The 110,133-nt window shown below is 71.8% G+C and carries 119 protein-coding genes and 1 tRNA gene (2 of these 120 cut by a window edge); 42 read left to right on the forward strand and 78 right to left on the reverse strand.

Annotated features, from left to right (window positions below; all coding sequences use genetic code 11):
* Positions 1–661, forward strand: partial view of a slipin family protein gene (locus tag FBY23_RS15520; RefSeq protein ID WP_141798965.1) — the 3' portion only. It extends 248 nt beyond the left edge of the window; the window shows 661 of its 909 coding nt (coding positions 249–909); its start codon lies off the left edge, out of view; the stop codon is at positions 659–661.
* A gap of 67 nt (positions 662–728) precedes the next feature.
* Here FBY23_RS15520 and FBY23_RS15525 read toward each other — a convergent pair.
* Positions 729–802, reverse strand: a tRNA-Pro gene (locus tag FBY23_RS15525).
* A gap of 73 nt (positions 803–875) precedes the next feature.
* Positions 876–4,181, reverse strand: a complete 3,306-nt coding sequence (locus tag FBY23_RS15530; RefSeq protein WP_141798966.1) for an error-prone DNA polymerase — start codon at positions 4,179–4,181, stop codon at positions 876–878.
* A gap of 123 nt (positions 4,182–4,304) precedes the next feature.
* Here FBY23_RS15530 and FBY23_RS15535 point away from each other — a divergent pair, with 123 nt between their 5' ends.
* The 3 genes from FBY23_RS15535 (at position 4,305) to FBY23_RS15545 (ending at position 5,668) form a co-directional block, all read left to right on the forward strand.
* Positions 4,305–4,643: a PRC-barrel domain-containing protein gene (locus FBY23_RS15535; protein ID WP_141798967.1), complete on the forward strand. Its 339-nt coding sequence runs from the start codon at positions 4,305–4,307 to the stop codon at positions 4,641–4,643.
* A 71-nt stretch (positions 4,644–4,714) separates the two neighbouring features.
* Complete coding sequence (locus FBY23_RS15540; RefSeq protein ID WP_141798968.1) at positions 4,715–5,107, forward strand: VOC family protein; 393 nt, start codon at positions 4,715–4,717, stop codon at positions 5,105–5,107.
* A gap of 87 nt (positions 5,108–5,194) precedes the next feature.
* Entirely contained in the window at positions 5,195–5,668 is a 474-nt protein-coding gene (locus tag FBY23_RS15545; protein WP_141798969.1) for a VOC family protein, read from the forward strand.
* A gap of 28 nt (positions 5,669–5,696) precedes the next feature.
* On the opposite strand, the gene arr is transcribed toward FBY23_RS15545, so the two are convergent.
* Positions 5,697–6,107: an NAD(+)--rifampin ADP-ribosyltransferase gene (arr, locus tag FBY23_RS15550; RefSeq protein WP_141798970.1), complete on the reverse strand. Its 411-nt coding sequence runs from the start codon at positions 6,105–6,107 to the stop codon at positions 5,697–5,699.
* A gap of 30 nt (positions 6,108–6,137) precedes the next feature.
* Between arr and FBY23_RS15555 the strand changes: the two genes are divergently transcribed.
* Positions 6,138–6,578, forward strand: a complete 441-nt coding sequence (locus tag FBY23_RS15555) for a VOC family protein (protein ID WP_141798971.1) — start codon at positions 6,138–6,140, stop codon at positions 6,576–6,578.
* Here the strand turns inward: FBY23_RS15555 and FBY23_RS15560 are convergent, their stop codons facing one another.
* Positions 6,579–6,908: a TraR/DksA C4-type zinc finger protein gene (locus tag FBY23_RS15560; protein ID WP_141798972.1), complete on the reverse strand. Its 330-nt coding sequence runs from the start codon at positions 6,906–6,908 to the stop codon at positions 6,579–6,581.
* Between the two features lie 67 nt (positions 6,909–6,975).
* Between FBY23_RS15560 and FBY23_RS15565 the strand changes: the two genes are divergently transcribed.
* Both FBY23_RS15565 and FBY23_RS15570 read left to right on the forward strand, forming a co-directional pair.
* On the forward strand, positions 6,976–7,458 hold the full coding sequence (locus tag FBY23_RS15565; RefSeq protein ID WP_141798973.1) for a nuclear transport factor 2 family protein: 483 nt from the start codon (positions 6,976–6,978) through the stop codon (positions 7,456–7,458).
* A gap of 62 nt (positions 7,459–7,520) precedes the next feature.
* Positions 7,521–7,733, forward strand: coding sequence for a hypothetical protein (locus FBY23_RS15570; protein WP_141798974.1), 213 nt, complete (start codon positions 7,521–7,523; stop codon positions 7,731–7,733).
* Between the two features lie 6 nt (positions 7,734–7,739).
* Here FBY23_RS15570 and FBY23_RS15575 read toward each other — a convergent pair whose 3' ends face one another.
* Positions 7,740–9,116 (reverse strand): phosphatidylserine/phosphatidylglycerophosphate/cardiolipin synthase family protein, encoded by a 1,377-nt coding sequence (locus FBY23_RS15575; protein ID WP_141798975.1) that lies wholly within the window; start codon positions 9,114–9,116, stop codon positions 7,740–7,742.
* Positions 9,117–9,234: 118 nt separating this feature from the next.
* Positions 9,235–9,762, reverse strand: coding sequence for a hypothetical protein (locus FBY23_RS15580; protein WP_141798976.1), 528 nt, complete (start codon positions 9,760–9,762; stop codon positions 9,235–9,237).
* A 142-nt stretch (positions 9,763–9,904) separates the two neighbouring features.
* On the opposite strand from FBY23_RS15580, the gene FBY23_RS15585 reads away from it, so the two are divergent.
* Entirely contained in the window at positions 9,905–11,200 is a 1,296-nt protein-coding gene (locus FBY23_RS15585) for an ATP-binding protein (protein WP_141798977.1), read from the forward strand.
* Positions 11,201–11,216: 16 nt separating this feature from the next.
* On the opposite strand, the gene FBY23_RS15590 is transcribed toward FBY23_RS15585, so the two are convergent.
* On the reverse strand, positions 11,217–12,833 hold the full coding sequence (locus tag FBY23_RS15590) for a DNA polymerase Y family protein (protein WP_260805996.1): 1,617 nt from the start codon (positions 12,831–12,833) through the stop codon (positions 11,217–11,219).
* Positions 12,834–12,841: 8 nt separating this feature from the next.
* The gene (locus FBY23_RS15595) at positions 12,842–13,447 is read right to left on the reverse strand and encodes a hypothetical protein (RefSeq protein ID WP_141798979.1); all 606 of its coding nucleotides are present in this window, start codon (positions 13,445–13,447) and stop codon (positions 12,842–12,844) included.
* 241 nt (positions 13,448–13,688) lie between these two features.
* Between FBY23_RS15595 and FBY23_RS15600 the strand changes: the two genes are divergently transcribed.
* Positions 13,689–14,627, forward strand: coding sequence for a type IV toxin-antitoxin system AbiEi family antitoxin domain-containing protein (locus tag FBY23_RS15600; RefSeq protein ID WP_141798980.1), 939 nt, complete (start codon positions 13,689–13,691; stop codon positions 14,625–14,627).
* A gap of 110 nt (positions 14,628–14,737) precedes the next feature.
* Here the strand turns inward: FBY23_RS15600 and FBY23_RS15605 are convergent, their stop codons facing one another.
* Positions 14,738–15,622 (reverse strand): SDR family oxidoreductase, encoded by an 885-nt coding sequence (locus FBY23_RS15605; RefSeq protein ID WP_141798981.1) that lies wholly within the window; start codon positions 15,620–15,622, stop codon positions 14,738–14,740.
* A 97-nt stretch (positions 15,623–15,719) separates the two neighbouring features.
* On the opposite strand from FBY23_RS15605, the gene FBY23_RS15610 reads away from it, so the two are divergent.
* The 4 genes from FBY23_RS15610 to FBY23_RS15625 are packed head-to-tail and all read left to right on the forward strand — an operon-like array spanning position 15,720 to position 19,232.
* Positions 15,720–16,490 (forward strand): enoyl-CoA hydratase family protein, encoded by a 771-nt coding sequence (locus FBY23_RS15610; protein WP_141798982.1) that lies wholly within the window; start codon positions 15,720–15,722, stop codon positions 16,488–16,490.
* On the forward strand, positions 16,490–17,389 hold the full coding sequence (locus FBY23_RS15615; RefSeq protein WP_141798983.1) for a CoA transferase subunit A: 900 nt from the start codon (positions 16,490–16,492) through the stop codon (positions 17,387–17,389). Before FBY23_RS15610 ends, FBY23_RS15615 begins: the two co-directional genes overlap by 1 nt.
* Positions 17,386–18,168: a CoA-transferase subunit beta gene (locus tag FBY23_RS15620; RefSeq protein WP_260805998.1), complete on the forward strand. Its 783-nt coding sequence runs from the start codon at positions 17,386–17,388 to the stop codon at positions 18,166–18,168. Before FBY23_RS15615 ends, FBY23_RS15620 begins: the two co-directional genes overlap by 4 nt.
* Positions 18,165–19,232 (forward strand): nitronate monooxygenase family protein, encoded by a 1,068-nt coding sequence (locus tag FBY23_RS15625; RefSeq protein WP_141798984.1) that lies wholly within the window; start codon positions 18,165–18,167, stop codon positions 19,230–19,232. The genes FBY23_RS15620 and FBY23_RS15625 overlap by 4 nt, the downstream gene beginning before the upstream one ends.
* Before the next feature lie 59 nt (positions 19,233–19,291).
* On the opposite strand, the gene FBY23_RS15630 is transcribed toward FBY23_RS15625, so the two are convergent.
* Positions 19,292–19,618, reverse strand: a complete 327-nt coding sequence (locus tag FBY23_RS15630) for a hypothetical protein (protein ID WP_141798985.1) — start codon at positions 19,616–19,618, stop codon at positions 19,292–19,294.
* A 256-nt stretch (positions 19,619–19,874) separates the two neighbouring features.
* On the opposite strand from FBY23_RS15630, the gene FBY23_RS15635 reads away from it, so the two are divergent.
* Positions 19,875–20,159, forward strand: a complete 285-nt coding sequence (locus FBY23_RS15635) for a hypothetical protein (protein WP_141798986.1) — start codon at positions 19,875–19,877, stop codon at positions 20,157–20,159.
* Positions 20,160–20,163: 4 nt separating this feature from the next.
* Here FBY23_RS15635 and FBY23_RS15640 read toward each other — a convergent pair whose 3' ends face one another.
* Positions 20,164–21,150 carry a GNAT family N-acetyltransferase gene (locus FBY23_RS15640; protein WP_141798987.1) on the reverse strand — a complete coding sequence of 329 codons (987 nt, stop codon included), beginning with the start codon at positions 21,148–21,150 and terminating at the stop codon, positions 20,164–20,166.
* A gap of 52 nt (positions 21,151–21,202) precedes the next feature.
* Here FBY23_RS15640 and FBY23_RS15645 point away from each other — a divergent pair, with 52 nt between their 5' ends.
* Positions 21,203–21,577 (forward strand): hypothetical protein, encoded by a 375-nt coding sequence (locus FBY23_RS15645; RefSeq protein ID WP_260806001.1) that lies wholly within the window; start codon positions 21,203–21,205, stop codon positions 21,575–21,577.
* A gap of 19 nt (positions 21,578–21,596) precedes the next feature.
* On the opposite strand, the gene FBY23_RS15650 is transcribed toward FBY23_RS15645, so the two are convergent.
* Positions 21,597–21,977 carry a VOC family protein gene (locus tag FBY23_RS15650; protein WP_141798988.1) on the reverse strand — a complete coding sequence of 127 codons (381 nt, stop codon included), beginning with the start codon at positions 21,975–21,977 and terminating at the stop codon, positions 21,597–21,599.
* A 69-nt stretch (positions 21,978–22,046) separates the two neighbouring features.
* Here FBY23_RS15650 and FBY23_RS15655 point away from each other — a divergent pair, with 69 nt between their 5' ends.
* Positions 22,047–22,748, forward strand: coding sequence for a PilZ domain-containing protein (locus FBY23_RS15655; protein ID WP_141798989.1), 702 nt, complete (start codon positions 22,047–22,049; stop codon positions 22,746–22,748).
* Between the two features lie 162 nt (positions 22,749–22,910).
* On the opposite strand, the gene FBY23_RS15660 is transcribed toward FBY23_RS15655, so the two are convergent.
* Genes FBY23_RS15660 through FBY23_RS15670 form a run of 3 tightly spaced genes read right to left on the reverse strand, consistent with a single transcriptional unit; the run spans position 22,911 to position 26,116 of the window.
* Positions 22,911–24,074 carry an acetyl-CoA C-acetyltransferase gene (locus FBY23_RS15660; protein WP_141798990.1) on the reverse strand — a complete coding sequence of 388 codons (1,164 nt, stop codon included), beginning with the start codon at positions 24,072–24,074 and terminating at the stop codon, positions 22,911–22,913.
* Between the two features lie 33 nt (positions 24,075–24,107).
* Complete coding sequence (locus tag FBY23_RS15665) at positions 24,108–24,911, reverse strand: SDR family oxidoreductase (protein WP_141798991.1); 804 nt, start codon at positions 24,909–24,911, stop codon at positions 24,108–24,110.
* Positions 24,911–26,116: an acyl-CoA dehydrogenase family protein gene (locus tag FBY23_RS15670; RefSeq protein ID WP_141798992.1), complete on the reverse strand. Its 1,206-nt coding sequence runs from the start codon at positions 26,114–26,116 to the stop codon at positions 24,911–24,913. The genes FBY23_RS15665 and FBY23_RS15670 overlap by 1 nt, the downstream gene beginning before the upstream one ends.
* Before the next feature lie 97 nt (positions 26,117–26,213).
* Here FBY23_RS15670 and FBY23_RS15675 point away from each other — a divergent pair, with 97 nt between their 5' ends.
* The 3 genes from FBY23_RS15675 (at position 26,214) to FBY23_RS15685 (ending at position 29,327) form a co-directional block, all read left to right on the forward strand.
* Positions 26,214–27,377, forward strand: a complete 1,164-nt coding sequence (locus tag FBY23_RS15675; protein WP_141798993.1) for an acyl-CoA dehydrogenase family protein — start codon at positions 26,214–26,216, stop codon at positions 27,375–27,377.
* Between the two features lie 70 nt (positions 27,378–27,447).
* Positions 27,448–28,335, forward strand: coding sequence for an acyl-CoA dehydrogenase family protein (locus tag FBY23_RS15680; RefSeq protein WP_141798994.1), 888 nt, complete (start codon positions 27,448–27,450; stop codon positions 28,333–28,335).
* Entirely contained in the window at positions 28,335–29,327 is a 993-nt protein-coding gene (locus tag FBY23_RS15685) for an acyl-CoA dehydrogenase family protein (protein WP_141798995.1), read from the forward strand. The genes FBY23_RS15680 and FBY23_RS15685 overlap by 1 nt, the downstream gene beginning before the upstream one ends.
* Here FBY23_RS15685 and FBY23_RS15690 read toward each other — a convergent pair.
* The 8 genes from FBY23_RS15690 to FBY23_RS15725 form a co-directional block, all read right to left on the reverse strand.
* Complete coding sequence (locus FBY23_RS15690; protein ID WP_160158265.1) at positions 29,257–29,712, reverse strand: hypothetical protein; 456 nt, start codon at positions 29,710–29,712, stop codon at positions 29,257–29,259. The two genes, FBY23_RS15685 and FBY23_RS15690, sit on opposite strands and share 71 nt — an antisense overlap.
* The gene (locus tag FBY23_RS15695; protein WP_141798997.1) at positions 29,672–31,048 is read right to left on the reverse strand and encodes a serine protease; all 1,377 of its coding nucleotides are present in this window, start codon (positions 31,046–31,048) and stop codon (positions 29,672–29,674) included. Before FBY23_RS15695 ends, FBY23_RS15690 begins: the two co-directional genes overlap by 41 nt.
* Before the next feature lie 61 nt (positions 31,049–31,109).
* Positions 31,110–31,745, reverse strand: coding sequence for a flavin reductase family protein (locus FBY23_RS15700; RefSeq protein WP_260806003.1), 636 nt, complete (start codon positions 31,743–31,745; stop codon positions 31,110–31,112).
* 21 nt (positions 31,746–31,766) lie between these two features.
* Positions 31,767–32,663, reverse strand: a complete 897-nt coding sequence (hsaC, locus tag FBY23_RS15705; protein ID WP_141798998.1) for an iron-dependent extradiol dioxygenase HsaC — start codon at positions 32,661–32,663, stop codon at positions 31,767–31,769.
* On the reverse strand, positions 32,660–33,541 hold the full coding sequence (gene hsaD, locus FBY23_RS15710; RefSeq protein WP_141798999.1) for a 4,5:9,10-diseco-3-hydroxy-5,9,17-trioxoandrosta-1(10),2-diene-4-oate hydrolase: 882 nt from the start codon (positions 33,539–33,541) through the stop codon (positions 32,660–32,662). The genes hsaC and hsaD overlap by 4 nt, the downstream gene beginning before the upstream one ends.
* Positions 33,541–34,728 carry a 3-hydroxy-9,10-secoandrosta-1,3,5(10)-triene-9,17-dione monooxygenase oxygenase subunit gene (gene hsaA / locus FBY23_RS15715; protein WP_141799000.1) on the reverse strand — a complete coding sequence of 396 codons (1,188 nt, stop codon included), beginning with the start codon at positions 34,726–34,728 and terminating at the stop codon, positions 33,541–33,543. Before hsaA ends, hsaD begins: the two co-directional genes overlap by 1 nt.
* 138 nt (positions 34,729–34,866) lie before the next feature.
* Positions 34,867–35,955: a calcium-binding protein gene (locus FBY23_RS15720; RefSeq protein ID WP_141799001.1), complete on the reverse strand. Its 1,089-nt coding sequence runs from the start codon at positions 35,953–35,955 to the stop codon at positions 34,867–34,869.
* A gap of 182 nt (positions 35,956–36,137) precedes the next feature.
* Positions 36,138–37,289 carry a calcium-binding protein gene (locus FBY23_RS15725; RefSeq protein WP_141799002.1) on the reverse strand — a complete coding sequence of 384 codons (1,152 nt, stop codon included), beginning with the start codon at positions 37,287–37,289 and terminating at the stop codon, positions 36,138–36,140.
* A gap of 98 nt (positions 37,290–37,387) precedes the next feature.
* Here FBY23_RS15725 and kstD point away from each other — a divergent pair, with 98 nt between their 5' ends.
* The 3 genes from kstD to FBY23_RS15740 all read left to right on the forward strand — a co-directional run bounded on the left by kstD (position 37,388) and on the right by FBY23_RS15740 (position 40,454).
* On the forward strand, positions 37,388–39,046 hold the full coding sequence (gene kstD / locus FBY23_RS15730) for a 3-oxosteroid 1-dehydrogenase (RefSeq protein WP_141799003.1): 1,659 nt from the start codon (positions 37,388–37,390) through the stop codon (positions 39,044–39,046).
* A complete protein-coding gene (locus FBY23_RS15735; protein ID WP_141799004.1) occupies positions 39,036–39,914 on the forward strand; it encodes a MaoC/PaaZ C-terminal domain-containing protein in 879 nt (292 codons plus the stop codon). Before kstD ends, FBY23_RS15735 begins: the two co-directional genes overlap by 11 nt.
* Positions 39,915–40,013: 99 nt before the next feature.
* A complete protein-coding gene (locus FBY23_RS15740; RefSeq protein ID WP_141799005.1) occupies positions 40,014–40,454 on the forward strand; it encodes an OsmC family peroxiredoxin in 441 nt (146 codons plus the stop codon).
* Here FBY23_RS15740 and FBY23_RS15745 read toward each other — a convergent pair.
* Positions 40,426–40,893: an MOSC domain-containing protein gene (locus tag FBY23_RS15745; RefSeq protein WP_141799006.1), complete on the reverse strand. Its 468-nt coding sequence runs from the start codon at positions 40,891–40,893 to the stop codon at positions 40,426–40,428. The two genes, FBY23_RS15740 and FBY23_RS15745, sit on opposite strands and share 29 nt — an antisense overlap.
* A gap of 34 nt (positions 40,894–40,927) precedes the next feature.
* On the opposite strand from FBY23_RS15745, the gene FBY23_RS15750 reads away from it, so the two are divergent.
* Positions 40,928–41,518 carry a hypothetical protein gene (locus FBY23_RS15750; protein ID WP_141799007.1) on the forward strand — a complete coding sequence of 197 codons (591 nt, stop codon included), beginning with the start codon at positions 40,928–40,930 and terminating at the stop codon, positions 41,516–41,518.
* Position 41,519: 1 nt separating this feature from the next.
* On the opposite strand, the gene rpe is transcribed toward FBY23_RS15750, so the two are convergent.
* Positions 41,520–42,188, reverse strand: a complete 669-nt coding sequence (gene rpe, locus FBY23_RS15755) for a ribulose-phosphate 3-epimerase (protein WP_141799008.1) — start codon at positions 42,186–42,188, stop codon at positions 41,520–41,522.
* A gap of 47 nt (positions 42,189–42,235) precedes the next feature.
* Here rpe and FBY23_RS15760 point away from each other — a divergent pair, with 47 nt between their 5' ends.
* Together FBY23_RS15760 and FBY23_RS15765 are read left to right on the forward strand one after the other, a co-directional pair.
* Positions 42,236–42,649: a nuclear transport factor 2 family protein gene (locus tag FBY23_RS15760; protein WP_260806005.1), complete on the forward strand. Its 414-nt coding sequence runs from the start codon at positions 42,236–42,238 to the stop codon at positions 42,647–42,649.
* An 87-nt stretch (positions 42,650–42,736) separates the two neighbouring features.
* Complete coding sequence (locus tag FBY23_RS15765; protein WP_141799010.1) at positions 42,737–42,952, forward strand: hypothetical protein; 216 nt, start codon at positions 42,737–42,739, stop codon at positions 42,950–42,952.
* On the opposite strand, the gene FBY23_RS26710 is transcribed toward FBY23_RS15765, so the two are convergent.
* Positions 42,934–43,203, reverse strand: coding sequence for a hypothetical protein (locus FBY23_RS26710; protein ID WP_260806007.1), 270 nt, complete (start codon positions 43,201–43,203; stop codon positions 42,934–42,936). The two genes, FBY23_RS15765 and FBY23_RS26710, sit on opposite strands and share 19 nt — an antisense overlap.
* Positions 43,194–44,138, reverse strand: a complete 945-nt coding sequence (locus tag FBY23_RS15770; protein ID WP_260806008.1) for a kynureninase — start codon at positions 44,136–44,138, stop codon at positions 43,194–43,196. Before FBY23_RS15770 ends, FBY23_RS26710 begins: the two co-directional genes overlap by 10 nt.
* A 163-nt stretch (positions 44,139–44,301) precedes the next feature.
* On the opposite strand from FBY23_RS15770, the gene FBY23_RS15775 reads away from it, so the two are divergent.
* The 3 genes from FBY23_RS15775 to FBY23_RS15785 are packed head-to-tail and all read left to right on the forward strand — an operon-like array spanning position 44,302 to position 47,802.
* Positions 44,302–44,754, forward strand: a complete 453-nt coding sequence (locus FBY23_RS15775; protein WP_141799011.1) for a hypothetical protein — start codon at positions 44,302–44,304, stop codon at positions 44,752–44,754.
* Positions 44,755–44,804: 50 nt separating this feature from the next.
* A complete protein-coding gene (locus tag FBY23_RS15780) occupies positions 44,805–45,878 on the forward strand; it encodes a hypothetical protein (RefSeq protein WP_141799012.1) in 1,074 nt (357 codons plus the stop codon).
* Between the two features lie 4 nt (positions 45,879–45,882).
* Complete coding sequence (locus FBY23_RS15785; protein WP_141799013.1) at positions 45,883–47,802, forward strand: hypothetical protein; 1,920 nt, start codon at positions 45,883–45,885, stop codon at positions 47,800–47,802.
* Here FBY23_RS15785 and ligD read toward each other — a convergent pair.
* Together ligD and FBY23_RS15795 are read right to left on the reverse strand one after the other, a co-directional pair.
* On the reverse strand, positions 47,792–48,769 hold the full coding sequence (gene ligD / locus FBY23_RS15790) for a non-homologous end-joining DNA ligase (RefSeq protein ID WP_141799014.1): 978 nt from the start codon (positions 48,767–48,769) through the stop codon (positions 47,792–47,794). The genes FBY23_RS15785 and ligD overlap by 11 nt on opposite strands.
* A gap of 18 nt (positions 48,770–48,787) precedes the next feature.
* Positions 48,788–49,333: an NUDIX domain-containing protein gene (locus tag FBY23_RS15795; RefSeq protein ID WP_141799015.1), complete on the reverse strand. Its 546-nt coding sequence runs from the start codon at positions 49,331–49,333 to the stop codon at positions 48,788–48,790.
* A gap of 38 nt (positions 49,334–49,371) precedes the next feature.
* Here FBY23_RS15795 and FBY23_RS15800 point away from each other — a divergent pair, with 38 nt between their 5' ends.
* Genes FBY23_RS15800 through FBY23_RS15810 form a run of 3 tightly spaced genes read left to right on the forward strand, consistent with a single transcriptional unit; the run spans position 49,372 to position 51,475 of the window.
* On the forward strand, positions 49,372–50,100 hold the full coding sequence (locus tag FBY23_RS15800; RefSeq protein ID WP_260806011.1) for an AAA family ATPase: 729 nt from the start codon (positions 49,372–49,374) through the stop codon (positions 50,098–50,100).
* Between the two features lie 32 nt (positions 50,101–50,132).
* Positions 50,133–50,651 carry a SigE family RNA polymerase sigma factor gene (locus tag FBY23_RS15805; RefSeq protein WP_260806012.1) on the forward strand — a complete coding sequence of 173 codons (519 nt, stop codon included), beginning with the start codon at positions 50,133–50,135 and terminating at the stop codon, positions 50,649–50,651.
* A complete protein-coding gene (locus tag FBY23_RS15810) occupies positions 50,648–51,475 on the forward strand; it encodes a hypothetical protein (RefSeq protein WP_141799016.1) in 828 nt (275 codons plus the stop codon). Before FBY23_RS15805 ends, FBY23_RS15810 begins: the two co-directional genes overlap by 4 nt.
* A gap of 3 nt (positions 51,476–51,478) precedes the next feature.
* On the opposite strand, the gene FBY23_RS15815 is transcribed toward FBY23_RS15810, so the two are convergent.
* Positions 51,479–52,618: an MFS transporter gene (locus FBY23_RS15815; RefSeq protein ID WP_141799017.1), complete on the reverse strand. Its 1,140-nt coding sequence runs from the start codon at positions 52,616–52,618 to the stop codon at positions 51,479–51,481.
* Between the two features lie 70 nt (positions 52,619–52,688).
* On the opposite strand from FBY23_RS15815, the gene FBY23_RS15820 reads away from it, so the two are divergent.
* Positions 52,689–53,066 (forward strand): MerR family transcriptional regulator, encoded by a 378-nt coding sequence (locus tag FBY23_RS15820; RefSeq protein ID WP_141799018.1) that lies wholly within the window; start codon positions 52,689–52,691, stop codon positions 53,064–53,066.
* On the opposite strand, the gene FBY23_RS15825 is transcribed toward FBY23_RS15820, so the two are convergent.
* From FBY23_RS15825 to FBY23_RS15930, 22 genes are all read right to left on the reverse strand, one after another.
* Entirely contained in the window at positions 53,032–54,048 is a 1,017-nt protein-coding gene (locus FBY23_RS15825; protein ID WP_141799019.1) for an LLM class flavin-dependent oxidoreductase, read from the reverse strand. The two genes, FBY23_RS15820 and FBY23_RS15825, sit on opposite strands and share 35 nt — an antisense overlap.
* Before the next feature lie 40 nt (positions 54,049–54,088).
* Positions 54,089–55,423, reverse strand: a complete 1,335-nt coding sequence (locus FBY23_RS15830; RefSeq protein ID WP_141799020.1) for an RsmB/NOP family class I SAM-dependent RNA methyltransferase — start codon at positions 55,421–55,423, stop codon at positions 54,089–54,091.
* Positions 55,416–56,342 (reverse strand): methionyl-tRNA formyltransferase, encoded by a 927-nt coding sequence (fmt, locus tag FBY23_RS15835; protein ID WP_141799021.1) that lies wholly within the window; start codon positions 56,340–56,342, stop codon positions 55,416–55,418. Before fmt ends, FBY23_RS15830 begins: the two co-directional genes overlap by 8 nt.
* Positions 56,339–56,884 (reverse strand): peptide deformylase, encoded by a 546-nt coding sequence (def, locus tag FBY23_RS15840; protein WP_141799022.1) that lies wholly within the window; start codon positions 56,882–56,884, stop codon positions 56,339–56,341. Before def ends, fmt begins: the two co-directional genes overlap by 4 nt.
* 31 nt (positions 56,885–56,915) lie before the next feature.
* On the reverse strand, positions 56,916–58,961 hold the full coding sequence (locus FBY23_RS15845) for a primosomal protein N' (RefSeq protein ID WP_141799023.1): 2,046 nt from the start codon (positions 58,959–58,961) through the stop codon (positions 56,916–56,918).
* Positions 58,962–59,144: 183 nt separating this feature from the next.
* On the reverse strand, positions 59,145–60,344 hold the full coding sequence (metK, locus tag FBY23_RS15850) for a methionine adenosyltransferase (RefSeq protein WP_141799024.1): 1,200 nt from the start codon (positions 60,342–60,344) through the stop codon (positions 59,145–59,147).
* 79 nt (positions 60,345–60,423) lie between these two features.
* Entirely contained in the window at positions 60,424–61,659 is a 1,236-nt protein-coding gene (coaBC, locus tag FBY23_RS15855) for a bifunctional phosphopantothenoylcysteine decarboxylase/phosphopantothenate--cysteine ligase CoaBC (RefSeq protein ID WP_141799025.1), read from the reverse strand.
* 13 nt (positions 61,660–61,672) lie between these two features.
* On the reverse strand, positions 61,673–62,002 hold the full coding sequence (gene rpoZ / locus FBY23_RS15860; RefSeq protein ID WP_141799026.1) for a DNA-directed RNA polymerase subunit omega: 330 nt from the start codon (positions 62,000–62,002) through the stop codon (positions 61,673–61,675).
* A 53-nt stretch (positions 62,003–62,055) separates the two neighbouring features.
* Complete coding sequence (gmk, locus tag FBY23_RS15865; RefSeq protein WP_141799027.1) at positions 62,056–62,613, reverse strand: guanylate kinase; 558 nt, start codon at positions 62,611–62,613, stop codon at positions 62,056–62,058.
* 7 nt (positions 62,614–62,620) lie between these two features.
* Entirely contained in the window at positions 62,621–62,941 is a 321-nt protein-coding gene (mihF, locus tag FBY23_RS15870; protein ID WP_141799028.1) for an integration host factor, actinobacterial type, read from the reverse strand.
* Between the two features lie 102 nt (positions 62,942–63,043).
* Positions 63,044–63,505, reverse strand: coding sequence for a hypothetical protein (locus FBY23_RS15875; RefSeq protein ID WP_141799029.1), 462 nt, complete (start codon positions 63,503–63,505; stop codon positions 63,044–63,046).
* A gap of 2 nt (positions 63,506–63,507) precedes the next feature.
* The gene (gene pyrF / locus FBY23_RS15880; RefSeq protein ID WP_141799030.1) at positions 63,508–64,332 is read right to left on the reverse strand and encodes an orotidine-5'-phosphate decarboxylase; all 825 of its coding nucleotides are present in this window, start codon (positions 64,330–64,332) and stop codon (positions 63,508–63,510) included.
* Positions 64,329–65,486 carry an alpha-hydroxy-acid oxidizing protein gene (locus FBY23_RS15885; protein WP_141799031.1) on the reverse strand — a complete coding sequence of 386 codons (1,158 nt, stop codon included), beginning with the start codon at positions 65,484–65,486 and terminating at the stop codon, positions 64,329–64,331. Before FBY23_RS15885 ends, pyrF begins: the two co-directional genes overlap by 4 nt.
* A gap of 13 nt (positions 65,487–65,499) precedes the next feature.
* Positions 65,500–66,546 (reverse strand): quinone-dependent dihydroorotate dehydrogenase, encoded by a 1,047-nt coding sequence (locus FBY23_RS15890; protein ID WP_260806013.1) that lies wholly within the window; start codon positions 66,544–66,546, stop codon positions 65,500–65,502.
* Position 66,547: 1 nt separating this feature from the next.
* Positions 66,548–69,859, reverse strand: coding sequence for a carbamoyl-phosphate synthase large subunit (gene carB, locus FBY23_RS15895; RefSeq protein ID WP_141799033.1), 3,312 nt, complete (start codon positions 69,857–69,859; stop codon positions 66,548–66,550).
* Positions 69,859–70,980, reverse strand: coding sequence for a glutamine-hydrolyzing carbamoyl-phosphate synthase small subunit (gene carA / locus FBY23_RS15900; protein ID WP_141799034.1), 1,122 nt, complete (start codon positions 70,978–70,980; stop codon positions 69,859–69,861). The genes carB and carA overlap by 1 nt, the downstream gene beginning before the upstream one ends.
* The gene (locus FBY23_RS15905) at positions 70,977–72,263 is read right to left on the reverse strand and encodes a dihydroorotase (RefSeq protein WP_141799035.1); all 1,287 of its coding nucleotides are present in this window, start codon (positions 72,261–72,263) and stop codon (positions 70,977–70,979) included. The genes carA and FBY23_RS15905 overlap by 4 nt, the downstream gene beginning before the upstream one ends.
* Positions 72,260–73,195 carry an aspartate carbamoyltransferase catalytic subunit gene (locus tag FBY23_RS15910; protein ID WP_141799036.1) on the reverse strand — a complete coding sequence of 312 codons (936 nt, stop codon included), beginning with the start codon at positions 73,193–73,195 and terminating at the stop codon, positions 72,260–72,262. Before FBY23_RS15910 ends, FBY23_RS15905 begins: the two co-directional genes overlap by 4 nt.
* Positions 73,192–73,758, reverse strand: a complete 567-nt coding sequence (pyrR, locus tag FBY23_RS15915; RefSeq protein WP_141799037.1) for a bifunctional pyr operon transcriptional regulator/uracil phosphoribosyltransferase PyrR — start codon at positions 73,756–73,758, stop codon at positions 73,192–73,194. Before pyrR ends, FBY23_RS15910 begins: the two co-directional genes overlap by 4 nt.
* Before the next feature lie 250 nt (positions 73,759–74,008).
* Positions 74,009–74,179 (reverse strand): CsbD family protein, encoded by a 171-nt coding sequence (locus tag FBY23_RS15920; RefSeq protein ID WP_141799038.1) that lies wholly within the window; start codon positions 74,177–74,179, stop codon positions 74,009–74,011.
* 68 nt (positions 74,180–74,247) lie between these two features.
* Complete coding sequence (locus tag FBY23_RS15925) at positions 74,248–75,417, reverse strand: hypothetical protein (protein WP_260806016.1); 1,170 nt, start codon at positions 75,415–75,417, stop codon at positions 74,248–74,250.
* A gap of 54 nt (positions 75,418–75,471) precedes the next feature.
* Positions 75,472–76,863, reverse strand: coding sequence for an NAD(P)/FAD-dependent oxidoreductase (locus FBY23_RS15930; RefSeq protein ID WP_141799039.1), 1,392 nt, complete (start codon positions 76,861–76,863; stop codon positions 75,472–75,474).
* Positions 76,864–77,006: 143 nt separating this feature from the next.
* Here FBY23_RS15930 and FBY23_RS15935 point away from each other — a divergent pair, with 143 nt between their 5' ends.
* Together FBY23_RS15935 and FBY23_RS15940 are read left to right on the forward strand one after the other, a co-directional pair.
* Positions 77,007–78,335, forward strand: a complete 1,329-nt coding sequence (locus FBY23_RS15935; protein ID WP_141799040.1) for an MFS transporter — start codon at positions 77,007–77,009, stop codon at positions 78,333–78,335.
* Positions 78,332–78,910: a nuclear transport factor 2 family protein gene (locus FBY23_RS15940; RefSeq protein ID WP_141799041.1), complete on the forward strand. Its 579-nt coding sequence runs from the start codon at positions 78,332–78,334 to the stop codon at positions 78,908–78,910. The genes FBY23_RS15935 and FBY23_RS15940 overlap by 4 nt, the downstream gene beginning before the upstream one ends.
* Here the strand turns inward: FBY23_RS15940 and FBY23_RS15945 are convergent.
* From FBY23_RS15945 to FBY23_RS15970, 6 genes are all read right to left on the reverse strand, one after another.
* Positions 78,904–79,401 carry a hypothetical protein gene (locus tag FBY23_RS15945; RefSeq protein WP_141799042.1) on the reverse strand — a complete coding sequence of 166 codons (498 nt, stop codon included), beginning with the start codon at positions 79,399–79,401 and terminating at the stop codon, positions 78,904–78,906. The genes FBY23_RS15940 and FBY23_RS15945 overlap by 7 nt on opposite strands.
* Positions 79,402–79,414: 13 nt before the next feature.
* Positions 79,415–80,023 (reverse strand): response regulator transcription factor, encoded by a 609-nt coding sequence (locus tag FBY23_RS15950; protein WP_222117843.1) that lies wholly within the window; start codon positions 80,021–80,023, stop codon positions 79,415–79,417.
* A gap of 53 nt (positions 80,024–80,076) precedes the next feature.
* Complete coding sequence (locus tag FBY23_RS15955) at positions 80,077–81,339, reverse strand: amidase (protein WP_141799044.1); 1,263 nt, start codon at positions 81,337–81,339, stop codon at positions 80,077–80,079.
* A complete protein-coding gene (locus tag FBY23_RS15960; protein ID WP_141799045.1) occupies positions 81,336–81,599 on the reverse strand; it encodes a hypothetical protein in 264 nt (87 codons plus the stop codon). Before FBY23_RS15960 ends, FBY23_RS15955 begins: the two co-directional genes overlap by 4 nt.
* A gap of 14 nt (positions 81,600–81,613) precedes the next feature.
* On the reverse strand, positions 81,614–82,138 hold the full coding sequence (locus FBY23_RS15965) for a flavin reductase (protein WP_141799046.1): 525 nt from the start codon (positions 82,136–82,138) through the stop codon (positions 81,614–81,616).
* 71 nt (positions 82,139–82,209) lie between these two features.
* Positions 82,210–83,727, reverse strand: coding sequence for a PAS domain-containing sensor histidine kinase (locus tag FBY23_RS15970; RefSeq protein ID WP_141799047.1), 1,518 nt, complete (start codon positions 83,725–83,727; stop codon positions 82,210–82,212).
* 185 nt (positions 83,728–83,912) lie between these two features.
* Between FBY23_RS15970 and FBY23_RS15975 the strand changes: the two genes are divergently transcribed.
* The 8 genes from FBY23_RS15975 to FBY23_RS16010 all read left to right on the forward strand — a co-directional run bounded on the left by FBY23_RS15975 (position 83,913) and on the right by FBY23_RS16010 (position 92,148).
* Positions 83,913–85,058, forward strand: coding sequence for an acyl-CoA dehydrogenase family protein (locus FBY23_RS15975; RefSeq protein ID WP_141799048.1), 1,146 nt, complete (start codon positions 83,913–83,915; stop codon positions 85,056–85,058).
* 43 nt (positions 85,059–85,101) lie between these two features.
* Positions 85,102–85,473 (forward strand): hypothetical protein, encoded by a 372-nt coding sequence (locus FBY23_RS15980; RefSeq protein WP_141799049.1) that lies wholly within the window; start codon positions 85,102–85,104, stop codon positions 85,471–85,473.
* 5 nt (positions 85,474–85,478) lie between these two features.
* The gene (locus FBY23_RS15985) at positions 85,479–86,777 is read left to right on the forward strand and encodes a Rieske 2Fe-2S domain-containing protein (RefSeq protein ID WP_141799050.1); all 1,299 of its coding nucleotides are present in this window, start codon (positions 85,479–85,481) and stop codon (positions 86,775–86,777) included.
* Positions 86,770–87,288 (forward strand): aromatic-ring-hydroxylating dioxygenase subunit beta, encoded by a 519-nt coding sequence (locus tag FBY23_RS15990; protein ID WP_141799051.1) that lies wholly within the window; start codon positions 86,770–86,772, stop codon positions 87,286–87,288. Before FBY23_RS15985 ends, FBY23_RS15990 begins: the two co-directional genes overlap by 8 nt.
* Positions 87,285–88,037: an SDR family NAD(P)-dependent oxidoreductase gene (locus FBY23_RS15995; protein WP_222117844.1), complete on the forward strand. Its 753-nt coding sequence runs from the start codon at positions 87,285–87,287 to the stop codon at positions 88,035–88,037. Before FBY23_RS15990 ends, FBY23_RS15995 begins: the two co-directional genes overlap by 4 nt.
* A 19-nt stretch (positions 88,038–88,056) precedes the next feature.
* Entirely contained in the window at positions 88,057–89,007 is a 951-nt protein-coding gene (locus tag FBY23_RS16000) for a PDR/VanB family oxidoreductase (RefSeq protein ID WP_141799052.1), read from the forward strand.
* Positions 89,008–89,147: 140 nt separating this feature from the next.
* Positions 89,148–90,647 carry a GMC family oxidoreductase gene (locus FBY23_RS16005; RefSeq protein WP_141799053.1) on the forward strand — a complete coding sequence of 500 codons (1,500 nt, stop codon included), beginning with the start codon at positions 89,148–89,150 and terminating at the stop codon, positions 90,645–90,647.
* Between the two features lie 37 nt (positions 90,648–90,684).
* Positions 90,685–92,148, forward strand: a complete 1,464-nt coding sequence (locus tag FBY23_RS16010) for an aldehyde dehydrogenase family protein (RefSeq protein ID WP_141799054.1) — start codon at positions 90,685–90,687, stop codon at positions 92,146–92,148.
* A 74-nt stretch (positions 92,149–92,222) separates the two neighbouring features.
* Here FBY23_RS16010 and nusB read toward each other — a convergent pair whose 3' ends face one another.
* The 20 genes from nusB to FBY23_RS16110 all read right to left on the reverse strand — a co-directional run.
* Positions 92,223–92,630, reverse strand: a complete 408-nt coding sequence (gene nusB, locus FBY23_RS16015) for a transcription antitermination factor NusB (protein ID WP_141799055.1) — start codon at positions 92,628–92,630, stop codon at positions 92,223–92,225.
* Positions 92,631–92,638: 8 nt separating this feature from the next.
* Complete coding sequence (efp, locus tag FBY23_RS16020) at positions 92,639–93,205, reverse strand: elongation factor P (protein ID WP_141799056.1); 567 nt, start codon at positions 93,203–93,205, stop codon at positions 92,639–92,641.
* A 71-nt stretch (positions 93,206–93,276) separates the two neighbouring features.
* The gene (locus tag FBY23_RS16025; protein ID WP_141799057.1) at positions 93,277–93,726 is read right to left on the reverse strand and encodes a type II 3-dehydroquinate dehydratase; all 450 of its coding nucleotides are present in this window, start codon (positions 93,724–93,726) and stop codon (positions 93,277–93,279) included.
* Positions 93,723–94,829 (reverse strand): 3-dehydroquinate synthase, encoded by a 1,107-nt coding sequence (aroB, locus tag FBY23_RS16030; RefSeq protein ID WP_141799058.1) that lies wholly within the window; start codon positions 94,827–94,829, stop codon positions 93,723–93,725. The genes FBY23_RS16025 and aroB overlap by 4 nt, the downstream gene beginning before the upstream one ends.
* The gene (locus FBY23_RS16035) at positions 94,826–95,344 is read right to left on the reverse strand and encodes a shikimate kinase (protein ID WP_313901097.1); all 519 of its coding nucleotides are present in this window, start codon (positions 95,342–95,344) and stop codon (positions 94,826–94,828) included. The genes aroB and FBY23_RS16035 overlap by 4 nt, the downstream gene beginning before the upstream one ends.
* Positions 95,341–96,519, reverse strand: a complete 1,179-nt coding sequence (gene aroC / locus FBY23_RS16040; RefSeq protein WP_222117845.1) for a chorismate synthase — start codon at positions 96,517–96,519, stop codon at positions 95,341–95,343. The genes FBY23_RS16035 and aroC overlap by 4 nt, the downstream gene beginning before the upstream one ends.
* A 24-nt stretch (positions 96,520–96,543) precedes the next feature.
* Positions 96,544–96,840: a type II toxin-antitoxin system RelE/ParE family toxin gene (locus FBY23_RS16045; RefSeq protein ID WP_160158266.1), complete on the reverse strand. Its 297-nt coding sequence runs from the start codon at positions 96,838–96,840 to the stop codon at positions 96,544–96,546.
* Positions 96,837–97,091, reverse strand: a complete 255-nt coding sequence (locus FBY23_RS16050; protein WP_141799061.1) for a ribbon-helix-helix protein, CopG family — start codon at positions 97,089–97,091, stop codon at positions 96,837–96,839. The genes FBY23_RS16045 and FBY23_RS16050 overlap by 4 nt, the downstream gene beginning before the upstream one ends.
* Before the next feature lie 47 nt (positions 97,092–97,138).
* Complete coding sequence (locus FBY23_RS16055; RefSeq protein WP_141799062.1) at positions 97,139–97,837, reverse strand: prepilin peptidase; 699 nt, start codon at positions 97,835–97,837, stop codon at positions 97,139–97,141.
* A 10-nt stretch (positions 97,838–97,847) separates the two neighbouring features.
* A complete protein-coding gene (locus FBY23_RS16060; RefSeq protein ID WP_141799063.1) occupies positions 97,848–98,654 on the reverse strand; it encodes a shikimate dehydrogenase in 807 nt (268 codons plus the stop codon).
* Positions 98,655–98,664: 10 nt separating this feature from the next.
* The gene (gene mltG / locus FBY23_RS16065; protein WP_141799064.1) at positions 98,665–99,816 is read right to left on the reverse strand and encodes an endolytic transglycosylase MltG; all 1,152 of its coding nucleotides are present in this window, start codon (positions 99,814–99,816) and stop codon (positions 98,665–98,667) included.
* Positions 99,809–100,279 (reverse strand): Holliday junction resolvase RuvX, encoded by a 471-nt coding sequence (gene ruvX, locus FBY23_RS16070; RefSeq protein ID WP_141799065.1) that lies wholly within the window; start codon positions 100,277–100,279, stop codon positions 99,809–99,811. Before ruvX ends, mltG begins: the two co-directional genes overlap by 8 nt.
* Positions 100,279–102,960, reverse strand: a complete 2,682-nt coding sequence (gene alaS, locus FBY23_RS16075) for an alanine--tRNA ligase (RefSeq protein ID WP_141801094.1) — start codon at positions 102,958–102,960, stop codon at positions 100,279–100,281. Before alaS ends, ruvX begins: the two co-directional genes overlap by 1 nt.
* 11 nt (positions 102,961–102,971) lie before the next feature.
* On the reverse strand, positions 102,972–103,235 hold the full coding sequence (locus tag FBY23_RS16080) for a DUF6167 family protein (protein ID WP_141799066.1): 264 nt from the start codon (positions 103,233–103,235) through the stop codon (positions 102,972–102,974).
* Positions 103,232–103,786 carry a hypothetical protein gene (locus FBY23_RS16085; protein ID WP_141799067.1) on the reverse strand — a complete coding sequence of 185 codons (555 nt, stop codon included), beginning with the start codon at positions 103,784–103,786 and terminating at the stop codon, positions 103,232–103,234. Before FBY23_RS16085 ends, FBY23_RS16080 begins: the two co-directional genes overlap by 4 nt.
* Positions 103,787–103,986: 200 nt before the next feature.
* Positions 103,987–105,348, reverse strand: a complete 1,362-nt coding sequence (locus FBY23_RS16090) for a replication-associated recombination protein A (RefSeq protein WP_260806021.1) — start codon at positions 105,346–105,348, stop codon at positions 103,987–103,989.
* Between the two features lie 240 nt (positions 105,349–105,588).
* On the reverse strand, positions 105,589–106,695 hold the full coding sequence (locus tag FBY23_RS16095; RefSeq protein ID WP_396954520.1) for an ABC transporter ATP-binding protein: 1,107 nt from the start codon (positions 106,693–106,695) through the stop codon (positions 105,589–105,591).
* 131 nt (positions 106,696–106,826) lie between these two features.
* Entirely contained in the window at positions 106,827–107,918 is a 1,092-nt protein-coding gene (locus tag FBY23_RS16100; RefSeq protein WP_141799069.1) for an ABC transporter ATP-binding protein, read from the reverse strand.
* A 14-nt stretch (positions 107,919–107,932) separates the two neighbouring features.
* On the reverse strand, positions 107,933–108,949 hold the full coding sequence (locus FBY23_RS16105) for an ABC transporter permease (RefSeq protein WP_141799070.1): 1,017 nt from the start codon (positions 108,947–108,949) through the stop codon (positions 107,933–107,935).
* Between the two features lie 100 nt (positions 108,950–109,049).
* Positions 109,050–110,133: the 3' portion of an ABC transporter substrate-binding protein gene (locus FBY23_RS16110; RefSeq protein ID WP_141799071.1), read on the reverse strand. Its footprint extends 656 nt past the window's final position; only the last 1,084 of its 1,740 coding nucleotides appear in the window; the start codon falls outside the window, past its right edge — the gene reads right to left on this strand; the stop codon is at positions 109,050–109,052.

Consider the following 110,133-nt stretch of genomic DNA (forward strand, 5'->3'; position numbering starts at 1 on the left):
CGACGTGGCTGGAGTCGCCTACTTCCGCGTCGTCGACGCCGTGAAGTCGGTGGTGGCGATCGAGAACGTCGCGGCCGCGATCAACCAGATCGCCCAGACCACCCTGCGCAACGTGGTCGGCCAGCACACCTTGGACCAGGCATTGTCGGAGACGGACGCGATCAACGCGAGCATCCGCGAGATCCTGGACCGCACCACCAACGAGTGGGGCGTCCTGGTCACCCTCGTCGAGCTCAAGGACATCCAGCTGCCGGACAGCATGAAGCGTGCGATGGCCCGGCAGGCCGAGGCCGAGCGCGAGAAGCGGGCGAAGATCATCGCGGCCGAGGGAGAGGCTGCCGCCGCGGCCGCTCTGGGCGACGCGTCCGACACGATGATGGACCACCCCCTGGCGCTGCAGCTGCGCAACCTTCAGAGCCTGGTCGAGATCGGTGTCGACAAGAACACCACGGTCGTGTTCCCCGCGCCCCTGATGAGCACCGTCGCGGACCTCGGCGAGTTCCTGCGTCGCGAGACCCAGGCCGCGTCCACCATGACAGACACTCAGGTCGTGCCGGTCCTGCCGGTCCGGACCGGGCATTCGACCGACGGACTCGTGGTGCCCGGACACGCACCCGAGCCGCACCCGGCGCCCGCGAGCATCAGGCCGACTGCGAGCTGATCCGTGCATGGAGATGCGAAACCGGCTCCGACCCACGGCGATGCAGGTCGGAGCCGGTTTTTCTCGGTCGGGCTGACAGGATTTGAACCTGCGACCCCCTGACCCCCAGTCAGGTGCGCTACCAAGCTGCGCTACAGCCCGAAGCCCCGTTCGGGATCACCGTCCGAAGCGAACGGAACACTACCGCAGGCCCTCGGCCTGTCCCGAATCGGCCTCACCGGAAGTCCCGTGAGGACTGCCGCGCCTGCAGCGCGTCGCCCGCACCGGGCAGGACGGCGTCGAGCGGCTCGACCCGGTCGGCGACGAGGTTGGTGACGCCGTCCTGGCGCTCGACCATCCCGCGGATCACGACGGCGACCCGGTTGCGGGCGGCCTGCCGGTGGGCGCGCATCACGCCCTGTGAGCAGACCACGTTGAGCATCCCGGTCTCGTCCTCGAGGTTGAGGAAGGTGATCCCGCCGGCGGTGCCCGGCCGCTGGCGGTGGGTGACCAGGCCGGCGACGTGCACGCGGCGTCCCGCCTCGGTGGTCGGCAGCTCGCCGACCGCCTTGATGCCGGCGGCGGCCAGGGTCTCGCGGAAGTGCTGGATCGGATGGACGTCGGTCGAGATCCGGGTCGCCCACAGGTCGGCGAGGGTCACCTCCAGCGGCGTCATGTCCGGCAGCGTCGGTGGTGCGGGGGCGGGGGTGCTGCCGGGCAGCTGGCCGCTGTCCTCGGCGTACCCGGCCATCCACAGCGCCTGGCGTCGGTCGAGCCCGAACCCGTCGAGCGCGCCGGCGGTGGCGAGCGCCTCGAGCTGGGCCTGGGTCAGCCCGGCGCGGCGGGAGAGGTCGCGGATGTCGGCGTACGGCGCCTCCGCGCGGGCCGTCACGATCCGGGTCGCGACCTCACTGCCGATCCCCTTGACCGCGTCGAGCCCCAGACGCACGGCCAGCGTGCCGTCGTAGCGCAGCGGGTCGTCGCACTCGCCGCCACTGGGCTCGAGCCCGGCCTGGACCTCGGATGTGGCCAGGTCGGGCGGGAGTACGACGACACCGTGGCGGCGCGCGTCGGCGACCAGGGACTGCGGGGAGTAGAAGCCCATCGGCTGGTTGCGCAGCAGCCCGGCCAGGAAGGCCGCCGGGTAGTGCAGCTTGAACCAGGACGAGGCGTAGACGAGCAGCGCGAAGCTGAGCGCGTGGGACTCGGCGAACCCGAAGCCCGCGAAGGACAGCACCTGGACGTAGATCGCGTCGGCGGCATCGCCGGTGATGCCCTTGCGTGCCATGCCGGAGTACAGCTTGTCCTTGACCTTCTCGATCCGCTCGATGCCCCGCTTGGAGCCCATCGCCCGGCGCAGCAGATCGGCGTCGTCGGGGCTGCAGTCGCCCAGCGCGACCGCCATCTGCATGAGCTGCTCCTGGAACAGGGGGACGCCGAGCGTGCGGTCCAGGATCGGCTCGAGCAGCGGGTGCGGGTAGGTCACCTTCTCCCGCCCGGTCTTGCGGCGGATGTAGGGGTGGACCGCACCGCCCTGGATCGGGCCGGGGCGGATCAGCGCGATCTCGATGGCGAGCTCGTAGAACCTCTCCGGCTTGAGCCGTGGCAGGGTGCCGATCTGGGCGCGGGACTCGACCTGGAAGACGCCGATCGAGTCGGCGCGGCCGAGCATCTCGTAGACCTCGGGCTCCTCCTTGGGCAGCGTCGCGAGCGTCCACTCCTGGCCGAGGTGCTCGGCGACGAGGCGGATCATGTGGTCGAGCGCGCCGAGCATGCCGAGGCCGAGCAGGTCGAACTTCACCAGCCCCATCGACTCGCAGCCGTCCTTGTCCCACTGCAGCACGGTCCGCTTGTCCATCCGCGCCTTCTCGATCGGGCAGACCTCCCCGATCGGGCGCTCGGTGAGGACCATGCCGCCGGAGTGGATGCCGAGGTGGCGGGGGGCGCCGATCAGCTCCTCGGCCAGGGCGACGACGGGGTCGGGGATGCCGAGGTCCTTCTCGATGTCGCTCCCCCAGCTGTCGACCTGCTTGGACCAGGCGTCCTGCTGCCCCGTCGAGTGGCCGAGCGCCTTCGCGGCGTCGCGCACCGCCATCCGCGGGCGATAGCTGATCACGTTGCACACCTGCGCGGCGTTGCGGCGGCCGTAGGTGTCGTAGACCCACTGGATCACCTCCTCGCGCCGGTCGGAGTCGAAGTCGACGTCGATGTCGGGCTCCTCCTCGCGGTGCTGGGAGATGAACCGCTCGAACGGCAGGTTGTAGAAGACCGAGTCGATGGCGGTGATCCCGAGCGCGTAGCAGACCGCGCTGCTCGCCGCCGATCCCCTGCCCTGGCACAGGATCCTCTGCTCGCGGGCGAACGCGACGATGTCGTGCACGATGATGAAGTAGCCGGCGAAGTCCTTCTCCAAGATCACCTTCATCTCGGCCTCGACCCGCTGCCTGGCCGCCTCGGCGTGCGGCTCGTGCGCGTACCGCTCCGCGAAGCCCCGCTCCAACAGGTCGCGCAGGTGCTCGCCCGGCGTACGCCCCTCGGGGATGCCCTGCTTCGGCAGCCGGGGCGAGGCCTTGCGCAGGTCGAAGGCGAGCTCGCCGGCGAGGGCGACCGATCGACGTACGGCGTCGGGGCGGTGCGCGAACCGGCGCAGCATCTCCTCCCCGCTGCGCAGGTGCGCCCCACCGGACAGGTCGAGCCAGCCGTCGAGCTCGGCGATGCTGCGCCGGGCACGCACCGCCGCCATCGCCGCCGCCAGCCGCCGCTTCTCCGGTACCGCGAAGTGGACGTTGCCCGTCGCCAGCACCGGCAGGCCGCGGTCACCGGCGATCCGGGCCAGCAGGTCGTTGTCCTCCTCCCCGCCGGGGTGGTCGCTGGCGGTCACCTCGACCACGACGTGCTCGCGACCGAACCGGTCGACGAGGTGGTCGAGGGCTCCTGCGGCCGCGGCCGGTCCCCCGGCCGCCAGCGCCTGGCGGACCGTGCCCTTGCGGCACCCGGTCAGCACCACCCAGTGCCCGCGGCCCCGCTCGGCGAGCTCGTCGAGGTCGTGGGCCGGACTGCCCTTCTCCGGCGCGCGCAGTCCGGCCTCGGTGATCGCCCCCGACAACCGGTGGTAGCCCTCCACCCCGCGCGCGAGCACCAGCAGGTGGCTGCCCTCGGGGTCGGGGATGCCGTTCTGGGAGCGGTGCACGCCGAGGGTCAGCTCGGCGCCGTAGACCGTCCGCAGCTCGTAGTCCGCCCCCGCCTCCGCGAACAGTGGTGCCCCCGCGAACCCGTCGTGGTCGGTCAACGCGAGCGCGTCGAGCCCGAGCCGGACGGCCTCCTTGACCAGGTCGCCGGGAGAGCTGGCGCCGTCGAGGAAGCTGAAGTGGCTGTGGCAGTGGAGCTCGGCGTACGGCGTCGACGCGGTCGGCCGGACCACCTCGTCCGGCTCGACGCGCGGCCGCTTGCGGCGCGAGACCGGCGCTTCGAGCGCGGGTGCCCGCCCGGACAGCCGCCGCTCGAGCTCGCTCCACGGGACCGGGGGGTTGTTCCAGCCCATGGACTCAGGCTAATCGAACACATGTTCGATATCAAGATCTCCCTTCCGTCTCCCCGCCCTCCGGTTTCCGGCGGGCGCGTCCGGGTACCGCGCAGGACTCGACTACAAGGGGGGAGAGTTCAGATGAGCAATGTGTGGAACTACCGGGAGACCTCGTGGCTGGAGGGTGGCGACCTGGTCGGCTACAGCGTCGAGGCGACCGACGGATCGATCGGCAAGATCGACGACGCGACCAACGAGGTCGACGCCGCGCACGTCGTCGTCGACACCGGACCGTGGATCTTCGGCAAGAAGCGGTTGATCCCGGCCGGCGCCATCACCGGCGTCAACCACGACGACGAGTCGGTCATGGTCAACATGACCAAGGACCAGATCAAGGCGGCGCCGGACCACGACGCCGACCGCTGGGGCGACGAGTCGCGCGACCAGCACGCCGACTACTACGGCCCGTTCTCCTGGTGACCGATGCAGCACGTGGCCCCGGCGCACGCCGTCGAGGCCACGTGCCTGGGCCGCCTGCCTAGGCTGCCCGCATGACCTCGGTGCGTCAGGTACAGGTGACCTTCGACTGCGCGAGCCCGCGGGCCGTCGCCGACTTCTGGAAGGCCACGCTCGGGTACGTCGACCCGCCCCACCCGCCCGACCCCGAGGACGCCTGGGCCGCCTGCCAGGACCCCACCGGCGCCGGCCCGCGGCTGTACTTCCAGCGGGTCCCCGAGGACAAGGTCGTCAAGAACCGGGTCCACCTCGACGTCCGCGTCGGGACCGGCCTGACCGGCGCCGAGCGCTTGGCTGCCCTCGAAGCCGAGGCGACCCGCTTGGAGGCCCTCGGTGCCCGCCGGGGCACGCTCCTCCTCGCCGACGACGAGAACGAGTCGTGCCAGAACATGCTCGACATCGAGGGCAACGAGTTCTGTCTCGACTGAGGCCACCGCGATGAGTCCTGCGCCGAGCCCGGGTCGTTCCTGACAGCGGCCCTCGACCGAGGGGCCCACGGACTCGAGGAGATCCCCATGGTTTCGGTACGCACCCACCTGTGGTTCGGCAACGACAAGGCGGTCGAGGCCGCGAAGTTCTACGCCGAGCACATCCCGGGCTCGTCGGTCGGCGATGTCGTCACGGCATGGACCGAGCCCGGCACCTCCGTCGCCGAGGTCGTCGAGTTCACCGTCGCCGGCCACGACGTGATCGGCCTCAACGCCGGCCCGGAGTTCCACCTCAACGAGGCGTTCTCGTTCTACCTGCGCGTCCAGGGCCAGGAGGAGGTCGACCACTACTGGGACCTGCTCACCGCCGACGGCGGCGAGGCCGGCCCGTGCGGCTGGTGCAAGGACAAGTTCGGCGTCTCCTGGCAGGTGGTCCCCGTCGAGCTCGAGGAGCTCAGCGGTGACTACACGAGCGAGGCGAACCAGCGGGTGTGCCGGGCGATGCTGACGATGAGCAAGATCGACGTCGCCCAGCTTCAGACGGCGTACGACGGGGAGTGAGTCCGCGGCGGCTCCACGGGTCGCCCACTCAGTTGATGATCTCGCCCCGCTCACTGTCCCGCAGCTCCGCCAACCGCTCGCGCCAGGTGGCGAGCGCCTCGGGCGTCAGCCGCGTCCAGTCGTGGACCTCGCCGACGACGCGCAGCGGCTCCCGGCTGCGGTAGGACCGGGTGGGGTTGCCGGGGAACTTCTTGTCGGTGACGTTCGGGTCGTTCTCGAAGTCGCCGGTCGGTTCGACGGCGTAGACGCGCGGCTCGGCAGGGCCGGGTGCGAGCTCGGCGGCCAGGCCGGCCCCGTCGGGCAGGGCGGTGAAGTACACGTGGTTCATCACGACCTCGGGCCGGTAGTTGGACCGGAAGCCCGCGGTGAGCAGGTCGCCGACCTGCAGGTCGGCCTTCGTGCCGTGGAAGAACGGTCCGTCGTCAAGCGTGTCACTCACCGGGCCAGAGTAGGCGGCAGGATGTAGCCCATGACGCACGTACGACGCTTCGACCACGTCGGCATCACCGTCGCCGACCTCGACGCAGCCACCGCGTTCTTCGTCCGCCTCGGGCTCGAGGTCGAGGGCACCGGGGAGGTGGCGGGTGAGTTCGTGGAGACCGTGTGCGCCCTCCCGGGCGCACACTGCCGGATCGCGATGCTCCGCGTGCCCGGCGGCGGGCCGCGTCTGGAGCTGTCGAGCTTCGTGACGCCCGATCACCTGCCCGGCTCGCCCGACGCGCTGGCCAACGAGGTCGGCCTGCGCAACGTGTCCTTCGAGGTCGAGGACCTCGAGGCCGCCGTCGACGCGGTCGCCGCCGACGGGTACAGCCTGGTCGGCGGGATCGGGGACTACCAGGGCAGCGTGCGGATGGCCTACGTGCGCGGGCCGGAGGGGATCGTCGTGTCCCTGTTCGAGCTGACCGGCTGATCAGCAGCCGACGCAGGTGCGGGCGGTGGGGCGCACCTCGAGCCGGCCCGCGGCGATCGGCCGGCCGCACGTCTCGCACGCGCCGTACGTGCCGGCTTCCAGCCGCACCAGGGCGGCGTCCACCTCGGCGAGGTGCCGTCGTACCTGCGCCACCAGGGTCGCCAGCTGCGAGCGCTCGAAGGCGATCGTGGCGCCCTCGGGGTCGTGCTCGTCGTCGGCGTTGGTGTCACGGGACGCGGCGACGACCTCGTCGAAGCTGCCGGTCAGGTCGGCCAGGCGCCGCCGGGCCTCGTCCCGCTCGGCCACCAGCAGCTCCCGCACATCGTCCACCCCGCCGATGTTGCCATCGCCCTCCGACACCCTCGACCATTTCTAGAACACGTTCTACAGTGCGGGCATGGACCTTGCCGCGATCGAGGAGATCAAGCGCCTCAAGCACCGCTACTTCCGCACCCTCGACCTGAAGAAGTGGGACGAGTACGCCGACTGCCTGGCCGAGGACGTGGATGCGAGGTACGGCACCCAGGCGATGGGCGAGCCGTTGCACTTCGACAGCCGCGACGCGGTCGTGGACTACATGGCCAAGAACCTCGGCCCGGGGATCATCACCATCCACATCGCCAACCACCCCGAGATCGACGTCGACGGCGACACCGCCACCGCCTCGTGGGCGTTCGAGGACACCGTGATCGTGCCCGACTTCAAGGTCCAGATCCGCGGTGGCGGGTACTACGTCGACTCCTACCGCCGCGACGACGACGGCACCTGGCGGATCGCGTCGACGCAGTACGAGCGCATCTACGAGGCGATGACCTCGCTCGACGACACCCCCAGCTTCAAGCTGATCGCCAACCGCTGGGACGCCTCGCTCGAGCACTGAGCAGCCTCTCGGCGGCACCGAGGTGGGCGTGTGCGTCCAGGAGTACCGGGTACGTCGCCACCATGGGTGGCACAGCCGATGACCAGCACGACCAGCACGACCAGCACCGGGACGACGAGCGCGTGAGCGAGCGCGCCGAGCTCCTGCCCGAGGAGCAGGAGGCCGGATCCGATGATCCCGTCGACCAGGCCGCGGCGATCCTCGAGGAGTCCGAGGAGCGCACCGACGACCCCGACGGCACCCGCCGCAACAGCAGCCAGACGCCGGGCGGGTGAGGCTCGTCAGTGGAGCTCCAGCTCCTCGAACGGGTAGTCCTTCGGACCGAGGAACTCGGTGCCGGGCACGACCCGGCCGTTCGGGTCGGCGGAGGGGACGTAGTTGTTGAGGCTGCGCGGCGCCTGGCGGTAGATCAGGTCCACCCAGCCGGCGTACTTCTCCGCCATCGCGGCGTCGTCCCAGAAGATCACGTTCTGCTCGTCGGAGTGCCAGCCGAGCTTGGTCCAGTTCTCGCTGCTGGACAGCACCGCGTTGCCGTCGGTGCGCCCGGCGACGTTGCCCTGCACCGACAGGCCCTTCAGGTGGACGTAGCGGTCCTTGAACTTGTTGGCCGTCGCGCCGGTGATGTAGACCATCTGCTTCGCCGGCAGGCCGCGCAGGATGTTGCGGATCTTCAGCGGCATCATCATGAACACGATGCGTACGTCGCAGCCCTCGTTGGCCAGCGCGCGCACCTTGCGGGCGACCTTGACGCCACGCTGGTCACCCCACACGGCGTTCGCGATCCGCACCTTGGTCCGTCCGCCCGGGACGTTCGTCGCACCCGCGCACTGGACCTGGTTGAGGACCTTGAGCGCCGGGTCGACCTTCTTCTTGTGGGGCGCGAACATCGAGGTGATGGTCGAGCCCGGGGTGGTGGTGCTCGGCACGGTGAACCGCAGCACCTTCGCCGGCTTGTCCTTCTTGGCCTGCTTCCACATCGTCATCCAGCCGTCGTAGAGCGGCTGGTTCTCGGTGATCGTGGTCCAGTCGTTGAACTGCTGCACCGCGGCGGCGCCCGTGAAGTTGCCCGAGCCCTGCATCGCGATCCAGCTCGTCGCGCCGGACCGGCTCACCAGCATCAGCTTGTCGTGCATCGCGCCGCCCTTGCCGCGACAGGTCGAGGAGCAGGTCCGGATCCAGCTGCGCAGCTCCTTGGGCCGGTCCGGGCTGCCCTTGGCCAGCGCCTTGCGCAGGGTCGGGTACGACCGCCCCGGCCCCTGCCCCTTCGCCAGGCCGCGGGACATGATGATCTGCACCGAGACGCCGCGCTTGTGGGCGTTGATGAAGACCTTCGCCAGCCTCGGCGAGTCGAAGTTCCACGTCATCAGCCGGATCGACTCCCCCGCGGGGACGTTCTTGACGGTCTTGATGATCTTGCGCTGGATCTTCGTCTTCTTCTTGGTGCCGCGGAACGGGTGGTTGAACACGATCCCCGGCGCCACGACGTACGCCGGGTCCGGCGCCCGCTTCGCCGCGGTCCTGCCGACGGTGTCGGCGCCCGCCGCGTCCACCCGGCCCGGCGCGGCCACCAACAGCGCCGCCCCGAGCAGCACCGCCACCGCCATCGCCACCAGTCCCCGCGTCGTACCGACCGTCGACCTGTCCCACACGAACCGCACGATTCCCACTCTCTCCGGTGTCCCGAGCTCTTCCTCCCTCACAGCGGCGGGCGGCCCGGATTCGTTACAGGCAGGCCGCTTTCGCGCGGGACACGGGTCGATCCGTCGAGCTGGTCGGTCAGTCCTTCAGCAACCGGTCGATCTCGACGAGGACACCCTTGCGGTTCTTGCCGGCGACCTCCCGCTCGCGCAGCCGCCGCAGGTCGTCGGGGCCGATGCCGCCGAGGCGGGTCTTCACCTGCGCGACGGTGAGGGCCTGGAGGTCGGGGAGGACGAGGGACTCGACGTTGTCCGGCACCTCCGGCTCGCCCGCGGCCGAGGAAGCGGGATCGGACCTGCGGCGCCCCGCGATCAGCTGGGTCGGCACCAGCTGGGTCGGCAGCGGCAGCTTGGGTGTCGGCAGCTTCGGGACCTGGCGCACGGTGTCGAGCACCTGCAGCAGCGCCTGGGAGTAGGCCTTGCCGGTGCTGACCAGCTGGCCGAGCAGGTTGTCGGCCTCGGCTCGGGTCAGCGATCCGCGGGCGACGAGGTCGTCCATCAGGCCCTGCAACCGGGTCATCTGGATCGTGACGCTGTGCTCGAGCGCACCGTGCAGCGCCCGCAGGTTGCGTCCGACGAGGTCGGCCGGCTTCCCGGTGCGTCCCATGCTTGCCTCCAGTGTGAACGCCTCCCTCGCTCAGGGTAGGCGGGCGCCCACCTCGATATCCAGTGGCGTCGCAGGTGTACGCCGCCGCACACTGGCCGACTGTGCCCCGTACCCGTCCCCGACCGAACCGAAGGTGGTGACCATGACCGACATCGACGCCCTCGACCTCCTCGCCGAGGCGCCCGCCCCTGCCCTGCGACTGCTCGCCACCGCGATCGACCGCGAGTTCGAGCGCCGCGAGGAGAGCGTGCCCTCGCCCTACGACCACGCCGCCGGACAGCTCGGCATCCACGTCACCGACCTGGTCGTGCTCACCGAGGTGCTCGAGGCGCCGGTCGCGCACTCCGTCGGCCACTGGCTCTTCGAGGCGCAGCTGCGCTGGAGCACCGAGCACGTCGGCGCGTACCCCTCTCTCCCCGCGACGACGGAGACCGTCCCCGGCGCACGCGGTGACGTCCGCGCGTTCAACGCGGTCACGATGACGCTGCCCGCCGGCACGCTGTCCGGCGCGCCCCTGGTCGTCCGGCTCGTCCCGGACCGGTTCGGTCGCGAGTTCGAGCTGATCGGGCGCGCGCAGGACGCCGACGCGCTCCCCGACGTGCTCGACGGCTTCCTGCGCCGCTGCCGCACCTCGGACTCGCCGTACCGCCAGGGCACCTACCGGCTCACCACCGGCAACCGGGGCCTCGTGCTCAAGCGGTGGACTCCGCCGGACGCGTCGCGCGACCTGCTCAAGCTCGACGCGTCGGTGTGGCACACCGTCGACCGCGGTGTGCACCGCGTGCTCGACCTCGCTCCCGACCTGGCGGCGCGCGGTCTCGGCACCAGCACCGGGCTGCTGCTCGTCGGCCCACCGGGCACCGGCAAGACCCAGCTCGGCACGGTCGTGGCCCGCGAGCTGCACGGTACGACGACCGTCCTGGTCCCCGGCACCTACGTCACCGAGCACTACCTGAGCGAGCTCTTCGACCTGGCCGCGGACCTCTCGCCGTGCCTGATCCTGATGGACGACCTCGACCTGATCGCGGGCGAGCGCGGGCAGACCAACCCGCACCGGCTGCGCGAGTTCCTCAACGTGATGGACGGTGGGCTCGCCGACCGCAGCGGCGTCGTGGTCATCGCGTCCACGAACGACCATCGCAAGATCGACAAGGCCGCCCGCCGCTCGTCTCGGTTCGACACGGTCATCCGGATGGAGGCGCCGGGCGTCGAGGGCCGGCTCGCGATCCTCGGGCGCTACCTCGCCTGGTGCACCACGCCGCTCGACCTGCCGGCGGTGGCGCGGGCCACCGAAGGCGCGACCGGCGCGGACCTCAAGGAGCTGGTCCGGTCCACGGTGCTCGAGACGCAGGACGCCGTGACCACACAGGCGCTGCTCGCACAGGCGGCCGAGGGTGGGTGGCGGCCGACGGCCCCGGCGGCCGGGGACTACCTGTGAGCCGTCCGGTCGTCAGTCAGTCATAGGCGGCCTCCACCTCCCAGCTGCCGGGCGCACGCCAGCACAGCAACCAGGCCCGCCCGTCCACGCCGACCACCTGGAACCGGGCCGCCCGCCCCGATCCCGCCGCACCCGAGAGCCACCACCCCTCGTCGACCGGCCACGGCCCGGCCCAGGAGGCGACGGGGCACCAGTGCCGACCGAGCCGGATCCGCCACGGCGCGCCGGTCACCTGCCCGCGCGCGGTGACCGCGACAGGGACCGAGGCCTCGTCGACGACCTCGGCCTCGAGTGGTGTGGCGAAGACCCGGCTCGGCGCGGGGCCGGGGATCCGCCCGGGCCAAGGTCGTTCGACCGGGCGCAGCCCGACCGGCCGCTCTCCCCACGGCACCAGGGCCTGGCGGTCGGCGGCGCCGCGTCCGCCCTGGAGCACGGGGACCCGGACCGCGTCGTACCCGACCATCGCCTGCACCCGGGCGACGCCGCGGACCACCTGCTCCTCGGCTCCCCCGCCCCACAGCCCGTCGGCGTGGTCGCCGGCGGGCTCGACGACGTCGGGCAGGAAGCGGACGAGGGCGACCGCGGAGGTGATGGTCTCGCCGGTGGACTTGCGGCTGCGCAGCCCGGAGGACGCCATGCCCGCCTGGAGCTGCCAGTGCACCCGGTCGACGAGGTCGCGGGAGGTGAAGCAGCGCGGGTGCACCCAGGTCCGGGCGGAGACGCCCTCCTCGAACTCGGCCTCGATCCGGACCGAGGTCGCCACCAGCTGCCGGTCGGCCAGTCCGGCGACGAACCGCTCGGCGGTGGTGCGGACGCTGAAGGTGACCGCCTCCGCGGAGTCGAGCGGCGGCTCGAAGGCGACCTCGCAGGTCAGCTCGGGCGGTGGGGTGCGCGAGGCGAGCCGGGTCACCTCGCGGCCCTGCACCCGCCGCCACACGTCGGTGCCGTAGCCGCCGAACCGGTTGGCGACCTCCCCCGCGCCCAGCCGGGCGAAGTCGGCGAGGAGCACCAGCCCGAGCCGGCGCAGCAGGTCGGCGAGCTCGGCGCCCTCCGGGCCGTCGTCGGCGAGGACGGTGACGGGCAGGCCGCGCAGGAACTCCGCCGAGGAGCCCGAGGGGATCGAGAGACAGGCCTGCGGGGGCGCCTCCCGGGCGGCGCGCTCGGCGGTGTAGAGGTCGTCGGCCGCACCGAACCGGCTGTCCCACACCCCCGCCTGGACGAGGTGCTCGGCGAGGACGGCCGCTGCGGCCTCCTCGCCGTCGATCTGCCCGCGGGCGCCACCGCGGGCGAAGTACCGCCCCGGAGCGGGGACGGCGAGCAGCCCGGGCCGCAGCGGCGCCACCCCGGGGCGTACCGCCTCGACCGCCGCCAGCACCGGCTCGAACCACCGGGCGTCGCGGTCGGGGTTGGCGTCGAGCAGCACCACCTCGGGGCAGCGCGCCTGGGCGTCGCGGCGCCGGTGGCCGCGGCGTACGCCCTCGGCGCGGGCGGCGGCGTTGCACACCGCCACCACGTTGTTGGCCAGGACGACGGCCGGTGCCACGACCTCGGGGCGTGGGGCGTCATCAGGCAGTGTGTCGACGCGCTCGAGCAGCGCCGCGGTCACCGACCAGTCCGGGCACCAGAGCACCATGGTCCGCATCAGAGCACCACGTCCGCCCGCACCGGCATCCGCCCGCCACCGCGAGCGACGAGCGTGGCCCGGCGCTCGCGGAGCCGGCCGCGGCCGTGGCCGATGCCGTCCCAGGCCACCTGCTCCGCGTTGATCCTGGCCTCGCAGCGCGGCCACTCGCCCTGCACGACGAGCACCGCCGACCTGGCCCGCAGCCGGGCCTCGATGAGCGAGGCGGACTTCGGGTCGACGCCGCCGGGTGGTCGCAGCACCACCACCTTGAGCACGTCGACCAGGGCCGCGGTCACCTCGAGCCAGTGCTCCCCCGGCGCGGGGACGAGGACGGTGCGCCCGAGCACGATCCCCTGCTGCTGGGCGGCCTCGGCGCCGAAGTCGTCCCAGCCCGCGAACCCGACCCACTCCCCGGCCTGCGAGGCGCCGGCCGCCAGGGCCATGCCGAGGGTCGCCGAGTCGACGCCGTAGACCCCGCCGGTGCGCAGCTGGACCAGGCCGTCGAGCACGGGAAGCACCGGGACCAGCAGCCGGGTCGGGCCGCCCTCGAGCGCAGCGATCCGCCCGCGCAGCTGGTCGACCACTGCACGCGGGTCGTCGATCTCGAGGGGGCGAACACTCACCCGTCCATGTTCGAACAGATGTTCGAACAAAGCAAGTGGGCTCTCTGCCCGCGAGCAGGCCGGGAGTTTCACCGGCCGACCGGTGAAACTGGTGCCGGGACGAGGAAGCATTCTCGTCCATGCGCCAGTTTCGTCGTCCAAGCCGACAAGTCACTCACAGGTCCACAGCGGCGTACCTCGCTATCCACAGCCCGAGGACCGACCCCAGCACCGTGCCCGGAAAAGGGGCAGGCTCCTCGACATGCTCGAGCACCTCGTCGACGCTCACGGGATCCTGCTACGTCGCGACGCCATCGCCGCCGGCTCAACGGACAATGCACTGAAGCGTGCTGTGCGCGCTGGTTTCCTGGTGCGAATCCGCCAAGGGGTCTACGTGCTCCGCGGCATCTGGGAGAACTCAGACCCCGTAGCTCGGCACCGACTCCTCCTCGAGGGAACTCGCCAGTTGTACGACGACAACGTGGCCGCTTCCCACGTCAGCGCCTGCATCGAGCAGGGCGGGCCGAACTGGCGACTCGACCTCACGTCAGTCCACTTCACGAGCCTGTACGGCAAGGGCGAGCGGTCTGCGGCTCGCGTCATCCATCACCGCGGGGAGCTGCTCGTCAACGACCTCACGCGCGACGAGCGCGGCTGGCTGACAGCCCCGGCTCGCACGGCCCTGGACACCGCCACGCTGGCCGATCTCGAGCCAGCGGTTGCCGTTCTCGACTGGTACGTCCAAGCCGGCCTCACCACGTTGACCGCACTGTTCGATCTCTACGACCAGCGGATGCGAGTCTGGCCGGACTCACTCCGACTCCGTCACATCCTCGGACTGACGGACGGAAGAGCCGAGTCTTTCGGCGAGACGCGGACTCGGCTCGTGCTCCGCGTCGCCCGCGTGCCCGCACCGATCGCCCAGTACGAGATCAAGCATCCGAGTGGACTCCTGGCAGGACGGGTCGACTTCGCCTGGCCCGAGTTCAAGGTGATGCTGGAGTTCGACGGCCTGATCAAGTACCACCGATTCCGCCGCCCCAGCGAGACCGTCGAGGAGATGGTGATCCGGGAGAAGCAGCGCGAGGACATGCTCCGCGAGCTCACCGGCTGGGTCATGATCAGGATCACCTGGGCCGACCTCGACCGCCCTGAGGCCACCGCCGCACGCATTCTCCGCGCAATGCGGCTGGCCGCCTGAGTGCCCCTCCAGTCCCGTCCGCCCCACTTGGACGAGAAAACTCGCGCCTGGACGAGGAAGTTTCCTCGTCCAGGCGCGAGTTTCACCGGTCGACCGGTGAAACTGGCACCTCAGGCGGTGCCGTACACCGGCTCCGGCGTGGGCGCCTCACCGAGCAGGTCCCGCAGAGCGGGACCGACCTTCTCGGCCTCCCAGCGAGCGCCGGCGTCGCGCGAGGGACCGTGGGTCCAGCCGTTCTCGACGGTGATGACGGAGCCGTCGATCTCGATGACGCGACCGGTCACGTCGCCGGCCTCCTCGGAGGCCAGCCACGCCACGACGGGCGAGTTGTCCTCGGGCAGCGCCATCGCGGAGGTGTCGAAGGCACCCTCGGTCATCCGGGTCTTGGCGACCGGGGCGATCGCGTTGACGGTGACGCCGTACCGGCCCATCTCGACTGCGGCGACCAGGGTCATGCCGGCGATGCCGGCCTTCGCGGCGGAGTACGTCGTCTGGCCGAGCGAGCCCTGGAGGCCGGCGCCGGACGAGGTGTTGATCACCCGGGCCGCGCGCTGACGGCCCTCCTTCGCCTCGGCCCGCCAGTAGGCGCCCGCGTGGCGCAGCGGGGCGAAGTGGCCCTTGAGGTGCACGCGAACGACGGCGTCCCACTCCTCCTCGCTGGTGTTGACCAGCATCCGGTCGCGCAGGAAGCCCGCGTTGTTGACCAGGATGTCGAGGCCACCGAAGGTGTCGATCGCCTGCCGGACCATGGCCTCGGCAGCGGCGAAGTCGGCGACGTCGGCGCCGTTGACCACAGCCTCGCCACCCATCGCCTCGATCTCGGCGACGACCTGGTGGGCGGGCGACTCGTCGGTGCCCTCACCCGCGGCCGACACGCCGAAGTCGTTGACGACCACCTTGGCGCCGTGGCGCGCCAGCTCCAGCGCGTGGGCGCGTCCGATGCCTCGTCCCGCACCGGTCACGATCGCGACCCGGCCCTCCAGCAACCTGCTCACTTCGGTCTCCTCTACGACGTCGGTTCGTCCACTCCTCGTCCAATCGGACTCGGGACAGGACGCACAATACCAAGCAAATGCTTGGTAGCATGACGGCATGACAGTCACCAGCGAGTTGCGGCCCGACGGGATCCGCGTCGTCACGATGAACGCTCCCCCGGTCAACGCCCTCACCGTCCAGGGCTGGTTCGACGTGGCAGCAGCCCTCGACGAGGCCAGCGCCGACATGGCGACCAAGGTCGTCGTGCTCCGCGCGGAGGGCAAGGGCTTCAACGCGGGCGTCGACATCAAGGAGATGCAGAACACCACCGGGTTCGACGCCCTGCTCGGCGCCAACAAGGGCTGCTTCGCCGCCTTCAAGGCTGTCTACGAGTGCTCGGTCCCCGTCGTCGCGGCCGTCAACGGCTTCTGCGTCGGCGGCGGTGTCGGCCTGGTCGGCAACGCCGACATCGTGGTCGCGAGCGACGACGCCTTCTTCGGCGTGCCCGAGGTCAACCAGGGCGCCCTCGGCGCCGCGACCCACATGGCGCGCCTGGTCCCCCAGCACATGATGCGCACCCTCTACTTCACCGCGCGCACGATCCCGGCCAAGGACCTGGTCCAGTTCGGCTCCGTGCTCGAGGTCGTCGCACGCGAGGACCTCCTCGACGCCGCCCTCGCGGTCGCGGGCGAGATCGCCGCCAAGAACACCAAGGTCATCCGGGCCGCCAAGGAGGCGCTCAACGGGATCGACCCGATCGACGTCAATAAGTCGTACCGCTGGGAGCAGGGCTTCACCTTCGAGCTCAACCTGATGGGCGTCAGCGACGAGCTGCGCGACGACTTCGCCGGCACCGACAAGGCCGACAGCAAGGCGAAGGGGGCCTGATGAGCAGCAACCGCAAGCCGCGCGACAAGCGGATGTCGATCGACGACGTCGTCGGCAGCCTCGAGAGCGGCATGACCATCGGCATCGGCGGCTGGGGCCCGCGGCGCAAGCCGATGGCGCTGGTCCGCGCGATCTACAAATCCGACCTCACCGACCTGACCATCGTCAGCTGGGGCGGCGCCGACGTGGGCCTGCTGGCTCGCGCGGGCAAGATCCGCAAGCTGGTCTACGCGTTCGTCTCCCTCGACTCGGTCCCGCTCGAGCCGAACTTCCAGCGCGCCCGCCAGGCCGCGTCCATCCCGGAGGTCGTCGAGCTCGACGAGGGCATGTTCCAGACCGGCCTCAAGGCCGCGGCGGAGCGCCTGCCGTTCCTCCCGATGCGCGCCGGCCTCGGCTCCGACGTCCTGGTCAACAACCCGTGGATCAAGACCGTCACCAGCCCGTACGACGAGGGCCACGGTCACGAGGAGCTCGTCGCCGTCCCCGCGCTCAGGTTGGACGCCGCGCTCGTGCACCTCAACCGCGCCGACCAGCACGGCAACGCGTCGTACCTCGGGCCGGACCCGTACTTCGACGACCTGTTCGCCATGGCCGCCGGCAAGACGTACCTGAGCGTCGAGGAGGTCGTCGACACCGCCGGTCTCACCGTCGACACACCCGTCCAGCGACTGCTGCTGAGCCGGATGATGGTCAGCGGCGTCGTCGAGACCCCCAACGGCGCGCACTTCACCACCTGCACGCCCGACTACGAGCGCGACGAGAGGTTCCAACGCGCGTACGCCGCTGCCGCGTCGGGCTCCGACGAGGACTGGCAGGCGTTCCACGACCGCTTCCTTGCCGGCGACGAGGCGTCCTACCAGGCGGCCGTCCAGGCCTTCACCGAGGAGAACGCCAAGTGAGTGCCCCCACCCATGAGCAGAGCACCCGTGCCGACGTGTGCGCCGCGGCGATCGCGGACGCCTTCAGCGAGGACGGCGAGATCTTCGCCAGCCCGATGGGTCTGCTGCCGACGCTCGGCGTCCGACTGGCCCGCCTGACCTCCAACCCCGACCTCGTGATCAGCGACGGCGAGTCGGTGTTCCTGGGCGGCACCCCGCCGCTGGGTGGCAAGGACGTCGTCGAGGGCTGGATCCCGTTCCGCCGCGTGTTCGACGTCGTCGCCTACGGCAGGCGCCACGTGATGATGGGCGCCACCCAGGTCGACCGCCAGGGCAACCAGAACATCTCCGCGATCGGCCCGTTCGCCCAGCCCAAGCGCCAGCTGCTCGGTTCGCGCGGCGCCCCCGGCAACACGGTGAACAACCGGACGTCGTACTGGGTCCCGAAGCACTCCACCCGCGTCTTCGTCGAGAACGTCGACATCGTCTCCGGCGTCGGACCGGCTCGCGCCGAGGCCGCCGGCACCGGTGCCTCGCGGTTCAACGACATCCACCGGATCGTCAGCAACCTCGGCGTCTTCGACATGGGCGGCGCCGACCACACGATGCGGCTCGTCTCGGTCCACCCGGGCGTGAGCGTCGACGAGGTCGTCGCCGCCACCGGGTTCGACCTCGAGGTGCCGGCCGAGGTGCCGGTGACCCGCGAGCCGTCGTACGAGGAGCTGCTCCTCATCCGCGAGATGCTGGACCCGAAGGGTCTTCGCTTCAAGGAGGTTCCCCAGGAAGAGGCAGCACAGTGATCGATCAGCAGATCCGCACCCCGTTCACCGACCTGGTCGGAGTTCCCCATCCGGTCGTGCAGACCGGGATGGGCTGGGTCTCCGGCCCGCGCCTGGTGTCCGGCACCGCCAACGCCGGCGGCCTGGGCATCCTCGCCTCGGCGACGATGACCTTCGCCGAGCTCGAGGCCGCGATCATCGAGGTCAAGGGGCGCACCGACAAGCCGTTCGGCGTCAACCTGCGCGCCGACGCCGGTGACGCGGCCGACCGCTGCCAGCTGCTCATCGACCACGGCGTGAAGGTCGCGTCCTTCGCGCTGGCCCCGAAGCCGGAGCTGATCGCGAAGCTCAAGGAGCACGGCATCGTCGTGATGCCCTCGATCGGCGCGGCCAAGCACGCGGTCAAGGTCGCCTCCTGGGGCGCCGACGCCGTCATGGTCCAGGGCGGCGAGGGCGGCGGCCACACGGGCGCCGTACCCACCACGCTGCTGCTGCCGACCGTGCTCGACGCCGTCGACATCCCGGTCATCGCCGCCGGTGGCTTCTTCGACGGCCGTGGCCTTGCCGCCGCGCTGTCGTACGGCGCGGCGGGTGTCGGCATGGGCACCCGCTTCCTGCTGACCCGCGACTCAGCGGTCCCGCAGGCGGTCAAGGAGCTGTACCTGGGCAAGGGACTCGCCGACACGGTCGTCACCACCAAGGTCGACGGCATGCCGCACCGGATCCTGCGCACCGACTTCGTCGAGTCGCTGGAGGAGACGTCCGCCGTACGTCGCCTCGGCCCCACGGCCCGGCGCACGCTGGAGTTCAAGAAGTCCTCCGGGATGTCGTGGTCCCAGCTGCTCAAGGACGGTCGCTCGATGAAGAAGGCGCAGGGCCGCACCCTGGGCCAGATGGCGCTGGCCGCCAACACCCCGACCATGCTCCGCGCGGGCCTGGTCGAGGGCGACACCTCCGCCGGCGTACTTGCCAGCGGCCAGGTCGTCGGTGTGATCGACGACCTGCCGTCGTGCGAGGAGCTCATCGAGCGGATCGTCGTCGAGGCCGCCGCGGAGCTGAAGCGGGCGTCGTCGTACGTCGTGTGACGTCGTGCTGACGTCGTGCTGACGTAGTGCAGATGTCGTGATGCCGAGGACGCGGCCGGTCAGTCCGGTCGCGTCCTCGCTGCTTCCCGCTCCATCCGTCGCTCGTGGAGGCGCTGCTCGGCCTCGGGCAGGAACGCGAGGCAGGGTGCGTCGCTGGTCGGGTGCTGCTCCTTGAGGTGGAAGACCCAGCGGTCCATCGCCGCCATGAACCCGTTGTCGGCACCCGGACGGTACGTCGACCAGGGTCGGTGCCCCTTGGCCGTGCACTCCGAGCAGCTGATCTTGTAGACGAACTGCTCGTCGGCCCCGATCTCGATCCGTACCCGCGCCAGCGGGCCGGCCTGCGTCGCGGCCTTGCGCTCCCGCGCCGATCGACTCGCGACCATCTCACCACCTCGCCTCGTCCGATCACCGAGCCTAGTGGTGTGGCGGGGAGGTGGCTTGCCACTTCGCGTGCTCAGGGTGCGTGCATCGCAAGGCGGCGTCGCGACGGCATACCGGGCGTATTCCGAGCGATCGCCAACGTAGCGAGGTGCGTGCACTGAGCGCGCGAAGTGGTGAGCCACGTCCGCGACGCACCACTTGCGACCCGCTCGGTGAAGTGTCGGACCACTCCCCTAGGGTCGATCAGGTGAGTCGCCGATGAGCAAGATGGACGCAGTACGAGCGATGCGCGAGGCGCGCTACGCGGAAGCCCAGGCCCGCGCGGGCCGCCCCGCCCCGACCCCGCGGGCCGCGAAGCCTGCCCCGGCAGCGCCGGCCAAGGCGGCACCCGTGAAGGCTGCGAAGGCTGCGAAGGACATGAAGGCCGCGGCCGCGCCGGCAGCGGAGACGGACGACAGCGCGCTGTGCGGTCACCGCAACATCAGCGGACGCACCTGCACGCGCGAGCGCGGGCACGCGGCGAAGTCGCACCGCTACTCCTGACCACTCACAGCGAGCGCTGGTAGGCCCACTCCCGCCCCATCACGCGGTAGCCGAGCACCTCGTTCACGCCGATCATGTGGGCGTTCGACTCGGCGTTCCAGGTGTCGATCCGCACCAGGTCGGGCTCGGCCTCGGCGAGCCAGCGCAGCATGCCGATCTTGAGCAGCAGGCCCAGGCGGTGACCGCGGTGCGGCCGGGTGACGGTGGTGTCGTCCTGCTCGCCCCAGGTCGGGTCGGCGGCGAGGACGCCGACGCAGGTCTGGCCGGCGAGCTCGCCGGTCGGCAGGTGACGGGCGACGAGGCGGTACTGGCGGAAGCCGAGGGCCGCCCAGCCCACCTCGTAGGCACGCATCCGCTCGGGCGTGAACACCTCGTCCTCGTAGTCGAGGTCGTCGGTCGGGGCGTCGTTGATCGAGCTGGCCATCGCGACGAGGTCGTCGAGCCGGTCCTCGGGCGTCGGCGTCGGCCAGCGCTCGAGGGCGTAGTCAGCGGCGTGCGGCAGCGCGTCGTCGTACCTCTTGTCGAGGTCGGACGGGTCGAGCTCGGCGAGCAGCTGGCGGCGGTTGATGCCGGCCAAGCGGCGCTCGAACCCGTGCCGTACGGCGAACGCGTCGCCGGCCACGCTCTCCCACGCCTCGGTCATCAACAGGGTGCGTCCCCGCCGTCGCGCCTCCGCGCGGAGCCGGTCGAGCAGGGCGGTGCCGTAGCCGCGCCGCCGGTGCCCGGGGTGGACGCCGAGGGTGAGGAACGCGAGATCGAGGTTGTCGTACTCACTGGTCGCGATCGAGCCCCACGCCACGACCGCGCCGCCCACCCGCAGCAGGTACGGCGACTCGGGCTCGCCGTCCCACCCGTGCCGGAACCGGGCGTCGGCCCGCGCCACCGTGTCCCGCATCGTCCACGGAGCATCGGAAGCACTGATCGCGTTGGCGAGGCCGGTCCAGGCGACGAGATCGTCGTGGTCGTCGGGACCGAACGGGTGGATGTCCATGACCCCAGCCTCCGATGCGGCTCCCGGCGACGCCACTGGATATCCTGAGGGGGTGAACCAGACGTCGCCGCAGGGGTCGAGCCCGAGCGCAGCCGCCCCCCGCCGCCGTCACCTGATGGACCCGAACGCGCCCCGCAAGGTGCCGGACCCGAAGGACATCGAGCGGCTCCAGCGGGTGCAGCGCCGGGTGGTCTCGGTGCTCGTCATCACCACGATCCTCCACCTCTCGGCGGGCTTCGTGATCGCGGCCGACCACGTCGCCGCCGACCGGACCGACGCCCGGATCGGCCTCAACATCATCGCCGCCGCCTTCATGGTCGGCGGTATCGCGGCCACGCTCGTCATCAACGGGCGCTCGTGGCGCTCGCCGTGGCTGGCGCTCGGGCTGGTCCCGGCGATCGTCGGCATCTGGTGGACGGTGCTCTGAGCACTGCCCACCCCCGGGCTCACCCCTCGGCGACGTAGCCGTGGAAGACGGCCTCGACGTTGTTGCCGTCGAGGTCGCGCACGAAGACGCCGTAGTAGCCCGGGTGGTACTCCGGCCACGGCCGCGGCTCGTGGAGCACCTCGACGCCCGCGGCCACCGCGGCCTCGTGGAAGGCGTGGACGGCTGCGACGTCGGCGGCCTTGAACGCGACGTGGACCTCGCGCTGGGGCGGCATGTCGGCGTAGCTGCTCAGCCAGAAGGCGGGATCGCCCTCGGGGCCGTAGCCGACGGCCACGTCGTAGTCGAGGACCCGGCCGTAGCCCAGCGGAGCGAGCACCTGGTCGTAGAAGGTCTTGGACGCAGCGAGATCGGCGCAGTTGATGCCGAGGTGATCGATCATGCGCCCATCGAACCAGCCTGCGCCGACACTCGTCCTCAGGTACGGCGATCCGCGGCCGATCAGGTCGGCATGCAGCACAGGGACGTCCCGCCCGACGTACATCCGGGCGTGCTGCAGACCGTGGCGCTCACACTGCGCCCGACGGCCGGCGAGCCGGTGGCACTCGAGACGAGGGTGCTCGACCTCGAGCCCCAGTCCGACGGCTCGACCACGCTGGTCGTCGCGTGCCCGAACGGGATGGACCCGCACGAGCACCACTTCGACGTCACCCTCTCCTGGACCTACCCGCTCGGCCGGATGGAGTGCCCGGTGAGCACCCGCCCCGGTCGGCGGGCGTACGGCGAGGTGTGGCTGCTCCGCCCGAGCTCACCCGCCGCGCGCCTGCAGCAGCGGGCCTACTTCCGGGCCCGGATCTCGATGCCGGTGCTGCTGCGCTGGACGCCCGCGGCCGAGGACGCCGACGACACCGTCGACGAGCAGCCCGAGCAGCCCGAACACGTCGAGATCCTCGGCGTGGTCGTCGACGTGAGCGAGGGCGGCCTGATGGCGAGCGTGCGCACCGAGCCCCCGCCGGTCGGCACCAGCGTCGAGGCGACCACCCGGGTCGACGGCGACAACCTGGTCCAGGCAGCCCGGATCGTGCGCCACGTGCGGTTCGCCAACGGCGGGATCGGGGTCGCGATCGCCTTCGTGGACCCGAGTCTCCACGGCGACCGGCTCCGGCGGCTGGTGTTCGAGACCGAGCGCCGCCGGCGCCGGGTGAGGCGTTGAGTTGCCGCCTTCTCATCGTTGAGTTGCCACTTTCTACCCATTGAGCTTCCAGCGCCGGGTCGACCGCCCTTGCAGTACCGGCAACTCAACTGTGAGGAAGGGGCAACTCAACGGTGAGGAAGGGGCAACTCAACCGTTATGGGTCCGGGCCACCCGTGAGGGTCAGAGACGCTCGATGATGGTGACGTTGGCCTGGCCGCCGCCCTCGCACATGGTCTGCAGGCCGTAGCGGCCACCGGTGCGCTCGAGCTCGTTGAGCAGGGTGGTCATCAGCCGGGCGCCGGTGGCGCCGATGGGGTGGCCCAACGCGATGCCGCCGCCGTTGACGTTGACCTTCTCGTGCGGCGCCCCGGTCTCCTTCATCCAGGCCAGCACGACGGACGCGAAGGCCTCGTTGCACTCGAACAGGTCGATGTCGTCGATCGTCATGCCGGCCTTGGCAAGCGCGTGCTTGGTCGCGGGGATCGGCCCGGTGAGCATCCAGACCGGGTCGTCGCCGCGCACCGAGAGGTGCACGATCCGCGCCCGCGGGGTCAGCCCGTGGTCCTTGACCGCCTGCTCGGAGGCGACGAGCACCGCGGCGGAGCCGTCGCAGATCTGTGAGGCGACACCGGCGGTGATCCGGCCGCCGGGGGCGAGCGGCTCGAGGCCGGCCATCTTCTCCAAGGAGGTGTCACGCGGGCACTGGTCGGTGGCGAAGACGCTGCCATCCTCGAGTACGTACGGCGCGATCTCGCTCGCGAAGCGGCCCTCGGCGATGGCGGCCTTGGCCCGTTCGTGGGAGGCCAGCGCGAACCTCTCCATGTCCTCGCGGGACACGTCCCACTTCTCCGCGATCACCTCGGCCGACCGGAACTGGCTGACCTCCTGGTCGCCGTACCGCTTGATCCAGCCGGGCGACTCGGCGAACGGCGTGGTGAAGCCATACTGCTGGCCGACCATCATCGCGGCGGAGATCGGGATGGCGCTCATGTTCTGCACGCCGCCAGCAACGACGAGGTCCTGGGTGCCGGACATGACGCCCTGGGCCGCGAAGTGCACGGCCTGCTGGGACGAGCCGCACTGGCGGTCGATGGTGACGCCGGGAACGTGGTCGGGCAGCCCCGCGACCAGCCACGCGGTGCGGGCGATGTCGCCGGCCTGCGAGCCGATGGTGTCGCAGCAGCCCAGGATCACGTCGTCGACGGCACCCGCGTCGATGCCGGTGCGCTCGACGAGCGCGGCGAGTGAGTGGGCGCCGAGGTCGGCGGAGTGGACGCCGGCGAGTGCGCCGCCGCGCTTGCCCACGGCGGTGCGGACCGCGTCGACGATATAGGCCTCAGCCATGACAGGACTCCTTGCGTAGAGGGGTGGAAGAGCTCAGGCGTGCTGGCTGCTGACGGAGATGACCTCGCCCGTGAGGTACGACGAGTAGTCGCTCGCGAGGAAGACCATCACGTTGGCGACCTCCCACGGGGCGGCGGCGCGGCCGAAGGCCTCACGCTGCTTGAGCTCGACGAGCAGCTCGGGCGAGGTCACCTTCTCCAGGAAGGGGTGCATGGCCAGCGACGGCGACACCGCGTTGACCCGGATGCCGTGGGGCGCGAGGTCGAGCGCCGAGCAGCGGGTCAGCGCCATCACGCCGGCCTTGGCGGCGGCGTAGTGGGCCTGGCCCTCCTGCGCGCGCCAGCCGATGACCGAGGCGTTGTTGACGATGACGCCCTTCTTGCCGGCGGCCACGAAGCGCTGGCCGACCGCGCGGGTGGCGCGCATGGTGCCGGTGAGGGTGATGTCGATGACCCGGTTCCAGGTCTCGTCGGTGACCTCGAGGATCGAGTCGGTGCCGCCGAGGCCGGCGTTGTTGATCATGACGTCGACGCCGCCGAACTCATCGGCCGCGTCGAGGAGGGCGGTGATGTCCTCCTCCTTGGTCACATTGCAGACCAGCTGGCGGACCCGGTCGGCGCCGAACTCGGCGGCCAGGGCCTCCTCGGCCTCGGCGAGGCGACGCTCGTGGGTGTCGCTGAAGACGACCGCCTTGGCGCCCTCCTCCAGCGCCCGGCGTACGACGGCCGCACCGATCCCGGCACCTGCGGCGGCGGTCACGACGACCACCTTGCCGGCGAGCAGGTCGTGCCCGGGGACGTACTCGGGGGTGGGCTGCTCGGGACGGAGCTCAGACATCAGGATCCCTTCGGTTCACGAGGAAGGCCGAGCACGCGCTCGGCGAGGATGTTTCGCTGGATCTCGTCGCTGCCGCCGTAGATCGTGTCGGCACGCGAGAAGAGGAAGAGGCGCTGGTGGTCGTCGAGGTCGTACGACGACCCGCCGCGCGTCACCAGGCCGCCGCGCCCGGCGACGTCCATGGCGACCTCACCGAGGGTGCGGTGCCAGGTCGCCCAGGCCAGCTTGAAGATCGACCCCGCGCCACCACCGGCGGCCGAGTCCTGGCCGCCCTCGACGAGGGCGAGCGCGCGCAGCGCGAAGCTGCGGATCACGGCCAGCTCGGCCTTGAGGGCAGCAAGCCGGTCGCGGACGACCGGGTCGTCGATCGAGCCGTTCTCCTTGGCCCGGGCCACGACGGTCTCGAGCTCGCGGGCGAAGCCGACGGTCTGGCCGAGCGTGGAGACGCCACGCTCGAAGCCGAGCAGGCCCATCGCCACGCCCCAGCCCGAGCCGCGCTCGCCGACGACGAGGTCGGCGGAGGTGCGGGCGCCGGTGAAGAAGACCTCGTTGAACTCCGAGCCGCTGGTGAGCTGCTCGATCGGGCGCACCTCGACGCCGTCCTGGCGCAGCGGCACGAGCAGGAAGGACAGCCCCTGGTGCCGCGACGAGCCCGCTTCGGTGCGGGCGACGACGAAGCACCAGTCGGAGAGGTGGGCCAGCGACGTCCACACCTTCTGGCCGTCGATCACCCACTCGCCGGTGGACTCGTCGAGGCGGGCCCGCGTCTGCACGTTGGCGAGGTCGGAGCCGGCGCCGGGCTCGGAGTAGCCCTGCGCCCACAGCTCGCGCACGGCGATGATCTCCGGCAGGAAGCGCTGCTGCTGCTCGGGGGTGCCGAACGCGATCAGCGTCGGACCGAGCAGCTGCTCGCCGAGGTGGTTGACGCCGGCCGGCGCCTCGGCCCGCGCGTACTCCTCGTGGAAGATCACCTGCTGCCACAGCGACAGGCCGCGCCCACCGTGCTCGGTCGGCCAGCCGACCGCGGTCCAGCCGTGCTCGGCGAGATGGCGGTTCCAGGCCAGCCGCTCGTCGTGGGCCTCGTGCTCGCGACCGGGTCCGCCGAGACCGCGCAGCGCGGCCCACTCGCCGGTCAGGTGGTCGCCGAGCCATTCCCGGACCTCTGCGCGGAATGCGCGGTCCTCAGGCCCCTCGGTCAGGTTCATGGCTGCTACTCTACCAAGCAAATGCTTGGTTCGGGCAGCGCCGGGGCCTACATTTCGACTGTGACGACCTCCACGCCGATGAGGAACACCTACTGACATGGATCTCGAACTGAGCGAGTCCGAGCTGGCCTTCCAGACCGAGGCCCGCGCCTGGCTGGCGGCCAACGTGCCGGCCGAGCCGCTGCCGTCCCTCGACACCGCCGAGGGCTTCGTCCTGCACCAGGCCTGGGAGGCGAAGCTCGCCGCCGAGCGCTGGTCGGTCGTGTCCTGGCCGAAGGAGTACCACGGTCGCGAGGCGTCCCTCGTGGAGTGGATCATCTTCGAGGAGGAGTACTACCGCGCCGGCGCTCCCCTGCGTGTCTCGCAGAACGGGATCTTCCTGCTGGCCCCGATCATCTTCGAGCACGGCACCCCCGAGCAGCAGGACCGCTTCCTGCCCTCGATGGCGACCGGCGAGCGGGTCTGGGCGCAGTGCTGGAGCGAGCCCGAGGCCGGCTCCGACCTCGCCTCCCTCAAGTCGAGCGCCCGCCGGGTTTCGACAAGCTCAACCACCGGGGAGAGCGGCTGGGTGCTCAACGGCCAGAAGATCTGGTGCTCGCGCGCGGCCCTGGCCCAATGGGGCTTCGGCCTGTTCCGCAGCGACCCGGAGGCGCAGAAGCACGCCGGGCTCACCTACTTCCTCTTCCCGCTCGACGCCGAGGGCGTGACCGTGCGCCCGATCGCGCAGCTCGACGGCGAGGAGGGCTTCGCGGAGGTCTTCTTCGACGACGTCTTCGTGCCCGACACCGATGTGCTCGGCGCGCCGGGTGACGGCTGGCGGGTCGCGATGAGCACCGCCGGGAACGAGCGCGGCCTCTCACTGCGCTCCCCCGGCCGGTTCACCGCCGCCGCCGACCGCCTCCTCGCGCTGTACGACGAGAGGCCGGACCCGCGCGTCGCGGACCGCGTCGTCGACGCGTGGCTCAAGGCCGAGGCCTACCGCCTCTACACCTGGGGCACCGTGACGAAGCTCAAGGACGGCGGCGACATCGGAGCCGCGGGCTCGGTCAACAAGGTGTGGTGGAGCGAGCTCGACGTCGCCCTCCACGAGACCGCCCTCGACCTGCTCGGCCCCGACGCCGAGCTCGAGTCCCGCTGGCTCGACGGCTACACCTTCTCGCTGTCCGGCCCGATCTACGCCGGCACCAACGAGATTCAACGAAATATTGTCGCGGAGCGAATTCTCGGTCTGCCGCGTGAGCCCAAGGGAGTGCAGAAGTGAAGACACCCCACGAAGTTCTTCGCCTCCCCCGCTTCGCTCCTCCGTCGAACAACTCCGTAGGGACCCCGTCATGAAGTTCGAGCTCACCACCGACCAGCAGGACTTCGCCGCCTCCCTCGACTCCCTGCTGGCCGCAGCCGACACTGTCGCCGCGGCCCGCGGCTGGGCGGCAGGCGACCATGCCGCCGGCCTCAGGCTGTGGGAGCGGCTGGCCGAGCAGGGCCTGACCATGCTCGCCACCGAGGCCTCCCCCGTCGAGGTCTGCGTCGCGTTCGAGGCGCTCGGCCGCCACGCCGTCCCCGGCCCGTGGGTCGAGGCTGCCGCCTACCTGCCCGTGGCGCTCGGCGCCGAGGTGGAGGGCGTCGCCACCGTCGCGATGCCGCGGGCACTGGACGCGGACGTCGCCGACGCGGTGTACGCCGTCGTCGGCGACACCCTGCACACCGCCACCGCCGGGAAGGCCCACACCTCGGTCGACCGCAGCCGCCACCTGTTCGACGTCACGCCCGGCGACGCCGTCGAGCACGGCGACCTCGCGGCGGCGTACGACCTGGCCGTGCTCGCGACCGCCGCCCAGCTGCTGGGTGCCGGCGAGAGGGTGCTCGCCGACGCGGTGACCTACGTCAAGCAGCGCAAGCAGTTCGGCCGCGAGATCGGCTCCTACCAGGCGATCAAGCACAAGCTCGCCGACGTGCGCATCGCGCTCGACTTCGCCCGGCCGCTGGTCCTCGGCGCTGCTCTCGACCCGACGCCCCGCGCGGTCTCGGCCGCCAAGGTCGCCTGCGCGGACGCGGCGTACCTCGCCTCCCGCACCGGCCTGCAGGTGCACGGGGCGATCGGCTACACCCAGGAGTTCGACCTCAGCGTGTGGATCACCAAGATCCGCGCGCTGGTCACCGCCTGGGGCACGCCGGCCGCGCACCGCGCCCGCATCCTCGAGACCCTCCGGAGCGCGTGATGCAGTTCGAGCTCAGCGAGGAGCAGGCCGAGCTGGCGGCGACCGTCCGCGGCCTGCTGGAGAAGCGTGCCGACTCGGCCGCCGTCCGCGCGGCGTCGACCTCGGAGACGGGGTACGACGAGGCGCTCTGGGCGACCCTGTGCGAGCAGATCGGCGTGGCGGCGCTCGGCGTTCCCGAGGAGTACGACGGCGTCGGGGTGTCCTTCTTCGAGACCGCCGTGGTGCTCGAGGAGCTCGGCCGCACCATCGCGCCGAGCCCGCTGCTGGCCACCACGGTCGCCACCGAGGCGCTGCTGGCGGGCGCGACCGACGACGCGAGGAAGAGGCTGCTCCCCCGCATCGCCGCGGGCGAGATCGCCACGATCGCCCTCGACGACGGCCCGGTCCTCGACGGCGACCGCGCCGAGATCCTCCTCGCGGTCCGCGGCGACGACCTGGTCGAGGTGAGCGGCGCGACCGCGACCTGGGCCGAGTCGATGGACCAGAGCGTCCGGCTCGCCCGGCTCGACCTGTCCGCTGCGGAGCTGACCGTGATCGGCGACGGCAACGCCGCCCGCGCGCGGGCCGAGCTCGTCGGTGCGGCGGCCGCGGCCGCCCTCGCGGTCGGCCTGTCGGACCGGGCGCTGCAGATGACGGTCGGCTACCTCAAGGAGCGGGTGCAGTTCGGCCGCCCGATCGGGTCCTTCCAGGCGCTCAAGCACCGAATGGCCGACCTGCTGGCGCGGGTCGAGATGTCCCGCTCGGCGAGCTGGGCGGCCTCCTACGCCCTCGCCGACACGGACACCGACGCCGCGGAGGCGGCCTTCCTGACCCACGCCGCGGCGTCGTACGCCCTCGAGACGGCGGCCCTGGCCGCCAGCGAGTGCGTCCAGCTGCACGGCGGCATCGCGATCACCTGGGAGCACGACGCCCACCTGGTGTTCAAGCGCGCCCACGCACTCGGGCAGCTGTACGGCGCACCGCACCGGCACCGGGCAGCCGTGGACCTCTGAGCCGCGCGGGGCCACCGGACCCCAGGTAGGTGTCCGGCCCCTGCAGGGCCGCGGCGACCGCCGGCGCGACCATCGCGACCACGTCGTCGACCGGCGCGGAGGCGAGCGGCTCGATCTTCAGCACGTAGCGGGTCATCGCCAGCCCGATCAGCTGCGAGGGGACCAGCTCGGCCTTCATCGCCGGCATCGCCCGCCGCTCGACGACCGGCTGGAACCGCGGGTGCAGCACGCCGCCGCGTGCGCGGCCGGACTTGTAACTACGTGTTACAGCACAGTTATCCACCACATGGGCCACTTCGGCCCCAAATTGGTGACGTAACACGTAGTTACAAGGGGCAGTGAGGTCAGCCGACGGGGCTGGTGCAGCGCGTGTTGCCCACCACACTGGGGGTGCGGTCGAGCGGCATCGGGCAGGGGCTGACGCTCACCGCCACCGGCGCGCTGTGCTTCCTCGCCTTGCGGACCTTCACCCGGTACCACCAGGTCCCCGGTGCTGCCGTCTGGGTGAAGACCGTGACGCCCTGGTGCACCCGCGCCTTCGCGACCCGGGCCCACGGGGCGCCGGGCGCGGTGCGGACCTGGAGCACCATCCGGCGCACGCGGCGGGTCTCGGCGACCAGCTGGTAGGCCTCACCGAAGCCGACCGAGGGGCTGGTCGCGACCAGGCGCAGCCGCTGCCGCTTCGGCCGTCCCACCCCGGGGCCCGACTCCGGGCCCACGACGGGGCGCGCGGCCGGGCGGCCCGCGACCCGTGCCGCGGCCAGCAGGCCCTCGATGGTGGCGTCGAACGGGGTCGCGAGCAGCAGCGGTGGCCCGGACGTCGTCCGGCGGGAGGTGACCGCGAAGATGAAGCCGGTGTCGGCGCTGGCCATCCGCAGGAACCACGGCCCGCCACTGGCCCCGCCCGTCAGCGGGCACGAGATCTGCGCGTCGCCGGTCTGGTCGAGCACCGTGGTCGATCCGGTGCACTCCTGGCGGCTCTGGCCGTCATACGGCGCCTCGGCCGGCCAGCCGACGACGCGGACGCCGTCCTCCCGCACCGGGTAGTTCCAGGCCAGTCCGTTGCCGCCGACGACGTCGACCAGGTCGAGGCCGCCCTGGGGTGCGACCCGGATCATCGCCTGGTCGTGCGCGACCTCGTCGCACCGCGAGACCCAGTCGCCCTGCGCGATCGCGGCGGTGCCGACCCAGGTGCCGTAGGGCCGGGCGTTGTGGTCGTAGCCGGGGACGAACATGAAGTTGCTGTAGTAGGTGCCGGCGCGGCAGCCGCCGAGCAGCACCCGGGTGCCGCCGGAGTTCACGCAGTGCCCGGCGGTGACCACGAGGTCCTTCTCCGGCGTGTTGACCGACGACGCCGAGCACACGTAGTTGGTGCCGCCGTCGGAGAAGAACAGCTTGCCCGTGCTGCGCAGGCCCTCGCCCACCCGGCCCGAGGTCCGGCCCTGGACGCCGGATGTCGACGCCGGGGCGGTCGTGGCATTGCCCGCCGGGTCGAGGTCGAGAGGGACCGCGGTGCGCATCCGCTTCGCGGTCCAGTAGTCCCGCACCCCGGCGTGGGGCAGCAGTCGTACGTCGGGTCGGGTGGTCGCCGGGCCGGGATCAGACGGCACGGACGGATCGGCCGCGGCGCCGGCGCCGAGCCCGGACAGTCCTGACATCCCCGGCAGCCCGGCCAACAGGACGGCGACGGCCACCGCCCCGAGCGCCCTGCGCATCCTCATCGATCCCCCCGACCGGTTCGTCGTACTCGATCAGGGGCTCAACGCCCGGACGGGGCCCGGGTCACGAGTCGGTGGTGCGGTAGCGGCCCTTGAAGTAGAGGAGTGGCTCGGCGACTGCGGCGTCCTCGGAGTGCGCCTCGAGGTGCTCGACCTTGCCGACGACGATGAAGTGGTCGCCACCCTCGTAGACCGCGTGGATGGTGCAGTCGAGGTGCGCGAGCGTGCCCTCGATGACGGGCGACCCGGTCGCCGCCGCGGGCTGCCAGGAGATCCCGGCGAACTTGTCGATCCCCTTGGTCGCCATCTGCCCGGAGACGTGCTCCTGGTCGGCGGCCAGGACGTTGACGCAGAACCGGCCCGAGCGCTGGATCGCCGGCCAGGCGCGCGAGCTGCGCGCCGGGACGAAGGTGATGAGCGGCGGGTCGAGCGAAACGCTGGCGAAGGACTGGCAGGTCATGCCGACCGGCTCGTCGCCGCTCATCGTGGTGATCACGGTGATCCCGGAAGCGAAGCAGCCCAGGGTGTCGCGGAACCGGCGCGCGGCGGCCTGGGCCGCCGGGTCGTCGTGGACCGCGACCTCCTCACCGGGACGCAGCTCGAAGTCGACCTCGGCGTCCCCGAGCCACGACTGGATCAGCTCGGGGTGCGGCCAGGTCTCCCGCGCGTCGGGGCTGATGCCCTCCGGGATCTCGCTCACGTCACTCACGTTAGTGGCCACTCACTGGCCGCCGAACACGTGGCCCCAGTACGAGACGGCGGTCGACTCGCGCGCCACCCAACGGGCGTCGTCGACGGTCATGCCCTCGGTGCCGAACTCGACGTCGAAGCCGCCGGGCGACTTGACGTAGAACGAGATCATCTCGTCGTTCATGTGCCGGCCCAGGGTGGCCGACAGCGGCGCACCGTGCTTGCGGACCCGCTCGAGCGCTCGACCGACGTGGTCGAGCTTGTCGACCTCGAGCATCACGTGGACGCACTTGCTCGGGTTGGGCATCGGCAGGAAGGCCAGCGAGTGGTGGCGCGGGTTGACGCCGAGGAAGCGCAGCCAGACCTTGCTGCCCGGCTCCTTGCCGACGAACTCGCCGGGCATGCTCATCGAGTCGCGCAGCCGGAAGCCGAGGACCTCGGTGTAGAACCGCAGCGCCTCGACGTCGTCGAGCACCGGGACGACGATGTGACCCATGCCCTGGTCGCCGGTGACGAAGGTGGCGGCGTACGGCGTCACGACGGGTCGCGCCTCGTAGGTGATGCCGTGGAACAGCTCGAACACGTTGTCCCACGGGTCGCGGAACCGGATCAGCTCCTGGACCCGGCGCTCGTCGAGCTCGTCCTTGGTGCCCTCCTCGAACTCCACGCCGGCCTTCTGCAGGTGCTCACGGGCGGCCTGCAGGGCCTGGTGGTCGGCGAGCTCCCAGCCGGTGCAGTCGAGCTGGTCGACGTCGGAGGGGAACACCACGACCCGCGCGGAGACCTCGTCGATGCGCCAGTACTGGTGGTCCGGGTCGGGGCCGCGGCCCTCGGCGAGGCCGAGCACCTTGCCGGCGAAGGTCTTCCAGGCCCCCAGGTCGGTGCTCGCGACCCGGATGTAGCCCATGGACTTGATGTCGATCGTCACGAACGCTCCTTGTGGCGGGCCAGGAAGGCGGTGCAGATCTCGGCGAACTCCTCGGCCGCCTCGATCTGTGCCCAGTGGCCGCAGTTGGGGAAGACGTGGAGCTGGGCCTTGGGGATCTGCTTGAGCGCGACCAGCGCGCCGTCGAGCGGGTTCACCCGGTCCTCACGGCCCCACGTCAGCAGGGTGTGCTTGCGCAGCCGGTGCGCCTCGCGCCAGAGCATGCCGTCCTCGGCCCACTCCGGGTTCCAGAACGACGCGCCCATCGAGCGCATGGCCTCGAGCGAGCCCGGCGCGGTGGCGTCGGCGAAGCGCTCCTCGACGAGCTCGTCGGTGACCAGGGCCTGGTTGACGACCATCGTGGAGATGAACGCCCGCAGTGCCTCGCGGCTGGGGTTCATGCTGAAGTCCATCAGCCGCTGGACGCCCTCGGTCGGGTCGGCGTGGAACAGGTTGGTCGACAGTCCGCCGGGGCCCATCAGCACCAGCCGGCCGACGCGGTCGGGGTACTCCAGCGCGAACCGGGTCGCCGTACCTCCGCCGAGGGAGTTGCCGAGCAGGTGGACCCGCTCGATCTGCAGCTCGTCGAGCAGCTTGACGAGGTACGACGCGGAGTGGCGGAAGTAGTTGGCCTGCACCTCGGGCTTGTCGGAGGCACCGAAGCCGGGCTGGTCGACCAGCAGGGTGCGGAAGCTCTCCGCGAAGCGCGGCAGTGCCGGGCCGAAGTTGCTCCACGCCGAGGCGCCGGGCCCGCCGCCGTGCAGGAGCACGAACGGCAGCCCGCCCCCGACGTCGGACGACTCGCCGGCCTCGTAGTAGTTCAGGGTGATGTCGCCGGCCTTCGCCGAACGACGGGTCCCCTCCTTGGAGAAGTCGGGCATCAGTACATCCCCGGGTCGACCTTGTGGCCGAACTGCTGGGCGCCGTACATCTGCAGCGCGCGCTCGGGGTCGTTGGCGGCGTGCACGCGACCGGCGTGCGAGTCGCGCCAGGCGCGCTGGAGGTAGGTGCCCTCGGCGAGCGCACGACCGCCCGACGCCTCGAACAGCGCATCGATCGCCTCGATCGAGCGGGCGGTGCCGAGCACCTGGTCACGGCGCACCCGCAGCCGCAGCTCGAGCGGGATCTGCTCACCCTTCGCGACGTGGGCCTGCTCCTCGCGGATGTTGTTGATCAGCAGTGCCCAGGCGGCGTCGATCTCCGAGGAGGCACGGGCGATGCGGACCGCGGCGAACGGGTCGAGCGAGGCCTTCTCGCCGAGGTACGCCGCACGCACGCGCTTCTGCTGCATCTCGACGTGCTCGGCGTACGCACCCTTCGCCATGCCGATGATCGGGGTGGCGATGGTGCTGGTGAAGATCGAGTGGAAGGGCAGCTTGTAGAGGTCGCTGGTGTTGACCTCCTGGCCCGGACCGCGGCAGGCGCCGGTCTCCCCCATCGACAGCGTGAACGCCTCGGGGATGAAGGTCTCCTCCACGACGATGTCGTTGGAGCCTGTGCCACGCAGGCCGACGACGTTCCAGACGTCGACGATCTGGTACTTCTCGCGGGGCACCATGAAGGTGCGGAAGTCGACGACCTGACCCTCCTCGTTGAACACGAGGCCGCCGAGCAGCACCCAGCTGCAGTGGTCGGAGCCGGAGGAGAAGCTCCACTTGCCGGAGAGCTTGAACCCGCCCTCGGTGATGACGGCCTTGCCGGTGGGGGCGTACGACGACGACAGCCGCACCGTCTGGTCGTCCCCCCACACAGCCTGCTGCGCCTCGTCGGCGAACAGCGCGACCTGCCAGGGGTGGACACCGACCACGCTGGAGACCCAGCCGGTGGCGCCGTCGGCGGTGGCGATGTCGCGCACGGCGGTGTAGAAGGCAACCGGGTCGGCCTCGATGCCGCCGTACCGCTTCGGCTGGAGCAGCCGGAAGAAGCCGGTCTCCTCGAGCTCCTTGATCGAGGCGTCCGGGATGACGCGCAGACGCTCGCCCTCCTCGGCCCGCTCGCGGATGGTCGGGAGGAGGTCACGCACGCCGTCGAGGACGGCGGTCACCTCGGGGGCGAAGTCCTGGTTCATGGGAGCTCCTGTGTCTGCGACAGTGTGTGCTGCACCAGATTAGAACAGGTTCTACTTTTGGCACAAGCGGGGTGCCCCAACACGACACGGGGCGCCGGACCCGAAGGCCCGACGCCCCGTGGACGCAGTCGGTCGGAGTCAGCCGACCAGCGAGCGCCACCACACCGGCTGGGCGCCCTCGGCGTCCCAGTGGTAGGGGTCCTTGCCGTAGACGACGGTCTCGCAGCCCTTGGCCTTGACCTTGTTCACCTTGATGTTGAAGTAGATCGTGTCGAGGCCCGCACCGCACTTGATCTTCATGCCCTTGTAGGGGTTCTTGACGTAGACCTTGTCGTTGCCCGCACCCGGCTTGATCACCGTGTCCTCGTCGACGTCGCCGACCATGATGATGTCGTCACCCGCGCCACCGATGGCCTTGAAGGTGCCCGACAGCAGGCCGTACAGGCCGCCGAAGGTGTCGTTGCCGGCACCGCCCTTGAGCACGTCGCCCTCGCCGGCCGGCTCCCAGAACTGGTCGTCGCCCGGGCCACCGATCACCTTGTCGCGACCGGCCTCGCCCGTCACGTAGTCGTTGCCGGGACCGCCCTTGACGTTGTCGTCTCCGGCGCCGCCGGCCGCGGAGTCGTCGCCGTCGCCGCCCTTGACCTTGTCGTCGCCGTCGTCGCCGTAGGTCACGTCGGCGCCCGCCCCGCCGTTGAGCTTGTCGTTGTCCGCGCCGCCGTAGAGGTAGTCGTTGCCGGACCCGCCCCACAGCTTGTCCTTGCCCACCCCGCCCTCGAGGCTGGTGCCGTCGTAGCCGCCCTTGTTGGGATCGGGCTGCGTCGGGTCGCCGTTGCCGGCCCGCATCTTGTCGTTGCCCTGGTCGCCGGTGGCGTAGTCGGCGCCGTCACCGGTGTTGATCTTGTCGTTGCCGAGACCGCCCTCGATGCCGTCGTTGCCGGCCTCGCCGAAGATCTTGTCGTTGCCCTCGCCGCCGAGGAGCGGGTAGTCGTTGCCATTGCCGCCGAAGACCTTGTCATTGCCCGCGCCGCCCTCGACACGGTCGTTGCCGTCGCCGCCCCAGAGCTTGTCCTTGCCGGCCAGGCCCATGATCTGGTCGTCGCCGGGGGTCCCGGTGATCTTGTCCTTCTTCGGCGTGCCCAGGTAGTCCTGGGCCAGGGCCGGAGCGGCCGTGCCGAGTGCCAGGGCAGCGGCGAGCGCGCAGCTGGCCGCCTTCATCTTCTTCATCTGTACTCCCAAGACGTAGCCGGTGTTGGATCGGGCCGGTACGACGAGGCGCGCCGGCGTCCCGTCAACCTACCCAGCCGGGCGCCGAGGATCCGGGCCGGCCCAGCAGGCAGACGGGGCGCCGGGCCCGACGGCCCGACGCCCCGTTGCACCGACTCATCGCCTCCGTGCGGGAGCGATGCTCACTCGAACAGCGAGCGCCAGTTCACGACCTGCGTGCCGTCCGGGTCCCAGTGGAAGGCGTCCTTGCCGTAGAGCACGGTCTCGCAGCCCTTGGTCTTGACCTTCTTGACCGCGATGTTGAAGTAGACCGTGTCGGCGCCAGCGCCGCACTTGATCTTCATGCCCTTCACGGGGTTCTTGATGTAGAGCTTGTCGTTGCCGGCGCCCGGCTTGAGCACCGAGTCCTGGTCGATGTCGCCGATGTAGTAGGTGTCGTCACCGGCGCCGCCGATGGCCTTGACCAGGCCGGTGAGCAGGCTCCACTTGGTGCCGAAGGAGTCGTTGCCGGCGCCACCCTTGTAGAGGTCGCCCTCGCCCGGGAGGTGGTCCTCGGCGTTGGTGTAGCTGTAGTAGTCGTACTCCTGGAAGGTGTCGTTCCCGGCGCCACCCTTCAGCTTGTCCTTGCCCGCGCCGCCGGACAGGTAGTCGTCGCCCGGGCCACCGACGAGCTTGTCCTCACCGGGACCGCCGTCGAGGGAGTCGTGACCGTTGCCGGCCTTGAGCTGGTCGTTGTCGGCACCGCCGAGGAGGCCGTCCGACCCGTCGCCACCCTTGAGCTTGTCCCGGTCGTCACCGCCGTCGAGCCTGTCGTTGCCCGCACCGCCCCACAGCTTGTCCCTGCCCTCGTCGCCGCTGAGATTGGAGCCGGCATAGCCGTCGGGAACGGACGTCTGGGTCGCCTCGTCCCACCGCGTCTCGGCGTGGGTGGGGTCGCCGTTGCCCGACCTCATCTTGTCGTTGCCCGCACCGCCGGAGGCGCTGTCCTCACCGTCGCCGGTGTTGATCTTGTCGTTGCCGTTGCCACCGCTGATGCCGTCGTCGCCGGCCTCACCGAAGATCTTGTCCTTGCCCTCGCCGCCGATCAACGGGTAGTCGTTGCCGTTGCCGCCGTAGATCTTGTCGTTGCCGTCGGCACCCTCGATCCGGTCGTTGCCGTCGCCGCCCCAGAGCTTGTCCTTGCCGGCCAGGCCCATGATCCGGTCGTCGCCGGGCGTGCCGATGATCTTGTCCTTCTTCGGCGTGCCCACATAGTCCTGCGCGAGCGCCGGAGCGGCCGTACCCAGCGCGAGAGCGGCCGCGAGCGCGCAGCCGACTGCATTGGTCTTCTTCATATGATCCCCCAATGACGGAGTGTGACGGATGTTGCACTCGGGAACTGCCCGCCAACGGCGCGGGCAAACTCGAACTAGAACCTGTTACAGTTTTCGCCATGAACGACTCCTACGACGTCGTCGTGGTCGGCGCCGGCGGTGCTGGCATGTCGGCCGCGCTCGCCGCGGCCCACCAGGGCCTCGACACCGTCCTGGTCGAGAAGAGCGGCCACTTCGGCGGCTCCACCGCGCGCTCGGGCGGCGGGGTGTGGATCCCCGGCAACTACGCGCTGCGGGCGGCCGGACAGGTCGACGAGGGCGACCTCGACGCCGCGAAGACCTATCTCGACTCGATCGTCGGCGACGTCGTGCCGAAGGTGCGCCGCGACACCTACCTCGACCGCGGCCCGGAGGTGCTCGACTTCCTGCGCGAGAGGACGCCGCTGCGGTTCACGTGGGTGCCCGAGTACGCCGACTACCTGCCCGAGCAGCCCGGCGGCCGTCCGCGCGGGCGCAGCGTCGAGCCGGTCCCGATGGACGCGCGCTTCCTCGGCGACGAGCTCGACCGGCTGCACCCGCCGTACACCAAGGCGCCGGCCAACCTGATCGTCACCCAGGCCGACTTCCGCAAGCTGAGCCTGGGCCTGCGCACGATCCGTGGTCCGCTCACCATGGTCAAGGTGATGGTCAAGCGGCTGCTCGCGGTCCTCACCGGCAAGCGGATGTTCGCGATGGGCAACGCGATCGCGATCGGCCTGCGCAAGGGCCTGGTCGACGCGGGCGTGCCCGTCGAGTACGACACCGCTCTGCTCGACCTGCTCGTCGAGGACTGCCGTGTGGTGGGCGTGGTGGTCGAGAAGGATGGCCAGCGCCGCGAGATCCGCGCCCGGCGCGGCGTGATCCTCGGCTCGGGCGGCTTCGAGCACAGCCAGGAGCTGCGCGAGAAGTTCCTGCCCCAGCCGACCTCGTCGGCCTGGTCGACGGGTGCCGCGTCCAACACCGGCGCCGGACTGCTCGCCGGTACGGCGGCCGGTGCCGCCACCGACCTGCTCGACGACGCCTGGTGGGGTCCGACCATCCCGCTCCCGGGCCGGGCCTGGTTCTGCCTCGCCGAGCGCAACCTGCCCGGCTCGATCATCGTTAACTCGGCCGGCGAGCGGTACATGAACGAGGCGCTCCCCTACGTCGAGGCCACCCACGAGATCTACAAGGGCCAGGCCACCGGCGTGGACCACGTTCCGTCGTACATGATCTTCGACCAGACCTACCGCAACCGCTACCTGTTCGCCGGCGTCGCCGGCCGGCAGCCGTTCCCGGGGCGCTGGTACAAGGAGGGCGTCGTCGTGCGGGCCGACACGCTCGAGGAGCTGGCCACGAAGGTCGGCCTGCCGTCGGGCTCGCTCGACGCCACCGTCGACCGTTTCAACGGGTTCGCACGATCGGGCGTCGACGAGGACTTCCACCGCGGGGAGTCGGCGTACGACAAGTACTACTCCGACCCGACCGTGAAGCCGAACTGCTCGCTCGCGCCGATCGAGAAGGGCCCGTTCTACGCGGTCAAGATCGTGCCCGGTGACCTCGGCACCAAGGGCGGCCTGGTCACCGACGAGCGCGCCCGGGTGCTGCGCGAGGACGGCGCGGTCATCCCCGGCCTGTACGCCGCCGGCAACGTCTCGTCGGCCGTCATGGGCAACACCTACCCAGGCCCGGGTGGCACGATCGGTCCCGCCATCGTGTTCGGATATCTCGCTGCGGAGGACATCGCCCATGCCGATTGACCCATCGATCGCGATCGGGGCCGACCTCGGCTCCCGCACGTTCTCGTGGACCGAGTCCGACGTGCTGCTCTACCACCTCGGCATCGGCGCCGGAGCGCGGGCCGGCGACAACCTGTCCCCTGCCGCGCTGCGCTACACGCTCGACGACGCGGCGCTGCAGGTGCTGCCGTCGTTCGGCGTCGTCGCCCCGACCTTCCACGAGACCGACCCGCCGCCGCTCGACCTGCCCGGCTGCGACATCAACCTCGCCCAGGTGGTCCACGGCTCGCAGGCGATCTCCGTCTCCGGTCCCCTCCCGACCTCCGGTACGGCGACCGTGCGCACCACGCTCACCGACATCTGGGACAAGGGCAAGGCGGCGGTGATCTGGCAGGAGGGCGTGGCGACGTCTCCGGCGGGCGAGGAGCTGTGGCGGGTCCGCTCGTCGATCTTCGTCAAGGGCGAGGGCGGCTGGGGCGGCGACCGCGGATCGGCGGCTCCCGTGGCGGTGCCCGAGCGCGAGGCCGACCATGTCTCGTCGTACACCGTCACCCCGCACCAGGCCCTGCTCTACCGGCTGTGCGGCGACCGCAACCCCCTGCACGCCGACCCCGGCTTCGCCAAGGCCGCGGGCTTCCCGGCGCCGATCCTGCACGGGCTGTGCTCCTACGGCATCGTGCTGCGCGAGCTCACCGACGGCCTGCTCGGCGGCGACGCCACCCGGGTCGGCGGGTTCACCGGCCGGTTCGCCGGCGTCGTGTTCCCCGGCGAGACGATCCGTGTCACCGGCTGGCGCGAGGGCTCCTCGGTCATCGGCTCGGCGAGCATCGAGGGCGGCGAGCGCGACGGCTCCCCCGTCCTCGCGGACTGCGTGCTCATGCTGGCCTGAGGTGGGTGCGGGCGTTGCGATTTGGTCCCAAACCGCAACAATTGGGGCCAGAACCGTGCAGTCTCTGCCCAATCGAAACCTGTTCTACGGAGGATTCGCATGCCCACTCGTACCGGACGCACCGCCTGGAACGGCGGTCTCCAGGACGGCACCGGACAGGTCGAGCTGACCTCCTCGGGCGCCGGCACCTTCGACGTCTCGTTCCCGAAGCGGGCGGCCGACGACGCCGACGGCACCACCAGCCCGGAGGAGCTGATCGGCGCAGCCCACTCCGCCTGCTACGCGATGTCGCTGTCGAACGAGATCGCCAAGGCCGGCGGTACGCCGATCGCCCTCGACGTGTCCGCTGACGTCACCCTCGGCCCGGACCCGGCGGGCGGCTTCCAGATCGCCGGGATCGCGCTGACGGTGCGGGCCGAGGTCGAGGGGCTGGACGCGGCCGGCTTCGATGCCGCCGCGGGTGCGGCCAAGGTCGGCTGCCCGGTGAGCAAGGCGCTGAGCGCCGTACCGATCACGCTGGACGCGGCGCTGGAGGGCTGAGCACCAGGTCGACGGGGTCACCGACCCGGATCCGGCCGCCCTCGAGCACCCGGAACACGGTCCCGGCCCGGCGCCGGAGCGCTTCCTGCGCTCCGGCGCCGATCGTGTCGTCGAGCAGCTTGCAGGGTGCGGCGACCCGGACCACCTCGAGCAGCACCTCGCCGACGCGGATCCGGGTCCCCGGATCGCGCGGTACGACGCCGTGGCTGATCGTCAGGTTGCGGCGGGTCAGCTCGCTGGGCACCGGCCGCCCGTAGACCGCGGCCGCCTCGTCGAGGGTCTCCCGGCTCTGCACGGTGACGTGGCGGTGCCTGGTCCCGTGGTAGCGGTCCCCCACGATGCCCCGGCCGGCCTCCACCTCGACCTCGTCCTTCGGCTGCATCGGCAGCCGGGTCGCCTTGGCGAGGTGGATCGCGGAGACGACGGGCGGGTGGTCCATGCCGCCAAGGCTAGATGCGTCTAGGGTGCCGGTCATGGACGTCCGGTTGCCCGCACCCGCCGGTGGCCGCCCGCTCAGCGCCGTGGTCGCCGCCGCCGTCGGCGCCATCTTGTTGGTCACACCCCTGGCCGCGATCGCCAGCCAGGGTCTCGGGTCCGAGGACCGGCTGGACGCTCTGATGCTCGCCCTCGCCGGCCTGGTGATCCTCGGCTGGGGCGGCTACCGGCTGGTCGGAAGGCGACCGCGACTGCAGCACGCCACCCACGTCGAGCTCGACGGCGTCGGCGTCGCCGTACGCGGCGTCGACGTCGCAGCCCTGCTCACGTGGCGCGACGTGGCGCTCGTCGAGGTGCGCTGGTGGCAGATCGTCCCGCCGTACGTCGAGGAGGCGATCCACCTGCCGGTGCTGCGCTTCGTCGCCCGCGACGACGGCGACGTGGCGCTGCAGGGCTCGTCCGTGCTCACTGCCGATCTCGCGCAGGCGTTCGCGATCTCGACGCCCGCGGCGGCGCTGAGCGCCGTGGTCGGCAGGGAGGGGCTGGAGCCCCTGCAGCAGGTGCTGGCCTGGATGGGCGAGAACCGGCCCGACGTACCCGTCGAGATCGGGGCGCCGCCGGACCTGTGAGCTACGCCGGGCGCGCGGCGTCGGCCTTCGCCCGCAGTGCAGCGACCATCGCGTCGGGGTCCTCGGCCGAGTAGACCGCCGAGCCGGCGACGAAGACGTCCGCGCCCGCCTCGGCGCAGCGCTCGATGGTCTCCAGCGAGACACCGCCGTCGACCTGGAGCCAGGTCTCGACGCCGTGCTTGTCCATCATCGCGCGGGCCCGGCGGATCTTGGGCAGGCACAGGTCCAGGAACCTCTGCCCACCGAAGCCCGGCTCGACCGTCATGATCAGCACCATGTCGAGCTCGGGCAGCAGGTCCTCGTAGGGCTCGATCGGCGTCGCGGGCTTGAGCGCCATCGACGCCCGGGCACCGGCCGAGCGGATCTCTCGGGCCAGCCGCACGGGGGCCTTGGCCGCCTCGACGTGGAAGGTGACCGAGCCGCAGCCCGCCTCGACGTACGCCGGGGCGTTGCGGTCGGCGTCCTCGATCATCAGGTGCGCGTCGAGCGGGATCGGGCTGACCCGGGCCAGCGCCTCGACCATGGCCGGGCCGAAGGTCAGGTTCGGGACGAAGTGGTTGTCCATGACGTCGACATGCACCCAGTCGGCGCCGGGGATCCGGGCGACCTCCTCACCGAGCCGCGCGAAGTCGGAGTTGAGGATCGACGGGGTGATCTGGATGTGGCCCACGGGCGGCCAGTCTAGGAGGTGTGGGGCGTTCGGGCATGATCGTGGACGTGCCTGCCGACGAGAGCGACGACCTGCAGATCCGCGCGGTCGTGGACCGCTTCTTCGCCGCCTTCGTCAGTGGCCCCGACGCGGCCGTCCGCGCCGACGACCTGCGCACCGTGCTGCTGCCGGAGGCGCTGCTCGTCAGCGCCGCCGGAGCCGCACCCACCTCGTACGACGTCGAGTCGTTCATCGCACCCCGGGTGACGCTCCTCGGCGGCGACACGATGACCGGTTTCCGCGAGTGGGTCGAGACCGCGCGGGTGGACCGGTTCGGCGACATCGCACAGGTGTGGTGCGGCTACGCGAAGTCCTGGCGCCAGGACGGCGAGCCGCGGCACGGGTCCGGGGCCAAGTCGCTGCAGCTGGTGCGGACGACGGCTGGATGGCGGATCAGTGCGGTGGTGTGGGACGACCTCTGAGTCCCACCAGTTCGGGCGATTCCCTCCGCACCGGCCGCGATCGGCCGATCATGGAAGGACCAGCACCTCTTTGGGGGGAGGCACCCGATGCCGATGATGAACAGTGAGGCCCGGAAGCGGGCCGCTGCACGCGAGCTGCTGGCCGACCCGCGGGCCGAGGCCCGTCGGCTGGCCGACGAGTGGGACCGCGAGGCGGACCACGAGGACGCCCGCGGCAACGGGTTCGCCGCGGTGATCCTGCACGCGCACGCCCGCGACCTGCGGGCCGCCCTGGAGGACCCGGCTCAGCCGCTCAGCGCCTGACCGATCGCGGCCACCCCGGCCGCCACCTCGGCGTACGACGTCGACAGCGGGGAGAGCCCGATCCGCAGCCCGTCGGGCATCCGGAAGTCCGGGAGGACGTCGCGCTGCCACAGAGCGGCGGTCACCTCGCGCATCCGCGGGTGCGCGAGCGTCACGTGCCCGCCCCGCACCGACGGGTCGCGCGGCGACGCGAGCCGGACCTGCGGCAGGTCGCGGTCGACCAGGGCGACGGCGTACTCCGTCAGCGCCACGGACTGGCCCGTACTGCGTCGATGCCGGCCTCCGCGACCAGGTCGAGCATGTCCTCGAGCCCCAGCATCCCCACGATCGGCGGGGTGCCGCTCAGCAGGCGCCGGATCCCCGTCGCCGGCGTGTACGACGGCCCCATCGTGAACGGGTCCGCCGCGCCCATCCAGCCCTGCACCGGCTGTTCGAAGCTGCCGTCCGCGAGGTGCCGGGCGGCGACGTAGCCGAACGCGGGTGAGCCCGGACCTCCGTTGAGGTACTTGTAGGTGCAGCCGACCGCCACGTCGACCTCCCACGCGTCGAGCTCGACGGGCACCGAGCCGGCCGAGTGACACAGGTCGACCAGGATCCAGGCACCGGCATCGTGGGCGAGCCGGGCCAGCGCCGCGACATCGGCGAGGTGGCCGGACCTGTACGCGACGTGGCTGACCACCACGAGGGCCGTGTCCGCACCGACCACCGGCGCCAGATCGTCGACGCTCACGCCGCCGTCGGGGTCGGCCTCGACCCAGTGCACGCTCAGCCCGCACTCGGCGGCGACGCCCTCGACGACGTACCGATCCGTCGGGAAGTTGTCGCGGTCCACGACGATCTCGCATCGCCCGGGCCGGGCGGCGACCGCGGCGCGCACCAGCTTGTAGAGCAGCACCGTGGTCGAGTCCCCGACGGCGACCTGGCCGGGTGCGGCTCCGGCCACCACCTTCCCGATCCGATCGCCGAGAGTGAGCGGAAGGTCGAACCACCGTTCGTCCCAGCCCCGGATCAACCGGGTTCCCCACTCCTGCTCGACGAACGCGCGCACCCGCTCCGCGGTCGCGCGCAGCGGGCGACCGAGCGAGTTCCCGTCGAGGTAGACGACCGGGCCATCGGCACCGACGAAGCGGTCCCGGAGCGCGGCGAGGGGGTCGCCGGCGTCGAGCGCGGCGGCATCGAGGGTCATCTCGCCAATCTAGAGAGTTTTAACCGAACGGGACGTAACAGCGCGGACAGGAGCGCGGTTGGAGCCTCGACGTGAGCGTGACCGGGCCGCTCGCGCACTTCTCGGGAGAGCTAGGGACGCCGATTCCCTCCATCGGCAGCTCACCACCAGAAGAGGTTCTCTCATGCTCCGCATCAGCAGGAAGAAGGCCGTCGTCCTCGGCGGCGTCACCGCGGTCGTCCTCACCGGCGGCGTCGCGTTCGCGTACTGGACCAGCACCGGTGAGGGCACCGGCACCGCCAGCACCGGGACGTCCACGGACTGGGTCGTGACGGTCGACGACGTCTCGCTCGCCGACCTCACGCCGGACGGCCCGACCGACACGGTCACCTTCCACGTCACCAACGACAACAGCGGTGTCCAGCAACTGCAGAACACCGTGGCGTCGGTGACCGGCACCAGCGACCCGGACTGCACGGCCGCCGACTTCGACGTCAGCGCCACCACGATCGCGTACGGCGACATCGCCGCCGGCGACACGGTCGACGGCACCTTCACCATCCAGATGGTCGACACCGGCGTCAACCAGGACGCCTGCAAGGGCGTGACGGTCGACCTCAAGGTCGCCGCGAGCTGATCGCCCACCGCTGAGAGCCGGACGAACGCCGCCAGGACGAAGGTGAGTCGATGAGCAGGTCCCCCGGACGCATCCGTCTGGTCGTGCTGCTGCTTGCCGGCCTCCTGGCCGCGTCGTTCGGATCCAGCGCCGTCACCCCGACCGCGACCACCGTGGGTGTGGGACTCACGGTGCGGGCCGACCAGACGGCCGTGGGCGTCTCGGTCGGCGCGCAGGCTGTCGTCGCCGTCACGGTCAGCCAGCAGGGCTCGCTCCTCGGGCCCGTGCAGCTGAGCGTGACCGGCGCGCCCGTCGGGGCGAGCGTCGCGATCCTGCCGAACCCCGTACTCCTCGGGGTTCCCGCAGTCATCGCCATCACCACCACCGCCGCGACGCCCGCCGGGAGCTACGCACTCACCATCGTCGCCACCAGCGGCACGCACACGGCCAGCGTCACGGTCACCCTCGTCGTCAGCCTGCCGACCGGGTTCACGATGACCCTGTCACCGCCGTCGGCCACCGTCGTGGACGGCGCGTCGGCGACGTACACGCTCTCCATCAACCGCGGCCTGCTCGCCGGCCCGATCGGGCTGAGCCTCACCGGCGTCCCGCAGTTCGCGACCGCGACGGTCAGCCCGTCGCTGTCGGTGCTGGGCAACACGGCCACCATCAAGGTGAGCACCGCCACCAACGTCGTGCCCGGGGCCTACCTGATCACCGTGAAGGGCAAGTCGCTGTTGGCCTCGGCCACCGCGTCGGCGTACCTCGTCGTGCTGCCGCAGACGTACGACGACTTCCCGGTCGGCGGCACGCCCGACCGGACCCTCGCACCGGGCAGCGAGCCCGCCGCGATCGACCTCGCGCTCACCAACCCGTTCGACGCACCGATGACGGTCACCGGCCTGGGCGTCAGCATCACCTCGACGTCCGTCACCGGATGCGGTGTCGACAACTACGCGGTCGACGACTACACAGGTCCGTTCCCGCTCACGGTGCCGGCGCACGGGACCCGCACGCTCTCGCAGCTCGGGGTGCCTCGGGGGCAGTGGCCGAAGGTGCGGATGCTCGACCTCCCGACCAACCAGGACGTGTGTAAGGGCGCGACGGTGCAGCTCGCGTACACCGGCGCCGGGAACGGGGCCTGACGCGATGAGCAGCCACCGACACCGCGGACCCGGCCGGGTCGCGACCTCCGCGCGCCGAAGCGTCCGCCCCGGCCTCGCGGCCCTTCTCGTCCTCGCCGTCGGCAGCTCCCTCGGTGGCGTCGCCGCGGCGTACTTCGGCTCCGACGGCGCGGGCACCGGCTCCCTCACCACCGGCGACCTGCACGCACCCACCGGCGTCACCGCCACCACCCAGCCGGGCACCGGCGACGTCGACATCGCCTGGACCGCTCCGGCAGGCGGCGTCGCGCCCGCCGGCTACCGCGTGCAGCGGGTGCCCGCGAGCGGGCCCGCGGTCGACGCCTGCGGCACGACGGCGACCAGCACCACGGCCGGCACCGGCTGCACCGACGAGGAGGTGCCGCTCGGCACCTCGACCTACGTCGTGACCGCGGTGCTGCGGACCTGGACCGCCGCCTCCGCGCCCAGCGACGCCGTGAGCGTCGACCAGGTCACGCAGGCGATCACGTTCACCTCCGAGCCGACCGATCCGGTGTACGCCGGCCCGGCCTACGCCGTGAGCGCCGAGGGCGGCGACTCCGGCAACCCGGTCCTCTTCTCCAGCGCGACGCCGGCGGTGTGCACGAGCAGCGGCACGTACGGCGCCACCATCACCTTCGTCGGCGCCGGTACCTGCACGATCACCGCCGACCAGGCCGGTACGGCGTACTACGCGGCCGCACCGCAGGTCGAGCAGACCTTCCAGGTCGCCAGGGCTTCGCAGGTGATCACCTTCACCAGCACCGCCCCGGGCGGCGCCACCGTGGGCGACAGCGGCTACCAGCCCACCGCCACGGGCGGGGCCTCCGGCAACCCGGTCGTGCTGAGCATCGACGCGTCCACCTCCGCGAACTGCTCGATCGCGGCCGGCGTCGTGTCGTACCTGCGGGCGGGCACGTGCACGATCGACGCCAACCAGGCGGGCGACGCCGACCACGCCGCGGCCCCGCAGGTGCAGCAGTCCTTCGCCGTCTCCCCCGCCGCCCAGGCGATCACCTTCACCTCGACCCCGCCGACGGACGCGAAGGTCGGCGACACCTACGCCGTGACGGCCACCGGCGGCGCCTCCGGGAACGCCGTCGTCCTGGCCACCACGACCCCGGCGGCCTGCTCGGTCGCCGGCACCGGACCGGGCGCAGCGACAGTGACCTTCACCGCGCAGGGCACCTGCACGATCACCGCGGACCAGGCCGGCGACGCCGACCACCTCGCCGCAGCGCAGGTGACCCAGTCGATCGGCGTCACCCGCAGGGCACAGACCATCACCGGACTCACCTCACCCTCGTCCCCGGCCGTCGGCGGAAGCTACACCGTCACGGCCACCGGCGGCGGCTCCGGCAACCCGGTCGTCTTCTCGACTACCGACCCCGCGCGGTGCACCGCCACCGGCGCGAACGGCCACACCATCACCTTCGTGTCCGCCGGGAGCTGCACGGTCGAGGCGAACCAGGCCGGCAACGCCACGTGGGCGCCCGCCACCACGGCGTCGGTGACGTTCACGATCAGCGCACCGGCCGACACCACCGCCCCCACGATCACCTCGATCGACCCGGGCAACGAGTCCGGCGTATGGACCTCGATCGCCTGCCAGCCGTCGTCGCCGAATGCCCGCATCTGCGTGACCGCGACCGACGGCGTCGGCGTGGACGGGGTGTCGATCAAGCTCACCAAGTCCAACGGCCGCTGCTGGAGCGGCAGCGGATCGTCGTCCTTCGATGCCGCCAACTGCGGCACGCCGATCGCCCTCACGCTGTCCGCCGGGGTGTGGCGGTCGAGCGTGCTCGCGGTCCAGGGCAACGGCGGTCAGCCGAACTTCAACACCACGAGCTACACGCTCGAGGTGACGGTCCGCGACGCCGCCGGCAACACCACCACGGCCACCCGGACCTTCACCGTCACGGGATAGGCGGTTCCTCGGGCTGCTCCGGCTGCTCCGGCTGCTCCGGCTGCTCCGCCTCGTCCCGCTCGGCCCACTCCAGCAACGGCGCGATGTCGAAGACGTGGTCGTCGATGTCATGGTGCAGGTCGCCGAGCTCGGCGAAGCGCGCCGGCACCGTGCGGATCGTGAAGTCGCGCGGGTCGGCGTCGTCGATCTCGTCCCAACGGATCGGGGTGGAGACCCGGGCGTCGGGCAGGCCTCGCACCGAGTACGCCGCGGCGATGGTGTGGTCGCGGGCGTTCTGGTTGTAGTCGACGAACACCGCCGCCGGGTCGCGGTCCTTCTTCCACCAGGTCGTGGTGACCAGCTCGGGCGCGCGCCGCTCGACCTCGCGGGCGAAGGCGAGCGCTGCCCGCCGTACACCCTTGTGGTCGTGCTCGGGCTCGATCCGCACGTAGACGTGGATGCCCTTGCTGCCGCTGGTCTTGGGGTAGCCGACGGCGCCGAGCTCGTCGAGCACCTCGTGGGCGACGTGGGCGACCCTGCGGATGTCGTCGTACGACGACGCGGGGCCGGGATCGAGGTCGATGCGCCACTCGTCGGGCATCTCGGTCGCGCCGCGGCGGCTGTTCCACGGGTGGAACTCGACGGTCGACATCTGCACCGCCCAGATCACGGAGGCCAGCTCGGTCACGCACAGCTCGTCGGCGGTGCGCTTCCAGCGCGGGAAGTACAGCTGCACGGTCTCGACCCAGGCGGGCGCACCCGCGGGGAGCCGCTTCTGGTGCACCTTGTCTCCGTCGAGGCCCTTGGGGAAGCGGTGCAGCATGCACGGGCGCTCCCACAGCGCGTTGACGATGCCGTCGCCGACGGCGAGGTAGTACTCCACGAGGTCGAGCTTGGTGGCGCCAATCTGCGGGAAGTAGACGCGGTCCGGGTTGCTCACCCGCACGACTCGGTTCTCGACCTCGATCTCCACCGCGGGGGACGCCATGGCTGCTGAGGGTACCGGTCAGCCGACGCGGCCGAGCGCGACCAGCGCGAGCAGCAGGCAGGCGAGGCTCTCGCCGTCGACGATCTCGCCGCGCCCGACCCGGGCCAGCAGGTCGGCCAGCGGCACCCGGTGCACGGCGCGGATGCCGTCCTCGAGCATGGCGTCGTCGCCGACGTACGTCAGGCCGCGGGCGAGATAGACCACCTCCGGCGCGTGGGCGACGCCGATGAGCGCGTTCATCCGTCCGATCTCCCGCCATTCCGCCGCCGCCAGGCCGGTCTCCTCGCGCAGCTCGCGCTGGGCCGCGACGAGCGGGTCCTGCCCGTCGGCACCGCCGGCCGGCAGCTCGAGCGAGGCCCGCTCGCCCGTCGTGTAGCGGTCGACCTCGACGAGCACGACCTCGTCGTCCTCGGTCAGCGGTACGACGAACACGGCCGGCTGGCGCAGCTCGACGACCCCGTAGATCCCCTCGCTGCCGTCCGGGCGGACCACCTCGTCCTCGCGGACCCGGATCCACGGGTTCTCGTAGGCGATCCGGGTGGTCCGACGCTGCCAGGGCTGCATCCCGTCAACCTAGCCAAGATGGCCGTAGCGTTGGGCGCGTGGACTTCGACCAGCCGCCCGTGGTCCGGGTCAGTGCCGACGACCGGCTCGACCCGCAGGAGTGGCCGATGACCGTCCCGGCCGTGGCGCAGGTCGTGCGCGAGGGCCTCGACCTGGCGAAGGGGGTCACCTTCCTGGTCGGCGAGAACGGCTCGGGGAAGTCCACGCTGGTCGAGGCGGTCGCCGTGGCGTTCGGGCTCTCGCCGGAGGGCGGCACCAACCAGGGCCGGCACACGACACGAGAGTCGGAGTCGCCGCTGCACCGGGCGCTGCGGATCCAGCGCGGGCTGGGCGCCGCGCGGTGGGGGTTCTTCCTGCGCGCGGAGACCATGCACGGCTGGTACACCTTCGTCGAGCAGCACCAGAACCCGTGGGCCAGGCAGCCGGACTCGAGCTACCACGAGATGAGCCACGGCGAGTCCTTCCTCGAGGTGCTGCGCACCCGCTTCGACTCCCCCGGGTTCTACTGCCTCGACGAGCCCGAGGCCGCGCTGTCGTTCTCCTCCTCGCTCGGACTGATCTCGGTGCTCGACCGGGTGGTGGGCGAGGGCGGGCAGGTGCTGTGCGCGACGCACTCCCCCGTGCTGGCGGCGATGCCGGGCGCGACCATCCTCGAGATCGGAGAGTGGGGCGTGCGTCGTACGACGTGGGAGGAGCTGGAGCTGGTCCAGCATTGGCGCCGCTACCTCGACGACCCGCGGCGCTACCTGCGCCACGTCCTGGACTGACCTGTCACGCGACCCGGGGTCCGGAGCGTCAGGTGGGTGTGAAGGCAGACCGGCAGGCCGAGGAGTTCTCCGCCTTCGTGCGCGAGACCGGCACCCAGCTCCACCACGCGGCGATGCTGCTGACCGGAGACCACCACCTCGCCGAGGACCTGACCCAGGCGACGTACGCCAAGGTGTTCGTGCGCTGGGGTCGGGTGCGGACCGCGGAGAGCCCGGTCGCCTACGCCCGCACGATGCTGCTCAACACCTTCTTGTCGCACCGCCGGCTGCGCCGCAACGGGGAGCGGCCCGCTGACCTCACCGACGCCGATGTCGGCCCACCGGCGCCCGGGGTCGATCCGGCGCTCCGGGTCGACCTGCTGGCCGCCCTGGCCGGCCTCGCCCCGCTCGACCGCGCCGTCGTGGTCCTCCGCTACTGGGAGGACCGCAGCGTCGCCGACACCGCCGCCGACCTCGGGATCAGCGAGTCGGCGGTGCGCACCCGCGCCCGCCGCGCCCTGCTGCGGCTGCGCCCGCTGATCGACCCGATCTCCGAGAGGACCCATCCATGACCGACCTCGACCACCTCGATCCGCTCGATCCGCTCGATCCGCTCGTCGGCCCTGCCCTACGCGAGCGGCTGCGCGACGAGCGCCCCGACCTCGAGCACCTCGCCACGACCTCCCTCGCCTCCGGCCGGCGGCTGCGCCGGCGGCGTCGCCTCGCGGTGTCCGGCACGGTCGCCGGGGTGGCCGCGGTCGCCGCGGTCTCGGTGGCGGCGAACATCGTGACCGGCGACGGTACGGCGGCCCGTGACCGCTCGGTCGCAACGGCTCCGACCTCCGCCCCCGCCGCCGGGCTGCGGGCCGGGCAGGTGCTCGACCTGGGCGGCGGCCTCACCGCGACCATCCGCACCGATGCGGCCGGCCTCTACGAGCTGGGCTCCAGCACCCTGCCCGGTGGCGGCGAGGGCTTCGTCGCCGTCGTCTCCGGGCCCACCGCCCGGATCGACACGTGGTGGTCCGACGGGTTCGGCACCCTGCTGGAGGACTGGCCCGGCATCACCGTCGCCGTCTCCCTGGCCGACGCGGACGCCCTCGGGATGCTCGGCAAGGTCGACCAGGCGCCGGTCACCACCCCCGCCGGCTGGACCTGTGAGTGGTTCCTCAACGACGACAAGGCCGCCTGCACCTCCACCGACGGTGGCGTGGCGAGCCTCGTCATCCGCGACGCCGCCGAGCGGGACGCGTGGCTCTCCTCGCCCGACAAGGGCGACGACCCCGGCGTCTACACGACCGAGGCGCACGACGGGATCTTCATCAGCGTCCAGGGCGGCCAGGGCGCCACCGACGCCGAGATCACCGCGCTCGGCGAGGGCCTGGCCTGGGTGGACTGAGGCTCACCGAGTGGCCCGGGCGAGCCCGGCCGCGGCCACCAGGACCAGGGCCGCGGCCGGCAGCCCGAGCGCACCCACGCCGTACGCCGCGACGACGCCGGAGGCCAGCGCCGCACCGACCGCGATCCCGCCGTTGAACAGCACGGGGATCAGCGCGCCCGCTAGCGCCCGGTGTCCCGGGCCGGCCAACCGCAGCACCAGCGTCTGCGCGAACGGGGGCAGCGCGCCGGACGCCACGCCCCACAGCGCGACGAGAGGCAGACTGCCCGCGGCGCCGACCGCGAGCACCGCGACCGCGGTGAGCACGGTGGCCACGACCAGGCCGAGCGCGGTGCGCTCGACCCGCCCTGCCAGCACCACGCCGACGGCGGAGGCGAGGCCGAACACCAGCAGCGCGACGGCCGGCGGGCCGGCGAGGCGGGTGACGAAGGTGTACGCGCCGTAGTGACCCACCAGCGCCAGCGCGACGAGCACCGTCACGACGAGCATGGGGCGCAGCGCCCCGCCACGCTCGCCCGGTTCCGGGGTGGTCCCGGCGGCTGCGGCGGCCGGGACCACCCGGAGCACCAGCGCGGCCGCGACCAGGCTCGCGCCGGCCAGCACCACGAAGGAGGCGCGCCAGCCGGCCAGGTCGGCGATGACCCGGCCGATCGGCGTACCGAGCACCATGCCGAGGGTCGCCCCACCCAGGACCACGGACGTCGCCCGCCCGAGCAGCCGGTCGGGCACCAGGTCGGCGACGTGCGCGTTGACCGTCGACCACAGCAGCCCGACGGCGGCGGCGCCGAGCGTGCGGGCCACCAGCACGACGGCGTACGACGGCGCCAGGGCCGTCGCTGCGGCCGCCAGTGCGAATGCGACCAGGCTGCCGGCGATCACGTGCTGTCGGGGCAGGCCGCGGGTGAGGCGGACGAGCGGGATGCTGGCGACGACCACGACGGCGGCCCAGATGCTGACCAGGAGCCCCGCGGCGGACTCCGAGACGGCGAGGCCCCGGCTCATCGGGCCGAGGACCGCGGTCGGCAGCATCTCGCCGGTGACCATGACGAGGGTGGCACCGCCGAGGGTGAGCAGGACGGGCCATGGCAGGCGGTCGGTGCCGGTGTCCGTGCGGGTGGATGGGCTGGGGCTGGTGAGCGTCATGCCTTCGACGCTAGAGTTTCACACTGATGTCAATGTCAAGGTCCGGCGACGAGGATGTGAGGCAGCAGACATGAGGATCGGAGAGCTCGCCGAGCGAACCGGGGTCGCGACCCGGCTGATCCGCTACTACGAGCAGCAGGGCCTGCTCAGCGCGGACCGCCTCCCCAACGGCTACCGGACCTACTCCGAGGCCCACGTCGAGCGGATCGAGCGGGTCGCCGGCCTGGTCCAGGCCGGCGTCCCCACCCGTCTCGTCAAGGTCCTGCTCGAGGCCGAGGCCGCCTGCGCCCTCGAGCAGCCGACCTGCTCGGCCGAGGTCGCCTCCCTCCTCGCCGAGGAGCTGGTCGGCCTCGAGAAGCGGATCGCCTGCCTCAGCCGCAGCCGGGACACGATCCGCCAGTTCCTGGCGCAGGTCAGCGCCAGCCCAGCTCCGGCGCCACGTGCGTGAGGATCGACTCGAGCACATGGGCGTTGTAGTCGACGCCGAGCTGGTTGGGGACGGTCAACAGGAGTGTGTCGGCCTCGGCGATCGCCTCGTCCTCGCGCAGCTGCTCGACGAGACGGTCCGGCTCGGCTGCGTACGAGCGACCGAAGATCGCGCGCATGTTGTCGATCTGGCCGACCTGGTCGTCGTCAGGGCGGCCGCCGAAGTACGTCCGGTCCTCCTCGGACACCAGCGGGAAGATCGACCGGCTCACCGACACCCGCGGTGTGCCGGCGTGGCCGGCTGAGGCCCAGGCGTCGCGGAAGACGCGGATCTGGTCGGCCTGCTGGACGTGGAACGGCTGGCCGCTCTCGTCCTCCTTGAGTGTGGAGCTCATCAGGTTCATGCCGAGCTCGGCGGCCCAACGGGCGGTTCCGTTGGAGGCGGCGCCCCACCAGATCCGCTCGCGCAGGCCCTCGGAGTGCGGCTCGATGCGCAGCAGGCCCGGCGGGTTGGCGAACATCGGGCGCGGACTCGGCTGCGCGAACCCCTCACCCTTCAGCGCCTCCAGGAACACCTCGGTGTGCCGGCGCGCCATGTCGGCCTCGGTCTCGCCCTCGGCGGGCGCGTACCCGAAGTACCGCCAGCCGTCGACGACCTGCTCCGGTGACCCGCGCGAGATGCCGAGCTGCAGTCGCCCGCCCGAGATCAGGTCGGCGGCACTCGCGTCCTCGACCATGTACATCGGGTTCTCGTAGCGCATGTCGATGACACCGGTGCCGATCTCGATCCGGCTGGTGCGGGCGCCGATCGCGGCGAGCAACGGGAACGGGCTGGCGAGCTGGCGGGCGAAGTGGTGCACCCGGAAGTACGCGCCGTCCGCCCCCAGCTCCTCCGCCGCGACCGCGAGGTCGATGGACTGCAGCAGCGTGTCGGCGGCGGTCCGGGTCTGGGAGTGCGGGCTCGGCGTCCAGTGGCCGAACGAGAGGAACCCGATCTTCTTCATGACTGGTTGAACCGTCAACTTTCCCGGTTCATTCCGCGACTCAAGCCTTGCGCAGCAACGCGAGGAACATCGCGTCGGTGCCGTGCCGGTGCGGCCAGAGCTGCACCGTGCCGGGCAGCGGCCCCTCGGCGTCCGGTACGACCGGAAGGTGCGCACGCACGTCGTCGAGCCGGGCCTCCGGGTGGTCCGCGAGGGTGGCGGTGACGACGTCGGCCGTCTCGGCGATCACCGGCGAGCAGGTCGCGTACAGCAGCGCTCCCCCGGGCCGCAGCACCCGCACCGCCTCGGCCAGCAGCGCCCGCTGCAGTCCGGCCAGCTCGGTCACGTCGGCGGGTCGGCGCCGCCAGCGGGCCTCGGGCCGGCGGCGTAGGGCGCCCAGACCGGTGCAGGGCGCGTCGAGCAGGATCCGGTCGGCGCCCGCGTCGGCGAAGGGCGCGCGGGTGGCGTCGGCCTGGACCACGCCCGCGAGCCCGCCGCTGGAGGACGCGGCCCGGGCGACCAGCCGGGCGCGGTGGTGGTGCAGCTCCACACCGGTCAGCGCGGCGCCCTGCGCCGCGGCCAGCGCGGCCAGCAGGGACGCCTTGCCGCCGGGGCCGGCGCACAGGTCGACCCAGCGCTCGTCACGGCCCTCGACCGGTGCCGCCGCCAGGGCGAGCGCGACCAGCTGGGAGCCCTCGTCCTGCACGCCCGCGCGGCCCTCGGCCACCGCGGCGATCCCCGCCGGGTCGCCGCCGTCGAGCACGACGCCGTACGGCGAGTACGGGGTCGGCGTACCGGGCAGCTCCTCGCGCGTCGCCAGCCCCGGTCGCGCCACCAGCGTCACCCGGGGCGGGTCGTTGTCGGCGGCCAGCAGAGCGGGCAGCTCGTCGGCACGCTCGCCGAGCGCGCGGCGCAGCTCGTCGACCACCCAGGCAGGGTGGCTGTGCGCGACAGCCGGATCGTCAGGTGCGACGTCGGCCAGCCAGCCCTCGAGGTCGCGGGCGGCGACCTTGCGGAGCACCGCGTTGCTGAAGCCCGCGGCGCCCTGGTTGACCTGGTCGCGGACCAGGGTGACGGTCGTGTCGATCGCGGCGTGGGTGGGGACCCGCATCGCGAGCAGCTGGTGGGCACCGAGGCGCAGCGCGTCGAGCACCTTGGCCTCGACCTTGCGCAGCGGCCGGTCGATGCAGGCGGCCAGGACCGCGTCGTAGGTGCCCTGCCGGCGGATCGTCCCCGACGCGAGCTCGGTCGCGAACGCGGCGTCGCGGCCGCTCAGCCCGTGGCGGGCGAGGGCAGCCGGTAGCAGCAGGTTGGTGTAGCCGTCGTCGACCCGGACCGCCTTCAGCACCTCGAAGGCCGCCAGCCGGGCCGGGTCGACCGCCCGTCGCCTACTCAAAGGCCGCGGTCTCCGGGAGTCGTACGCCGCGGGCCCAGTCGGCCGCGCCCATCTGCCTCTTGCCGAACGCCTTGACCTCGGTGAGCCGGACCGGGTCGCTCGCCGTACCGACGAGGACCTCGTTCTTGCCCACCTGGATCGCACCCGGCGCGAGCGAGGGACCGTCGGTGACGATCTCGACCCGGCCGAGCTTGACCCGCTCGTCGTCGAGGGTGGTCCAGGCGCCGGGGCCGGGCGTGCAGGCGCGGATCCGCCGGTCGACGCCGACCGCGGGCTCCGTCCAGTCCACCCGGGCGTCGTCGACGCTGATCTTGGGCGCCAGGCTGATCCCGTCGGCCGGCTGCTCGCGGGCCTCGAGAGAGCCGTCGGCGATGCCGTCGAGGGTCGCGACGAGCAGGCTCGCGCCGCCCTCGGCGAGCCGGCCGAGCAGGTCGCCGGCGGTGTCGGTGGGCCGGATCCGCTCGGTCATCACGCCGAAGGTCGGACCGGCGTCGAGCGCCTCGACGATCCGGAAGGTGGTGGCGCCGGTGTACTCGTCGCCGCCCCAGATCGAGTGCTGCACCGGCGCCGCGCCGCGCCAGGCGGGCAGCACCGAGAAGTGCAGGTTGACCCAGCCGTGGACCGGGATGTCGAGCGCGGCGCGCGGGATGAGGGCGCCGTACGCCACCACCGGGCAGCAGTCGGGCTCCAGCGCCTTGAGGGCGTCCTGGAAGTCCGGGTCACGCGGGTGCGCCGGCTTGAGGACGGGTACGCCGAGCTCCTCGGCGCGCTGGGCCACGGGGCTCGGTGTGAGCTTGCGGCCGCGACCGGCGGGAGCATCGGGGCGGGTGACCACGCCGACCAGCTCGTGACCGGAGGCGGCGATCGCGTCGAGGGCCGGGACGGCGACCTCGGGGGTGCCGGCGAAGACCACCCTCATCGGCCGAAGCCTCCGGTTGCGTGCGGCGAGACCTTGACCGTCGGCTTGTCGAGGCCGAACCACTCGGACTCGCGGATCTCGCGCATCGCGGCCTTGCGGCCGGCCTCGTCGAGCCGGTCGATGAAGAGGATCCCGTCGAGGTGGTCGGTCTCGTGCTGGATCGCCCGCGCGAGCAGGTCGGAGCCCTCGATGGTGACGGGGTCGCCGTGCATGTTGAAGCCGCTCGCGACCACGGACAGAGCGCGCAGGCAGTCGTAGGTCAGCTCGGGCAGCGACAGGCAGCCCTCGGGGCCGTCCTGGGTCTCGTCGGAGAGCCGCAGGCTCGGGTTGACGAGGTGCCCGACCTCGCCGTCGACGTACCAGGTGAAGACCCGCAGGCCCACGCCGATCTGGGGCGCGGCCAGGCCGGCACCGGGGGCGTCCAGCATGGTGTCGGTCAGGTCGGTGACCAGCTGGCGCAGCTCGGCGTCGAAGTGGACGACCTCGATCGCGGGCTTGCGCAGGACGGGGTCGCCGAAGAGTCGGATGGGTCGGATCGCCACCGCGTCAGCCTAGTGGTCGGTCGTCCCGGACTCAGAGTTCCCACGGGTCCACCTGGATCCGCACCGGCTCCAGCTTGCGTGCCGAGCGCAGCCGCTGCGCCTCCCCCAGCGCCCGGGCCAGCGCGACTCCGTCGGCACGCGGCACCCGCAGCACCAGCCGCTCCACGTCGGCGTCGCGGGTCGGGACCGGGCCGAGCACCTCGGCGGCCGCGGGCAGCTCGAGCAGGGCCCGCAGGTCGTCGAGGGCGCCCGGTGGGCCGGTGACCGTCGCGATCCGCGCCGCCGGAGGGAGCCGGGCCTCGCGCCGCTCCTCGGCCTCGCGTACGGCGAATCCAGCGGCGTCCCAGCGCACCAGCGCTTGGAGCGCGGGGACCGCCGGGTCCCCCACCGCCAGCGCGCGACCGCCCGGACCGACCAGGCCGACCGCGTTGGACCAGCGCCGCAGGGCCTCCTCCGGCGCGCGCAGGCTGTCGCGGCCCAGCGCCCACCAGGTGTCGAGCAGCACCACGACGGCGTACCCACCCTCGGCGACCGGCTCCGCGCCCGGTGTCGCGACCACGATCCGCGGCTCGGGCCCGACCCTGGAGCGGATCTTGTCACCCGACGAGGACACCACGGCGACCTTGGGGAAGCTGCGGCCGAGCTCGTCGGCGGTCCGGGCGTCGCCCACGACCGGTGCCCGCAGCCCGGTCGCGCCGCACTCCGGGCAGGACCAGCCGGGCGCCTCGGTGGCGCACCAGCGACAGCGAGGTGGCGTGGTGGGGCCGGTGAGCTCGAGCGGTCCGGAGCAGGCCTTGCAGCGGGCCGGCGTGCGACAGCGCTCGCAGGCCAGCCGCAGCGCGTAGCCCGCTCGTGGCGTCTGCACCAGCACCGGGCCGCGCTCCAGCCCCCACCTCAGCGCGTCGTGGGCCTCCTTCGGCACCCGGGCCGCACCGGCCGTGGGGTCGCGGTCCAGCGCGACGTCGCTGGCGCCGCTGACGCCGATCAGGGCGCGCTCGCGGAGGGTCGCGCGCGGGAGCGCGATCTCGCGCGCCCAGCCGGTGTGGAGCAGGTGCTGGGCCTCGACCGTGCGGGAGAAGCCGCCGACCAGGGCGGCGGTGCGCTCCTGCTCGGCGCGGAGCAGCAGGACCTCCCGTACGTGGGGGTAGGGCGCCCGCGGCTCCGCGTGCAGGTCGTCGCCGTCGTCCCACACCACGACCAGGCCGAGGTCGCGGACCGGCGCGAAGGCTGCCGAGCGGGTGCCGACCACGATCCGCCGCCGGCCGCGGGCCACGGCGAGGAACTCGCGGTAGCGGGCGGCCGGGCCGGGGTCGGCGTGCAGGGCGACGTGGTGTCCTTCGCCGAGCAGCGTGGTGAGGGCGGCGTCGAGGCGGGCGACGTCGCGGTGGTCGGGCAGGCACACGATGCTCCCGCGCCCGGCCGCCAGCGCGGCGCCGGCGAGGTGCGCGAGCAGCACCGGCCAGTCCTCGCCCGGGCCGGCCGACCAGACGGCTCGCGGCGGGTGGCCCTCGCGCAGGTGGGCGAGGAAGGGAGCCGCCGCCGGGTACGCCGCCCAGGCGCGGTCGGCGGCCGCACCGTCGTAGGACAGCGCCGGTGAGGGCGCCGTCGGCTCCTTCTCGGTGGTGGCGTGCCGTGGGGGGACGGCGAGGCGGCGGACGTCGGCGCTGACGCCGGCGTACCGCTCCGCGACCTTCGCGCACAGCGCCGCCACCGCGGGGCTGAGCACCGGCTCGGGGCTGACCAGGCGCCGCAGCGGCGCCAGCCGGCCGTCGTGCTCGGAGGCGGCGGCCCGGGCGACGACGAAGCCGTCGACGTCCTGGCCGCCGAAGCGCACCTTGACCCGGCTCCCGGCCACCGCGCCGTCGGCCATCGCGGCCGGCACCGCGTAGTCGAAGGTGCGGTCGAGGTGGGCCAGCGGCAGGTCGAGCACCACCTGGGCGACCGGGTCGACCGAGGCGATCTCGGCCTCGGCGACCTTCCGCGCTCGCGTCGCCGCCGCCTTGGCCCGCCCCTCGGCCGCCCGGTCCCGGACGAGGCCGGGCAGCTCCAGCGCCGGCTCGTCGGGAGTGGGGGTCATGGCGGCAGTTCTACCAGCGGCCCCCGACCCATCGCCGACCCGGCACGAAGTGGCTCCCCAAACACGCCGACCCGGCAGAAAGTGGCTCGCAAAACGGACCGACCCGGCAGAAGGAGTCCTCGCGAGAGGACACTTTCTGCCGGGTCGACCGAAATCCCGGGACAGTTCGCGCCGGGTCGGCGATCAGATGCCCGCGGCGGCCTTCAGGGCCTCGGCGCGGTCGGTCCGCTCCCAGGTGAACTCGGGCAGCTCGCGACCGAAGTGGCCGTAGGCGGCCGTCTTGGCGTAGATCGGGCGGCGCAGGTCGAGGTCGCGCAGGATCGCGGCGGGACGCAGGTCGAACACCTCGAGGACCGCCTCCTGGATCTTCTCGTCCGGGACGACGCCGGTGCCGAAGGTCTCCACGAAGACGCCGACGGGCTTGGCGACACCGATCGCGTAGGCGACCTGGACCTCGGCACGGCGGGCCAGGCCCGCGGCGACGATGTTCTTGGCGACCCAGCGCATCGCGTAGGCGGCCGAGCGGTCGACCTTGGACGGGTCCTTGCCGGAGAACGCGCCGCCTCCGTGGCGGGCCATGCCGCCGTAGGTGTCGACGATGATCTTGCGACCGGTCAGGCCGGCGTCGCCCATCGGGCCACCGACGACGAACTTGCCGGTGGGGTTGATGTGCAGCTTGTAGCCGTCGAACGGGACGCTGGTCTTGAACTGCTCGAGTACGGGCTCGATGACCTTCGCCTTGATGTCGGCGGCGATCTGCTCCTGGCTGACGTCCTCGGCGTGCTGGGTCGACAGCACGACGGTGTCGACGCGGACCGCGCGGTCGTCCTCGTCGTACTCGATGGTGACCTGGGTCTTGCCGTCGGGGCGCAGGTAGGCCAGCGTGCCGTCCTTGCGGACCTCGGTGAGCTTCTCGGCCAGCGTCTGCGCGATCTTGATCGGCAGCGGGAAGAGCTCGGGGGTGTCGTCGCAGGCGTAGCCGAACATCAGCCCCTGGTCGCCCGCGCCCTGCTGGTCGAGCTCGTCGGACGAGCCGCCGAGGCGGACGTCCTCGGCGGTGTCGACGCCCTGCGCGATGTCGGGCGACTGCGCGCCGATCGCGACCTGGACGCCGCAGGAGTTGCCGTCGAAGCCCTTGTCGGAGGAGTCGTAGCCGATCTCGAGGACCTTCTCGCGCACCAGCTGGGCGACCGGGGCGTACGCCTCGGTGGTCACCTCGCCGGCGACGACGACCAGGCCGGTGGTCAGCAGCGTCTCGACAGCGACCCGGCTCTTCGGGTCGTGCTCGAGCAGGTAGTCGAGCACGGTGTCGCTGATCTGGTCGGCGATCTTGTCCGGGTGACCCTCGGTCACCGACTCCGACGTGAACAGACGTCCGGTCATGGTGGTGGGAACTCCTGGTTGGGGGGCTGATGGGCTGTGGTCCAACGATACGGACCGGCTGAGGTGATGCCGGGGAGTCTCAGGAAAGTCGCGAGACGACCTGGTCCCAGATCTGGTGGGCGAGCGCCGCCTTCGATCCGTGCGGTACGTCGACCGCGGAGCCGTCGGACCCGAGGATCACCGCTTCGTTGTCGGTGCTCCCGAAGACCGCTCCCCCGCTCACGTCGTTGACGACGAGCAGGTCGCAGCCCTTGCGGGCCAGCTTGGCGCGGGCCAGGTCGAGCACGCTGCCGGTGGCGTCGCCGGTCTCGGCGGCGAACCCGACGATCACGGCCTCCGGGCGGGCCCGGTGGGTCGAGATCTCCTTGAGGATGTCGGGATTCTGCTGCAGCGTGATCGACGGAGCCGATCCGTCGTCTGCCTTCTTGATCTTCACGTCCGACAGCACGGTCGGGCGGAAGTCGGCGGGCGCGGCGGCCATCACGACCGCGTCGGCGCCGGCGGTCGCGGTGAGGACGGCGTCGCGCAGCTCGGCGGTCGACTCGACCCGGACCACCTTCACGCCGGCGGGGTCGGGCAGGTCGACGTTGGCGGCGACCAGGGTGACCTCGGCGCCCCGCGCGGCGGCGGCGCGAGCCAGGGCGTAGCCCTGGCGGCCCGAGGACCGGTTGCCGAGGAAGCGCACCGGGTCGAGACGCTCGCGGGTGCCGCCGGCGGACACGACGACGTGGCGCCCGGCCAGGTCGAGGGCCGCCGCGGCGGTCGACGATCCGGCCTGCGAGCGGGCCAGCACGTCCCGGGCGACCTCGAAGATCTCCGCGGGCTCCGGCAGCCGGCCCTTGCCGGTGTCGGCGCCGGTGAGCCGGCCCTCGGCGGGCTCGATGACGAGCAGGCCGCGTGAGCGCAGGGTGGCGACGTTGGCCGTGGTCGCCGGGTGCTCCCACATCTCGGTGTGCATCGCCGGGGCGAGCACGACCGGGCACCGTGCGGTGAGCAGGGTGTTGGTGAGCAGGTCGTCGGCCAGCCCGTGGGCGGCCTTGGCCAGCAGGTCGGCCGTCGCCGGCGCGACCACGACCAGGTCCGCCGTCTGCCCGAGCCGGACGTGAGGCACCTCGTGGACGCCGTCCCAGACCTCGGCGGACACCGGCTTGCCCGACAGCGCGGCCCAGGTGGGCGCGCCGACGAACTCCAGTGCCGCCGCGGTCGGTACGACGGTCACGTCGTGGCCGGACTCGGTGAACCGGCGCAGCAGCTCACACGCCTTGTAGGCGGCGATGCCGCCCGAGACGCCGAGCACCACCCGGGGCCGGGACACGGGGACCGTCAGATCACTCGGCGTCGGAGACCGGCGCCTCGGCGGCGGCCGCGGCGGCAGCCTGCTCGGCGGCGAGCTCGGCGGGGTCGATGTCCTCGCAGGTCAGCAGGTCCTCGTTGATCTCGCGCAGCGCGATCGAGAGCGGCTTCTCCTGCACGTGGGTCTCCACGAGCGGGCCGACGTACTCGAGCAGGCCCTCGCCGAGCTGCGAGTAGTAGGCGTTGATCTGCCGCGCGCGCTTGGCGCTGTAGAGCACCAGCTTGTACTTGCTGTCGGTCTTGGACAGCAGGTCGTCGATGGGAGGGTTGGTGACACCCTCGGCGGCGATGTTCGGGGCAGACACGTGGAGAAGCCTCACAGATGATGGGCGGGCAGAAGACAAGCCGGGCCGGGCGATCAGCGCGGACCAACCATCAAGGCTACCAACTCCTCGACGGCAGCGTGAACTTCACGGTTGACGATGGTCACGTCGAACTCCGCCTCGGCGGCGAGCTCCTCGCGCGCGGTGGCCAGCCGGCGCTCCCGCTCCTCCTCGTCCTCGGTGCCGCGGCCGACCAGCCGGCGGACCAGCTCCTCCCACGACGGGGGCTTGAGGAACACGAAGACGGCGTCGGGTGCGGACTCCCGCACCTGACGGGCGCCCTGGAGGTCGATCTCGAGCAGCGCGGGGCGACCGGCGGCCAGCGCCTCGTCGACGGGACCGCGCGGGGTGCCGTAGCGGTTGACGCCGTGGACCACGGCCCACTCCAGCATCTGACCCGTGGCGACGAGCCGGTCGAACTCGTCGGCCGACACGAAGTGGTAGTGGACGCCGTCGACCTCGCCGGGTCGCGGCGCGCGCGTGGTGGCCGAGACGGACAGGTAGATCTCGGGGTGCTGCTCGCGCATCGCAGCAGCGACCGTGCCCTTGCCGACCGCGGTGGGTCCGGCGAGGACGAAGAGCTTCGCCGTCACAGGATCCTCATGCCTCGGGGGCGAACTCGCGCTCGAGCGCGGCGACCTGCTTGGCGCCGAGCCCGCGCACCCGGCGCGACTCGGCGATGCCGAGTCGCTCCATGACCTGGCGGGCGCGCACCTTGCCGAGGCCGGGCACGGACTGCAGCAGGTCGAGCACCTTCATCTTGCCGATGACCTCGTTGACCTGGCCCTGCTGGAGCACGTCCTGGATGGAGGCTCCGGAGTTCTTGAGCCGGTTCTTGACCTCGGCCCGCTCCCGGCGGGCGGCGGCTGCCTTCTCGAGGGCAGCCTGGCGCTGTTCGGGGGTGAGCGGGGGCAGAGCCACGGGTGAGATGTCCTTCGGTCAACGGGGCAGCAAGCGGGCGGAGCCGCCGTTGGTCAATCTAGCCATTGCCCGACGCAGCGGGCAATGCGGGGTCAGCCACCCCTACATGCTCAGCGGCGTCTTGCACACGTCGCGTGCCTGCTGCTCGACGTGCGCCAGCGCGGTGGCGGTCTCGGGCGCACCGAGACGCGCCGCGGCCGCGTCGATCGCCCTCTTGTCGCCCGGCGGGAGGTCGGCGGGCGGCTGGTCGAAGCTGTACGTCGCCGCGTCGACCCCGGCAGCGTCGAGCGCGTCCTTCAGCGCGGTGATCCGCTCGACGACGAGCGTCCAGTCGGCCCGGATGTCCTCCGGCGACTTGTCCGCGAGGTCCTCGAAGCTGGGCAGCGCACGCAGCAGTCCGGTGGTCGGGCCGGCGCCGAGCGCGGCGCCGACGTCCTCGCGGTGGTCGGTGACCGCGTCGCAGTACGACGCGAACGGGTCGTCCTCGCCGCCGCCGCGCAGCAGCAGGAAGCCCACGACGAGCACGGCGGCCAGGGCGACCGCGAACACCAGGTTGCGGCGCACGCTCAGGCCTGCAGGGCGCGCAGCTCGTCGTTGGTGCGCAGCACGGCCTCGCGCATGGCCGCCGCGTCCGGACCGAGCCGCAGCACACCGCGCGAGGAGCTCGCGAGCACGTGGCCCGCGCTCGCCCCGAAGATCCGGCGCAGGTCGGCGGTGGTGCCGCCCTGCTCGCCGTACCCGGGGGCGAGGATCGGGCCGTTGAAGGCCAGGTCCAGGCCGCGGTCGTCCTCGAGGGTGGCGCCGACGACGGCACCGAAGGAGCCGAGCGGGGTCGCGCCGGCGTTGAGCCGGCGCAGGTGGTCGAGCATCGTGCCGGAGACGCTGCGGCCGTCGGTGACGGCCTCCTGCACCTCGGGGCCCTCCTTGTTGGAGGTCGCGGCGAGCACGAACAGGCCGGCGTCGTGCTTGACCGCGGTGTCGACGAACGGCTGCAGCGAGCCGAAGCCGAGGAACGGGCTCACGGTGACCGCGTCGGAGGCCAGCGGGGAGGCGGGGTCGAGGTACGCGTCGGCGTAGGCCTGCGACGTGGAGCCGATGTCACCGCGCTTGATGTCGAGCAGCACCAACGCCCCGGCGGCCCGCGAGTCGGCGATGACGCGCTCCAGGACGGCGACGCCGCGGCTGCCGAAGCGCTCGTAGAACGCGGACTGCGGCTTGACGACGCTGCAGTGGGGCGCGACCGCCTCGACCGCGCCGAGCGCGAACCGCTCGAGCCCGGCGACGTCGTCGTCGTACCCCCAGGCGTGCAGGAGCGCGGCGTGCGGGTCGATCCCGACGCAGAACGGACCGCGGTCCGCGACCGCGGCGTGCAGGCGGGCACCGAACGTCACGAGAGCCTCCTCAGGGCATCAGGGGTCAGGTCGGCCAGCGACGGATAGCCGTCGACGGCCATGATCAGGTCGGTCTCGGCCTGCAGGGCCCGGACCTGGTGGACGGCACCGGGTACGCCGCCCAGCGCGAGGCCGTAGACGTAGGGCCGGCCGATCGCGACCGCGTCGGCGCCGAGAGCGAGCGCCTTGACCACGTCGGCGCCGGTGCGGATCCCGGAGTCGAAGACGACCGGCGCGCGGCCGTCGACGGCGGTGACGACGTCGGGCAGCCAGTCGAGCGCCGCTCCCCCGCCGTTGGCCTGCCGGCCGCCGTGGTTGGAGCAGTAGATCCCGTCGGCGCCCTCGTCGAGCGCACGCCGGGCGTCGTCGGGGTGGCAGATGCCCTTGAGCACGATCGGCAGGTCGGTCAGCGACCGCAGCCAGGGCAGGTCCTCCCAGGTGACCGGGTGCCCGAAGGTGCCGACCCAGGTCATCACGACCGTGCCGGGGTCGGGGTCCGGGCCGGTCATCTCGCAGAAGACCGGGTCGGAGGTGTAGTTGGCCAGCGCCTTGCCCCGCAGCTGCGGGAAGTTGCCGCTGGCGAGGTCGCGCGGCCGCCACCCGGGCACCCACGTGTCGAGGGTGATCACGATCGCCTCGTAGCCGGCCTTCTCGGCGCGCTGCACCAGGCTGGCCGCGAGCTCGCGGTTCTTGGGCGTGTAGAGCTGGAACCACTTGCCGGCCTCGCCCGCCGCGGCCGCGACGTCCTCGAGCGGGTCGCTCATCAGTGTGGAGCCGATGAGGGGTACGCCGGTCGCCGCCGCCACCTCGGCGGCGTGCACGTCGCCGTGCTGGTCGGGCGTGCAGATCCCGACGACGCCGACGGGCGCGAGCAGCAGCGGGCTCGCGAGCGTGCGGCCGAACAGCTCGACCGACAGGTCCCGCTCGGCCGGCGCCCGCAGCATCCGCGGCACCACGGCGTACCGCTCGAAGGCCGCCACGTTGGCACGCTGGGTCGTCTCGTCGCCGGCTCCGCCGGCGACGTAGGTGCGCAGCTCGGGCGGTAGTGCGGCGAGGGCGTCGCGCTCGAGCTCGGCGTAGTCGAACGGGTGCGCGGGGAGCACCCCGCCGAGAGCACCGAGGTACAGCTCGATCTGGTAGTCCCCGAAGCTCATCGCACGTCCTCTCTCACAGGCCCTCGAGGATCCTGCGGGGCCAGCTCGGGCCACCGTAGATGAGGGCGCTGTAGGCCTGCACGAGGTCCGCCCCCGCAGCCACCCGTTCCCGGGCCTGCTCCGGGGTGCTGATCCCGCCGACGCCGATCAGGGTCAGGTCGGGCCCGACCCGGCCACGCAGCAGCCGCAGCACCTCGGTCGATCGTTCGGTGAGCGGCGCACCGGAGAGGCCACCCGCACCGATCTCGGCGACCTTGGCCGACGGCGTGCGCAGGCCCTCACGGGAGATCGTCGTGTTGGTCGCGATGATCCCGGCGAGGCCGAGGTCGAGCGCCATGTCGGCGACGGCGAGCACGTCCTCGTCGGACAGGTCCGGCGCGATCTTGACCAGCAGCGGCAGCTGCGCGGACGTCACCTCGTCGGCGGTACGGCGTACGTGGGCCAACAGCGGCGCGAGCTTCTCGACCGCCTGCAGGTTGCGCAGGCCCGGCGTGTTGGGCGAGCTCACGTTGACCACGAGGTAGTCGGCGTGCGGCGCGAGCAGCCGGGTCGAGGTCTCGTAGTCGGCCTCGACGGCGGCCTGGTCGTCGTCGGGGACGACCTTGGACTTGCCGATGTTGACGCCGAGCACGAGGCCGCCGGGCTTGCGCCGCCGCTTCGCCAGCCGGGCCGCCACGGCGGTGGCGCCGTCGTTGTTGAAGCCCATCCGGTTGACGATCGCCCGGTCCTCGGGCAGCCGGAACAGCCGCGGCTTCGGGTTGCCCGGCTGTGCCAGCGCGGTGACCGTGCCGATCTCGACGTGCCCGAACCCGAAGGCTCCCATCCGGTCGTAGACCTGGGCGTTCTTGTCGAAGCCGGGCGCGAGGCCGAGCCGGTTGGGGAAGGTCAAGCCCATCGCGCGCACCGGCGCGACGCCGGGGATCGGCGCCCGGGTGAGCACCGGTCCGCCGGCCCGCAGGGCGTCGTAGGTCAGGTGGTGCGCCTTCTCGGCGTCCATCCTGACCAGGACGTGCTCGAACAGCCTGTCGTAGAGCGATTTCGAGGCTCGCTTCGCTCGCACCTCAATCACCGACGCGCCCATTCCACTCCTGCAGCGAGCGCACGCCGACCGACCCGGCCCGCACCGCCGCGATGCCCTGCACGGCGGCCGCGAGGCCCTGCACGGTGGTGATGCACGGCGTGCCGGTGAGGACGGCCGACGAGCGGATCTCGTAGCCGTCGATGCGCGAGTCGCCACCGCCACCCGACGACGTGGTCGAGCCGTGCGGGGTGTTGACGATCAGGTCGATGTCGCCGGCCAGGATCATGTCGACGACGGTCGGCTCGCCGTCGGGGCCCTTGCCCTCGAAGTGCTTGCGCACCACGGTGGCCTGGATGCCGTTGCGGCGCAGCACCTCGGCGGTGCCCTGGGTCGCGAGGATCTCGAAGCCGTAGTCGACGAGCACCCGGGTCGGGAAGATCATCGTGCGCTTGTCGCGGTCGGCGATGGAGATGAACACCTTGCCGGAGGTCGGAAGCGGGCCGTACGCCGCGGCCTGCGACTTGCTGAACGCCGTGCCGAAGTCGGCGTCGAAGCCCATCACCTCGCCGGTCGACTTCATCTCCGGGCCGAGCACGGTGTCGACGAACTGGCCCTCCTTGGTGCGGAACCGGTTGAACGGCAGCACCGCCTCCTTGACCGCGATCGGCGAGTCGGCGGGCAGGGTGCCGCCGTCGCCCCCGGCCGGGAGCACCCCGGAGGCACGCAGCTCGGCGATCGACTCCCCCAGCATCAGCCGGGCCGCGGCCTTGGCGAGCTGGGTCCCGGTCGCCTTGGAGACGAACGGCACGGTGCGCGACGCGCGCGGGTTGGCCTCGATGACGTAGAGCACGTCGGCGCCCAGCGCGAACTGGATGTTGATCAGGCCACGCACGCCGACACCCTTCGCGATGGCCGTCGTGGCCTCGCGGATCCGGGCGATCTCGGCGTTGCCGAGAGTGATCGGCGGCAGCGCGCACGACGAGTCGCCGGAGTGGATGCCGGCCTCCTCGATGTGCTCCATCACGCCGCCGAGGAACAGGTCGGTGCCGTCGTACAGCGCGTCGACGTCGATCTCGACCGCGTCGTCGATGAACCGGTCGACCAGCACCGGCCGGTCCGGGCTGATCTCGGTCGCGGCGTTGATGTAGGCCTCGAGCGCCTGGTCGCTGTAGACGATCTGCATGCCACGCCCGCCGAGGACGTACGACGGCCGCACGAGCACCGGGTACCCGATCGAGTGGGCGATGGCCCGCGCGTCGTCGTACGACACCGCGGTGCCGTGCTTGGGCGCGACCAGGCCTGCGTCGGCGAGCACCCGGCCGAACGCACCGCGCTCCTCAGCGAGGTCGATCGCCTCGGGGCTGGTGCCGACGATCGGGACCCCGGCGTCCTGCAGACCCTGCGCGAGGCCGAGCGGCGTCTGGCCTCCGAGGGTCGCGATCACGCCCGCGATCGGTCCGGCGGCCTTCTCGGCCTCGTAGATCTCGAGCACGTCCTCCATCGTGAGCGGCTCGAAGTAGAGCCGGTCCGAGGTGTCGTAGTCGGTCGAGACTGTCTCGGGGTTGCAGTTGACCATGATCGTCTCGTAGCCGGCCTCGGCCAGCGCGAGACTGGCGTGCACGCACGAGTAGTCGAACTCGATGCCCTGGCCGATCCGGTTCGGGCCCGAGCCGAGGATGATCACGGCCTGCTTGCCCTCGGCGCGCGGCTGGACCTCGGTCTCCTCGTCGTAGGACGAGTAGTAGTACGGCGTGGCCGCGGCGAACTCGGCGGCGCAGGTGTCGACGGTCTTGAAGACCGGGCGGACACCGAGCGTCTGCCGGGCGATGCGGACCTCGGACTCCTGCAGGCCGCGGATGGCTGCGATCTGGGCGTCGGAGAGGCCGTGGCGCTTGGCCAGTCGCAGCGCGCCGGCGTCGAGAGTCTCGGTGGCGGCGACCTGCTGGGCGACCTCGTCGATCAGGAAGACCTGGTCCACGAACCACGGGTCGATCTTCGTGGCGTCGTGGATCTCGGCCTGGGTGGCGCCGGCGCGGATCGCCTGCATCACCTCCTGCAGGCGGCCGTCGTGCGGGACCTTGATCGTCTCGAGCAGCGCGGCCTTGTCGCCGACGGGCGAGGCCCAGTCGAACGGCGCGTGCTTGTTCTCCAGCGAGCGAAGCGCCTTGTTGAGCGCCTCGGTGAAGCTGCGCCCGATGGCCATCGCCTCGCCGACCGACTTCATGTGGGTGGTCAGCGTCGGGTCGGCGGTCGGGAACTTCTCGAACGCGAACCGCGGCACCTTCACCACGACGTAGTCGAGGGTCGGCTCGAAGGAGGCCGGGGTCTCCTCGGTGATGTCGTTGGGAATCTCGTCGAGGGTGTAGCCGACGGCGACCTTCGCGGCGATCTTGGCGATCGGGAAGCCGGTGGCCTTCGACGCCAGCGCGGACGAGCGCGAGACGCGGGGGTTCATCTCGATCACGATGACCCGGCCGTCGGCGGGGTTGACGGCGTACTGGATGTTGCAGCCGCCCGTGTCGACGCCGACCTCGCGGATGATGCCGATCGCGAGGTCGCGCAGGTGCTGGTACTCGCGGTCGGTCAGCGTCATCGCGGGCGCGACCGTGATCGAGTCGCCGGTGTGCACGCCCATCGGGTCGAAGTTCTCGATCGAGCAGATGATCACGACGTTGTCGGCCTTGTCGCGCATCACCTCCAGCTCGTACTCCTTCCACCCGATGATCGACTCCTCGATGAGGACCTCGGTGGTCGGCGACGCGGACAGGCCGGCGCCGGCGATGCGGTGCATGTCGGCCTCGTCGTAGGCGATGCCGGAGCCGAGGCCGCCCATGGTGAAGGACGGGCGGACCACGATCGGGAAGCCCAGGTCGGCGGCGGCCTTCTCGACCTCCTCCATCGAGTGGCACACGAAGGAGCGCGCGACCTCGCCGCCGACCTTGTGCACGATCGCGTTGAACAGCTCACGGTTCTCGCCGCGGTGGATCGCCTCGAAGCTGGCGCCGATCATCTCGACGCCGTACTTCTCCAGCACGCCGCTCTCGTGGGCCGCGATGGCGGCGTTCAGCGCGGTCTGGCCGCCGAGGGTCGGCAGGATCGCGTCGGGGCGCTCCTTGGCGATCACCTTCTCGACGAACTCGGGGGTGATCGGCTCGACGTACGTCGCGTCGGCGAACTCCGGGTCGGTCATGATCGTGGCCGGGTTGGAGTTGATCAGGATGACCCGCAGGCCCTCCTCCTTGAGCACCCGGCAGGCCTGGGTGCCGGAGTAGTCGAACTCGCAGGCCTGGCCGATGACGATCGGCCCGGAGCCGATGACCAGGACGGACTTGATGTCTTCGCGCTTCGGCATCAGGCGTTCTCCTCCAGGAGCGTGGTGAAGCGGTCGAAGAGGTACGCCGCGTCGTGCGGGCCGGCGGCGGCCTCGGGGTGGTACTGGACGGAGAACGCCTTGAGCCTGCCGCCACCGTCGCGGAGCTCGAGTCCCTCGACGACGTCGTCGTTGAGGCACACGTGGCTGACCGTGGCGGTGCCGTACGGCGTCTCGGTGGGCTCGCCGACCGGGGCGTCGACCGCGAACCCGTGGTTGTGGGCGGTGACCTCGACCTTGCGGGTGGTCAGGTCCATCACCGGCTGGTTGATGCCGCGGTGGCCGTACTTCAGCTTGTAGGTGCCGAAGCCGAGCGCGCGGCCGAAGAGCTGGTTGCCGAAGCAGATGCCGAAGTACGGCAGGCCGCGCTCCAGCGACTGCTGGAGCAGCTCGACCTGGCCGGTCGTGGCGGCCGGGTCGCCGGGGCCGTTGGAGAAGAAGAGGCCGTCGGGCTTCACGGCCAGGACCTCGTCGATCGACGCGGTGGCGGGCAGGACGTGGACCTCGATGCCGCGCTCGCTCATCCGCTGCGGCGTCATGTCCTTGATGCCGAGGTCGAGGGCGGCCACGGTGAACCGCTTCTCCCCCTGCGCCGGCACGACGTACGCCTCGCCGGTGGAGACCGCCTCGGACAGGTTGGCGCCGGACATCTCGGCGGCGTCCTTGACCTTGGCGAGCAGCTTCTCGGGGTCGGTCTCGACGGTGGAGATGCCGACCCGCATCGCGCCGCGCTCGCGCAGGTGGCGGGTGAGCGCGCGGGTGTCGATGCCGGAGATGCCGACGACGCCCTGCTCCCTGAGCTCGTCGTCGAGGCTGCGGCGCGAGCGCCAGTTGCTGGGGATGCGCGCCGGCTCGCGGACGACGTACCCGGCCACCCAGATCCGCTTCGACTCCGGGTCCTCGTCGTTGACGCCGGTGTTGCCGATGTGGGGAGCCGTCATCACGACGACCTGACGGTGGTACGACGGGTCGGTCAGCGTCTCCTGGTAGCCGGTCATGCCGGTGTTGAAGACGGCCTCGCCGAAGGTCTCGCCCTCGGCGCCGTAGGCCTCGCCGCGGAACGTGCGGCCGTCCTCGAGGACGAGCAGTGCGGGGGTGCTCATGCGAGCGCTCCTTCCAGGACGGTGGGGGTGCCGCGCAGCAGCGTCGCGAGGACGCGGCCGGTGAGCTTGCGGTCGTGCCAGGGGTTGTTGCGGCTGAGCGAGACGCTGGCGGCGCGGTCGACGACCACCTTCGCGGCCGGGTCGACCAGGGTGAGGTTGGCGGGCTCGCCGACGGCGATCGGGCGGCCGTGGGCGTCGTCCAGGCCGGCGATCCGGGCCGGGTTGGCGCTCATCACCCGGGCCACACCGGCCCAGTCGAGCAGGCCGGACTCGACCATCACCGTGGTGATCACCGGCAGCGCGGTCTCGAGGCCGAGCATGCCGAACGCCGCGTCGACGAAGGCGTGCTCCTTGTCGTGGCGCGCGTGCGGCGCGTGGTCGGTGGCGACGGCGTCGATGGTGCCGTCGGCCAGGGCCTCGCGCAGCGCCTGCACGTCCTCGTCGGGACGCAGCGGCGGGTTGACCTTGAACGTCGGGTCGTAGCCGGTGAGCAGGTCGGTGGTGAGCAGCAGGTGGTGGGGCGTGACCTCGGCGGTCACGTCGATCCCCTGCGCCTTGGCCCAGCGGATGACCTCGACGCTGCCGGCGGTCGAGACGTGCGCGACGTGGACCCGGCTGCCGGTGTGGCGGGCGAGCATCACGTCGCGCGCAACGATGACCTCCTCGGCGACGCCGGGCCAGCCCGGCAGGCCGAGCCGGCCGGAGAGCTCGCCCTCGTGGCAGCAGGCGGTCGGCCCCGCGAGGCTCGGGTCCTGGCTGTGCTGGCTGACCACGCCGCCGAACGCCTTGACGTACTCCAGCGCCCGGCGCATGACACGCGGGTCGTGGACGCACCTGCCGTCGTCGGAGAAGACCCGCACCTTGGCGCGGCTGCGGGCCATCAGGCCGAGCTCGGCGAGCTCCTCGCCCGCCAGGGCCTTGGTGACCGCGCCGACCGGCTGGACGTCGACCAGCCCGGCCTGCCGGCCGAGGTCGTAGACCCGCTCAGCCGCCTCGGCGGTGTCGGTGACGGGGTTGGTGTTGGCCATCGCCAGGACCGCGGTGTAGCCGCCGACAGCGGCGGCGCGCGAGCCGGTGAGCACCGTCTCGGCGTCCTCGCGGCCGGGCTCGCGCAGGTGGGTGTGCAGGTCGACCAGGCCTGGCAGCAGCCGCAGGCCGTCGGCGTCGATCGTGCGGTCCGCCTTGGTCTTCACCGAGCCGAGCTCGGCGACGGTGCCGTCCTCGACGAGGACGTCGGTCGTCGTACCGTCGGGCAGGGTGGCGCCCTTGATCAGGATGCTCATGCGCTGGTCTCCTCACCGGCGAGCAGGTGGTACAGCACGGACATGCGGACCGCGACACCCGCGGACACCTGGTCGAGCACGACCGAGTCGAGGGCGTCGGCGGCGTCCGCGGAGATCTCCAGGCCGCGGTTCATCGGGCCCGGGTGCAGGATCGGCGTCCCGGGCTTCAGCACGGCCAGCCGGTCACGGGTCAGGCCGTAACCGACGGTGTACTCGCGTGCGGTCGGGAAGAAGCCACCGCTCATCCGCTCGCGCTGGACCCGCAGCATCATCACGGCGTCGGCCTGGGGTAGCACCTCGTCGAGGTCGTACGCCGTCGCGAAGCCCGCCGCCTTGGACCAGTCCCCCACACCGGCGGGCATCAGCGTCGGCGGCGCGACGGCCGTGACGGTGGCGCCGAGCTTGGTGAGGCTCTTGACGTTGCTGCGGAACACCCGGCTGTGGGTCAGGTCGCCGACGATCGCGACGTGCTTGCCCTCCAGCGTGCCGAGCTTGCAGGTCAGCGTGTAGCCGTCGAGCAGGGCCTGGGTGGGGTGCTCGTGGGTGCCGTCGCCGGCGTTGATGACCGGTACGTCGATCCAGCGGCTGATCTGCTCGGCCGCGCCGCTGGCGCCGTGGCGGACCACCAGCCCGTCGATGCCCATCGCGGTGACCGTGAGCACGGTGTCGCGCAGCGACTCGCCCTTGCTCGCGCTGCTGCCCTTCGCGGACAGGTTGATCACGTCGGCGGAGAGCCACTTGCCGGCGATCTCGAAGCTCGACCGGGTCCGGGTGGAGTCCTCGAAGAACAGGTTGATGACGGTGCGCCCGCGCAGCGCCGGGAGCTTCTTGACCTGGCGGCGCTGCACGTCGTGCATCTCCGCGGCGGTCGTGAAGATCTCCCGGATGTCGTCGGCGCTCACGTCGTCGATGCTCAGCAGATGCTTGTTCACGAGATGCGCACCTCGTCCTCGCCGTCGGTCTCGACCAGCCGCAGGCTGACGCGCTCGCTGCGGGCGGTCGGCAGGTTCTTGCCGACGTGGTCGGCACGGATCGGGAGCTCGCGGTGACCCCGGTCGACCAGCACCGCCAGTCGTACGACGGCCGGGCGGCCCAGGTCCGAGAGCGCGTCGAGCGCGGCGCGGATCGTGCGCCCGGAGTAGAGGACGTCGTCGACCAGGACGACGGTCTTGCCGTCGATCCCGCCGGCCGGCACCTGGGTGCGGTGCGGCGCGCGGGTCGGGTTCGACCGCAGGTCGTCGCGGTACATCGTGACGTCGAGCTCGCCGGTGGCGACCGTCGTACCCTCGACCTGGGCGATGTTGTCGGCCAGGCGCCGGGCCAGCGGCACGCCGCGGGTGTGGAGCCCGAGAAGAAGAAGATCCTCGGCGCCCTTGTTGCGCTCGAGGATCTCGTGGGAGATGCGGATCAACGCCCGGCTGATGTCGCCGGCGTCGAGGACGACGCGACCGCTGACGGTGCCATCGGGTGCCCCGGGGGTCTGCTGTGCAGGCAAGGCTGAACGGCCCTCCTTCTCCGCCTCACTGGACGGCTCGTTAAAGGATGTCGAACTGCGGGCCACCCTACCGGCTGGGAGCCGCTCCCGGCCAACCGGGATCCGCGTGGCAGACATTGCGGTTTGGTCCCAAACCGCAACATTCCGGGGCCGCGACGTGCGGTCTGTGCCCAATCGAAGACTGGTCTGACCACGACGCGACGGAGGGACCCGGCTGACACCGGGTCCCTCCCCACACGCTCGCCGGGCCCTACTTGAAGGCGTCCTTCACCTTCTCGCCGGCCTGCTTGAGGTTGCCCTTGGCCTTGTCGACCTTGCCCTCGTTCTCGAGGTCCTCGTCGTCGGTGGCCTTGCCCACCGCCTCCTTGGCCTTGCCGGACATCTCCTCGGTCTTGTTGCTCAGCTTGTCGTCGAGACCCATCGAGGGCTCCTCTCGTCGTCGGTCTGCTGACCTGCGGGAGGTACCCGGCATCGAGCCGTCGATCCGGGTCAGAGTGCTGTCGCCATCGCCGCGCACGCCCGCAGCCAGGACCGCCGCGTCTCGGCGGACAGCTGCGCGTAGGGGACGACCGAGCCGGAGACCAGCGCCGGGTCGTACGGCACCCGGTAGACGCCGCGGGTGCGCTGCTCGTAGACCTGCACCAGGTCGCGCGCGAGCGCCTCGTCGACCTTGGGGCTGGGGTCGGAGAGGACCGTGATCGTCTTGTACTTGAGGTTCTCGTGGCCGGCGTCCTGCAGCGCGTCGAGCATCCACAGGCCGCTGTAGCCGGTGTCCTCGCGGACCGTGCTGGTCACGACGAGGAGGTCGGCGGCACCGGCGGCGGCGAGCCAGTTCTCGGCTCTGAGGTTGTTGCCCGTGTCGACGAGGAGGATCCGGTAGAAGCGCTCGAGCAGGGCGTGGACGGCAGCGAAGTCGTCGGCGTGGATGACGCCGGTGACGTCGGGACGCTCGTCGGAGGCGAGCACGTCGAAGTGGGCGTCGCCCTGGGAGCGGACGAAGGCGCCGAGGTCGCCGATCCGGGACTGGTAGACGTCGGAGAACCGGCCGAGGTCCTCGAGCAGCTCGCGGGTGGTGTTGCGGTGGGTGCTGCGGGTGCCGCGGATGCCCAGCGTTCCTCGTGTCTCGTTGTTGTCCCACGCGATCACGCCGCCACCGCGGACGGTGCCGAAGGTGTAGCCCGCGGCCAGCACGCCGGTGGTCTTCGCCGCACCGCCCTTCGGGTTGACGAACGCGATGGTCCGCGGTCCGTCGAAGTCCTTCTGGATCGCCGCGCGGTCGGCCTCGTAGGACCGCTCGGCGGCACCCATCGACGGCTTGATCAGCCCACCGCTCCAGCGGCGTACCCGACCGCGCCAGCCCCACGTCGCGGGCCCCGACGTCGAGTCGCTGTCGCGGCGGTCGAGGAAGTCGGTGGCGCTCATGAACCGGCGCGGCTCGACGGCCGGAGCGGGCGCGGCCGGCGGCAGGGCCACGCTCGGGGGCGGGCTCATCGGCGGCGGGCCCACCGGCGGCGGGCCGAGCGGTGCCAGCATCCCGCGCATGGCGGTGTGCTCGTCGGCGGGCGGAGGCGTCACCGGCTCACCGGCCGGTTCACCGATCGGGTCGTTGAGCGGGTCGGACAGGTGGGCGGTCAAGGGATCGGTCGACGAGTGACTCACGAGTACCTCCGAGATAGGCAGCGGTCGTCCGCCAACCTACCCTCGGCGCCGCCGTCACGACACGGCGGAGAGCGCGGTCTCGATCGCCCTGTGGAAAGTCGGGTACGCGAAGTGCATCCCGCGCAGGGTCGCGAGCGGGACCTCGGCGTGGACGGCCGTCACCAGCATCCCGATGATCTCCCCGCCGGACGGTCCGACCGCGGTGGCCCCGACGAGGACGTCGCGGTCGAGGTCCACCACGACCTTGACGACCCCGTCGTTGCCGACCTTGTGCAGCCAGCCGCGGCTCGACTCCGGCAGCGCCGCCGTACCGACGCCGACCCGGATCCCCGCACGCCGGGCCTGGTCCTCGGTCATCCCGACCGAACCGACCTCGGGGTCGGTGAAGGTCGCGCGGGAGACGGCGCGGTAGTCGGCCCACGGTCCGTCCTCGCCGGTGAGGTCCCGGATCGCGACGTTCGCCTGGTACATCGACATGTGCGTGAAGGCGCCCTTGCCGGTGATGTCGCCGATCGCCCACAGCCGCTTGGCGCCCTTGACCCGCATCTTCTTGGTCACCGCGAGGGTGCGCGCCGCGGGATCCAGACCGACGGTGTCGAGGCCGATGTCGCCGAGGTTGGTACGCCGCCCCGCCGCCACCAGCAACGCGTCGGCGCCGACCGACGTGCCGTCGGCGAGGCCGATGCTGAACGCGCCCTCGTGGGAGACCGCCGTGACGCCGACGCCGGTGCGCACCGTGATGCCCTCGGCTTCGAAGGCCTTGTGCACGACGGCGCTGGCCTCCGGCTCCTCCGGACCGAGGATCCGGTCCAGCGCCTCGATCACGGTGACCTCGACGCCGAAGCGCGCGAAGGCCTGCGCGAGCTCGCAGCCGATGGCTCCTCCGCCGAGGACGGCCAGGCTCGCCGGCAGGTCCCGGACCCGCACGATGTCGCGGTTGGTCCAGTACGGCGTCCCGGCGAGCCCCGGGATCGGCGGAACGGCGGGCTCGGTCCCGGTGTTGAGCACGACGCCGCGGCTCGCAGCGACCGTGACCTCGCCGTCGGCTGTCGTGACGACCACGCGGCGCGGCCCGTCGAGCCGACCGGTGCCGCGCAGGAAGCGCGCCCCAGCCTTCTCCAGGCGCTCGACGGCGACCTTGTCGTCCCAGTCGTCGGTGGCCTCGTCGCGGATCCGGTCGGCGACGGTCGTCCAGTCGGGGCGGACCTCGGCCTCCCCCGCCAACGCCGGCACCCGCCGGCCCTCGGCGAGCGCGTCGGCGGCGCGGATCATCATCTTGGACGGGATGCACCCGAAGTAGGGGCACTCGCCGCCGACCAGGCGGCGGTCGACCCCGACGACGGAGAGCCCGGCCCGGGCGAGCGACGCGGCGAGGTGCTCACCGCCGGGCCCGAGCCCGATCACGACGACATCGGCTTCCAGGGCGGCTTCGGGGGTGTCCGGCATGGCGCCAGACTCGCACGCCGGTGGTGACGATGCCAGCGTCACGTAAGGGAATCCCTCAACCGGGGCGCGGGATCCTCCAATGGCCGGGCAGGTGGCGCGATTCCTACGGTGCTGTGGTCCGCACCACACCCCAGGGAGACCGCATGACCGTCACGACGGCACCCCCTCGCATCAGCCCCGCCCAGACCCGGAGGCTGGCCATCGGCGCCGGTGCCGGGACGTCGCTGGAGTTCTTCGACTTCTCGATCTACACCGTCGCGTCGGCGCTGGTGTTCCCCGCCGTGTTCTTCTCCGGCGACACCGACCCGTGGTTCGCGTCGTTCATGAGCCTCGCGACCTACACCCTCGGGTACGTCGTCGCGCCCCTCGGCGCGATCGTGATGGGCTGGGTGGGCGACCGCCACGGGCGGCGCCGGGCCATGCTGATCACCTTCTACCTGATGGGCGGCGCAACGGTCCTGATGGGCCTGCTGCCGTCGTACGCCTCGATCGGCGTCGCCGCACCGGTGCTGCTGATCGCGCTGCGGATGGTGCACGGCTTCTCGCGAGGCGGCGAGCTCGGCGGTGCCTCGGTGCTGGCGGTCGAGCACGCACCCGTCTCCCAGCGGGCGGCGTACGGCGCGTTCGTGGCGCTCGGCTCGCCGCTGGGCGCGCTGCTCGCGAACCTCTCCTTCGTCCTCGTGTTCTACCTGCCCGCTGCCACCGTGCAGAGCTGGGGCTGGCGGATCCCGTTCCTGGTCGGCGCCGCCGTGCTCCTGCTCGGCATCTGGGCCCGGCGCTCGCTCGAGGAGTCGCCCGTCTTCCAAGAGCTCGCCTCGGAGCGGTCCGCGCAGCAGATCGCCCGGATCCCGGTCTGGAACGTGCTGCGCGACAACTGGCGCCGCCTGCTGCTCGCCGCCGGAGCCAACATGGGCCTGAACGCGGTGATGTTCGTGCTGGCCGGGTTCATGCTGTCGTACGCCGCCTCGCCCGCCCCCAAGGGCCTCGGTCTCGAGATCAAGTCCGTGCTCTGGTGCACCCTGCCCGGCCTCGCGGTGCACGCCGTCACCGTCGTCGCCGGCGCCCGCCTCTCCGACCGCCTGGGCCGCAAGCCGGTGATGCTCACGGCAGCCGTCGCGGTGCTCGGCTACGTGCTCATCCTCTTCCCACTCGCCCAACACGGCTCGCTGGCCATGTGGGCCGTGGCGACCGCGGGCGGGTTCTTCCTCACCGGCTTCCTGTTCGGCCCGCTGATCACCTTCCTCACCGAGCTGTTCACCGCCGAGCAGCGCCAGTCCGGCGCCGGCCTGGCCTACCAGGTCGGCGCGGTCCTCGGCGGTGGCCTGTCCCCCTCGATCGCCAACCGGCTGATCGAGTGGACCGGGCACGCGTCGTCGGTCGGCTACTACCTCGCCGCCGGCATGGCCGTCACCGTGGTGTGCCTGCTGCTGCTCCCCGAGACCGCGCCGGCGCGGACCGGAACCGGCCGATGAGCGACGACCTCGAGGCGCTGCGGCGCCGGGTGGCGGTCCTGGAGGCGGAGGCGGAGATCCGCCGTCTCCAGGCCCGCTACATGTTCCTGTGCGACACGCCCTGCCCCGAGGCCGGCGTGTCCGACGACGCCCACCGCATCGACCTCGTCATGGACCTCTACGCCGCCGACGCCGTCTGGGAGGGCGTCGGCGAGCAGTACGACGGTCAGTTCGGCCGTGCCGTCGGCAAGGCCGCCGTACGCGCGCACTTCGAGCGCTTCTGGTCGCCCGACCGCACTCCGGCGCTGGTGCTGAACGCCCACTACCTGACCTCGGAGCAGATCCACGTCGACGGGGATCGGGCCGAGGGCCAGTGGATCCACATGCAGCCGTGGCTCTACGCCGACGGCACCGCCCTGCTCCGCTCGAGCCGGCTCAACAACGCGTTCCGGCGCGACGACGGTCGCTGGCTGATCACCCGCACGCGCACCGAGAACGTGTTCGTCGCACCGCTGCCGGACGAGTTCGCCTCGGCGTACCCGACCGCCTCGGTGCTGATGGCCCCGCAGCGGGACGCGAGGCCGCGGTCTCAGTAGCGGAGAAAGTAGTCACGGTGCTCGTCGTCGATCCCCCAGGGGAGCTCCCCGGACGAGACGCCGGCATCGGCCATCGACTCGCCGAACGACCGCAGGGCGTCCAGGAAGACGGAGATGGGCGTGGGACCTTCGTTGGCCCAATGGTTGCTGGTCTGGTAGCTGTAGTAGCTGATCACCCGCAGCCCGGCCCGAGCAGACGGGAATCCGGGCATCGGGTCGAACGCGTAGGGCGGCAGAGGTCCGAAGTCCGCCTCGTACTCCTCGAGCAAGGAGGCGCGCTCGTCCTCGTCCAGGAGATCCGGGTCGCCTCCGTACACGACGCAGTCGTGGTTCTCACGCCACAGTCGGGCGCCCGCCGCACTCGGGTCGCGGCGCAGGTCCGGCCAGAAGGCGGCGGCGCGCACGGCCGTGGCCTCCGGGAGATCGCCCCAGGCCAGGCCCACCGCCACCAGTGCGTCGATGTCGGACCTGCTCACGAGGTGCTCGCTCATGGCCCGGATCCTGCTACACGACCACCCGGTACTGCAGCACGTCGCGCACCAACGTGCCGAGGCTCTCCGCGTCGGTCTTGGCCTTGATCCGCGCCCGGTGCACGTCGACGGTCTTGACGCTGGTGCCGAGTTCGCGCGCGATGTGCTGGCTCGGCAGGCCCGCGATGACGAGCCGCAGCACCTCGCGCTCACGCGGCGTGAGGGCGTCGAGGCGCGCGGAGACGGACCGACGGCAGTGGTCGTCGGCGAAGCGCTGGGCGGCGACCTCGAGGTGCTCCTGGACGACCTCGAGCATCTTCTGCGGCTCGTAGGGCTTCTCGAGGAAGTCGACGGCACCGTGGCGCAAGGCGCGCACGGACATCGGGATGTCGCCGTGGGCCGAGCAGAAGATGACCGGCGCGGGGTACTCGCGGGCCACCAGCTGCTCCTGCAGCTGGAAGCCGCTCAGGCCGGGCATGCGCACGTCGACGATCACCACGCTCGGCTCGTCGGGGTCCATCTCGTCGAGGAAGGTCGGCGCGTCGGGGTAGGTGTACGCGGTGATCCCGACGCTCTCGAACAAGAACACCAGCGACTGCCGGAGGTCCTCGTCGTCGTCGACGATGTGGACCACAGGGGTCACGGGTTCACGCGGGGTTGCGGAGGCGGACGGGTTCATCGGGCACCACCCTCACTCTAGGACCGAAGCGCTCCGGTCAGGTGTCGTTCGAGCCACGTGGCGTGGCCGAGCAGTTCGGTCTCCCCGCGGCGGCGGCCGACGAGCTGGACGCCGAGCGGCAGGCCCGCCTCGTCGACGAGGCCGGGGACCGCTGCGGTGGGCAGGCCCAGCGCCTGCCAGGCCCGGCTGAGGACAGGGTCACCCGTCGCGGCGAGGCCGCGAGGCGCTGCACCGGGTGCCGCGGGGCCGAGCACGACGTCGTACGACGACAGGTGGGCCGCGAGCGACCGCTCCCCCGCGTCCACGACCTCGCACGCGGCCCGGTAGTCCGCGTGGGACGTGGCCGCACCGGTCCGGAGCAGCGCCGCGAGGGGCTCGCTGAGCTCGTCGGCGCGGGCCAGCTCGGCCGCGCGCTCGCGAGCGGCTTCGAAGGCCATCACGACGGGATGTGCGCAGGTGAGCTCGGCGACGAGCCGCTCCTCGGGGAACGGGTCGACGCTCGCACCGGCCGCACGCAGCCGGTCGACGGCCGCCTCGAGCGCGGCCGACATGGCGTCCTCGACGACGCCCAGTGCCGCGCCGGTCCACAGCAGGACCCGCGGCGCACGCCCGAGGGCGGCCCCGGCATCCTGGGTCCCGGTCAGCGCTGCCCAGGCCAGGGCGAGGTCGGACGCCGACGCGGCGAGCACGCCATGGCTGTCGAGGCTCGGGCTGAGTCCGGTGACGCCGGTGACCGGGTACCGCCCGTGGCTCATCACGAGCGAGGCGACGCCGCAGTAGGAGGCGGGCCGGGTGACCGAGCCCGCGGTCTGGGAGCCGAGCGCCAACGGGACCTGCCCCGCGGCGACGGCGGCGGCGGAGCCGCTCGACGAGCCGCCCGGCGTGTGTCCGGGGGCCGCGGGGTTGGCGGTGGGACCGGGGGCGAAGAACGCGAACTCGGTGGTGACCGTCTTGCCCGCGGGTACGGCGCCTGCGGACCGCCACGCCGTCACGATCGCGGCATCGGCCGGGGCCGGGCCCGCGTCGGCGCGCACGGCGGCGCCGCACCGGGTCGACAGCCCGGCGACGTCGATGATGTCCTTGACGCCGAGCGGCACACCACCGAGTGAGCCGGCCGCCCCGGCGTCCGGGGGTGGCGGCGCGAGCTCGACCCAGGCACGCAGCACGGGATCCGTGGCGGCCACCCGCGCGCGGAACCGGGCGTGTACGTCCGCGGGCGTGGTCCGCCCGGTCCGCAGGTCCTCGACCAGGGTGCGCAGGGACCACGGGGCCGAGGTCATGCCTCGTCCTCCCACACGGCGTCGGCCTCCCAGTAGTCCATCCCGCCGGCGCTGACGGCGTGCCGCCAGTCCGACGTACGACGCAGGGAGGGCTCGACCCGGGAGGTGACGTCGTCGGCGGCCTCCGGGCCGTCGGCGGGGACCTGCCAGTGCACCCAGTTGAGCTCGCGGCCCTCGCTGTCGTGGACGAACAGGTCCACGTGCCGCCAGCCGTAGCCGTGGGTGTCGTTGTAACACATCAGGGTCGTGCGCTCGGTCATCCCGCTCAGCCGCCTCAAGCGCTCGCCGCGACCCGGTCCGCGGGCGCGATCTGGTGGAAGCCGCGCTGGAAGTAGAGCAGGGCGCCGGCCTCGTCGCGGACGCTGACGTGGTCGACCTCGACGAACAGCACCGTGTGGGTGCCCTGGGTGAACTCCGCACCGACCTGGCCGACGAGCACCGCGGCGGCGTCGTCGAGCACGGGTACGCCGTGCCGGTCGTGGTCCCACACCGGCAGCGCGAACCGCTCCTCCATCGGCAACCGGGTCGCGCCCGCGAAGTGCAGGGCGAGCTCCTCGTGCCGGCGACCGAGGACGTTGATCGCGACCCGGCGGTTGGTGCGGAAGATGTCGTGGGTGTAGCTGGCCTGGTTGACGCAGACCAGCAGCGTCGGCGGGGTGTCGGTGACCGAGCACACCGCGCTGACGGTGATGCCGGCCCGGCCGCTGACGCCGTCGGTCGTGACGACGTTGACCGCGGCCGACAGGTTCGCCATCGCGGCGCGGAAGTCACGCTGGGTGGTGGTGAGCTCCTCGGACATGGCCTCGACGCTAGGCGCGGCACCAGCCGCAGAGGTATCGAGACTTCCACCTCGCCGGCTGAGGATTTCCCCTACGACGCGGGGCTCTCGACCAGGGGCAGCGCGAACCCGAACCGGGACCCGCCGCCATCGCGCAGCTCCGCCCAGATGCTGCCGTGCTGGCGGGTGATGATCCGGTGGCTCAACGCCAGGCCGATGCCGCTGCCCGCCTCCTTGCTGGTGAACGACTCGGCGAACGGGTCGCGGGTCACGCCGCGACCACGGTCGTCGACGGTGACCACGCCCATCCCCTCCGAGGCCCGCACGGTCACCACGATCTCGCGCACGGCCTCGTCGCAGGCGGCCATCTCGTCGATGGCGTTGAAGCACAGGTTCATCACGACCTGGCCGGTCAGCACCTGCTCGCAGCGGACCAGCACCGGGCCGTCGTCGGGCTCGACCCGCAGCTCGACGCCGCTCGCGGCGGCGCGCAGGCGGATGAAGTACAGGCACTCGCGGACCACCTCGTTGAGGTCGACGACCTGCTCGACGTGCTCGAGGTGTCCGACGAACGAGCGCAGGGCGGTGACGATCTCGGTGGCCCGGTCGATCTGCCGGGCGGCGCTGTCGAGGCCGTACGCCACCTGGTCCGCGAGGCGCTGCGGCATCTCCCCCGAGCCGGCGGCCGCCGTCGAGCGGGTGCGGATGCCGGCGATGAAGTTCCCGGCGGCGGACAGCGGCTGGCCGAGCTCGTGGGCGATGGCCATCGCCATGTCACCCATCGCGTTGTAGCGGGCCAGGTAGTTCTCGTGGCGTAGCTCCAGCTCGCGCCGTACCTCGCCCTGCACCCGCTCCGAGACGTCGTGCAGGATCATCAAGAAGGCGTCGACCTCTTGGACCCGCAGGCGTTCGAGGCTCCCCTCCAGCCAGGTCGTGCTGCCGCCTTCGCCGATCAGCTCCAGCTGGACCGGACCGACCGGTGCCGCGGCCGCCGCGGTCTCCGCCCACGTGACCGGACGACCACCACGGCGCAGGCGGCCGTAGGTCGTGAGCGGGTGCCCGGCCGGCGGGTCGTCGTCGCCCGTCAGGCCGATGTAGCCCAGCGCCGTGTCGGTGGCGAAGCGGACGGCGCCGGCGGCATCGAGCAGGAACGCGACCGTGGAGGTGTGCCGTGCCAGCGCGTCGACGTACGACGTCGTGAGCTTCAGCTCGCGCTCGACCTGCTGCTCGCGGGCGATGTCGCGGAACTGCACCATCACCGCCGGTCCCTGCGACAGCTCCACCCGCACGGCCAGCGCGTCGGTCGGGATCACCCGGCCGGACTTGGAGCGGTAGTGCCACTCGATGCGGCTCGACCCGTGCTCGACCGCCTCGTGCAGCCAGGCCCGGCCGAGAACGCGGTCGTACTGCTGCGCCGAGCTGCTCATGTCGTTGGCCTTGAGCGGCCGGATCTCCTCGAGCGTGAACTCGAGCATCTCGCAGGCCGCCGGGTTGGCCCACAGGATGTTCTTCGTGACGGCGTCGTGGACCAGGACGCACGTGGTCGAGGCGTTCATCATCGCGACGAAGTCGGAGGTCGCGAACTCGGGTGCCGCCGGGTCGACCTGCATCGGGCCAGCGTAGGAGCCGACCGTCCCCGGCCGCAGTCCCCGACTCGGTGGCGGGCTGAAGAAATCACCTACGCCCACCGGAGGGAATCCCCGCTCCCGGGCAGGCAATGACCAATCGCGCTCCCGCAGCGGCGTACCTAGCGTCGGATCCAGACCCGATCGATGAATCGATGAGGAGCACCCCGATGGTCCAGACCCAGGAGAGCCGCACGGCCGCCGTCCCGCTTGAGGACGTGCTCGTGGAGCTCACCGCCCGCCGCCAGGAGTTCCGCGACCAGCGGTACGTCTCGCCGGACTTCGTCGCCCGGCTCAAGGAGACCGGCATCTACCGGGCCTCGACGCCGCGGCGCTTCGGGGGCGAGCCGCTGCCGCCCGGCGAGTTCCTACGCAGGATCGAGCGGATCTCGGCCGTCGACGGCTCGACCGGCTGGGTCGCGAGCTTCGGGTCGGCCCTCGTCTACCTCGCCGCGCTCCCCCTGGAGACCCAGGCCGAGCTGTACGCCGACGGTCCGGACGTGTGCTTCGCGGGCGGGCTCTTCCCCGTGCAGCACGCCGAGCCCACGCCGTCCGGCTTCCTGGTCAACGGGCGCTGGAAGTTCGCCAGCGGCTGCATGGGCGCCGACATCCTCGGCGTCGGGATCCCGGGCGACGACTCGACCGCCGGCAAGCCGCGCACCGCCCTGCTCCGGCCGGGCCAGGTCGAGATCGTGCAGGAGTGGGACGTCGTCGGGATGAAGGGCACCGGCTCCTTCGACCTCGCGGTCGACCACGTCGAGGTGCCGCGCGAGTGGACCTTCATCCGCGGCGGGCAGCCGACCGTCGACGAGCCGCTCTACCGCTATCCCACCCTCGCCTACGCCGCCCAGGTGCTGGCCGTCGTCGGTGCCGGCGTCGCGCGGTCCGCGCTCGACTTCGCCACCGCGGTCGGGGCCGGTCGCACCGGCGTGACCGGCGCCCCCAAGCTCGCCGATCGGGCCTACTACCGCACCGGTCTCGCCGAGGCGGAGGCGACGCTGCGCTCGGCGCGCGCCTACTTCTACGAGGTGACCGAGGAGGCCTGGCAGACCGTCCTCGCCGGGGACCCGACGACCGAGCAGCACAACGCCCACCTGCGGCTGTCCGCCACCCACCTCGCCAAGACCGCCGCCGACACCGTCAACCAGGTCATCCAGCTCTCCGGCACCGGCGCGATCGCCACGACCCACCCGCTGCAGTGGCTGCTCGGCGATGCCCTCGTGCCCCAGCAGCACGCCTTCCTCGGACCCGCGATGTACGACGCCGCCGGCGCCGTCCTGATGGGCCAGCCCCCGACCGTGCCCGGCTTCCAGTGAGCGCCACGCACATTCCGACCCGTCCTCGAGAGGAGACCCGCTGATGAGCACCCCGACCCTGCGCGTCCTGTTCTGCATCGGCATCAACCAGAACTTCTTCGACCTGCCCGAGGGCGGCGTCGAGACCGGTGACGTGTGGACCGCGTTCGTCGGCCTGATGGACGGCATCAAGGCACTGCCCGGCGTCGACTTCATCGGCGACATCGACGACGACTCCCACATGGTCGGTCCCTCCGCCGGCTGGCCCTGGACCTGCTACCTGCTGTGCGACGTCGACACCCAGGAGAGCGTCAAGGAGGCCTGCGGGCTGCTGCGCACGATCCCGGTCGGGACCAGCCCCTGGAAGCTCTGGAAGTACGCCACCATCGAGGCGCGGATCGGCCGCGCCCTCACCCCGCGCCAGTACGAGGACTGATCGTCATGACCACCGAGTTCACCGCCGACACCGTCCACGACCTGCCGCCCGCCGACCTGGTCCTCGACGACCGCGTCGCGGGCCGGATGTACACCGACCCGGAGATCTTCGAGCAGGAGATGACGCGGATCTTCGAGAGCACCTGGGTGTGGGTCGCCCACGAGTCCGAGCTGCCGAAGCCGGGCAGCTTCAAGTCGACGTACGTCGGGCGCCAGCCCGTGATCGTGACCCGCGACCGCAAGGGCGCGATCCACACCATGGTCAACCGCTGCCGGCACCGCGGTGCCTCGCTGTGCGAGCAGCGCACCGGGCAGGCCAACGGGTTCACCTGCCCCTACCACGCGTGGTCGTACGGCCTCGACGGCCAGCTGCGCGGCATCCCGTATCCCGACGGCTACGAGGGCGTGATGGACAAGTCCGGCCTGGGCCTGAAGAAGCTGCGCACCGAGTCGTACGGCGGCATGGTGTTCGCGACGTTCGCCGACGGCATCGAGCCGCTGGAGGACTTCCTCGGCGACGTGAGGCTGTGGATCGACCGGTTCATGGGGCAGGGCGGCGGCTACCCGATCAAGGTGATCGGCACCCACCAGTTCAAGTACAAGGGCAACTGGAAGATCCAGCTCGAGAACACCACCGACGGCTACCACTTCCCGATCGTGCACCGCTCCTGGATGGCCTCGGTCGACGCCGAGACCGCGGAGATGATGTCGTTCATGACCGACCCGACGGCGGTCACGCACGACCTCGGCAACGGCCACTCCGTCATGCAGATGGTGCCCGAGCACTCCGACCTGGAGGTCGACGACGGCAGCGAGCCGCTGCAGCCCCGCTTCGACGGGCTCGTCGCCGAGCTCACCGAGCGCGGCGTCGGCGAGGCCGAGATCCGGCGGCTGGTCCGTGCCGTCCACGGCACCGGGTTCAACCTCAACCTGTTCCCGAACGTGTCGATGTCGATCTCCTTCCTCCGGGTGCTGCGCCCGGTCAGCGTCGACGAGACCTACATCGAGCACGTCGCCCTCGGCCCCGACGGCCCGGCCGAGATCGTGGATCCCGTCAACCGCGAGCGGCTGCGCGCCCACGAGCACTTCCAGGGGCCGTTCGGCTTCGGCACCCCCGACGACTCCGAGGGTTGGGACCGGGTGCAGCGCGGCGCCCGCGGCGCACCGGAGATGCCGATCATGGTCAACCGCGGCCTGGCCCGCGAGAAGCCGTCGGACGACGGCTGGCCGACCAGCCATGTCACCGACGAGACCGGCATGCGCGCCGCCTACCAGCAGTGGAAGCAGATGATGAGCGATGACTGAGACCGTGGCCGCCGCACCCGCGCTGTCCGTGGCCGACCCGCGGGTGGTCCGCGCGATCGAGCTGGTCTGGCGCGAGGCCGCCGTCCTCGACGCCAAGGACTACGAGACCTGGCAGGGCCTCTACGCCGACGACGCCGTCTACGTGATCCCGATCGACCGTGACGCGGAGTCCTTCGACGACATCCTCAACATGGTCTACGACGACGCCCGCATGCGGCGCCTGCGCGTTGCCCGGATGACCGAGGGCTTCGCCATCGCCGCCGTCGACGCCGCCACGACCGTCCGTACCGTGTCCCGGTTCGTGCCGAGCGCCGTCTCCGACGACGAGGTGACCCTGCGCGCCGCCCAGGTCGTGGTCGCCTACAAGCGCGGCAGCCACGACCTGTGGGCGGGCGACGTCGACCACGTCGTCCGGCTCGGTACGACGCCCGCGGACGACCGGATCGCGCGCAAGGTGGTCCGTCTCGTCGACGCGAGCGACGCCGTACCCGCGGCGGGCTTCCTGCTGTGAACGCGGCGATGCCGGCGCCGGTCGCCGTCGTCACCGGCGGCGCGAGCGGGCTCGGCCGCGAGATCGTCCGGCGCCTGCACGCCGGCGGGCACCGGGTCGCCGTCGCCGACGTCGCGGCGGAGGCGGCCACCGCGCTCGCCGACGAGCTGTCGGTGCGCGGCCCCGACGCCCGCGCGTACACCGTCGACGTCAGCGAGCGCGCAGCCGTCGAGCGGCTGCTCGCCGACGTCCTCGCCGACCTCGGCAGCGTCGAGGTGCTCGTCAACAACGCCGCTCGCACCCAGGCCCGGCCCCTGCTGGAGATCACGCCCGACGAGCTGGACGAGGTGATGCGGGTCAACCTCAACGGCACCTTCTTCGCCTGCCAGGTCTTCGGCACCAGGATGGCCGAGGCCGGGTACGGCCGGATCGTCAACATCGCGTCCCTGGCCGGCCAGAACGGTGGCACCGCCACCGGCGGCCACTACGCCTCCTCGAAGGGCGCGGTGCTCTCGGCGACCAAGGTCTTCGCCCGCGAGCTCGCGGCCCGCGGGGTCACGGTCAACGCCATCTCCCCCGGCCCCCAGGACAGCCCGATGGTCCGTGACCTACTGGGCGACGGCCTCGACGCGCTCGTCGCCGGCGTCCCCGTCGGCCGGCTCGGGAGCATGCGCTTCATCGCCGACATGGTCGCCCTGCTCGCCTCCCCGGACGCCGCGTCGGTGACCGGGGCCTGCTGGGACGCCAACGGCGGCCTCTACCTCCGCTGACCTCCGCTAGGAGCACCAGATGACGAACATCCTCTTCCGCGTCGTCGACATCACCGAGGAGGCACCCGGCATCCGCACGCTGCGGATGGTGCGCGCCGATGGTCAGGCCCTCAAGCCGTACCCGGCCGGGTCACACATCGACGTGGTCGGGCCGACCGGCGTGCTGCGGCAGTACTCGCTGTGCATGCCGCCCGACGACCCCGAGTCGATCCTGATCGCGGTCAAGAAGGAGGCCGCCTCCCGTGGCGGGTCCGCGGCGATCCACGAGGTGGCCGTCGGCGACCATCTCAAGGTCAGCAAGCCGCGGAACCTGCTCGCCGTCGCCGACGACGCCGACCGGCACGTGCTGGTCGCCGGCGGCATCGGCATCACGCCCCTGCTCTCGATGGCCTACGAGCTGCACAGTCGCGGCGCCGCCTTCGAGCTGCACTACTTCGCCCGCTCCCGCGAGGAGGCGGCGTTCGTCGACCTCCTCGAGAACCGGGCCGAGTTCCGCGACCGGGTCAGCCTGCACCTCGGCGTACCGCGCACCGAGCAGCCCACGGTGCTGGCCGCGATCGCTCCGCGGCTGACACCGAGCAGCCATGTCTACACCTGCGGCCCGGAGGGCTTCATGACGCAGGTCGGTACGGCGTTCGCGGCCCGGGTCGGCGAGGACCACCTCCACCTCGAGAACTTCGTGGCCTCCGAGGTGGACACCACCGGCGACCGCCCGTTCACCGTCGAGCTCGACACCGGCGAGACGTTCGACGTGCCTACGGACCGCTCGATCCTCGCCGTCCTCGAGGACAACGGCATCGAGGTGTTCAAGTCCTGCGAGGAGGGCGTCTGCGGCTCGTGCGTGTCCGGCCTGCTCGAGGGCAGCGTCGAGCACCGCGACAACTGCCTGACCGCCACCGACCGGGAGACCCAGCTGGCGCTCTGCGTCTCGCGTGCGACCAGCGACCGGCTGCTCATCGAGCTGTACTGACCGGCCGGGATGCCGCGTCGGGGAAATCCTCAGCGGACTGCACCTAGTACGCATGGAGCACGCCCCCGCGCCGCTCCTAGCGTGATCTCGCCCACCCCACATCTCTCGGGCCCAACCGTTCCCGCGACAGGAGCCGGCACATGACCACCGACGTCCTCATCCTCGGAGCAGGCACCGCCGGCTCCGTCCTGACCCGGCGCCTGCTCGACGCCGGCCTCTCCGTGACCCTCGTCGAGGCGGGCGGGATGGACACGAACCCGGCCATCCACGACCTCTCCCGCGTCGGCGAGCTCTGGGGCGGACCCGAGAACTGGGGCTGGTCCAGCACCCCGCAGGCCCATGCCGGGGATCGGCGGATCATGACGCCGCGCGGCAAGGTCGTCGGCGGCTCCGGCCAGCTCAACGGCACGATCTGGGTCCGCGGCACCGCCTGGGACTACGACGGGTGGGCCGACGCCGGCAACAAGGGCTGGAGCTGGGCCGAGGTGGAACCGCTGTTCGACCGGATCGAGGCCGACCTCGACACCGGCGAGGGGTTCATGGACCGGGTCCGGCCCGAGCTCACGCCGATCCAGCAGGCGATCATCGACTCCGCCGTCGCCGCCGGACTGCCGCTCAACGACGACTACAACTCCGGCGACCAGGACGGCGTCTCGCGGATGCAGCTCAACCTGCGCGACGGGAAGCGGCTGTCCACCTGGGCGGCGTACATGCGCGACGTCCTCGACCACCCGAACCTCACCCTGGTCACCGGCGCGCTCGTGGACCGCGTGGTCGTCTCCGACGGGCGTGCGACCGGAGCCGTGGTCGTCGTCGACCGCGAGTCCCGCACGATCGATGCCGACCGGGTCGTGCTCTGCACGGGCGCGCTGGCCTCTCCCGGTGTCCTGCTGCGCAGCGGCATCGGACCGGCCGCCCACCTGGGGACGCTGGACGTCCCGGTCCTCGTCGACCTGCCCGGCGTGGGCGCGAACCTGCAGGACCACTGGCTGGTCCCCGTCATCTTCGGCACCGAGAAGCGCGAGATCGCCCCACCACAGGCCTTCCAGCCGGTCACGCAGACGCACTGGTTCTGGAGGTCGGACCCGGCACTGCCCGTCCCGGACACCCAGCCGATCAACTTCTCCATCCCGTTCTACTACGACCCCGCGATGACCGGGCCGTCGTCCGGCTTCACCCTGCACGCGGGCCTGATCCGGCCCAAGAGCACCGGAACCGTCTCGCTCGCGAGCACCGACCCCGCGGCCGAGCCGCTCATCGACTACGGCGTGCTCAGCCACGACGACGACGTCGCCGCCCTCGTCGCCTCGGTGCGCCAGTGTCGCCAGGTCGCCGCTGTCGGCCCGCTCGCTGAGGATTGGGGTGCTCGCGAGGTGCAGCCGGGGCCCGGCACGGACGACAGCGACGAGGCTCTCGAAGCATGGGTGCGTCGCTCGGTGCAGACCTACCACCACCAGGTCGGCACCTGCCGGATGGGCACCGGTCCCGACGCGGTCGTCTCCCCCACCCTCGAGGTCATCGGCCTCGAGGGCCTGATGGTCGCCGACGCCTCGATCATGCCGTCGGTACCCACGGGCAACACCAACGCGCCCACGGCGATGATCGCCGAGCGGGCCGCCGACCTCATCCTCGGCCGCTGAGCGCCGGCCCACCACCACACGAAGCAGGAGCACTCAGATGACGGCAACTCCCGAGCTCACCACCGAGCTCACCACCGACCTCTTCCTCGGCGGATCGTTCGTCCCGGGCCGCGCGGGCACGTTCACCTCGCTCAACCCGTCGACCGGCGCACCGCTCGCCGAGGTCTCCGCGGCCTCGCCCGAGGACGTCGACGCGGCCGTGGCCGCCGCGACCGCCCCCCTCCACGGGGACTGGGCCGCGGTCCCGCCGTCAGGCAAGGGAGCGCTGATCCACCGGCTCGCCGACCTCGTCGAGCGCGACGCCACCGTCCTGGCCAACCTCGACTCGCTCGACATGGGCGTGCCCAACGGGCTGGCCCAGATGCTGTTCGTGCCCAACCTGGTCGCCACGCTCCGCTACTACGCCGGCTGGGCCGACAAGATCAACGGCGAGCAGATCAGCAACGACGGGTACTTCGGCCGGCCGACCCACGCCTACACCCTGCGCCAGCCGGTCGGCGTGATCGCCGCGATCGTGCCGTGGAACGCACCGCTGATGATCCTGGGCTGGAAGCTCGCCCCGGCGTTGGCCTGCGGCAACACCGTGATCGTGAAGCCGGCCGAGGACGCCTCGCTGTCGATCCTCCACCTGGCCCGGCTCGTCGAGGAGGCCGGGTTCCCGGCCGGCGTCGTGCAGGTCCTTCCCGGCGAGGGCACCGTCACCGGCGCCGCGCTCGTGCGGCACCCGGGAGTGCACAAGGTGAGCTTCACCGGTTCGACGCAGGTCGGGCGCGAGATCCAGAAGGTCACCGCCGACACGTTCAAGCGCACCACCTTGGAGCTCGGCGGCAAGTCGGCCCAGATCGTGTGCGCGGACGCGAACCTCGATGCTGTGTTCCCGTCGATCGGGATGGGCGTGTTCGCCAACTCCGGCCAGACCTGTGCGGCGGGCAGCCGGGTCTTCGTGCACCGGTCGCTGTACGACGCCGTCCTCGACGGCCTCGGCGGTGCGGCCGGCGCCCAGGTGCTCGGCGACCCGTTCGACCCGACCACCACGCTCGGCCCGCTCGTCAACGCGGCCCAGCGCGACCGGGTCCTCGGCTACGTCGCGGCCGGATCCGCCGAGGGCGCCCGGTTGGTCGCGGGAGGTCGGGCCGTCGGCGAGGCCGGCTTCTTCGTGGAGCCGACGGTCTTCGCGGGCACCAACGAGATGACCATCGCGCGCGAGGAGATCTTCGGCCCGGTCGCCACGGTGATCCCGTTCGACTCGGACGAGGAGGCGCTGCGGCTGGCCAACGACACGGCGTACGGCCTCGCGGGGACGATCTACACCAACGACCTGGCCCGGGCGCACGCGCTCTCGGCCGGCCTGCAGGCCGGTGCCATCGGGGTCAACGGCTGGTCGCCGCTGATGCCGCAGCTGCCGTGGGGCGGCCTGAAGGCCTCCGGCGTCGGGCGTGAGTGCGGCTACGACGGCATCCTCGCGAACACCGAGAGCAAGACGGTCACCGTCGTGCTCTGAGCCGGCCCAGGTCCGGGGAGCACGCAGCCCGCCGCGCCCGGTCTCACGACCGTGGCCCGGCGGGCTGTCTGCGCTCAGACGAGCGTGGCCTTCTTGCGCTGGATCGCGCCCAGCACCCCGTTGACGAACGCCGGCGACTCGTCGGTCGACAGCTCGCGGACCAGGCCCATCGCCTCGGTCACCGCGACGGTGTCGGGCACGTCGTCGGCCCAGAGCAGCTCCCAGACGCCGATCCGGAGCACGTTGCGGTCGACCGCGGGCATCCGGGCCAGGCTCCAGTCGGTGGAGAACTCCTCGAGCACCTCGTCGATCCGATCACGGCGCTCGCTCACGCCGCGCACGAGCACGGCGGTGTAGGGGTTCGCCGGGGCCTCGCCCTCGGCGATGACCCGCTCGAGCGCCTCGACGCCCGTCTCGCCGCGCAGGTCGGCGGCGTACAGGACGTCGAGGGCGCGCTTGCGGGCCTTGGTCCGGGCTCCCACGAGGGTGATCAGCCCTTCACGCGAGAGAGGTACGAGCCGCCCTCGCGGGTGTCGACCTTGATCTTCTCGCCCTGCTCGATGAACAGCGGGACCTGGATCTCGGCTCCGGTCTCGAGGGTGGCGGGCTTCGTGCGACCGGTGGCGGAGTCACCGACGACGCCGGGCTCGGTGTAGGACACGAGCAGCTCGACGGAGGCCGGCATCTCGATGAAGAGCACGCGGCCCTCGTTGGTGGCCAGGATGACCTCCTGGTTCTCCAGGAGGAAGCCGGCGGCGGTGCCGACGATGGCCGGGTCGACCTCGAGCTGGTCGTAGTCCTGGACGTCCATGAAGACGAAGTTGGTGCCGTCGTTGTAGAGGTACTGGAACGAGCGGCGGTCGACCGTGGCGGTCTCGACCTTGGTGCCGGCGTTGAAGGTCTTGTCGACGTTCTTGCCCGACTCGACGTGCTTGAGCTTGGTGCGGACGAACGCGGGGCCCTTGCCCGGCTTCACGTGCTGGAACTCGACCACCTGCCAGAGCTGGCCCTCCAGGTTCAGCACCATGCCGTTCTTGAGGTCGTTCGTCGTTGCCATGCGTCAGCCTTCTGTCGAGATGTCGAAGATCGGGTCGGCCCCAGCACACGACACAGGGCCGACCGACAAGTCTAGTGGGCAGGCCGCGCTGCGATGAATTCCAGCGCCTGCCGGTAGCCGTCGATGCCCTCGCCCTCGATCACCTTCGCAGCGTGGGGGGTGACCACCGAGGTGTGCCGGAACTCCTCGGGCCGCTTCGACGGCGCGCTGATGTGCACCTCGACGAGCGGCGCGGTCAGCTGCGCGCAGGCGTCGTAGAGGGCGTAGGAGTAGTGGGTCCAGGCGCCCGCGTTGAGCACGACCGGCCAGGCCTTGTCGGCCGCGTGGTTGAGCCAGTCGAGCAGCTCGCCCTCGTGGTTGGTCTGCGAGAAGTGGATCTTGAGCCCGAGCTCCTTGCCCCACCGCGGCATCAGCTCGTTCTGCAGGTCGAGGTGCGTCGTCGTGCCGTAGATCTCCGGCTGCCGCCTGCCGAGGCGGCCCAGGTTGGGGCCGTTGAGGACGTAGACGTCACGCTTGCTCATGCGCTCGATCCTAGGGAACCGAGGGCGGCGTACGACGCCCGCAGGTCCGCCTCGGACGGACCGGCGAGCACGACCGGGCGGGCCAGGTCCTCGAGCACGACGAAGCGCAGCTGGTTGCCGCGGGCCTTCTTGTCCACCCGCATCGTGGCGAGCAGGGTGTCGAAGTCGGCGCCGCTCCACGAGGTCGGCAGGCCGACCCGGCCGAACACCGCGCGGTGGCGCTCGACGACCTCGGGCGACAGGGACCCGGCGCGCGCGGCCAGCTCGGCGACGTACACGCACCCCAGCGCCACGGCCTCGCCGTGCCGGATGGAGTAGTCGGTGGCCCGCTCGATGGCGTGCGCGAGGGTGTGCCCGTAGTTGAGGACCTCCCGGCCGGGATGGCCGTCGACTCCCCCGGTCTCCTTGAGGTCGTCGGCGACGACGTCGGCCTTGACCCGGATCGCGCGCTCGACCAGCTCGCGCAGCACCGGCGAGTCCGCGGTCAGCGCCGACGGGTCGGTCTGCTCGACGAGCTCGAGGATGCGCGGGTCGGCGATGAAGCCGCACTTCACGACCTCGCCGAGCCCGGCCACGACCTCGGCGCGCGGGAGGGTCTCGAGCAGCGCGAGGTCGCACAGCACGCCGGCCGGCTCGTGGAAGGAGCCGACCAGGTTCTTGCCGGCGGGGGTGTTGATCCCGGTCTTGCCGCCGACCGCGGCATCGACCATCGCCAGCACGGTGGTCGGGACGTGGACGACCGCGACGCCCCGCAGCCAGGTCGCGGCCACGAAGCCGCCGAGGTCGGTGGTCGCGCCGCCGCCGAGGGTGACCACGGCGTCGGAGCGGGTGAAGCCCTCCTCGCCGAGCGACTCCCAGCAGGCCGCGGCGACCTCCCAGTTCTTCGCCTCCTCGCCGTCGGGGACCTGGAGCACGACGACGTCGAGGCCCTCGAGCAGGTCGGCGAACGGCTCGAGCAGTTCCTCGAGCGACTCGGGGGTGATGATGGCGACCCGCTGGACGCCGGCGGGCAGCAGGCCGCGCAGGCGGTCGAGGACACCGTGGCCGACCACGACGTCGTACGGCGCCGCGGCGGTCACCGGGATGACAGTGGGCTCGCTCATGCGGGTTCTCCCTGGAGGGCGGTGACGATCTCGGCGGTGATCTCGGCGGGCGCGCGACCGTCGGTGTCCACGGTGATCCGGGCCAGGCCGGCGTAGACCGGAGCACGCTCGTCGAGGAGCTGCTTGACCCGGGCTCGCACGTTGCCGAGCAGTAGCGGACGCCCGGAGCCGAGGCCGACCCGCTTGACGGCGTCGGCGAGCCCGACACGCAGGAAGACGACCTGGTGGGCCGCGAGCAGGGCCTGGGTGGCGGGGTCGAGCACCGCGCCGCCGCCCAGGGAGAGCACGCCGTCGCTCTCGTCGAGCGCACGCGCGACCGCGGCCCGCTCGAGCGCGCGGAAGGTCGCCTCGCCGTCCTCGACGAAGATGTCCTGGACGGACTTGCCGTGCTGCGCCTCGATCAGCTCGTCGGTGTCGGCGAACCCGACCCCGAGCCGCTCGGCGAGCAGCCGGCCGACGGTGGTCTTGCCGGCGCCCATGGTGCCGATCAGGACCGCACGCGGCCCGCCCGTCACTTGAACCGGAGGGTGTCGAGGTACGACTGCACGTTGCGGCGGGTCTCCTGGACCGAGTCGCCGCCGAACTTCTCCAGCACCGCCTCGGCGAGCACCAGCGCGACCATCGCCTCGGCGACGATGCCGGCTGCGGGGACCGCGCAGACGTCGGAGCGCTGGTGGTGCGCGACCGCCTCCTCGCCGGTGGCGAGGTCGACGGTGCGCAGCGCGCGCGGGACGGTGGCGATCGGCTTCATCGCCGCGCGGACGCGGAGGATCTCGCCGGTGGTCATGCCGCCCTCGGTGCCGCCGGAGCGGCCGGAGACGCGCCGGAGGCCGTCCTCGGTCGGGACGATCTCGTCATGGGCCAGGGAGCCCGGGGTCGCGGCCAGCTCGAAGCCGTCGCCGACCTCGACGCCCTTGATCGCCTGGATGCCCATCAACGCGCCGGCGAGGCGCGCGTCGAGACGGCGGTCCCAGTGGACGTGGGAGCCGAGGCCCGGCGGGAGGCCGTGGACGACGACCTCGACGACGCCGCCGAGGGTGTCGCCGTCCTTGTGGGCCTGGTCGATCCGCTCGACCATGAGCTTCGAGCCGTCGGCGTCGAGGCAGCGCACCGGGTCGGCGTCGAGGCGCTCGACGTCGGCCGGGGCGGGGAGGTCGCGCGACGGCGTACGGACGCCGCCGATCTCCAGCACGTGGCTGACGATGCGCGCACCCGTGGCCTGCTCGAGGAAGTTGCTGGCCACCCGGCCGAGCGCGACCCGCGCCGCGGTCTCGCGGGCGGAGGCGCGCTCGAGGATCGGGCGGGCGTCGGCGAAGTCGTACTTCTGCATGCCCGCGAGGTCGGCGTGGCCGGGCCGCGGGCGGGTGAGCGGGGCGTTGCGGGCCTGGGCCTCCAGCACGGCTGGGTCGACCGGGTCGGCCGCCATCACGGTCTCCCACTTCGGCCACTCGGTGTTGCCGACCTGGATCGCGACCGGCCCGCCCTGGGTGCGCCCGTGCCGCACGCCTCCGGTGATGGTGACCTCGTCGGCCTCGAACTTCATCCGGGCGCCGCGGCCATAGCCGAGGCGACGGCGGGCGAGCGAGTCGGAGATGTCATCGGTCGTGACCTCGACGTGGGCCGGCAGCCCCTCGAGGATCGCGACCAGGGAGGGGCCGTGGGACTCCCCCGCGGTCAGCCAGCGCAACATGGGCACCAGTCTCCCACGCATGCCTCAGTCCGCGGCGACCTGTCCCACCACGTCGCGGCGGGCATGCAGCACCCGGAGCAACAGCACGTCGCCGCGCGCGGCCCGGTAGAAGACGCCATAGGGGAAGCGCCGGACTCGTACCCGACGCACCCCGGGAAGCCCGTCGACCGGCGGTGCGCCGTCGGGGAACATCTGCAGTCGTTCGATGACGCGATCGAACGACTGCAAGAACTCGGCGCCGAGGCCGGAGGCATGCTCGTCGTAGTGCTCGACGATCTCTTCCAGGTCCGCCGCGGCGAGGGTCGTCAGCCGGACCGTCACCGCCCGGTCCACAGCTCCGAACGCACCTCGTCCCAGTCCCGAACCCGCTCGGGATGCGTCTCGACCTCGTCGAGCGCCTCGACCAGCCGACGACGCTCGTCGTCGCTCGGCACGTAGACGGCCTCACCGAAATGCGTGCGGATGGCCTCCTGGATGACCTCGGAGCGGGAGCGGTGCTCGACCGCTCGTGCCCTCTCGACCAGCTCGTACAGCTCCTCGGGCAGTGTCACTGCCACCTTGCGAACCGCCATCCGGACCTCCTTGGTATGACATCAGCATACCTTGACGCGATGCGAGCTCAGCCGCCGAGGACCTGTCCCACGACGACGGCGACCAGCCCGCCCAGCACGAGGAACGGCCCGTATGGCACCCGCCGGCGGATCATCGTGCCGCTGCGTCGCATGGGCACCATGCCCAGCACGCCGAGGACCGCGGCCGCCAGGACGGAGGCGACCAGGACCGGCGCACCGAACGGGCCCAGCGCGATGCCGAGCAGCGCGGCGAGCCGGACGTCGCCGCCGGCCATCGCGCGCGGGCTGACCAGCCGAATCAGGCCGTAGTAGCCGCCGAGGGCGACGAACCCGATCAGCCCCCACAGCGCCACCGTCTCGTCGCCGAGGACCACCGCGACCACGCCGACCAGGACGCCGGTCACCAGCCAGGAGGGCCGGATCAGGCGCGACGGGAGGTACCAGGTGACGTAGTCGATCACCGTCAGCGCGCAGCACACGGGCACCAGGACGAGCAGCCAGAGCAGAGCCCAGCTCCAGCCGAGCACCAGGCCGAACACGCCGGCCGCGAGCCCGCACGCCAGGGCGCTGCGCAGCCGCAGCCCGGGACGGGCGGCGAGATCCGCGAACGGGACGTGGTCGGGGAAGTCGGCGGGGTTCTCGCTCGGGTCGTGCTCCGGCTCGGGGCACAGCGCGATCAGCCACGGCACCGTCAGCCCCAGCGCCGCGCCGAGGAGCGCGCAGGCCAGCGCGGGCACCCACTCCATGGCGCCGAACCTACCGAGCCGCGAGCGCGGCTTCGCCCGCCGAGCGCATGGCGTCCAGTGGCCCGTCGTGACCAGTGAACATGCCGAACTGGAGCACCGCCTGGTGGACGAGCAGGTCCAGCCCGGACACGACGGTCGCTCCGGCGGACAGGGCCGCGGCGACCAGCGGGGTGGGCCACTCGTTGTAGGTCACCTCGAAGACCACGTCCGCGGGCAGCACCCGCCCGACCAGGTCGTCGGTCTGGGCCGCGGCGGGGACGGTGGACACCAGGACGTTCCCGGCCCGGCCCACCTCGTCCAGCGGTACGACGACCACCCGGGGAGCCGACGGGTGACGCTCGATCGCCGCCACCGCAGCCGCCGCGTTGGCCGGGTTGCGGGCCGCGACGGTGATGGCACCGATCCCGAGATCGGCGAGCGCCAGGCCCACGCTCGCGGCGGTCGCGCCGCCGCCGAGCACGGTCGCCGTCGACAGGTCCCCGGCGAAGCGCTCCCGGATCGCCGCCACCGCACCCGGGACGTCGGTGTTGTCGGCGAGCCACCCGGTCGGGGTCCGCACCAGGGTGTTGGCGCCACCGGCCAGCACGGCGAGGTCGGAGACCTCGTCGGCCAGCGCCAGGGCCTCGCGCTTGAGCGGCGCGGTCACCGACAACCCCCGCCACTCGGGTCCGAGGCCGGCCACGAAACCGGCCAGCCCACCGGCCGGCACCCGCACGGCGTCGTACGTCGCCTCCAGGCCGAGCGCGGCGTACCCCGCCCGATGCAGGCTCGGCGAGAGCGAGTGGGCGACCGGGTCGCCCAGGACCGCACACCTCATCGGCACGGCATCAGCAGGCGTCGGAGGTCTTGCAGTACTCACGAAGCCGCTCGGTCGCCGCGTTGTGCTCGGCCAGCGTGGTCGAGAAGACGGTCTCGCCGGTCTTGAGGTTGACCACGACCCAGTACAGCCACGGCCCCTCTGCCGGGTGCAGCGCGGCGTCGATGGTCGCCTGGCCGGGGTTGCCGATCGGTCCCGGCGGCAGGCCGGTGTTGGCATAGGTGTTGTAGGGCGAGTCGATGTCGCGCTGCGCGGAGGTGGTCCACACCTCGCCGGAGAGCCCGTTCGCGTAGGCGACCGTGGCGTCCGACTGCAGGGCCATCCCCTTGTCGAGGCGGTTGTAGATCGCCCGCGCCACCTTCGGGTAGTCCTGGGTGCGGTTCGCCTCGAACTCCAGCATGCTCGCGACGGTCAGCACCTCGTGGGCGGTCAGGCCGAGCGCCTGTGCCTGGGCGTCGAGGCCGAGGTCGGTCATCACCGACTCCCCCTTGGCGACCATCGCGGCCAGGATCGACTGCGGGGTGTCGGCCGGGGTGATCGTGTAGGTCGCCGGGAACAGGTAGCCCTCCGGGTTGCCTCCCGCCGACGCGGGCAGGCCGAGCGCAGCCGGGTCGTCGAGCACCGCCTGGAACTGCTTGGCCTTGAAGTCGGTGCTCTTGGCGAGGATCTTGACGATGTCCGAGGTCCGCTTGCCCTCGGGGATGGTCACCGTGTCCTGGGCGATCTGCGAGGGGTCGACGAGGATCGCGACGACGTCGGCGGCCTTCATCCGGCTCTTGAGCAGGTAGGTGCCCGCCTGGATCTTGGTGGAGCGGCCGTCCTTGGCCGCGGCGTCGACGAAGGCATCGGAGGACTTCACCACGCCGAGGTCCTGCAGCTCGGCGCCCATCGAGGAGACCGACTGGCCGGGGTCGATGACGAAGGTGACCTCGCCGCTGCCCGGTCCGGCGAAGTCCTCGGGGCCGGCGAACATGTCCTTGACGTCGGCGATCGCGCCGCGCGCGAACCAGGCGACGATGCCGCAGAACAGCACCACCACGAGCAGCATCGGCAGGCAACCGCCCCGACGCCGCTTCTCGGCCCGCCGGCGGCCACCGGCCGCCGTACCGGGGAGCAGGTCGTGACCTGCGTCCTCGACCTGCTCGGGCAGCGGCTCAGTCATGCGTCTCCTCGTGCGTGGGGGTCACCAGCTCCCCCGGAGGGTTGCCGGTCGCGCGTTCTGCATCCAGCGCCTGCTGGAGGATGACGACGGCCGCGACCTGGTCGACCACGGCTCGGCGCTTCGCTCCCTTGCGCTGGTCGCGCAGCATAGCCTCCGCGGTCACGGTCGTGAGCCGCTCGTCGACCAGCCGCACCGGGACGGGCTCGATCCGCCGGGCCAGGCGTACGGCGAACTCGCGGGTCTTGAGCGCCGCCGGGCCCTCCCCGCCGCCGAGCGAGCGGGGCAGGCCCATCACGACCTCCACCGCGTTCTCCTCGGCGAGAATCTGGTGGAGGCGACGCAGGTCGCCCTTGCCGCGCCGCACCGTCTCGACCGGCGTCGCGAGCACGCCGGACGGGTCGCTGCGGGCGACGCCGATCCGCGCGTCGCCCGGGTCGACGCCGAGGCGGACGCCGTGCCTCATCAGCCTTGCGCCACCGCAGCGGTCACGGCGGCCAGCGCCTCGTCGATGCGGGACACGTCCGTTCCGCCGCCCTGCGCCATGTCGGCCTTGCCGCCGCCCTTGCCGTCGAGGAAGGGCGCCGCCGCGCGGACCAGGTCGCCGGCCGCGAGGCCGCGGGCCTGGGCCGCGTCGTTGAGCGCCGCCACGATCGCCGCCTTGCCGTCGGCCGCACCGATGAGAATCACGACCGCGGGGGCGTCGCCGGCGAGCCGGGCGCGGACGTCGGTCGCGAGGGTGCGCACGTCGCCGCCGCTCGCGCCGTCGAGGCGCTGGGCGACCAGGCGCACGCCGTTGACGTCGCTCGCGCCCTCGGCCAGCGCGGCACCGCCGGACAGCAGCTGGGCGAGACGGATCCTCTCGATCTCCTTCTCGCTCTGCTTGAGCCGCTCGACGAGGTCGCCGACCCGGCCCACGATGTCGCCGGGCTGGGTCTTGAGCAGCGTGGAGAGCTGGCCGACCACGTCGCGCTCGCGGGCGAGGTAGTCGAAGCCCTCGACGCCGGTCAGCGCCTCGATGCGGCGGTTGCCGGAGCCGACGGAGGCCTCGCTGGTGACCACGATGGTGCCGACCTGGCTGGAGTGGTCGACGTGCGTGCCGCCGCACAGCTCACGCGACCACGGGCCGCCGATCTCGACCACGCGGACTGATCGGTCGTCGTACGTCTCACCGAAGAGGGCGATCGCGCCCCAGTCCTTGGCCTCGCCGAGGGTCATGTACTGCCAGGCGACGGGCAGGTCGGCGCGCAGCGCGTTGTTGGAGACCTGCTCGATCTCGCGGACCTGCTCGGGCGAGAGCGCATTGAGCCACCCGAAGTCGAGGCGCAGGTAGCCGGGCCGGTTGTAGGAGCCGGACTGCAGGGCGGTGGGCCCGAGCACCTCGCGCAGCGCGGCGTGCACGATGTGGGTCCCGGAGTGCGCCTGGCGGGCGCCGATGCGCCACTGCGGGTCGACCTTGGCGTGAAGCAGCCGGGCGTCGGCGGGCAGCTCGCCGTCGACGACGCGGACCTGATGGACCACGAGGCCGCGGACCGGACGCTGGACGTCGAGCACCTCGACGGCGCCGCCCTCGAACTCGATGACTCCGGCGTCGGCGACCTGGCCGCCGGACTCGGCGTAGAACGGGGTGCGGTCGAGGACCAGCTCACCGATCTCGCCGCCGGTGAGCACGGGTACGGCGGCGCCCTCGCGCAGCAGCGCCAGCGGCTTCGACTCGGTCTCGAGGGTCTCGTAGGCGAGCCACTCGGTCGGGCCGTTGGCGTCGAGGATGGCGCGGTAGACGCCGGTGTCGGCGTGCTGGCCCTTCTTGGCGCGCGCGTCGGCCTTGGCCCGCTCGCGCTGCTCGGCCATCAGCTGGCGGAAGCCCGGCTCGTCGACGCTCAGGCCGGCCTCGGCGGCCATCTCGAGGGTCAGGTCGATCGGGAAGCCGTAGGTGTCGTGGAGCGCGAACGCCTTGTCACCGGGGATGGTGGTGGCGCCGGACTGCTTCACGTCGCCGGCGGCGAGGTCGAAGATCTGGGTGCCGGCCTGGAGGGTCTTGCGGAACGCCTCCTCCTCGGCGTAGGCGACCTGGGCGATCCGGTCCCAGCCGGTGACCAGCTCGGGGTAGCTCTCCCCCATCTTGTCGCGCGAGACCGGCAGCAGCTCGGGCAGCGACGGGTCCTGGTAGCCGAGCAGGCGCATGTTGCGCACCGCGCGGCGCAGCAGGCGGCGCAGCACGTAGCCGCGGCCCTCGTTGCCGGGCGTGACGCCGTCGCCGATGAGCATCAGCGAGCTGCGCACGTGGTCGGCGACCACGCGGAAGCGGACGTCGTCGACGTGCGCGTCGGCGCCGCTGGCGCCGTACTTCTTCCCGGAGAGGTCCATCGCCTTCTCGATGACGGGGAAGATCGTGTCGATCTCGTACATGTTGTGCTTGTCCTGGAGCAGGTACGCGACCCGCTCGAGGCCCATGCCGGTGTCGATGTTCTTGCTGGGCAGCGGGCCGGCGATGTCGAAGTCGTCCTTCGCCCGGACGGCGCTGAGCTCCTCCTGCATGAAGACCAGGTTCCAGATCTCCAGGAACCGGTCCTCGTCGGCCTCGGGACCGCCGTCGGGCCCGAACTCGGGGCCACGGTCGATGTAGATCTCGCTGCACGGGCCGCCGGGACCGGGCACGCCCATGTTCCAGTAGTTGTCCTTGAGCCCGCGCGGCTGGATCCGCTCGTCGGGCAGCCCCGCGATCCGCTTCCAGGCGTCGCGCGCCTCGTCGTCGTCGGGAAGCACGGTGACCCAGATCTTGTCGGGGTCGAAGCCGAAGCCGCCGTCGGCCTGGGCGTGGGTGATCAGCTCCCATGCGAACTGGACGGCACCCTCCTTGAAGTAGTCGCCGAAGGAGAAGTTGCCGTTCATCTGGAAGAACGTGCCGTGGCGGGTGGTCTTGCCGACCTCCTCGATGTCCAGGGTCCGCACGCACTTCTGGACGCTGGTCGCGCGCTGGAACGGCGGCGTCTCCTGGCCCAGGAAGTAGGGCTTGAACGGCACCATGCCGGCGTTGACGAAGAGCAGGTTGGGGTCGTCGAGCAGCAGCGAGGCCGACGGTACGACGGTGTGGCCGCGCGCCTCGAAGTGGGCGAGGAACCGGTTGCGGATCTCCGCGCTGCTCAGGTACTGCTCGCTCAACGGGTGCCTTCCTTGCTGGGCTGGGGTTTCATCAGTTGGGGCGGACCAGCGTCGGCGCCGTCGAAGCGCTGTCGCAAGTGGATTTCGGCCGCGGCCTGGCCGCGGGCGACCTCCTCGCCGAACATCCGGGCGCCGAGCACGGCCGCGCCGATGCGGTCTCGCATGCCGTCGGGGGTGAACGCCTCGGCGAGGCGGCGGACGCGGACCATGCCGTAGACGCCGGCAGCCGCACCCGCCGCGAACCAGACCGTGCCCTTCACGAGGACACCTCGACGTCGGGGCGCAGGGTCGCGCGCTGGCGCGACTCCAGGTCACGGCGGGCGGCCCTGAGCATCAGGCGGCGCTCCTTGCGCGAGCGCTTGACCTCGCGCCTCATCTCGAACCGGATCCGGTTGCGCACCTCGGGCGACAGGGCCCGGCGCAGCCCCGCGGCGAGCGCTGCGGTCTTGATGACGCTCTCGCGCAGCACGATGTCGGCGAACATCGGCGCGGGTACGACGCGGGCCGGGACCCGAGGGCCGTGCTCCTGTCCGAGGTCGGTGATGACGTACTCGCGGTCGTCGACCACGGCGACCGGCGTCCGCTCCCGGCGCGTGGCACGCTCCTGCCCGGCTGCCAGCTCGGCCTCGATGCCGGCCAGCTGCTGGCGCAGCGCGTCGGCGTCCTGCGCGGCCGCGGCGAGCAGCGCCTCGGTGTGGCTGCGTGCCTGGCGCACGGACCGGGACAGCCGGTACGCCGCGACGCCGAGCGCCACGACGGCGACGAGGGTCACCACGACCAGCCAGGTCGGGACGGCGAGCTCGGAGGTCACGACGGACAAGCCTAGTGGTTGCCGCCAGAAGTTGTTCGTCGGCGACCCGGGTCTGAACGGAGTGGCCCCCGGGTGCGTGCACGGCAAGGCGGCGGAGCGAAGTCGTACCGGGTCGTCCAACGAGCGACGCCAACGCCGCCAGGCGCGTGCCCGGGGTGCGGGGCGCCCGAAGAGCTTCTGGTGGCGACCACTATTTGCCGCTATTTGCCGCGGATGATCCGGCGTACCCGCTCCCACCGCTGCTTGACCGCGGCCTCCGCGCCGAGCTCGGTCGGGCGGTAGTAGGCGGCGTCGAGGACGACGTCGGGGGCGTACTGCTGCTCGGCGACACCGAACGGGGCGTCATGGCTGTAGACGTATCCCTGGCCGTGGCCCAGCGACTTGGCGCCGGCGTAGTGGGCGTCGCGAAGGTGGGGTGGGACCTGGCCGATCTTGCCGGCCCGGACGTCGGCGACGGCCTCGAAGATCGCGGTGGTCACGGCGTTGGACTTGGGCGCGACGGCGAGCGCGATGGTGGCGTGGGCCAGCGTCAGCTGGGCCTCGGGCATGCCGATCAGCTGGACCGTCTGGGCGGCGGCGACCGCGGTGGTGAGCGCGGTCGGATCGGCCAGGCCGATGTCCTCGCTGGCCAGGATCATCAGGCGGCGGGCGATGAACCGGGGGTCCTCCCCCGCCTCGATCATCCGCGCGAGGTAGTGCAGGGCGGCGTCGGCGTCGGAGCCGCGGACCGACTTGATGAAGGCGCTGACCACGTCGTAGTGCTGGTCACCGTCGCGGTCGTAGCGCACCGCCGCCTGGTCGGCCGCGGTCTCGGCGGTCTCGACGTCGATGGTGGCGCTGCCCTTGCTCCTCGCCGCCCCCGCCGCGGCTTCGAGGTAGGTCAGCGAGCGGCGGGCGTCGCCGCCCGCGAGGCGCACGATGTGCTCGCGGGCCGCGTCCTCGAGCACCAGCTCGCCGTCGAGACCACGCTCGTCGGCGACCGCCTGGTCGAGGACGGCGGCGATGTCGTCGTCGGTCAGCGACTGCAGGCGCAGCAGCAGGCTGCGTGAGAGCAGCGGCGAGATCACGCTGAACGACGGGTTCTCCGTGGTCGCCGCGACCAGGGTCACCCAGCGGTTCTCGACACCGGGCAGCAGGGCGTCCTGTTGGGCCTTGCTGAACCGGTGGACCTCGTCGACGAAGAGGACGGTCTCCTCCCCCGTCGCCACCAGCTGGCGCCGAGCGGAGTCGATCGCCGCCCGGACCTCCTTGACGCCGGCGGACACGGCTGAGACCTCGACGAAGCGCCGCCCGGTCTGCTGGCTGATGATCGAGGCGATCGTGGTCTTGCCGGTGCCGGGTGGCCCCCACAGCAGCAGTGAGAGCGACTGGTCGCCCTCGACCAGCTGCCGCAGCGGCGAGCCGGGCGCGCGCAGCTGCTCCTGGCCGACCAGCTCCTCGAGGGTGCGCGGACGCATCCGCACCGCCAACGGGGCAGAGGAGTGGGTGGCGTCGGCGAGCGAGCCGCCCGACGTCGCCCCACGGGACCCGGGCGTGTCGAACAGCTGCGGCTCGTCATCCACGTCGACCAACCCTAGTCACAGCCCCGGCGACACCCGTCGTACGGGAGGCTCGGGGATGTCGGCTGATCGGGAGACCCGCCATTGCGGCGGGTCGTCTTCTGTTGCGGTTTGGTCCCAAACCGCAACAATTCGGCCCCGCTGGCTGTGGTCTTTGCCCAATCGGCGACTGGTCTGACCACCCACCACAGCCCGTGCCAACAGCCACGACTCGCGCGACGCCAGCACCCCAGCTGGTCGGCGTCAGGCGCGGCCGATCGACTTGTTGTCGAGGTCGAACCAGGTGTCGGCGTACCCGGGCTGCTCGACCAGGTCCGTGCTCGGGCTGGCACCCGGGTCGGGACGACCCTCGGCGTCGACGCCGAGCAGGCCGGCGGTCAGCGGCTCGTGGGGCGCCTGGCCCAGGCGACCCGGGAAGTGGCAGGCGACCTTGTGCTTGCGACCGATCTGGAGCAGCGGCGGCTCGTGCCGGGCACAGATCTCCTGGGCGATCGGGCAGCGGGTGCGGAAGCGGCAGCCCGAGGGCGGGTTGATCGGGCTCGGGACGTCGCCCTGCAGCCGGATCCGCTCGATCCGGCCGCCCGTGGCGGCCTGCTTGACGTCGGGGACGGCCGACAGGAGCGCCTGGGTGTAGGGGTGGTGGGCGTTGTTGTAGATGGAGTCCCGGTCGCCGATCTCGACGATCTTGCCGAGGTACATGACCGCGATCTCGGGGCAGAAGTGCCGCACGATGGCGAGGTCGTGTGCGATGAAGAGGAACGCGACCCCAAACTCCTTCTGGATGTCCTGGAGCAGGTTGATGACCTGCGCCTGGATCGACACGTCCAGCGCGGAGACCGGCTCGTCGGCGACGAGGAGCTTGGGCTGCAGGGTCAGGGCGCGGGCGATGCCGATGCGCTGGCGCTGGCCGCCGGAGAACTCGTGGGGGTAGCGGTTGTAGTGCTCCGGGTTGAGGCCGACGATCTCGAGCAGCTCCTGCACGCGCGGCAGGATCTTGTCCTTGGGAAGCACCTTGTGGATCGCCAGCGGCGCACCGACGATCGAGCCGACCGTCTGTCGCGGGTTCAGCGAGGTGTACGGGTCCTGGAAGATCATCTGGATCTCGCGGCGCAGCGGCTTGAGCTCGGCAGGGCCCGCCTGGGCGATGTCCTGGCCCTCGAACCGGATCGCACCGGCCGTGGGCTTGTAGAGGCGGGTGATCAGGCGACCGGTCGTCGACTTGCCACAGCCCGACTCGCCGACCAGGCCGAGCGAGGTGGCCTCGGCGACCTGGAAGGAGACGCCGTCGACGGCCTGGACCTGGCCGACGGTACGGCGGATCAGGCCGGGCGACTTGACCGGGAAGTACATCCGCAGCTGGTCGACCTCGAGGATCGGCTTGGCATCGGCGGGCGCGACGGCGGCGCCGTGGCCCTCGACCCGCGCCACGGGCGCTGCGTCCTCGGGCTCCTGGCTGCCCACGTTGATCGTGTCGTTCGTCATCACAGCTCCTCGGCCAGGTCCGGTGCGATGACCGGCAGCACCTCGGCCGCGTAGATCGCGTCAGGGTTGGGCAGGTGGCAGCGCTTGGTGTGGATCTCGCCGCGCTGGCCGGGCACGAGCAGGGGCAGCTCGGTGCGGCACAGGTCGCCGGGCACCTTGTCGCGGTGCGGGCACCGCGGGTGGAAGGCGCACCCGGAGGGCGGGTTGAGCAGGCTGGGCGGGTTGCCCGGGATCGGGATCAGCCGCGCCTCGGTGTCGCCGGACAGGTCCGGGACGCTGGAGAGCAGGCCCCACGTGTAGGGCATCTCCGGGTGCGTGAGGATCTCCTTGCACGGACCGTGCTCGACCGCGCGGCCGGCGTACATCACCAGGACGTCGTCGGCCATCTCCGCCACGACGCCGAGGTCGTGGGTGATGATGATGATCGCCGAGTTGAACTCGCGCTGCAGGTCCTGCAGCAGGTCGAGGATCTGCGCCTGGACCGTCACGTCGAGCGCCGTGGTGGGCTCGTCGGCGATGAGCAGGTTGGGGTCGTTGATCAGCCCCATCGCGATCATCGCGCGCTGGCGCATGCCGCCGGAGAACTGGTGCGGGTAGTCGTTGACCCGCTTGTCGGGGTTGGGGATGCCGACCCGGTCGAGCATCTCGACGGCGCGCTGCTTGGCGACCTTCTTCGACACGTCGTGGTGCACCCGGTACGCCTCGGCGATCTGGTTGCCGACGGTGTAGTAGGGGTGCATCGCCGACAGCGGGTCCTGGAAGATCATCGAGACCTCGCGGCCGCGCTTCTTGCGCATCTCCTCGGCGCTGATGTCGAGGAGGTTGACGCCGTCGAGCACGATCTCGCCGCTCAGCTTGGCGTTGGTGCCGCGGTGCAGCCCCATGATCGCCATGCTGGACACGGACTTGCCGGATCCCGACTCGCCGACGATGCCGAGCGTCTTGCCGCGGTCGAGGTCGAAGGTCAGGCCGTTGACGGCCTTGACCAGGCCGTCCTGGGTCGGGAAGTGGACCTGCAGCTCGTTGACCGAGAGCAGCGGCGCGGAGGCCGTTTCCGTCGTGGTGAGCGGGGACGGGGAGGTGGTGGACATTCCGGGAGTTCCTCTCAGCCCAGCCGCACGCGCGGGTCGATGACGGCGTACAACAGGTCCACGATGATGTTGGCCAGGATCACGAAGGCCGCCAGCAGGACGACCAGGCCGACGGTCGTCGGCAGGTCGAAGTCCGAGCTCGCGCGCACGGCCAGCTTGCCCATGCCTGGGTAGTTGAAGACCGACTCGGTGATGATCGCGCCGCCCATCAGGCCGGCGAAGTCCAGGCCCGCCATGGTCACGATCGGGGTCAGGGCCGCACGCAGGGCGTGCTTGTAGGTCACGGTGCGCTCCGGCAGGCCCTTGGACCGTGCCGTGCGGACGTAGTCCTCCTGGAAGGACTCGATCACGTAGGACCGGGTCATGCGGACGTAGGCCGCCATGAAGAACAGGGCAAGGGTGATCGCGGGCAGCGTCAGGCTGGAGAGCCAGCCACCGACGCCTCCTTCGGCGATCGAGGTGTAGCGCGGGATCTCGGTGAGCCCCCACTTGATCGCGACGAACTTGTAGAGCACGAGCCCGACGAAGAACGTCGGGAAGGCATAGGCGATCAGGGACAGGCCGACCAGGCCGCGGTCGATGATGGAGCCCTTCTTCAGGGCCGCTGTGACTCCCAGCAGCACGCCGCCGACCATCCAGAGGATGAAGGCGGAGACCGCCAGGGAGAAGGACACCGGGAAGGTGTCCTTGATCAGGTTGGTGACGGTGTCACCGCGCTCGCGGGAGTAGCCGAGGCACGGAGCGTCGCAGTGGACGATGGTCTCCGGCGCCGTCTCGCGCAGCTTGGGGTCGTCGGGGTAGTCGCGCCCCTGGACGACGCCCTTCGCGAAGTCCACCCACTGGTTGGCGAACGAGTCGTCGTAGCCCATGGCGGCGGCCGTCTGCTTCTTCTGGGCGGCCGAGCAGTTCTTGCCGCAGATGAAGGACGCCTGGTCGATCGGGGAGGCGAAGAACAGGGCGAAGGTGACGATGCTCATCACGATGAGCATGATCACGCCGGCGAAGAGCCGACGGATGACGTACGCGAGCACAGCAGACCTCAGTGTGGGAGGAGACGACCGGTGGGCACCGACAGTCGGGGGCCGTCTTGGGGACGACCCCCGACTGTCATGTGGTGTGTTTAGCGGAGATTCACTTCGCCACGCCGAGGACGGCGAGGTCGGCGTAGCCGTTCACCGAGACGTTGTTCTCGTAGCCGGTGATCTTGCCACCGTGGACGAAGTTGAAGATCGTGATCTCCAGCGGGATGTAGGCGACGTCCTGACCCAGCTTGGCGTCGACAGCGGCCCACTTGTCAGCGGCGGCGTCGAGGTCGGGCTCGGCGTAGGCGTCGTCGATCATCTGGTTGACCTCGGGGCCACCCTTGTAGTTGCCGTAGTCGTTGCCGTTCGAGTCACCGGTCAGGTTGATCCGGCTGTCGAAGAGCGGCGGGATGACGGTGCCGGCGGACGACCAGTCAGCACCCCAACCACCCCAGGTGACGTCGAAGTCGGCGTCCGGCTTCTGGATCACGGAGTAGTAGGTGTCCTCCAGCGGGTCGAGCTCGGTCTGGAAGCCGGCCGCGTCCCAGCCGGCCTTCAGAGCGGAGGCCTGCTTGTCGGAGGTGGGGGTGCCACCCGAGTAGGTGAACTTGATCTTCACCGGCTTCGGGGCAGCGCACTTGTCGAGCGCGGCCTTGGCAGCGGTCTGGTCACCGGACTCGCCCATGGCCTCGAACGCCGGGTTCGACTTGTAGCCGGGGACACCCGGGTTGATGACGGAGTCGGCGGCCTTGAAGTACTCGGGGCCACCGCCGGCCTTGATCCACGCCGCGCGGTCGGTCGCGAGCTTGAGCGCCTCACGGCAGTTCGCGTCCTTGAAGACCGGCGAGTTGAAGTTCGGCAGCACGTAGTCGACGTACGGCGACTCGACCTGGGTGTAGCGGTCCCCGGCCTCGTCCTTGCGGGTGAAGAGGGCCGGCGGGAGACGACGCTCGGTCACGGAGTACTGCGCGTCACCGGAGTCGGCGAGCAGCTGCTCGTAGATCGCCTCGTCGGTGTCACCCTCGCGGAAGTCCCAGGTGTCCGGGTAGGCCTTGCGGATCGTGTCCGTGGACGCGTCCCAGTTCTCGTTGCGGACGAACTTGCCGCCGGTGCCCTCCTTCCAGGTGCCGTCGAGCTTGTAGGGACCGTTGGAGATGATCACGAAGTTGTTCGCGTCACCCTTGTCGAGGTCC

It is taken from the genome of Nocardioides sp. SLBN-35 (genome assembly GCF_006715725.1).
Classification (GTDB): Bacteria; Actinomycetota; Actinomycetes; order Propionibacteriales; family Nocardioidaceae; genus Nocardioides.

What these genes read in the sequence shown, in the direction of transcription:
- FBY23_RS15530 (WP_141798966.1), bottom strand. Translation starts at nt 4,181, where the DNA reads ATGGGCTGGAACAACCCCCCGGTCCCGTGGAGCGAGCTCGAGCGGCGG.
- FBY23_RS15535 (WP_141798967.1), top strand. Translation starts at nt 4,305, where the DNA reads ATGAGCAATGTGTGGAACTACCGGGAGACCTCGTGGCTGGAGGGTGGC.
- FBY23_RS15540 (WP_141798968.1), top strand. Translation starts at nt 4,715, where the DNA reads ATGACCTCGGTGCGTCAGGTACAGGTGACCTTCGACTGCGCGAGCCCG.
- FBY23_RS15545 (WP_141798969.1), top strand. Translation starts at nt 5,195, where the DNA reads ATGGTTTCGGTACGCACCCACCTGTGGTTCGGCAACGACAAGGCGGTC.
- FBY23_RS15555 (WP_141798971.1), top strand. Translation starts at nt 6,138, where the DNA reads ATGACGCACGTACGACGCTTCGACCACGTCGGCATCACCGTCGCCGAC.
- FBY23_RS15565 (WP_141798973.1), top strand. Translation starts at nt 6,976, where the DNA reads ATGGACCTTGCCGCGATCGAGGAGATCAAGCGCCTCAAGCACCGCTAC.
- FBY23_RS15570 (WP_141798974.1), top strand. Translation starts at nt 7,521, where the DNA reads ATGGGTGGCACAGCCGATGACCAGCACGACCAGCACGACCAGCACCGG.
- FBY23_RS15580 (WP_141798976.1), bottom strand. Translation starts at nt 9,762, where the DNA reads ATGGGACGCACCGGGAAGCCGGCCGACCTCGTCGGACGCAACCTGCGG.
- FBY23_RS15585 (WP_141798977.1), top strand. Translation starts at nt 9,905, where the DNA reads ATGACCGACATCGACGCCCTCGACCTCCTCGCCGAGGCGCCCGCCCCT.
- FBY23_RS15590 (WP_260805996.1), bottom strand. Translation starts at nt 12,833, where the DNA reads ATGGTGCTCTGGTGCCCGGACTGGTCGGTGACCGCGGCGCTGCTCGAG.
- FBY23_RS15600 (WP_141798980.1), top strand. Translation starts at nt 13,689, where the DNA reads ATGCTCGAGCACCTCGTCGACGCTCACGGGATCCTGCTACGTCGCGAC.
- FBY23_RS15610 (WP_141798982.1), top strand. Translation starts at nt 15,720, where the DNA reads ATGACAGTCACCAGCGAGTTGCGGCCCGACGGGATCCGCGTCGTCACG.
- FBY23_RS15615 (WP_141798983.1), top strand. Translation starts at nt 16,490, where the DNA reads ATGAGCAGCAACCGCAAGCCGCGCGACAAGCGGATGTCGATCGACGAC.
- FBY23_RS15630 (WP_141798985.1), bottom strand. Translation starts at nt 19,618, where the DNA reads ATGGTCGCGAGTCGATCGGCGCGGGAGCGCAAGGCCGCGACGCAGGCC.
- FBY23_RS15635 (WP_141798986.1), top strand. Translation starts at nt 19,875, where the DNA reads ATGAGCAAGATGGACGCAGTACGAGCGATGCGCGAGGCGCGCTACGCG.
- FBY23_RS15640 (WP_141798987.1), bottom strand. Translation starts at nt 21,150, where the DNA reads ATGGACATCCACCCGTTCGGTCCCGACGACCACGACGATCTCGTCGCC.
- FBY23_RS15650 (WP_141798988.1), bottom strand. Translation starts at nt 21,977, where the DNA reads ATGATCGATCACCTCGGCATCAACTGCGCCGATCTCGCTGCGTCCAAG.
- FBY23_RS15655 (WP_141798989.1), top strand. Translation starts at nt 22,047, where the DNA reads ATGCAGCACAGGGACGTCCCGCCCGACGTACATCCGGGCGTGCTGCAG.
- FBY23_RS15660 (WP_141798990.1), bottom strand. Translation starts at nt 24,074, where the DNA reads ATGGCTGAGGCCTATATCGTCGACGCGGTCCGCACCGCCGTGGGCAAG.
- FBY23_RS15665 (WP_141798991.1), bottom strand. Translation starts at nt 24,911, where the DNA reads ATGTCTGAGCTCCGTCCCGAGCAGCCCACCCCCGAGTACGTCCCCGGG.
- FBY23_RS15670 (WP_141798992.1), bottom strand. Translation starts at nt 26,116, where the DNA reads ATGAACCTGACCGAGGGGCCTGAGGACCGCGCATTCCGCGCAGAGGTC.
- FBY23_RS15675 (WP_141798993.1), top strand. Translation starts at nt 26,214, where the DNA reads ATGGATCTCGAACTGAGCGAGTCCGAGCTGGCCTTCCAGACCGAGGCC.
- FBY23_RS15680 (WP_141798994.1), top strand. Translation starts at nt 27,448, where the DNA reads ATGAAGTTCGAGCTCACCACCGACCAGCAGGACTTCGCCGCCTCCCTC.
- FBY23_RS15685 (WP_141798995.1), top strand. Translation starts at nt 28,335, where the DNA reads ATGCAGTTCGAGCTCAGCGAGGAGCAGGCCGAGCTGGCGGCGACCGTC.
- FBY23_RS15695 (WP_141798997.1), bottom strand. Translation starts at nt 31,048, where the DNA reads ATGAGGATGCGCAGGGCGCTCGGGGCGGTGGCCGTCGCCGTCCTGTTG.
- hsaD (WP_141798999.1), bottom strand. Translation starts at nt 33,541, where the DNA reads ATGCCCGACTTCTCCAAGGAGGGGACCCGTCGTTCGGCGAAGGCCGGC.
- hsaA (WP_141799000.1), bottom strand. Translation starts at nt 34,728, where the DNA reads ATGAACCAGGACTTCGCCCCCGAGGTGACCGCCGTCCTCGACGGCGTG.
- FBY23_RS15720 (WP_141799001.1), bottom strand. Translation starts at nt 35,955, where the DNA reads ATGAAGAAGATGAAGGCGGCCAGCTGCGCGCTCGCCGCTGCCCTGGCA.
- FBY23_RS15725 (WP_141799002.1), bottom strand. Translation starts at nt 37,289, where the DNA reads ATGAAGAAGACCAATGCAGTCGGCTGCGCGCTCGCGGCCGCTCTCGCG.
- kstD (WP_141799003.1), top strand. Translation starts at nt 37,388, where the DNA reads ATGAACGACTCCTACGACGTCGTCGTGGTCGGCGCCGGCGGTGCTGGC.
- FBY23_RS15735 (WP_141799004.1), top strand. Translation starts at nt 39,036, where the DNA reads ATGCCGATTGACCCATCGATCGCGATCGGGGCCGACCTCGGCTCCCGC.
- FBY23_RS15740 (WP_141799005.1), top strand. Translation starts at nt 40,014, where the DNA reads ATGCCCACTCGTACCGGACGCACCGCCTGGAACGGCGGTCTCCAGGAC.
- FBY23_RS15745 (WP_141799006.1), bottom strand. Translation starts at nt 40,893, where the DNA reads ATGGACCACCCGCCCGTCGTCTCCGCGATCCACCTCGCCAAGGCGACC.
- FBY23_RS15750 (WP_141799007.1), top strand. Translation starts at nt 40,928, where the DNA reads ATGGACGTCCGGTTGCCCGCACCCGCCGGTGGCCGCCCGCTCAGCGCC.
- FBY23_RS15765 (WP_141799010.1), top strand. Translation starts at nt 42,737, where the DNA reads ATGCCGATGATGAACAGTGAGGCCCGGAAGCGGGCCGCTGCACGCGAG.
- FBY23_RS15770 (WP_260806008.1), bottom strand. Translation starts at nt 44,138, where the DNA reads ATGACCCTCGATGCCGCCGCGCTCGACGCCGGCGACCCCCTCGCCGCG.
- FBY23_RS15775 (WP_141799011.1), top strand. Translation starts at nt 44,302, where the DNA reads ATGCTCCGCATCAGCAGGAAGAAGGCCGTCGTCCTCGGCGGCGTCACC.
- FBY23_RS15780 (WP_141799012.1), top strand. Translation starts at nt 44,805, where the DNA reads ATGAGCAGGTCCCCCGGACGCATCCGTCTGGTCGTGCTGCTGCTTGCC.
- FBY23_RS15785 (WP_141799013.1), top strand. Translation starts at nt 45,883, where the DNA reads ATGAGCAGCCACCGACACCGCGGACCCGGCCGGGTCGCGACCTCCGCG.
- ligD (WP_141799014.1), bottom strand. Translation starts at nt 48,769, where the DNA reads ATGGCGTCCCCCGCGGTGGAGATCGAGGTCGAGAACCGAGTCGTGCGG.
- FBY23_RS15795 (WP_141799015.1), bottom strand. Translation starts at nt 49,333, where the DNA reads ATGCAGCCCTGGCAGCGTCGGACCACCCGGATCGCCTACGAGAACCCG.
- FBY23_RS15810 (WP_141799016.1), top strand. Translation starts at nt 50,648, where the DNA reads ATGACCGACCTCGACCACCTCGATCCGCTCGATCCGCTCGATCCGCTC.
- FBY23_RS15815 (WP_141799017.1), bottom strand. Translation starts at nt 52,618, where the DNA reads ATGACGCTCACCAGCCCCAGCCCATCCACCCGCACGGACACCGGCACC.
- FBY23_RS15820 (WP_141799018.1), top strand. Translation starts at nt 52,689, where the DNA reads ATGAGGATCGGAGAGCTCGCCGAGCGAACCGGGGTCGCGACCCGGCTG.
- FBY23_RS15825 (WP_141799019.1), bottom strand. Translation starts at nt 54,048, where the DNA reads ATGAAGAAGATCGGGTTCCTCTCGTTCGGCCACTGGACGCCGAGCCCG.
- fmt (WP_141799021.1), bottom strand. Translation starts at nt 56,342, where the DNA reads ATGAGGGTGGTCTTCGCCGGCACCCCCGAGGTCGCCGTCCCGGCCCTC.
- FBY23_RS15845 (WP_141799023.1), bottom strand. Translation starts at nt 58,961, where the DNA reads ATGACCCCCACTCCCGACGAGCCGGCGCTGGAGCTGCCCGGCCTCGTC.
- metK (WP_141799024.1), bottom strand. Translation starts at nt 60,344, where the DNA reads ATGACCGGACGTCTGTTCACGTCGGAGTCGGTGACCGAGGGTCACCCG.
- FBY23_RS15885 (WP_141799031.1), bottom strand. Translation starts at nt 65,486, where the DNA reads ATGAGCTTCGGGGACTACCAGATCGAGCTGTACCTCGGTGCTCTCGGC.
- carB (WP_141799033.1), bottom strand. Translation starts at nt 69,859, where the DNA reads ATGCCGAAGCGCGAAGACATCAAGTCCGTCCTGGTCATCGGCTCCGGG.
- carA (WP_141799034.1), bottom strand. Translation starts at nt 70,980, where the DNA reads ATGAGCACCCCCGCACTGCTCGTCCTCGAGGACGGCCGCACGTTCCGC.
- FBY23_RS15905 (WP_141799035.1), bottom strand. Translation starts at nt 72,263, where the DNA reads ATGAGCATCCTGATCAAGGGCGCCACCCTGCCCGACGGTACGACGACC.
- FBY23_RS15920 (WP_141799038.1), bottom strand. Translation starts at nt 74,179, where the DNA reads ATGGGTCTCGACGACAAGCTGAGCAACAAGACCGAGGAGATGTCCGGC.
- FBY23_RS15930 (WP_141799039.1), bottom strand. Translation starts at nt 76,863, where the DNA reads ATGCCGGACACCCCCGAAGCCGCCCTGGAAGCCGATGTCGTCGTGATC.
- FBY23_RS15935 (WP_141799040.1), top strand. Translation starts at nt 77,007, where the DNA reads ATGACCGTCACGACGGCACCCCCTCGCATCAGCCCCGCCCAGACCCGG.
- FBY23_RS15940 (WP_141799041.1), top strand. Translation starts at nt 78,332, where the DNA reads ATGAGCGACGACCTCGAGGCGCTGCGGCGCCGGGTGGCGGTCCTGGAG.
- FBY23_RS15945 (WP_141799042.1), bottom strand. Translation starts at nt 79,401, where the DNA reads ATGAGCGAGCACCTCGTGAGCAGGTCCGACATCGACGCACTGGTGGCG.
- FBY23_RS15955 (WP_141799044.1), bottom strand. Translation starts at nt 81,339, where the DNA reads ATGACCTCGGCCCCGTGGTCCCTGCGCACCCTGGTCGAGGACCTGCGG.
- FBY23_RS15960 (WP_141799045.1), bottom strand. Translation starts at nt 81,599, where the DNA reads ATGACCGAGCGCACGACCCTGATGTGTTACAACGACACCCACGGCTAC.
- FBY23_RS15965 (WP_141799046.1), bottom strand. Translation starts at nt 82,138, where the DNA reads ATGTCCGAGGAGCTCACCACCACCCAGCGTGACTTCCGCGCCGCGATG.
- FBY23_RS15970 (WP_141799047.1), bottom strand. Translation starts at nt 83,727, where the DNA reads ATGCAGGTCGACCCGGCGGCACCCGAGTTCGCGACCTCCGACTTCGTC.
- FBY23_RS15975 (WP_141799048.1), top strand. Translation starts at nt 83,913, where the DNA reads ATGGTCCAGACCCAGGAGAGCCGCACGGCCGCCGTCCCGCTTGAGGAC.
- FBY23_RS15980 (WP_141799049.1), top strand. Translation starts at nt 85,102, where the DNA reads ATGAGCACCCCGACCCTGCGCGTCCTGTTCTGCATCGGCATCAACCAG.
- FBY23_RS15985 (WP_141799050.1), top strand. Translation starts at nt 85,479, where the DNA reads ATGACCACCGAGTTCACCGCCGACACCGTCCACGACCTGCCGCCCGCC.
- FBY23_RS15990 (WP_141799051.1), top strand. Translation starts at nt 86,770, where the DNA reads ATGACTGAGACCGTGGCCGCCGCACCCGCGCTGTCCGTGGCCGACCCG.
- FBY23_RS16000 (WP_141799052.1), top strand. Translation starts at nt 88,057, where the DNA reads ATGACGAACATCCTCTTCCGCGTCGTCGACATCACCGAGGAGGCACCC.
- FBY23_RS16005 (WP_141799053.1), top strand. Translation starts at nt 89,148, where the DNA reads ATGACCACCGACGTCCTCATCCTCGGAGCAGGCACCGCCGGCTCCGTC.
- FBY23_RS16010 (WP_141799054.1), top strand. Translation starts at nt 90,685, where the DNA reads ATGACGGCAACTCCCGAGCTCACCACCGAGCTCACCACCGACCTCTTC.
- efp (WP_141799056.1), bottom strand. Translation starts at nt 93,205, where the DNA reads ATGGCAACGACGAACGACCTCAAGAACGGCATGGTGCTGAACCTGGAG.
- FBY23_RS16025 (WP_141799057.1), bottom strand. Translation starts at nt 93,726, where the DNA reads ATGAGCAAGCGTGACGTCTACGTCCTCAACGGCCCCAACCTGGGCCGC.
- aroB (WP_141799058.1), bottom strand. Translation starts at nt 94,829, where the DNA reads ATGAGCGAGCCCACTGTCATCCCGGTGACCGCCGCGGCGCCGTACGAC.
- aroC (WP_222117845.1), bottom strand. Translation starts at nt 96,519, where the DNA reads ATGTTGCGCTGGCTGACCGCGGGGGAGTCCCACGGCCCCTCCCTGGTC.
- FBY23_RS16050 (WP_141799061.1), bottom strand. Translation starts at nt 97,091, where the DNA reads ATGGCGGTTCGCAAGGTGGCAGTGACACTGCCCGAGGAGCTGTACGAG.
- FBY23_RS16055 (WP_141799062.1), bottom strand. Translation starts at nt 97,837, where the DNA reads ATGGAGTGGGTGCCCGCGCTGGCCTGCGCGCTCCTCGGCGCGGCGCTG.
- FBY23_RS16060 (WP_141799063.1), bottom strand. Translation starts at nt 98,654, where the DNA reads ATGAGGTGTGCGGTCCTGGGCGACCCGGTCGCCCACTCGCTCTCGCCG.
- mltG (WP_141799064.1), bottom strand. Translation starts at nt 99,816, where the DNA reads ATGACTGAGCCGCTGCCCGAGCAGGTCGAGGACGCAGGTCACGACCTG.
- ruvX (WP_141799065.1), bottom strand. Translation starts at nt 100,279, where the DNA reads ATGAGGCACGGCGTCCGCCTCGGCGTCGACCCGGGCGACGCGCGGATC.
- FBY23_RS16095 (WP_396954520.1), bottom strand. Translation starts at nt 106,695, where the DNA reads ATGTACTTCCCGGTCAAGTCGCCCGGCCTGATCCGCCGTACCGTCGGC.
- FBY23_RS16100 (WP_141799069.1), bottom strand. Translation starts at nt 107,918, where the DNA reads ATGTCCACCACCTCCCCGTCCCCGCTCACCACGACGGAAACGGCCTCC.